111 protein-coding genes, 1 tRNA gene and 1 riboswitch (2 of these 113 running past the window's edge) are annotated in these 111,509 nt (G+C 65.3%); of the genes, 46 read left to right on the forward strand and 66 right to left on the reverse strand.

The window, feature by feature from the left end; genetic code table 11:
- Window positions 1–14, forward strand: the final stretch of a protein-coding gene (locus tag CXR00_RS04490; protein WP_258060266.1) for a LexA family transcriptional regulator. Its footprint begins 418 nt before the window's first position; only the last 14 of its 432 coding nucleotides appear in the window; its start codon lies off the left edge, out of view; the stop codon is at window positions 12–14.
- Between the two features lie 8 nt (window positions 15–22).
- Window positions 23–1,309, forward strand: coding sequence for a Y-family DNA polymerase (locus CXR00_RS04495; protein ID WP_104053283.1), 1,287 nt, complete (start codon window positions 23–25; stop codon window positions 1,307–1,309).
- Here the strand turns inward: CXR00_RS04495 and CXR00_RS04500 are convergent.
- Window positions 1,306–1,680, reverse strand: a complete 375-nt coding sequence (locus CXR00_RS04500) for a PadR family transcriptional regulator (protein WP_181032470.1) — start codon at window positions 1,678–1,680, stop codon at window positions 1,306–1,308. The two genes, CXR00_RS04495 and CXR00_RS04500, sit on opposite strands and share 4 nt — an antisense overlap.
- Window positions 1,681–1,682: 2 nt before the next feature.
- Window positions 1,683–2,135 (reverse strand): hypothetical protein, encoded by a 453-nt coding sequence (locus CXR00_RS04505; RefSeq protein ID WP_104053285.1) that lies wholly within the window; start codon window positions 2,133–2,135, stop codon window positions 1,683–1,685.
- 85 nt (window positions 2,136–2,220) lie between these two features.
- Here CXR00_RS04505 and arfB point away from each other — a divergent pair, with 85 nt between their 5' ends.
- Window positions 2,221–2,643: an alternative ribosome rescue aminoacyl-tRNA hydrolase ArfB gene (gene arfB, locus CXR00_RS04510; protein ID WP_104053286.1), complete on the forward strand. Its 423-nt coding sequence runs from the start codon at window positions 2,221–2,223 to the stop codon at window positions 2,641–2,643.
- Here the strand turns inward: arfB and CXR00_RS04515 are convergent.
- Entirely contained in the window at window positions 2,640–3,542 is a 903-nt protein-coding gene (locus tag CXR00_RS04515; RefSeq protein ID WP_104053287.1) for an NAD(P)-dependent oxidoreductase, read from the reverse strand. The genes arfB and CXR00_RS04515 overlap by 4 nt on opposite strands.
- 228 nt (window positions 3,543–3,770) lie before the next feature.
- Between CXR00_RS04515 and CXR00_RS04520 the strand changes: the two genes are divergently transcribed.
- Window positions 3,771–4,094, forward strand: a complete 324-nt coding sequence (locus tag CXR00_RS04520) for a hypothetical protein (RefSeq protein ID WP_104053288.1) — start codon at window positions 3,771–3,773, stop codon at window positions 4,092–4,094.
- A gap of 83 nt (window positions 4,095–4,177) precedes the next feature.
- Here the strand turns inward: CXR00_RS04520 and CXR00_RS04525 are convergent.
- Window positions 4,178–4,250 (reverse strand) — tRNA-Ala (locus tag CXR00_RS04525).
- Window positions 4,251–4,480: 230 nt separating this feature from the next.
- On the opposite strand from CXR00_RS04525, the gene CXR00_RS04530 reads away from it, so the two are divergent.
- Complete coding sequence (locus CXR00_RS04530) at window positions 4,481–4,900, forward strand: four-helix bundle copper-binding protein (protein WP_104053289.1); 420 nt, start codon at window positions 4,481–4,483, stop codon at window positions 4,898–4,900.
- 37 nt (window positions 4,901–4,937) lie between these two features.
- Here the strand turns inward: CXR00_RS04530 and CXR00_RS04535 are convergent, their stop codons facing one another.
- On the reverse strand, window positions 4,938–5,453 hold the full coding sequence (locus CXR00_RS04535; RefSeq protein WP_104053730.1) for a DUF664 domain-containing protein: 516 nt from the start codon (window positions 5,451–5,453) through the stop codon (window positions 4,938–4,940).
- Between the two features lie 205 nt (window positions 5,454–5,658).
- On the opposite strand from CXR00_RS04535, the gene CXR00_RS18005 reads away from it, so the two are divergent.
- The 5 genes from CXR00_RS18005 to CXR00_RS04555 all read left to right on the forward strand — a co-directional run bounded on the left by CXR00_RS18005 (window position 5,659) and on the right by CXR00_RS04555 (window position 10,135).
- A complete protein-coding gene (locus tag CXR00_RS18005; RefSeq protein WP_146068446.1) occupies window positions 5,659–5,883 on the forward strand; it encodes a hypothetical protein in 225 nt (74 codons plus the stop codon).
- Window positions 5,884–5,922: 39 nt separating this feature from the next.
- Window positions 5,923–6,678 (forward strand): IclR family transcriptional regulator, encoded by a 756-nt coding sequence (locus CXR00_RS04540; protein ID WP_104053290.1) that lies wholly within the window; start codon window positions 5,923–5,925, stop codon window positions 6,676–6,678.
- A gap of 70 nt (window positions 6,679–6,748) precedes the next feature.
- Entirely contained in the window at window positions 6,749–8,674 is a 1,926-nt protein-coding gene (locus tag CXR00_RS04545; protein WP_104053291.1) for a heavy metal translocating P-type ATPase, read from the forward strand.
- A gap of 76 nt (window positions 8,675–8,750) precedes the next feature.
- Window positions 8,751–9,746, forward strand: coding sequence for a magnesium/cobalt transporter CorA (gene corA, locus CXR00_RS04550; protein ID WP_104053292.1), 996 nt, complete (start codon window positions 8,751–8,753; stop codon window positions 9,744–9,746).
- 2 nt (window positions 9,747–9,748) lie between these two features.
- Window positions 9,749–10,135, forward strand: a complete 387-nt coding sequence (locus tag CXR00_RS04555; protein ID WP_258060300.1) for an META domain-containing protein — start codon at window positions 9,749–9,751, stop codon at window positions 10,133–10,135.
- A gap of 4 nt (window positions 10,136–10,139) precedes the next feature.
- On the opposite strand, the gene CXR00_RS04560 is transcribed toward CXR00_RS04555, so the two are convergent.
- The 11 genes from CXR00_RS04560 to CXR00_RS04610 all read right to left on the reverse strand — a co-directional run bounded on the left by CXR00_RS04560 (window position 10,140) and on the right by CXR00_RS04610 (window position 22,397).
- Window positions 10,140–11,249 (reverse strand): alcohol dehydrogenase catalytic domain-containing protein, encoded by a 1,110-nt coding sequence (locus CXR00_RS04560; protein WP_104053293.1) that lies wholly within the window; start codon window positions 11,247–11,249, stop codon window positions 10,140–10,142.
- Window positions 11,246–12,598: an MFS transporter gene (locus tag CXR00_RS04565; protein ID WP_104053732.1), complete on the reverse strand. Its 1,353-nt coding sequence runs from the start codon at window positions 12,596–12,598 to the stop codon at window positions 11,246–11,248. The genes CXR00_RS04560 and CXR00_RS04565 overlap by 4 nt, the downstream gene beginning before the upstream one ends.
- A 161-nt stretch (window positions 12,599–12,759) precedes the next feature.
- Complete coding sequence (locus tag CXR00_RS04570) at window positions 12,760–13,722, reverse strand: glycosyltransferase family 2 protein (RefSeq protein WP_104053294.1); 963 nt, start codon at window positions 13,720–13,722, stop codon at window positions 12,760–12,762.
- Window positions 13,723–13,832: 110 nt separating this feature from the next.
- A complete protein-coding gene (locus tag CXR00_RS04575) occupies window positions 13,833–14,714 on the reverse strand; it encodes a manganese catalase family protein (protein WP_104053295.1) in 882 nt (293 codons plus the stop codon).
- 123 nt (window positions 14,715–14,837) lie between these two features.
- On the reverse strand, window positions 14,838–16,034 hold the full coding sequence (lhgO, locus tag CXR00_RS04580) for an L-2-hydroxyglutarate oxidase (RefSeq protein ID WP_104053296.1): 1,197 nt from the start codon (window positions 16,032–16,034) through the stop codon (window positions 14,838–14,840).
- Window positions 16,035–16,922, reverse strand: a complete 888-nt coding sequence (locus CXR00_RS04585) for a fumarylacetoacetate hydrolase family protein (RefSeq protein WP_258060267.1) — start codon at window positions 16,920–16,922, stop codon at window positions 16,035–16,037.
- Between the two features lie 47 nt (window positions 16,923–16,969).
- Window positions 16,970–17,743 carry an SDR family oxidoreductase gene (locus tag CXR00_RS04590; protein ID WP_104053297.1) on the reverse strand — a complete coding sequence of 258 codons (774 nt, stop codon included), beginning with the start codon at window positions 17,741–17,743 and terminating at the stop codon, window positions 16,970–16,972.
- Entirely contained in the window at window positions 17,743–18,648 is a 906-nt protein-coding gene (locus CXR00_RS04595; protein WP_104053298.1) for a dihydrodipicolinate synthase family protein, read from the reverse strand. The genes CXR00_RS04590 and CXR00_RS04595 overlap by 1 nt, the downstream gene beginning before the upstream one ends.
- A 37-nt stretch (window positions 18,649–18,685) precedes the next feature.
- Entirely contained in the window at window positions 18,686–20,881 is a 2,196-nt protein-coding gene (locus CXR00_RS04600; protein ID WP_104053299.1) for a TRAP transporter fused permease subunit, read from the reverse strand.
- Window positions 20,878–21,393, reverse strand: a complete 516-nt coding sequence (locus CXR00_RS04605) for a hypothetical protein (protein WP_104053300.1) — start codon at window positions 21,391–21,393, stop codon at window positions 20,878–20,880. The genes CXR00_RS04600 and CXR00_RS04605 overlap by 4 nt, the downstream gene beginning before the upstream one ends.
- A gap of 5 nt (window positions 21,394–21,398) precedes the next feature.
- Entirely contained in the window at window positions 21,399–22,397 is a 999-nt protein-coding gene (locus CXR00_RS04610; RefSeq protein WP_104053301.1) for a TAXI family TRAP transporter solute-binding subunit, read from the reverse strand.
- 218 nt (window positions 22,398–22,615) lie between these two features.
- On the opposite strand from CXR00_RS04610, the gene CXR00_RS04615 reads away from it, so the two are divergent.
- The gene (locus CXR00_RS04615; RefSeq protein ID WP_146068447.1) at window positions 22,616–24,148 is read left to right on the forward strand and encodes a S10 family peptidase; all 1,533 of its coding nucleotides are present in this window, start codon (window positions 22,616–22,618) and stop codon (window positions 24,146–24,148) included.
- 51 nt (window positions 24,149–24,199) lie between these two features.
- Here the strand turns inward: CXR00_RS04615 and CXR00_RS04620 are convergent, their stop codons facing one another.
- Entirely contained in the window at window positions 24,200–24,700 is a 501-nt protein-coding gene (locus tag CXR00_RS04620) for a DUF456 domain-containing protein (protein ID WP_104053302.1), read from the reverse strand.
- A gap of 258 nt (window positions 24,701–24,958) precedes the next feature.
- Between CXR00_RS04620 and CXR00_RS04625 the strand changes: the two genes are divergently transcribed.
- Complete coding sequence (locus CXR00_RS04625; protein WP_104053303.1) at window positions 24,959–25,969, forward strand: YrzE family protein; 1,011 nt, start codon at window positions 24,959–24,961, stop codon at window positions 25,967–25,969.
- 94 nt (window positions 25,970–26,063) lie between these two features.
- On the opposite strand, the gene CXR00_RS04630 is transcribed toward CXR00_RS04625, so the two are convergent.
- Window positions 26,064–26,972, reverse strand: coding sequence for an SDR family oxidoreductase (locus CXR00_RS04630; protein WP_181032471.1), 909 nt, complete (start codon window positions 26,970–26,972; stop codon window positions 26,064–26,066).
- A gap of 274 nt (window positions 26,973–27,246) precedes the next feature.
- The gene (locus tag CXR00_RS04635; RefSeq protein ID WP_104053305.1) at window positions 27,247–28,452 is read right to left on the reverse strand and encodes a multidrug effflux MFS transporter; all 1,206 of its coding nucleotides are present in this window, start codon (window positions 28,450–28,452) and stop codon (window positions 27,247–27,249) included.
- 108 nt (window positions 28,453–28,560) lie between these two features.
- On the opposite strand from CXR00_RS04635, the gene CXR00_RS04640 reads away from it, so the two are divergent.
- Window positions 28,561–29,007 carry a universal stress protein gene (locus CXR00_RS04640; RefSeq protein WP_104053306.1) on the forward strand — a complete coding sequence of 149 codons (447 nt, stop codon included), beginning with the start codon at window positions 28,561–28,563 and terminating at the stop codon, window positions 29,005–29,007.
- Between the two features lie 24 nt (window positions 29,008–29,031).
- On the opposite strand, the gene CXR00_RS04645 is transcribed toward CXR00_RS04640, so the two are convergent.
- Window positions 29,032–30,555, reverse strand: a complete 1,524-nt coding sequence (locus CXR00_RS04645) for an MFS transporter (protein WP_258060268.1) — start codon at window positions 30,553–30,555, stop codon at window positions 29,032–29,034.
- A 128-nt stretch (window positions 30,556–30,683) separates the two neighbouring features.
- Here CXR00_RS04645 and CXR00_RS04650 point away from each other — a divergent pair, with 128 nt between their 5' ends.
- Genes CXR00_RS04650 through CXR00_RS04660 form a run of 3 tightly spaced genes read left to right on the forward strand, consistent with a single transcriptional unit; the run spans window position 30,684 to window position 32,336 of the window.
- The gene (locus CXR00_RS04650) at window positions 30,684–31,256 is read left to right on the forward strand and encodes a TetR/AcrR family transcriptional regulator (RefSeq protein WP_104053307.1); all 573 of its coding nucleotides are present in this window, start codon (window positions 30,684–30,686) and stop codon (window positions 31,254–31,256) included.
- A gap of 19 nt (window positions 31,257–31,275) precedes the next feature.
- Window positions 31,276–31,743 carry a ribonuclease E activity regulator RraA gene (gene rraA / locus CXR00_RS04655; protein WP_104053308.1) on the forward strand — a complete coding sequence of 156 codons (468 nt, stop codon included), beginning with the start codon at window positions 31,276–31,278 and terminating at the stop codon, window positions 31,741–31,743.
- An 8-nt stretch (window positions 31,744–31,751) separates the two neighbouring features.
- Window positions 31,752–32,336 carry a dienelactone hydrolase family protein gene (locus CXR00_RS04660; RefSeq protein WP_104053309.1) on the forward strand — a complete coding sequence of 195 codons (585 nt, stop codon included), beginning with the start codon at window positions 31,752–31,754 and terminating at the stop codon, window positions 32,334–32,336.
- On the opposite strand, the gene CXR00_RS04665 is transcribed toward CXR00_RS04660, so the two are convergent.
- The 9 genes from CXR00_RS04665 to CXR00_RS04705 all read right to left on the reverse strand — a co-directional run bounded on the left by CXR00_RS04665 (window position 32,333) and on the right by CXR00_RS04705 (window position 41,817).
- A complete protein-coding gene (locus tag CXR00_RS04665; protein WP_104053310.1) occupies window positions 32,333–33,178 on the reverse strand; it encodes a CoA ester lyase in 846 nt (281 codons plus the stop codon). The two genes, CXR00_RS04660 and CXR00_RS04665, sit on opposite strands and share 4 nt — an antisense overlap.
- Before the next feature lie 70 nt (window positions 33,179–33,248).
- Complete coding sequence (gene allB, locus CXR00_RS04670) at window positions 33,249–34,580, reverse strand: allantoinase AllB (RefSeq protein ID WP_104053735.1); 1,332 nt, start codon at window positions 34,578–34,580, stop codon at window positions 33,249–33,251.
- Window positions 34,581–34,597: 17 nt separating this feature from the next.
- Window positions 34,598–35,455 (reverse strand): bifunctional allantoicase/(S)-ureidoglycine aminohydrolase, encoded by an 858-nt coding sequence (locus CXR00_RS04675; RefSeq protein WP_104053311.1) that lies wholly within the window; start codon window positions 35,453–35,455, stop codon window positions 34,598–34,600.
- Complete coding sequence (locus tag CXR00_RS04680) at window positions 35,456–36,796, reverse strand: aldolase/citrate lyase family protein (RefSeq protein ID WP_104053312.1); 1,341 nt, start codon at window positions 36,794–36,796, stop codon at window positions 35,456–35,458.
- A 4-nt stretch (window positions 36,797–36,800) separates the two neighbouring features.
- A complete protein-coding gene (locus CXR00_RS04685; RefSeq protein WP_181032472.1) occupies window positions 36,801–38,306 on the reverse strand; it encodes a nucleobase:cation symporter-2 family protein in 1,506 nt (501 codons plus the stop codon).
- The gene (gene pucL, locus CXR00_RS04690; protein ID WP_104053314.1) at window positions 38,306–39,241 is read right to left on the reverse strand and encodes a factor-independent urate hydroxylase; all 936 of its coding nucleotides are present in this window, start codon (window positions 39,239–39,241) and stop codon (window positions 38,306–38,308) included. Before pucL ends, CXR00_RS04685 begins: the two co-directional genes overlap by 1 nt.
- A 3-nt stretch (window positions 39,242–39,244) precedes the next feature.
- Window positions 39,245–39,586, reverse strand: a complete 342-nt coding sequence (gene uraH, locus CXR00_RS04695) for a hydroxyisourate hydrolase (RefSeq protein ID WP_104053315.1) — start codon at window positions 39,584–39,586, stop codon at window positions 39,245–39,247.
- Window positions 39,583–40,071: a 2-oxo-4-hydroxy-4-carboxy-5-ureidoimidazoline decarboxylase gene (gene uraD, locus CXR00_RS04700; RefSeq protein WP_258060301.1), complete on the reverse strand. Its 489-nt coding sequence runs from the start codon at window positions 40,069–40,071 to the stop codon at window positions 39,583–39,585. Before uraD ends, uraH begins: the two co-directional genes overlap by 4 nt.
- Window positions 40,072–40,404: 333 nt before the next feature.
- Window positions 40,405–41,817 carry an 8-oxoguanine deaminase gene (locus CXR00_RS04705; RefSeq protein WP_104053736.1) on the reverse strand — a complete coding sequence of 471 codons (1,413 nt, stop codon included), beginning with the start codon at window positions 41,815–41,817 and terminating at the stop codon, window positions 40,405–40,407.
- A 493-nt stretch (window positions 41,818–42,310) separates the two neighbouring features.
- Here CXR00_RS04705 and CXR00_RS04710 point away from each other — a divergent pair, with 493 nt between their 5' ends.
- From CXR00_RS04710 to CXR00_RS04720, 3 genes are read left to right on the forward strand one after another with little or no spacing between them, the layout of a single operon-like run.
- Complete coding sequence (locus CXR00_RS04710) at window positions 42,311–43,456, forward strand: XdhC family protein (protein ID WP_104053317.1); 1,146 nt, start codon at window positions 42,311–42,313, stop codon at window positions 43,454–43,456.
- Between the two features lie 11 nt (window positions 43,457–43,467).
- The gene (locus tag CXR00_RS04715; protein WP_104053737.1) at window positions 43,468–44,316 is read left to right on the forward strand and encodes an FAD binding domain-containing protein; all 849 of its coding nucleotides are present in this window, start codon (window positions 43,468–43,470) and stop codon (window positions 44,314–44,316) included.
- The gene (locus CXR00_RS04720) at window positions 44,313–47,042 is read left to right on the forward strand and encodes a molybdopterin-dependent oxidoreductase (RefSeq protein WP_258060269.1); all 2,730 of its coding nucleotides are present in this window, start codon (window positions 44,313–44,315) and stop codon (window positions 47,040–47,042) included. The genes CXR00_RS04715 and CXR00_RS04720 overlap by 4 nt, the downstream gene beginning before the upstream one ends.
- A gap of 67 nt (window positions 47,043–47,109) precedes the next feature.
- Here the strand turns inward: CXR00_RS04720 and CXR00_RS04725 are convergent, their stop codons facing one another.
- Together CXR00_RS04725 and CXR00_RS04730 are read right to left on the reverse strand one after the other, a co-directional pair.
- Window positions 47,110–48,507 (reverse strand): FAD-binding oxidoreductase, encoded by a 1,398-nt coding sequence (locus tag CXR00_RS04725; RefSeq protein ID WP_104053319.1) that lies wholly within the window; start codon window positions 48,505–48,507, stop codon window positions 47,110–47,112.
- Window positions 48,508–50,337: an L-lactate permease gene (locus tag CXR00_RS04730; RefSeq protein ID WP_104053320.1), complete on the reverse strand. Its 1,830-nt coding sequence runs from the start codon at window positions 50,335–50,337 to the stop codon at window positions 48,508–48,510.
- Between the two features lie 253 nt (window positions 50,338–50,590).
- Between CXR00_RS04730 and CXR00_RS04735 the strand changes: the two genes are divergently transcribed.
- Window positions 50,591–52,075, forward strand: a complete 1,485-nt coding sequence (locus CXR00_RS04735) for a mannitol dehydrogenase family protein (RefSeq protein WP_104053321.1) — start codon at window positions 50,591–50,593, stop codon at window positions 52,073–52,075.
- A 13-nt stretch (window positions 52,076–52,088) separates the two neighbouring features.
- Here CXR00_RS04735 and CXR00_RS04740 read toward each other — a convergent pair whose 3' ends face one another.
- A complete protein-coding gene (locus tag CXR00_RS04740; RefSeq protein WP_104053322.1) occupies window positions 52,089–53,078 on the reverse strand; it encodes a sugar-binding transcriptional regulator in 990 nt (329 codons plus the stop codon).
- 69 nt (window positions 53,079–53,147) lie between these two features.
- Here CXR00_RS04740 and CXR00_RS04745 point away from each other — a divergent pair, with 69 nt between their 5' ends.
- The 3 genes from CXR00_RS04745 to CXR00_RS04755 are packed head-to-tail and all read left to right on the forward strand — an operon-like array spanning window position 53,148 to window position 56,367.
- Complete coding sequence (locus tag CXR00_RS04745) at window positions 53,148–54,530, forward strand: sugar ABC transporter substrate-binding protein (protein ID WP_104053323.1); 1,383 nt, start codon at window positions 53,148–53,150, stop codon at window positions 54,528–54,530.
- Window positions 54,527–55,471: a carbohydrate ABC transporter permease gene (locus CXR00_RS04750; RefSeq protein ID WP_104053324.1), complete on the forward strand. Its 945-nt coding sequence runs from the start codon at window positions 54,527–54,529 to the stop codon at window positions 55,469–55,471. The genes CXR00_RS04745 and CXR00_RS04750 overlap by 4 nt, the downstream gene beginning before the upstream one ends.
- A 2-nt stretch (window positions 55,472–55,473) precedes the next feature.
- Window positions 55,474–56,367, forward strand: coding sequence for a carbohydrate ABC transporter permease (locus CXR00_RS04755; RefSeq protein ID WP_181032473.1), 894 nt, complete (start codon window positions 55,474–55,476; stop codon window positions 56,365–56,367).
- A gap of 10 nt (window positions 56,368–56,377) precedes the next feature.
- On the opposite strand, the gene CXR00_RS04760 is transcribed toward CXR00_RS04755, so the two are convergent.
- The 7 genes from CXR00_RS04760 to gcvP all read right to left on the reverse strand — a co-directional run bounded on the left by CXR00_RS04760 (window position 56,378) and on the right by gcvP (window position 65,803).
- On the reverse strand, window positions 56,378–57,952 hold the full coding sequence (locus CXR00_RS04760; protein ID WP_104053325.1) for a sodium:alanine symporter family protein: 1,575 nt from the start codon (window positions 57,950–57,952) through the stop codon (window positions 56,378–56,380).
- 137 nt (window positions 57,953–58,089) lie between these two features.
- Window positions 58,090–58,512, reverse strand: a complete 423-nt coding sequence (locus tag CXR00_RS04765) for a ChaB family protein (RefSeq protein ID WP_104053326.1) — start codon at window positions 58,510–58,512, stop codon at window positions 58,090–58,092.
- Between the two features lie 43 nt (window positions 58,513–58,555).
- The gene (locus tag CXR00_RS04770) at window positions 58,556–59,971 is read right to left on the reverse strand and encodes an L-serine ammonia-lyase (RefSeq protein WP_104053327.1); all 1,416 of its coding nucleotides are present in this window, start codon (window positions 59,969–59,971) and stop codon (window positions 58,556–58,558) included.
- 9 nt (window positions 59,972–59,980) lie between these two features.
- Window positions 59,981–61,282: a serine hydroxymethyltransferase gene (glyA, locus tag CXR00_RS04775; protein WP_308470490.1), complete on the reverse strand. Its 1,302-nt coding sequence runs from the start codon at window positions 61,280–61,282 to the stop codon at window positions 59,981–59,983.
- Window positions 61,279–61,656, reverse strand: coding sequence for a glycine cleavage system protein GcvH (gene gcvH, locus CXR00_RS04780; protein ID WP_104053329.1), 378 nt, complete (start codon window positions 61,654–61,656; stop codon window positions 61,279–61,281). The genes glyA and gcvH overlap by 4 nt, the downstream gene beginning before the upstream one ends.
- A gap of 99 nt (window positions 61,657–61,755) precedes the next feature.
- Window positions 61,756–62,877, reverse strand: a complete 1,122-nt coding sequence (gene gcvT, locus CXR00_RS04785; RefSeq protein WP_104053330.1) for a glycine cleavage system aminomethyltransferase GcvT — start codon at window positions 62,875–62,877, stop codon at window positions 61,756–61,758.
- Between the two features lie 19 nt (window positions 62,878–62,896).
- A complete protein-coding gene (gene gcvP / locus CXR00_RS04790; RefSeq protein WP_104053331.1) occupies window positions 62,897–65,803 on the reverse strand; it encodes an aminomethyl-transferring glycine dehydrogenase in 2,907 nt (968 codons plus the stop codon).
- 151 nt (window positions 65,804–65,954) lie between these two features.
- A riboswitch (glycine riboswitch) is annotated at window positions 65,955–66,074 on the reverse strand.
- A 279-nt stretch (window positions 66,075–66,353) separates the two neighbouring features.
- Here gcvP and cycA point away from each other — a divergent pair.
- Complete coding sequence (gene cycA, locus CXR00_RS04795) at window positions 66,354–67,850, forward strand: D-serine/D-alanine/glycine transporter (protein ID WP_104053332.1); 1,497 nt, start codon at window positions 66,354–66,356, stop codon at window positions 67,848–67,850.
- On the opposite strand, the gene CXR00_RS04800 is transcribed toward cycA, so the two are convergent.
- Entirely contained in the window at window positions 67,843–69,192 is a 1,350-nt protein-coding gene (locus CXR00_RS04800) for an MFS transporter (RefSeq protein WP_219815979.1), read from the reverse strand. The genes cycA and CXR00_RS04800 overlap by 8 nt on opposite strands.
- Before the next feature lie 111 nt (window positions 69,193–69,303).
- Complete coding sequence (locus CXR00_RS04805) at window positions 69,304–69,765, reverse strand: VOC family protein (protein ID WP_104053333.1); 462 nt, start codon at window positions 69,763–69,765, stop codon at window positions 69,304–69,306.
- A gap of 120 nt (window positions 69,766–69,885) precedes the next feature.
- On the opposite strand from CXR00_RS04805, the gene CXR00_RS04810 reads away from it, so the two are divergent.
- Entirely contained in the window at window positions 69,886–70,860 is a 975-nt protein-coding gene (locus CXR00_RS04810) for a YafY family protein (RefSeq protein WP_104053334.1), read from the forward strand.
- Here CXR00_RS04810 and CXR00_RS04815 read toward each other — a convergent pair whose 3' ends face one another.
- Both CXR00_RS04815 and CXR00_RS04820 read right to left on the reverse strand, forming a co-directional pair.
- On the reverse strand, window positions 70,861–71,319 hold the full coding sequence (locus CXR00_RS04815) for an N-acetyltransferase (RefSeq protein WP_104053335.1): 459 nt from the start codon (window positions 71,317–71,319) through the stop codon (window positions 70,861–70,863).
- A gap of 13 nt (window positions 71,320–71,332) precedes the next feature.
- Entirely contained in the window at window positions 71,333–71,833 is a 501-nt protein-coding gene (locus CXR00_RS04820) for a nucleotidyltransferase family protein (protein ID WP_258060270.1), read from the reverse strand.
- A 65-nt stretch (window positions 71,834–71,898) separates the two neighbouring features.
- On the opposite strand from CXR00_RS04820, the gene CXR00_RS04825 reads away from it, so the two are divergent.
- Genes CXR00_RS04825 through CXR00_RS04835 form a run of 3 tightly spaced genes read left to right on the forward strand, consistent with a single transcriptional unit; the run spans window position 71,899 to window position 73,937 of the window.
- Window positions 71,899–72,606, forward strand: a complete 708-nt coding sequence (locus CXR00_RS04825; RefSeq protein WP_104053337.1) for a histidine phosphatase family protein — start codon at window positions 71,899–71,901, stop codon at window positions 72,604–72,606.
- A gap of 9 nt (window positions 72,607–72,615) precedes the next feature.
- Entirely contained in the window at window positions 72,616–73,170 is a 555-nt protein-coding gene (locus tag CXR00_RS04830; protein WP_104053338.1) for a DUF3090 domain-containing protein, read from the forward strand.
- On the forward strand, window positions 73,170–73,937 hold the full coding sequence (locus tag CXR00_RS04835; protein ID WP_104053339.1) for an SCO1664 family protein: 768 nt from the start codon (window positions 73,170–73,172) through the stop codon (window positions 73,935–73,937). The genes CXR00_RS04830 and CXR00_RS04835 overlap by 1 nt, the downstream gene beginning before the upstream one ends.
- 24 nt (window positions 73,938–73,961) lie before the next feature.
- Here the strand turns inward: CXR00_RS04835 and CXR00_RS04840 are convergent, their stop codons facing one another.
- The 6 genes from CXR00_RS04840 to CXR00_RS04865 form a co-directional block, all read right to left on the reverse strand.
- Window positions 73,962–74,774, reverse strand: a complete 813-nt coding sequence (locus CXR00_RS04840) for an MBL fold metallo-hydrolase (protein ID WP_104053340.1) — start codon at window positions 74,772–74,774, stop codon at window positions 73,962–73,964.
- A 5-nt stretch (window positions 74,775–74,779) separates the two neighbouring features.
- Window positions 74,780–75,379: a hypothetical protein gene (locus tag CXR00_RS04845; protein WP_104053341.1), complete on the reverse strand. Its 600-nt coding sequence runs from the start codon at window positions 75,377–75,379 to the stop codon at window positions 74,780–74,782.
- 29 nt (window positions 75,380–75,408) lie between these two features.
- Entirely contained in the window at window positions 75,409–75,975 is a 567-nt protein-coding gene (locus CXR00_RS04850) for a DUF6286 domain-containing protein (protein ID WP_104053342.1), read from the reverse strand.
- Window positions 75,972–76,391, reverse strand: a complete 420-nt coding sequence (locus CXR00_RS04855; protein ID WP_104053343.1) for an Asp23/Gls24 family envelope stress response protein — start codon at window positions 76,389–76,391, stop codon at window positions 75,972–75,974. Before CXR00_RS04855 ends, CXR00_RS04850 begins: the two co-directional genes overlap by 4 nt.
- Entirely contained in the window at window positions 76,388–76,567 is a 180-nt protein-coding gene (locus CXR00_RS04860) for a hypothetical protein (RefSeq protein ID WP_104053344.1), read from the reverse strand. The genes CXR00_RS04855 and CXR00_RS04860 overlap by 4 nt, the downstream gene beginning before the upstream one ends.
- A 69-nt stretch (window positions 76,568–76,636) precedes the next feature.
- A complete protein-coding gene (locus CXR00_RS04865) occupies window positions 76,637–77,209 on the reverse strand; it encodes an Asp23/Gls24 family envelope stress response protein (protein WP_258060271.1) in 573 nt (190 codons plus the stop codon).
- 190 nt (window positions 77,210–77,399) lie between these two features.
- Between CXR00_RS04865 and CXR00_RS04870 the strand changes: the two genes are divergently transcribed.
- From CXR00_RS04870 to aceB, 5 genes are all read left to right on the forward strand, one after another.
- Complete coding sequence (locus tag CXR00_RS04870; protein ID WP_219815980.1) at window positions 77,400–78,026, forward strand: RNA polymerase sigma factor; 627 nt, start codon at window positions 77,400–77,402, stop codon at window positions 78,024–78,026.
- 2 nt (window positions 78,027–78,028) lie between these two features.
- Window positions 78,029–78,577, forward strand: a complete 549-nt coding sequence (locus CXR00_RS04875; RefSeq protein WP_104053346.1) for a hypothetical protein — start codon at window positions 78,029–78,031, stop codon at window positions 78,575–78,577.
- Entirely contained in the window at window positions 78,570–78,971 is a 402-nt protein-coding gene (locus tag CXR00_RS04880; protein WP_104053347.1) for an Asp23/Gls24 family envelope stress response protein, read from the forward strand. The genes CXR00_RS04875 and CXR00_RS04880 overlap by 8 nt, the downstream gene beginning before the upstream one ends.
- A gap of 7 nt (window positions 78,972–78,978) precedes the next feature.
- Window positions 78,979–79,620 carry a hypothetical protein gene (locus CXR00_RS04885; RefSeq protein ID WP_104096780.1) on the forward strand — a complete coding sequence of 214 codons (642 nt, stop codon included), beginning with the start codon at window positions 78,979–78,981 and terminating at the stop codon, window positions 79,618–79,620.
- Between the two features lie 137 nt (window positions 79,621–79,757).
- A complete protein-coding gene (gene aceB, locus CXR00_RS04890) occupies window positions 79,758–81,356 on the forward strand; it encodes a malate synthase A (RefSeq protein WP_104053349.1) in 1,599 nt (532 codons plus the stop codon).
- Here aceB and CXR00_RS04895 read toward each other — a convergent pair.
- The gene (locus tag CXR00_RS04895; protein ID WP_237687200.1) at window positions 81,338–82,408 is read right to left on the reverse strand and encodes an alpha/beta hydrolase; all 1,071 of its coding nucleotides are present in this window, start codon (window positions 82,406–82,408) and stop codon (window positions 81,338–81,340) included. The genes aceB and CXR00_RS04895 overlap by 19 nt on opposite strands.
- A gap of 172 nt (window positions 82,409–82,580) precedes the next feature.
- Between CXR00_RS04895 and CXR00_RS04900 the strand changes: the two genes are divergently transcribed.
- Window positions 82,581–83,078: a helix-turn-helix domain-containing protein gene (locus CXR00_RS04900; RefSeq protein WP_104053351.1), complete on the forward strand. Its 498-nt coding sequence runs from the start codon at window positions 82,581–82,583 to the stop codon at window positions 83,076–83,078.
- 72 nt (window positions 83,079–83,150) lie between these two features.
- Entirely contained in the window at window positions 83,151–84,269 is a 1,119-nt protein-coding gene (gene ald, locus CXR00_RS04905; protein WP_104053741.1) for an alanine dehydrogenase, read from the forward strand.
- A gap of 51 nt (window positions 84,270–84,320) precedes the next feature.
- Here the strand turns inward: ald and CXR00_RS04910 are convergent, their stop codons facing one another.
- Window positions 84,321–85,058 (reverse strand): GAF and ANTAR domain-containing protein, encoded by a 738-nt coding sequence (locus CXR00_RS04910; RefSeq protein WP_104053352.1) that lies wholly within the window; start codon window positions 85,056–85,058, stop codon window positions 84,321–84,323.
- Window positions 85,059–85,408: 350 nt separating this feature from the next.
- Between CXR00_RS04910 and CXR00_RS04920 the strand changes: the two genes are divergently transcribed.
- Complete coding sequence (locus CXR00_RS04920) at window positions 85,409–85,819, forward strand: hypothetical protein (protein WP_104053354.1); 411 nt, start codon at window positions 85,409–85,411, stop codon at window positions 85,817–85,819.
- Between the two features lie 100 nt (window positions 85,820–85,919).
- Here CXR00_RS04920 and CXR00_RS04925 read toward each other — a convergent pair whose 3' ends face one another.
- Both CXR00_RS04925 and CXR00_RS04930 read right to left on the reverse strand, forming a co-directional pair.
- Window positions 85,920–88,139 carry a catalase gene (locus tag CXR00_RS04925; protein WP_104053355.1) on the reverse strand — a complete coding sequence of 740 codons (2,220 nt, stop codon included), beginning with the start codon at window positions 88,137–88,139 and terminating at the stop codon, window positions 85,920–85,922.
- A 66-nt stretch (window positions 88,140–88,205) separates the two neighbouring features.
- Complete coding sequence (locus CXR00_RS04930; RefSeq protein WP_104053356.1) at window positions 88,206–88,820, reverse strand: TetR/AcrR family transcriptional regulator; 615 nt, start codon at window positions 88,818–88,820, stop codon at window positions 88,206–88,208.
- A 58-nt stretch (window positions 88,821–88,878) separates the two neighbouring features.
- On the opposite strand from CXR00_RS04930, the gene CXR00_RS04935 reads away from it, so the two are divergent.
- Complete coding sequence (locus CXR00_RS04935; RefSeq protein ID WP_104053357.1) at window positions 88,879–89,487, forward strand: NAD(P)H-dependent oxidoreductase; 609 nt, start codon at window positions 88,879–88,881, stop codon at window positions 89,485–89,487.
- 120 nt (window positions 89,488–89,607) lie between these two features.
- On the opposite strand, the gene CXR00_RS04940 is transcribed toward CXR00_RS04935, so the two are convergent.
- The 5 genes from CXR00_RS04940 to CXR00_RS04960 form a co-directional block, all read right to left on the reverse strand.
- On the reverse strand, window positions 89,608–89,799 hold the full coding sequence (locus CXR00_RS04940) for a hypothetical protein (protein WP_104053358.1): 192 nt from the start codon (window positions 89,797–89,799) through the stop codon (window positions 89,608–89,610).
- A gap of 32 nt (window positions 89,800–89,831) precedes the next feature.
- Window positions 89,832–90,791: a lantibiotic dehydratase C-terminal domain-containing protein gene (locus CXR00_RS04945; RefSeq protein WP_104053359.1), complete on the reverse strand. Its 960-nt coding sequence runs from the start codon at window positions 90,789–90,791 to the stop codon at window positions 89,832–89,834.
- Between the two features lie 395 nt (window positions 90,792–91,186).
- On the reverse strand, window positions 91,187–92,128 hold the full coding sequence (locus CXR00_RS04950) for a sugar phosphate isomerase/epimerase (protein ID WP_104053360.1): 942 nt from the start codon (window positions 92,126–92,128) through the stop codon (window positions 91,187–91,189).
- A 45-nt stretch (window positions 92,129–92,173) separates the two neighbouring features.
- Window positions 92,174–92,944 carry an SDR family NAD(P)-dependent oxidoreductase gene (locus CXR00_RS04955; protein WP_104053361.1) on the reverse strand — a complete coding sequence of 257 codons (771 nt, stop codon included), beginning with the start codon at window positions 92,942–92,944 and terminating at the stop codon, window positions 92,174–92,176.
- 31 nt (window positions 92,945–92,975) lie between these two features.
- Window positions 92,976–94,397 (reverse strand): GntP family permease, encoded by a 1,422-nt coding sequence (locus CXR00_RS04960; protein ID WP_104053362.1) that lies wholly within the window; start codon window positions 94,395–94,397, stop codon window positions 92,976–92,978.
- 230 nt (window positions 94,398–94,627) lie between these two features.
- Between CXR00_RS04960 and CXR00_RS04965 the strand changes: the two genes are divergently transcribed.
- From CXR00_RS04965 to CXR00_RS04995, 7 genes are all read left to right on the forward strand, one after another.
- On the forward strand, window positions 94,628–95,341 hold the full coding sequence (locus CXR00_RS04965; RefSeq protein WP_104053363.1) for a GntR family transcriptional regulator: 714 nt from the start codon (window positions 94,628–94,630) through the stop codon (window positions 95,339–95,341).
- A gap of 136 nt (window positions 95,342–95,477) precedes the next feature.
- A complete protein-coding gene (locus CXR00_RS04970) occupies window positions 95,478–96,473 on the forward strand; it encodes a 3-hydroxyacyl-CoA dehydrogenase family protein (protein WP_104053364.1) in 996 nt (331 codons plus the stop codon).
- 3 nt (window positions 96,474–96,476) lie between these two features.
- Complete coding sequence (locus tag CXR00_RS04975; protein ID WP_104053365.1) at window positions 96,477–98,210, forward strand: dihydroxyacetone kinase family protein; 1,734 nt, start codon at window positions 96,477–96,479, stop codon at window positions 98,208–98,210.
- 9 nt (window positions 98,211–98,219) lie between these two features.
- Window positions 98,220–99,026, forward strand: a complete 807-nt coding sequence (locus tag CXR00_RS04980) for a triose-phosphate isomerase (protein ID WP_104053366.1) — start codon at window positions 98,220–98,222, stop codon at window positions 99,024–99,026.
- Between the two features lie 7 nt (window positions 99,027–99,033).
- Entirely contained in the window at window positions 99,034–99,501 is a 468-nt protein-coding gene (locus CXR00_RS04985; protein WP_104053367.1) for a ribose-5-phosphate isomerase, read from the forward strand.
- 60 nt (window positions 99,502–99,561) lie between these two features.
- A complete protein-coding gene (locus tag CXR00_RS04990) occupies window positions 99,562–100,527 on the forward strand; it encodes a LuxR C-terminal-related transcriptional regulator (protein ID WP_104053368.1) in 966 nt (321 codons plus the stop codon).
- Between the two features lie 47 nt (window positions 100,528–100,574).
- Window positions 100,575–101,867 carry a PLP-dependent aminotransferase family protein gene (locus CXR00_RS04995; RefSeq protein WP_104053369.1) on the forward strand — a complete coding sequence of 431 codons (1,293 nt, stop codon included), beginning with the start codon at window positions 100,575–100,577 and terminating at the stop codon, window positions 101,865–101,867.
- Here CXR00_RS04995 and CXR00_RS05000 read toward each other — a convergent pair.
- The 5 genes from CXR00_RS05000 to CXR00_RS05020 form a co-directional block, all read right to left on the reverse strand.
- Window positions 101,864–102,073: a hypothetical protein gene (locus CXR00_RS05000; protein ID WP_104053370.1), complete on the reverse strand. Its 210-nt coding sequence runs from the start codon at window positions 102,071–102,073 to the stop codon at window positions 101,864–101,866. The genes CXR00_RS04995 and CXR00_RS05000 overlap by 4 nt on opposite strands.
- 68 nt (window positions 102,074–102,141) lie before the next feature.
- Window positions 102,142–103,596, reverse strand: coding sequence for a dihydrolipoamide acetyltransferase family protein (locus CXR00_RS05005; RefSeq protein WP_104053371.1), 1,455 nt, complete (start codon window positions 103,594–103,596; stop codon window positions 102,142–102,144).
- A gap of 45 nt (window positions 103,597–103,641) precedes the next feature.
- Window positions 103,642–104,616, reverse strand: a complete 975-nt coding sequence (locus tag CXR00_RS05010) for an alpha-ketoacid dehydrogenase subunit beta (protein WP_104053372.1) — start codon at window positions 104,614–104,616, stop codon at window positions 103,642–103,644.
- A complete protein-coding gene (gene pdhA, locus CXR00_RS05015; protein WP_104053742.1) occupies window positions 104,613–105,707 on the reverse strand; it encodes a pyruvate dehydrogenase (acetyl-transferring) E1 component subunit alpha in 1,095 nt (364 codons plus the stop codon). The genes CXR00_RS05010 and pdhA overlap by 4 nt, the downstream gene beginning before the upstream one ends.
- Window positions 105,708–105,963: 256 nt before the next feature.
- Window positions 105,964–107,103 carry a histidinol-phosphate transaminase gene (locus CXR00_RS05020; protein ID WP_104053373.1) on the reverse strand — a complete coding sequence of 380 codons (1,140 nt, stop codon included), beginning with the start codon at window positions 107,101–107,103 and terminating at the stop codon, window positions 105,964–105,966.
- A 104-nt stretch (window positions 107,104–107,207) separates the two neighbouring features.
- Between CXR00_RS05020 and CXR00_RS05025 the strand changes: the two genes are divergently transcribed.
- Complete coding sequence (locus CXR00_RS05025; protein WP_104053374.1) at window positions 107,208–107,606, forward strand: phage holin family protein; 399 nt, start codon at window positions 107,208–107,210, stop codon at window positions 107,604–107,606.
- On the opposite strand, the gene CXR00_RS05030 is transcribed toward CXR00_RS05025, so the two are convergent.
- Together CXR00_RS05030 and CXR00_RS05035 are read right to left on the reverse strand one after the other, a co-directional pair.
- Window positions 107,583–108,950, reverse strand: coding sequence for a hypothetical protein (locus CXR00_RS05030; RefSeq protein WP_104053375.1), 1,368 nt, complete (start codon window positions 108,948–108,950; stop codon window positions 107,583–107,585). The two genes, CXR00_RS05025 and CXR00_RS05030, sit on opposite strands and share 24 nt — an antisense overlap.
- Window positions 108,951–109,238: a hypothetical protein gene (locus CXR00_RS05035; protein ID WP_146068448.1), complete on the reverse strand. Its 288-nt coding sequence runs from the start codon at window positions 109,236–109,238 to the stop codon at window positions 108,951–108,953.
- 233 nt (window positions 109,239–109,471) lie between these two features.
- On the opposite strand from CXR00_RS05035, the gene purB reads away from it, so the two are divergent.
- Window positions 109,472–110,893, forward strand: coding sequence for an adenylosuccinate lyase (gene purB / locus CXR00_RS05040; protein WP_104053377.1), 1,422 nt, complete (start codon window positions 109,472–109,474; stop codon window positions 110,891–110,893).
- 295 nt (window positions 110,894–111,188) lie between these two features.
- Here the strand turns inward: purB and CXR00_RS05045 are convergent, their stop codons facing one another.
- Window positions 111,189–111,509: the 3' portion of a GNAT family N-acetyltransferase gene (locus tag CXR00_RS05045; protein ID WP_104053378.1), read on the reverse strand. Its footprint extends 231 nt past the window's final position; the window shows 321 of its 552 coding nt (coding positions 232–552); its start codon lies beyond the right edge, outside the window; it ends in the stop codon at window positions 111,189–111,191.

The raw sequence follows: 111,509 nt of genomic DNA on the forward strand, positions 1-111,509 counted from the left end.
TGCACCATGTCTAGGCCGTCTCATGGCTGAGCAGCACCGCATCGCACTGGTGGACGTAAACAGCTTCTACGTCTCCTGCGAGCGCGTTTTTGACCCGAAGCTGGCCGGCATTCCCGTGGTTGTGCTCTCCAACAACGACGGCTGCGTGGTGGCCCGCTCCGATGAGGCCAAGGCCCTGGGCATCAAGACGGGTGAGCCGTGGTTCAAGCTGGCCGAGGCCGCTCCCAAGCTGGGTCTGGTACAGCGCTCGAGCAACTATGAGCTGTACGGGGACCTGAGCTCGCGCGTGATGCAGCTGCTGGCACGCTTCTCCTCCGAGCAAGAGATTTACTCCATCGACGAGTGTTTCCTGCACCTGCACGGCACCGATGAGGAACTGCGGACCCGGGGCACTGACATCCGGGCTGCCGTGGCGAAGAACATCGGCCTGCCGGTCTGCGTGGGAATCGGCCCCACCAAAACCCTGGCCAAATTCGCGAACCGGATCGCCAAGCAGAATCCCCACATGGGAGGCGTCTGCAACCTCGACACCCTGGATCCCGCCGTCGTCGACACAATTATGTCCCGCGTGCCGGTCACCGGCCTGTGGGGCGTGGGCGCGCGCAACGGTGTCCGGCTGAATGCGCTGGGCATCCACACTGTCGCGGATCTGCGCGCCGCCGATACCGCCGCGATCCGTGCGAAGTTCTCCGTGGTGCTGCAGCGCACGGTGCTGGAACTGAACGGCACCGCCTGCATTCCCATGGAAACCGAGTCTGCAGACAAGCAGCAGGTCCTCTTTTCACGCAGCTTCGCGACGCCGGTGACTACACAGGAATCGATGCGCCAGGTCATGAGCCTGTACGCCCAAAAAGCGGCCATCCGACTGGCCAAGGAGGGACAGCTGGCCAGCGTCATGACGGTTTTTGCGTCCACCTCGCGGTTCAGCGGCACTGAAGCATCTTCCCCCTCGGCCACGGTCCGGCTTCAGCGGCCCACCGCGGATCCCCTGGTGCTCACCCGGGCCGCGATTGACGCCATGGATCCCCAGGTGGTGGAGGGTGCCCGGTATGCCAAGGCCGGAATCATGCTCACGGGCCTCTCCCCCGCCGGCGCCGAGCCGGTGTTCGACCTGTTCGATGCCGGACCGGAGCAGAAGGACATCGGGCCGCTGCTGGCGCAGGTCACCGACAAGTACGGTGCTGCCAGCATTGGCCTGGGACTGGCCGGGATGTCCACAGCCAAGCCGGACTGGACCATGGCGCGGAACTTCGCTTCCCCGCGCTACACCACCGAGTGGTCCGATCTTCCGGTGGTGAAGGCGGTTTAGCGGCCAGGTTTCCTGCCGGCTCCAGGGTCTGGAAATTCAACCAGGCTGGCGGTGATTCCGGCAAGGAACTGCGACCCCAAGCCTGTCAGGGAGATCTCCTTGCGCTTTGCCCCGGTGCGCGGGACATCGACCTCCGCACTGTGCAGGAGACCGGTGTCCTGCAGCCTTTTCAGGGTGCGGTAGAGACTGCGCTCGGTGATCTGCCAGCCGGTGCCTGCTGCAACCTCTTCTGCAACCCTGGCCACCGTCACCGGTTGATGCTCGGCCACTGCCCGCAAAACCACCGGCGTCAGCATGGATTTCTTGTAGGTCTCCACCCAGGATTCGACCCGGGCTTGAACCCATTCCTGTTCCTCAACGGGTCGGGCCACGCTCAGTCTTCCCATCCGCGGCCCAGCACGACGCCGGCGAGGTGGACGAGGAGCCCGACTCCCCAGGCGGCACTCATCACGAGCGTGGCGCCGAACCAGGGGGTGGATAGCAGCTCATGGGCCGCGGCGCCGTCGGCTCCGCCGGTCGAACCCAGCGAAAGCGCACGGATGACGGCGTGCAGGTTGAAGGATGCCGTTACGGTGACAAAAGCGAGGGTGTGCGCAATGGCCAGGCCAAAGCGGATCTTGGTGAGTTTGCGGTAGTTGCGCCAAAACCAGACGGCAATTCCGGCTGCAACCAGGGCAGTGAGGATCCCGGCGAGAAGGGTAATGTCTCCTCCGGTGAAGGCGATCGCGGCTTGGACGCCCGCCATGGCGGCGACCAGAACCAGCAGATACGGCAGGAGCACGGTGCGTGCATTGACGGTTGGCTGAGGCAGGGTGTTTGTAGTCATGGGTGGCACTGTACCAATGGCACACTACCGATGGAAGAGTGGTTGTCACGGTGCTGCACCGGCTAACCCATGCGAGGCTGGGGGTATGGACTTGATGGTGTCGCCCGCGCTCACGATTCCCGCGTCGGAACTGACCTGGCGTTTCTCGCGCTCATCCGGCCCCGGCGGGCAGCACGTCAACACCTCCGACAGCCGGGCAGGACTGTCCTGGAATGTGGCTGCCTCGACGTCCCTGACCGATACCCAGCGGCAGATCCTGCTGCGGCGCCTCAAAAGGCACCTGATTGCCGGAACCGTCACCGTCACCGCTTCGGAACAGCGCTCCCAGCTGCGCAACCGGGAGATCGCCCTCACCAAGCTTGCCGAGATGGTGGCGGACGGCCTCGCCCCGGAGGCAGCAGCCCGGCGGAAAACCAAACCCACCCGGGGCTCGAACTACCGGCGCCTCGACGCCAAGAAGCAGCGGTCCGCCACCAAGCGTCAGCGGCAGCGGCCTCCGACCGATTAGCCGGCTGCGCCGTCGTCCTTATGAAGGGCCTTTCCGTCGGCGTCCAGGTAGTCACGCCAGGAACGCTTGGGCTGCCAGCCGAGCATGCGCTGGGCCTTGGCGCTGGAGATGCCGGAAGCGTCGGGCCGGTCAAGATCGCGCAGTTCGATCCGGTCGCCGTAGTACTTCGTCAGCACCTCCGCGAAGTCATGGCCGCCCGCGTTGTCCGGTGAGGCGATGTAGAAGACTTCGTGTCCGGGCAGGTCGGACTCGGCGGCGAGGACAATGGCGTCAGCCAGGTCATACACATCGATGTAGCTCCACAGCCCGGGGCTGAGCACCGAAGCGTCGCGGATCTGCGGGCCCAGATTGTTTTCGTAGTTGCCCTCGAACTGCACCCAGCTGGGCCGGATGGAGATGCATTGAATGTCGGACCGGGCAACAGCGGCGTCCATGAGCTGCTCACTAAAGTGCTTGGCGAGCGCGTAAGGGTCCTGCGGGTGGATCGGGTGTTCTTCATCCACGGGAGCGTACTCCGGAAGGAAATCGCGTTCCGGGAAAAAGAACCCGGGCACCGTTTCGCTGGAAATGAAGACGAAGCGCTGAACGCCGAAGCTGACGGCGGCCTCAAGGACGTTGAAGGTGGACATGAGGTTGTTCTGGAAGACAACCTGGGGAGCATGGCCCGTGGGCTCGGGGATGGCGGCGATGTGCACGACGGCGTCGACTCCGTGCACGACGGCGTACGCTTGCCCGGCATCCGTGAGGTCGGCCATGACGTAGCGGGGCGTGCCTTCCGGCTTCCGTTCGTAGCTTGGCCGGCTGAGGTCGGTGGTGATGACTTCGTGTCCGGCGTCGATCATTGCCTGGGTGGCGGCGCGTCCGACTTTTCCGTGGGCTCCGGTGATGAGGACTTTCATGGTTGCTCCTTGGATGTGACGCACGTCGGATCTGTGCTGTCGGATTCATTGCACGTCGCCCGAGTATAGGGCAAGGAATCGTGCGGGACTCAGCCACATGGCTGTGGGACACACCTTATAAAATTGGGGATATGCCCCGAACCGATGCAATGCAGGTTCGGCCCCGGGAGTCTGGTCGAAAAGTGCCCTCCCAAGCGTCCTCCCTCATCAACTACTGAAAGGAAGACCGTGAGCATCCCGATCCTCGAGTTCGCCTCCCACACCAAAGGCAGGAACGCGCAGGTTCGCATTTTCCACGACCGCATTGAGTGGGAATTGAAGCGGAGCCTGTCCGCCGGCAAACTCACCGCCGGGTTGTTGACCGGGGGCGTATCCCTCCTTGGCACCGGAGTGAAGCACGGAAACGCCTTCACGGAGATGATCCCGCTCAAGAGAGTTTCATCTGTGACCACAAGACGTGACGGAATGATGTACACCATCGTTTCCGTGATCACGACCGGAAACAGCATCGATTTCCGCGTTTCCCACTCCGAGGCAAAGTACGTAACGTAACGGACACGCTGAACCGCCTCATTATGCAGGCATGACTCTTCGGCGTCGTATCGACGTAACTGATTGACCCCGACACAAAAGGGTGGAGCTTAGGGGAATCGAACCCCTGACCTTTTCATTGCGAACGAAACGCTCTACCAACTGAGCTAAAGCCCCAGTCCGGCCAAAGCCGGACAGCCCCGAGGGGCATAACCCCGATTCTAGACCCGGGCACAGGTTCATAGGCAAATCGCCGCAGTGTTCTGGCCCCCCGCAGTGCCTCTGGCCGCTCACGCTCTGGTTCGGCCTTCCGGCCCAGGGCTATCCTGACAGCCCGGGCCGCAGCATCCCCGGCCGCACTCCCGGCGAAACCGCACCGATCAGCGAACGCAACAAGGAGCAGTGCCATGAGCCTCATCGAATCCATCCTCAGTGAACGTCCCGACGGCGCCGGAACGGACCTCGAGGCCGTCTCCACCTGCGTCATTGCCTGCTTTGACTGCGTACAGGTCTGCACCGCCTGCGCCGACGCCTGCCTCAGTGAGGACATGCTCGGCGACATGGTGGAATGCATCCGCAAGGACCTCAACTGCGCCGACATCTGCGCTGCCACCGGCACCGTCGTAGCCCGGGTTGGAACACGGTACGCCGGCTATCCGGACAGCACGGAAGCACTGCTGCGGGCGTGCGCGGCGGCCTGCCGCCAGTGCGCGGAAGAATGCGCCCAGCATGCCGCCGAACACGGACACTGCCGCATCTGTGCGGAAACATGCCGCCGCTGCGCCGCCATGTGCGAGGAACTCCTGGTGGTTATGTCCCGCAGTTGATCAGCGGGCAATTACCAACGACGACGGCGGCCGCCGGCTACAAACCCTCCGCCACCGCCATCCCGCGAAGGTAAGCGGCCTGGCCCACGTGTTCCAAGCCGTCACCGAGGATGCTGATCAGCCGCACTCCGAGGGTTACGGGCGGATCCCAGGCGGTGTCCACCACTTGGTCCAGGTCCGGTCCGGAAAGTCCGGAAACAAAGGCGGCCGTGCGTGAATGCACCGCCTCGTAGTAACCCAGCAGCACATCGGCTGATTGAACCTGTACGGCCGCCACCTGCTCTGAGTTGTGGCCGTATCCGGTGTCTTCAACCGCAAGTGGAAGCCCCACCCGCCCGTACCATCCCTCCGCGGTCCACGCCTGTTCATACCCGGCCAACGGAGCAATCTGGGCATCCTCGCCCCGGGCCAGGTGCCAGATCAGCCACGCGATGGAGTTGCCCTGCGGATAGGGCCGGTGGTTCAGTGCGTCCGCGTCCAAACCGTGGGTGGCGCTTCGGACCGCCTGGGGAAGCCGGCCAAAGGCGTCAATGAGGAGATCGCTCTGTTCCATGTCGGTACTCCAGTCGTAGAGAGGAAAAACTGCCGCGCCGATAAACCGCAGGAGAAGTGCAGCGGCGGCGCCCGGCACACAGGATCGCCGCCATCATTTCACGGGTGCACGCGCCGGGATAGAGCAGCGGCATTGACGGATGCGGCTGAGAAAAAAGCCACTCCCAGCCGGGTGCAATCGGCCCCGGCAGGCTTAACCTTGCCGCATGAGTTGGACCGACGAGCGTCCTCCGTGGCTTCCGCCTCTCCCCTCGCCCAACCGCGGACGCATCCGCATAGTGGTGGGCATGACCATGGTCATTGCCTGCATGCTGGGCATCCTGGTGGTCGCCTTCCTGGGCGAAACCCTGAGCATGTACACCTGGTGGCCGCTGGCCGGCGGGCTCGCCTTCCTCATGTCCGGCCTGCTGAGCCGCCGCCGAATGCCCTAGCTTCGGCCGGCGCCGGGCGTGTCATCCTAAGATGGCTCCATGACTGAACCCTCCGGCCCCGACGGCGCGTCCGCATCTGCCCCTTCCCCGGGGTCCGGCGGAGCCGGATCCTTATCCCAGACCCTCTCGCGCGGCCTGCACGCCCTGGAACTGCTGGCGGAGGCCGAGGCGCCCATGACCATCGCTGAACTGTCGCAGAGCCTCGGCGTCCACCGTTCCATCGCCTACCGAATCCTGCGCACCTTGGAAGCGCATTCGCTGGTGATGCGCGACGACGCCGGCCGGGTGGCGACGGCGCCCGGCCTCGCAGCGCTGGCCCGCGGTGTATCGCGGGACCTCCAGACGGCGGCGCTGCCCGAGCTGACGGTCCTGGCCGAAGAACTCTCCATGACCGCTTTCGTGGCCGTGTGGGACCAGCACGACTGCGTCACGCTGGTGACAGTGGAACCGCGCCACGGCCGCACGGTACTGGTCCAGCGCCCGGGAACCAGGCACTCCTTCGCTTCCGGAGCGCCGGGCATTGCCATCCAGTCCGCTGTGAGCGAGGAACAATGGGCCAAGCTGGCGCCCGGGCAGCCTTACCGGCCGGAATCCACTTTGGCGCGAGCCCGGGGTTATGCGGTCAGCCACGACGAAGTCATCGGCGGAGTCTCCGCCGTCGCGTCTCCCATCACCGTTTCCGGGCAGCTGCCGGCGGCCGTGTCGGTGGTGTACTTCGGCTCCGGCAGGGATGAAGAAACACTGGGCCGGCGGCTGGCAGAAACGGCGCGTTCGATCACCGCACGGATGAACTAAATCCGGCCTCGGAGTTAGGCAAGCCATCTCTTGCTGGCGGGGTCCTTGCGGCAGGCCTATAACGGGAGACATGAGAGTTCTTCGTGCAATCCGGAGGTACCCGGTGGTGGCGGCAACCATCGTCGTCGGCGTGGTGGTTTTTGCGCTGCTGGGCGCCGATCTCAATACCCCCGCCGCATGGATCGCCTCAATTTTCGCCCTGCTGGTCGCCGCTGTAACCAGTGCCCGCATGATCCGTGACATCCTCCGCGGTCACTGGGGGCTGGATATCCTGGCCGTGGTGGCCATCCTGTCCACCGTGGCGGTGGGCGAGTACATTGCCTCCCTGATCATTGTGCTGATGCTCTCCGGCGGCGAGGCGTTGGAAGACTACGCCGCCGGGCGGGCACGCGGGGAGCTGGATGCCCTTCTCGCCCGGGCACCGCAGGCGGCACACCGGCTGCCGCCGAATTCCCAAACGCCTCAGGACATCCCGGCGGGTGCGGTGGTCCCGGGCGATGTGCTGCTGATTAAACCGGCTGAACTGGTCCCGGTGGACGGCGTCCTGCTCAGCCCGGAAGGCAGTTTTGATGAATCCTCGCTGACCGGCGAACCCCTGCCGGTGACCATCACCGAAGGACAAACAGTGATGAGCGGCTCGGTCAACGGATCGCAGGCTGCGCTGATCCGGGCCACCGCGGCCACGGAGGACAGCCAGTACCAGCGAATCGTCGCCCTGGTGCGCGAGGCCGCCGAGTCCAAGGCCCCGGTGGTCCGGCTTGCGGACCGCTTTGCCGTCCCGTTCACTGTCTTCTCCCTCCTCCTTGCCGGCATTGCCTGGTGGGTGAGCGGGGAGCCGGTCCGGTTCGCCGAGGTGTTGGTGCTGGCCACTCCGTGTCCCCTGCTGATCGCCGCACCGGTGGCCTTCATGGGCGGTATGAGCCGGGCCGCCAAGGACGGCATCATCGTCAAGGGCGGGGCAACTCTGCAGCAGCTGGCCGGAGCCCGCAGCATTGCTTTCGACAAGACCGGCACGCTGACCTATGGGAAGCCCGAGCTGACAACTATTCAGCCCGCTTCCTCCTTCGCAGCCGACGACGTGCTGCGGCTGGCTGCCTCGGCCGAGCAATACTCGTCCCATGTGCTGGCCGCCGCCGTGCAAAGTGCCGCCCAGGAGCGCGGACTGCAGCTGAGTCCGGCCACCACCGCTTCAGAGGTTGCGACCAACGGCGTGCGTGCCGTTGTGGATGGCCACACGGTCCTGGTGGGCAAGCGCCGCTTCGTTGCCGCCGAGGCTCCCGACACCGGAGACGGCGGTGAAACGAAGGCCGGCGCCGGGCAGCTCAGGGTTTACGTGGCGGTGGACGGACGCTTCGCCGGCACCCTCCTCCTCAGTGACACGCCGCGGCGGAACGCAAAGGCCACCCTGGAGCAGCTTGCCCGGCTCGGCCTGGAACCGCCCGTCATGCTCACCGGGGACGGCCGCGCCTCTGCTGAAAGCGCCGCGGCGGCTTTGGGGATCCAGCAGGTCCATGCTGAGCTCCTGCCCGAGGACAAGGTCCGGCTGGTGGCAGCGATGCCCTTGCGCCCGGTCATTATGGTGGGCGACGGCGTCAATGATGCACCTGTGCTCGCTGCGGCCGACGTCGGCATTGCCATGGGCGCACGCGGTTCCACTGCCGCCGGGGAATCGGCTGACGCAGTGATCGTGGCGGATGACATTTCCAAGGTGGCCGACGCCGTCGTCATTGGCCGGCGGACGATGCGCATTGCCCTGGGCAGTATCTGGCTGGGCATCTCACTCAGCGTCGGGCTGATGGTGGCCGCTGCCTTCGGATTCATCCCCGCGGTGGCCGGAGCCCTGATCCAGGAGCTCGTGGACCTGGCTGCCATCCTCAACGCGTTGCGCGCCGTGGGCGGCGGATCCGCCGCAGCCCGGCCGCTGGGCCGGATCGACGGCGCCGCGGCAGTCTCCCGGCGTGGTGCCGGGAACGGTTCGGAACTGAATTCCGCGTAACAGCAGGGATAATGAACTTTTGTCCGCGCCGCACCTGCCCGCGGGCGGCAGCAGCCAACAACACGGAGGGACGTCCATGACACTGATCGACAACGGGGTGTATGTGGACGGAAAGCGCCAGCACACACCGGACAGTCTGGATGAAACGTTCGAGCTGACCCGCACTTCCGGCGGCATGGCCTGGATCGGTTTGTACCGCCCCGACGACATTGAGCTGTTGGCCGTCGCCGAGGAATTCGGGTTGAACCTGCTGACCGTGGAGGACGCGCTTGCGGGCCATCAGCGGGCCAAGCTCGAGCACTATGACACCACGCTGTTTACGGTCCTGCGGCCTGCCCGGTACCTGGACGACGTCGAACGCGTCGAGTTCGGCGAGCTGCACCTGTTTGTGGGCCCCAACTTTGTAGTGACGGTGCGGCACGCCGAATCCCCTGACCTGGGTCGTGTCAGGAAGCGGCTGGAACAGGAACCGGACCTGCTGGCCCTCGGTCCGCATGCCGTGCTCTACGCAGTCCTGGACCAGGTGGTGGATGAATACGCACCGGTGGCGGCCGGGCTGGAGAACGACATCGATGAGATCGAGGACCAGCTCTTCGGCGGCGATGTTGAAGTGTCCCGGCGCATCTATGAGCTCTCCCGCGAAGTCATCCAGTTCCAGCGTGCCATTGCACCGCTCGAAGGCATGGTGGGAACCCTGCGGAGCAACACCGGAGAGTTCGGCATTCCGGATCAGCTGCAGGACAACCTGGGCGACGTCCTGGACCACGTCCTGCGTCTGATCGACCGGGTCAACGCCTACCGTGCCCTGCTGGAGAATGCCCTGAACCTCTCCTCCACCCTGGCGTCGAACCGTCTGGCGGAAACCTCGATTGCGCAGAACGAGCAGGTCAAACGCATCTCCTCCTGGGCTGCCATCCTGTTTGCTCCCACCCTGATTGGGGCCATCTACGGCATGAACTTCGATAACATGCCCGAACTGTCCTGGGAGTGGGGGTACCCCTTGGCCCTGGGCGCCATGGTTGTCATGGCGGCAGCTCTGTATCTGACCTTTAAGAGGAACAAATGGCTGTGAGCATGCGACGCCGCCCTGCAGCGCCGCTTCGGACCGCAGCCATGCTGGGGGCGGTGCTGGCGGCAGCCGGACTGTCGTCCTGCGCGGACTCTGCCGGAACACCTTCCTCCTCCGTTGAAGGCAGCTGGGGCAACACCGAGGATTCGGGCATGCCGTCCCTGGTGTTCGAATCCGGCGGCCGGGTGAACGGCACCGACGGCTGCAACGCCCTGGTGGGCCGCTGGGACCAAAAAGGTTCCGCGGTGGAACTGAAAGACATGACCTCCACCTTGGTGGGCTGCATCGGCGTCGACACCTGGCTGTCCGATGCGGCCACCGCCGAGGTTGACGGCGAAAGTCTCGCACTGTTCAACAACGACGGCGACCCCATCGGCACGCTTCAGCGCTAACTAGTCATTCCCCGTCGAAATGGATGATCTGGCGCAGGGCCCGGCCCTCGGCGAGATCGTCCATGGCAGCGTTGATGCCCTCCAGCGGAATCCGGGCCGACACCAGCTTCTCCACCGGCAGCCGTCCCTGGCGCCAGAGGTCGGCAAAGATGGGCACATCACGGGAAGGAACGGCTGATCCCAGATAACTGCCGATAATGGTCCGGGCCTCAGCCACCAGGGTGAGCGGTGAAATCTGCGCCAGGGCCGTCGGAGCCGGCAGTCCCACGGTAATGGTGGTGCCGCCGGGCTCGGTCAGCGCCACAGCGGTCTCAAAGGCCCGGGCATTGCCGGCAGCTTCCACCACGGTGGACGCCGTGATGCCAAGCTCAGCCGCGGCCGCCGGCGTGTAGGCCTCCGCAGCGCCCAGAGCCTGGGCCTGCCCCAGCTTTTCCTCATTCGCGTCGATCCCAATGACCTCGGCGCCGAGGGCGCGTGCCGTGAGCAGGGCAGCCATTCCCACACCGCCCAGGCCCACCACCATCAGGGTGTCCCCCGGCTTTGGTTTGGCCAGGTTGAGCACAGCCCCGCCTCCGGTGAGGACGGCGCAGCCCAGCAAGGCGGCGACCTCCGGCGGCACATCGGCGCCCACCTTCACCACCGACCGCTTGTCCACGACGGCGTGGGTGGCGAAGCCGGAAACGCCCAGATGATGCAGCACGTCTTCGCCGCCGCGGTGCAGCCGGACCTGTCCCGACAGCAGGGTTCCCTTGGTGTTGGAGGCGGTTCCCTCAGTGCAGGGAAGGAGCCCGTTGGACCGGCACCCGCGGCATTCCCCGCACCGGGGAAGGAACGTCATGACAACGCGGTCACCGGGGACGAGCTCCGTCACGGAGTCTCCGACACTTTCCACAATGCCGGCGGCCTCATGGCCCAGAAGCATGGGCACCGGGCGCACCCTGTCGCCGTTGACCACGGACAAATCCGAATGGCAGATCCCGGCGCATTCGATCCGGACCCGGATTTCATCGCCGGCGGGCTCATCCAGTTCCAGGTCACAGATGGTCAGTGGCTTGGAATCCGCGTAGTTGGGTGTCCTGCCGATCTCCTCGAGCACCGCTCCCCGGATTTTCACCGCTTGCTCTTGTGCACTTCATCGACGTGCAGGTCAGCACCCCGGGTTTCCTTCACCATGCTCACCGCAGCGAAGGAGATGACGCAAAGCACCATGATGTAGATGCCGATGGACGGCGACCATCCGGTTTCATTGAGCAGCATCTGCGCGATGGTGGGAGCAAAAGCGCCGCCAAGGATTGCACCCAGCGCATAGCCGATGGACACCCCGGAGTACCGGACCCGGGCGGGGAACATCTCGGCGTACAGCGCCGACTGCGGGCCGTAGGACAAACCCAATCCGATGGTCAGCACAAAGATGGCGACGGCGAACAGGACGATGTTGGCGGTGTCGATGAGCAGGAACATGGGTACGGCCCAGAGGAACACCCAGGCGTAGCCGATCTGGAAGGTCCGGATCCTGCCGATCCGGTCCGAGAGAATCCCGCCGTACATGGTGAAGATCAGCCAGCCGAAGGATCCCAAGGTGGTGGCCAGCAGCACTGAGGGGCGGTGCATCCCCAGCCCGCCGTCGTCTGCCTTGCCGGTGGCATAGGAAGCGAAAAACGCGATGACCAGGTATCCGGCGGCGTTGTTGGCAATGAAGATCAGGGCGCTGAGGACAACTTCGCGGGTGTTGTGCTTGAACAGCTGGGCCAGCGGCGCGGAGGATTCCTTCTTGCGCTCCTGGATTTCCAGGAAGACCGGGCTCTCATCCACGGACCGGCGGATGAAGTACCCCACCCCGATCAGCACCACGGAGAACAGGAACGGGATGCGCCAGCCCCAGGACAGGAACTGCTCTTCGGTGAGGCTGGTGCTGAGCACGTACATGACGAACGTCGCCAGGATCATGCCGATCGGCACGCCGATCTGCGGGTAGGCGCCGAAGAGTCCGCGCTTATTCACGGGTGCGTGCTCCACGGACAACAGGGCCGCACCGCCCCACTCGCCGCCCGCCGAGAAGCCCTGCAGGATGCGCAGCAGCACGAGCAGGATGGGAGCCGCAACGCCGATCTGGGCGTAGGTGGGAACGAGCCCGATGAGTGCCGTCGAAGCACCCATCATCAGCAGGGTGAAGACGAGCATCTTCTTGCGGCCGAGCTTGTCACCGAGGTGCCCGGCGACAACGGCGCCCAGCGGCCGGAACAGGAAGCTGATGCCGATGGTTGCGAAGGACACCACCTGTCCCAGCGGTCCTTCGCTGACCGGGCCGAAATAGAGCGTTGCCAGGACCAGGCCGGCTGCCTGGGCGTAGATAAAGAAGTCGTACCATTCGATGGTGGTGCCCACGAGGGTTCCCGCGAGGACCTTGCGTTCCTCCCGTGACATCTTGCCGGCGGCGGGGGCTCCCGCGATGCTGCTGCTCATGAAAAACTCCATTGTTCATCCGGAGGGCTGGAATAACTGAAAGAACGTTCGGTATGCACCTTGCGGATAAGATACCGGAATTGTGACATAAAACACAGGCTTGCCCGGAGTGTGACTCGGCGCCGCAGATGCAGCAGCGACGGAGGTGCAGCGGTATCGCGTCAAATGATCTTTCGGAGCCGGCGCTGGGAGTGTCCGGCGGTGAGGAGCCGTTTCCCCGCGTAGGGAACTCCGCCCGTCAGCCGCCAGCCCACCGCCAGCCAGATGCTGACCGCACGCTCCGCCACCCACAGCGGAGCCCACAGAGCAGCGTCCGCCTTGAACACCCGCGCTCCGCCCGCCCGGCGCCGGCCAATCTCGGCTGTCATGACGCTGATTGCCGCAACCATCGCCAGCCGTGCCGGTTCCTTCCGGAGCATCAGCAGCAGCGGCAGCAGCGCAGCCTCGGCAGCAAGGCGCCCCGGCTGGGCGAAGTCGTCATAGGCCTGGCGCACCCGCTGGCCCCAGAAGTGACGGGCTGAACAGCAGATCCGGGCGACAAACAGGTCATCCGCCCGAATTTCGCGGCCGCCCGCGGCCCGGATGGTGCGGAGCAGTTCCAGATTTTCGAAGAGGACGTCACCGCTGTAGCCGCCGGCCGCGTGCAGCGTTGACTTGCGGATGGCCAGCGTCCCGGGATAGTCAGAGCCGAGCGCCCTGTTGATCAGTGTTCGGGCGGTATCCCAGCGGGCATGCCACGGTTTTGCGTCCGCGAAATAATTCTGGGGGCGGACGGCGTCGGCGTTTTCGAGCAGCGCGACCACACGCTCGAGAGACTCGCGGGTGTACCGCACATCGTCGTCGGCAATCACCAGGTATTCAAACGCGCTGAGCTGTACCCCCGTCAGCACGCCCTCGACCTTTCCGTTCGCCAAACCCAGCGGATGAGGGCGGCAATGCCGTACGGCCGCGGGGAAAACCTTTGCATGCAGGGAGAATTGAGGGGCGGGAGAACCGTCAACCACCAGGACGGAGATCCACTGGCTCAGCTCTTCCAGATACCGGCAAAGCGAGGCAAGGTCCCCGCCGTCGTTCCATTTGAGCGGCAGGATGTATCCGGCTTCAGCCAGTACCGGACGAACCACAGCGCCACACCTCCCCTGATGAGCCCGCCGCCGGACCGCTTACTGCCATGTGGATGCCGGGGCTGCCGCCGGACCTGTGGACGGCGGCAGCCCCGGCATCAGCTCTTCAGTTACTCCTTGTGCAGCTTGTCCTGAACGCTGCCCGCCACCTTTTCGACTACGTTCGGCAAATCAGTGGTGCCGTAGTAACGCGCGTCCACCCTGGTGGGAGGGGGCATGGGGGCCGACGTCGTCGGCCCGTCATGGTAGGTGAACTCACCGTGTCCGTCCGGAGTGGGGCCGGAAGCCCATGAACCTTCCGAAGCAGTCTTTCCGTCCGAGAAGTTCAAATACTGGTACGAGACGGAGCGTTCTTCCTTCTTGATCGGGAAGTTGGACGGCACCGGAAGGGATTCAGCGCCTTCGGCCTGGAGCTCCCTGGCCGCCGCCAGCCACTGGTTCTGGTGCATGGTGTCGCGGGCCAGCAGAAAGGACAGAAGGTCCCGGACACCATGGTCATCGGTCATATGGTAGAGCCGGGCAACAGCGAGCCTGCCCTGCATTTCGGCGTTGGCATTCGCCGTGAAGTCGGCCAACAGGTTACCGCTGGCGGTGATGTAGCTGCCCTGCCAGGGATTGCCGTTGGAATCCACCGGACGCGCGCCGGCACCGGCCACGATGGCATGCTGCACGTCCATCCCTCCGACCACCGCCGCCACTGTTGGATCATTCTGGACGGCGTCTTCCGTGATTCCCAGCGGCGCCTTCTCCAGCAGCTGGGCAATCATGACGGCCAGCATCTCCACGTGGCCCATTTCCTCTGCCCCGATTCCGAAGAGCAGGTCGCGGTATTTGCCGGGAATGTGCGTGTTCCAGGCTTGGAATTCATATTGCAGGGCAACCGTAATTTCACCGTACTGGCCGCCAAGCACCTCCTGAAGCTTGCGGGCATAGACGGCGTCGGGCTTGTCGGGCGTGGACTTGAATTGGAGTTCCTGCTTGTGGAAAAACATAGATACCTCCGTGAGGGGTTGGAGCACCCGCTTCGGCACCGCTTTGGCAGCAGGCGAGCCGGTGCGCGTACCCTCAACGTAGCCGCGGCAACCCCCGCAGGGGAAGAGTAATCAGCATACTTACTATTGAATTCCGGTGAGTTCATTGGCGATCAGGCGGCCAATTTCCAGCGCTGCCGTGGCCGCCGGAGACGGTGCATTGAGCACGTGAATCTGCCGGGGCGCCCGCTCATACAAAAAGTCATCCACCAGGGTTCCGTCCCGCCGCATGGCCTGTGCCCGCACCCCGGCATGTGCCGGCACGAGGCAGTCATCCGGAAGAGCCGGCACCAGTTCGCGCAGTCCGGCAAGGAAGCGTTTCCGTGACAGTGACCGGGCGGTTTCAGAAAGTCCCACCCTCCAGAACTTTGCTCCCAGTTTCCAGAGTCCCGGCCAGGCGGCGCTGTCCAGCACATCCCGCGGGTTGACCGTAAGCCAGGTGTATCCCTCCCGGGCCAGGGCAAAAACGGCATTCGGACCGGCGTGTACGGATCCTGTGGTCATTTTGGTCAGATGGACGCCCAGAAACGGAAAGGCTGGATCCGGCACCGGGTAGATCAGCCCGTTCACCAGATGCTGTGCCTGCGGAGTTAGCTCAAAGTACTCGCCGCGGAACGGGATGATCCGCACGTCGGGCCGGATTCCGGCCAGGCGTGCAACGCGGTCGCTGTGCAACCCCGCGCAGTTCACGAACTGATGGCCCCGGAAGGTTCCGGCATCCGTCTCGACGGTGACCCCGCCGGCGTCGGAATGCACAGCCGACACCTCGGCATTGAGGTAAATTTCTCCCCCGGCCTCCCGGATCAGGCGGACCAGCGCTGCGCAGACGCCCCGGTAATCCACAATCCCGGTGGACTCCACCCGCAGCGCCGCGAGGCATTGGACGTTCGGCTCATAGCCGCGCGCTTCTTCCGGCCCAATGAGACGGCAGGGAACACCGTTCTCCATTCCGCGGCGAAGCAGCTCCTTCAGGGCCGGCAGCTGGCTTTCCCGGGTTGCCACTACGAGCTTTCCCGTGATCCGCACATCCACGCCGTGGGTTTCGGCGAAGCCGCGCATGGAGCTGGCCCCGGCGGCGCCCAGGGCTGCCTTCAGGCTTCCCGGCGTGTAGTACAGCCCGGAGTGGATGACGCCGGAGTTGTTGCCGGTCTGATGCGCCGCCACGGAACTTTCCTTGTCCAGGACCGTCACCCGGTTGCCCCGCCGGGCAAGTTCAAGTGCCGTGGCCAGTCCGACGATCCCGGCGCCGGCTATTACTGCATGGTTTGAGCCCTGTGCCACTTAGGAGCCGCCGGAGCCGGTGACGGGGTTGATGAGCTCCGGAAACCCGCTGATCCGGCATTGCGCAGTATCCCCGGCCCGGATGTGGACGGCGCCCGGTGTGCCGGTGGAAATGATGTCCCCTGGAAACAGGGGCATGACCTTGCTGTGGAAACTGATGAGGAAGGCCGGGTCATAGCGCATATGGGACACCGTGTTGGTGCGCCGCTGCTCTCCGTTCACCACGGTGGAAACCACCAGGTCCCCCAGCGTCCCCTCCCCCACGGCCTCGGCCAGCGGAACAATTTGGGGACCAAAGGAGAAGAACCCCGGAAAGTTCTTGGCGCGGGTGAGGAACCGCGGATTGCGTTCCAGAATGTCTTCCGCCGTCTGGTCCAGCACCGGCACGAGGCCGGCCACGTAGGACAGGGCGTCTTCGGGTTCCACATTGCGGCAGTACCGTCCGATCACCACACCCACTTCCGCCTCCGTGGTGGTGCGTGTGCTCTGTTCCGGCACAGGAATGGCTTCTCCGGGACCAATGACGGTGTGGTCGCCCTTAATAAAGGACGCCGGTTCGTCGGGAACAACTTCCGCAAGGTCAGAAGCATGTTCCAGATAGTTCAAACCGATGCCCCAGATGAGCCGCGGATGACGGTAGGGTGCGCCGTAGGTGACGGACCCGGGATTGGTGAAGACGGCGTCGTCCGCTTTCTCCGCCGCGTCCTCCAGGTCCCCGAGCAGTCCGTTGTTCAGGACTGCCAGGAGATCACCGGTGAATCCCGGCAGCAGGTCGCGGACCAATGCCGTGCCGCGCCGTGGATGGACGACGGCGGGCGCTTCCACCGGGTTTTCCGGGCTGGAGCTGCCCTCATGGATGGAACACAGGCGCAGGATACGGGGAGTCACGGAAACGGTCCTTTCAACAGTGGGCGAAGGCGTCCGGCGGGAACTCTCTAGTAGGAACGGACCAGTCCGCCGTCACACCGGATCTGTTCCCCGGTGACGTAGGACGCGGTGGTTCCGGCGAGGAAGGTGACGACGGCGGCAAACTCCTCCGGGCGACCGTACCGTCCGGCGGGGATCGAGGCTTCGGAAGCTGCGCGGACCTCTTCGGGGGTTTGTCCGGACCGCGCGGCGGCGGCGGAATCCAGGGAGGCAACGCGGTCTGTATCTATCCGCCCGGGAAGCACCATGTTGACTGTCACCCCTTCAGCGGCAACTTCAGCCGCCAGGGTTTTCAGGTAACCGGCGAGGCCGGCCCGGGCCATGTTGGACAGGGCGAGGTTGGGCAGCGGCTGCTGAACTCCGGAGGAGCCCACCGCGATAATCCGCCCCCAGCCGCGGCGGCGCATGCCGGGCAGGACCAGGGAGGTGAGCCGCAGCTGCTGGAGGAGCAGCTGGTTCACGGCCGCGGCTGCCTGCTCGGCCGTCAGCTCCGCGGCAGCACCGGGCGGCGGACCGCCGCTGTTCAGCACCAGCACGTCAACCGGCCCAAACGCCTCCTCCGCCAGCCGGGCCAGCTCCTCCGGGGCACCGCCGTCGTTCAGATCCACCGTCACGCCGACGGCGGATGCCAGGCGGGCAGCCTCCGCCTCCACAACGTCCCTCCTGCGGGCGGCGAGCACCACGTTGGCGCCCTCCTCGCTGAGTGCGCGGGCAATAGCCAGGCCGATCCCGGAACTGGATCCCGGAATGAGCACATTCTTGCCTTTCAACCCAATGTCCATCAGACGACCTCCATTCGAACTGCTGCGAGTTGGGCTTCAATGAGATCGGACAGTTCCGGCGGAAGGGACGGTGCCGGCGGACGGACGGACGCATCGGCAATAATGCCCCGCCGACGCAGCACCTCCTTGCGCAGGGCCAGGCCAACACCGGGCTGGGCTTCGAAATTGGCTAGCGGCAGCCAGGGCGCGAAGGCTGCCCGCGCCTCGTGGAATCCCCCCTTGCGAAAGCCGTCCAGCGCGGCGAGAAGCCCTTCCGGGTGCGAGAACCCGGTCATCGCTCCGGCGGCTCCCGCTGCCAGTTCATCAAGCAGTCCCACTCCGCCCAGGCCGCCGAAGACCGGAATCCGGGTTCCGCGGGTGAGCCTTGCGATGGCAAGGGCCGTGGGAGGAGCCTCTGACTTCACTGCCGTAATGAACGGGCAGCGTTCGACGACGGCGAGGATCTGCTCGGCACGGATATGCACTGATGACGCCACCGGATAATCCTGCAGCACAATTCCGGCACCGGTAGCCTCGTGGATGGCGCTCAGATGGGCGGCGAGGGCCTCGGGGACCGGGCTGTTGACCTGCACCATCAAAGCGGCAAGGCTGCTGCCAGCGGCCCGGGAGGCGGCAACAGCCTGTTCAAGCGCCGGAGCGGTGCTGCGTGCGGAGATTCCCACCACCAGGGGGCATGGCCCGGCGTCCCGGGCAACGGAGCGCACGGTTAGTTCCTGCTCCTCGGAACTCAGTGCGGCACCCTCGCCAAAGACGCCCAGCACCACCATTCCGGCAGCGTTGAGACCCGTGTACAGCTGGACTTCCCGGCGCAGGGATTCAGTGTCCACAGCCAGCGCGGGACCGTAAAAAGGCGTGGCCAGTACGCCCCAGAGTCCGGGAGCCAGCGGGGATACGGACGGGGTCATGAGGCGTCCTTTCGCGTTTTCACGGCAGATCCGGCACTCACGGCGTTTCCGTGGCGGCCGGCGGGACGGGTGAGGGTGCCCGGTGGCTGCCTCGGCGGACGACGGCGGCGGGCGGAGCGGCGCTTCTGTCCGGCAGTTGGTCGGGGGTGTCCCCTGCGCGCCTGCGCAGGCCGACCAGATGCACCAGGACGCCCGCAGCAATAATGCCCAGACCAATACCGATATACATCGGTTCCATAATCAGCATCGGCAGTGAACCAATGCCCAGCAGAACCCGTTCGGGCCAGCGGGCCAGCCCAACGAGCCATCCTCCGGTCGCCACGGCCAGAGCAGCGACGGCCACCAGGGAGACGGCCAGCGCGAGGATAACGGTGGCCGGCCCTCCCTGCATCAGCAGGCCGATACCGGGTCCGGACATCACGAAGATGAAGGGCACCAGGAATGCGGAGAGTGTGTACCGCCAGGTCAGCCACATGGTTTGGATGGGCTTGCCGCCGGTGATCGCTGAGGCCGCGAACGGCGACAGTGCGGTGGGAGGCGAGACCTCGCTCAGGACGGAGTAGTAGAAAATGAACATCGCCGCGGCAAAAGCGGGAACGCCAACGTCCTGCAGTGCCGGACCGATGATGACCCAGGAAATGATGAAGCTGGCGGTCACCGGAACAGCCAGGCCAAGCAGGGTCACTGAAATCGCCGAGAAAACAGCCGTCAGCAGCAGGCTTCCGCCCGCGAAGTCCACAATGATGTTGGCCAGCTTCAGGCCCAGGCCGGTCAGCGTCATCACGCCCACGATCAGTCCGGCGGCGGCCATGACCGGAATGACGGACAGGGCGCCGGTTGCGCCTGCGGACAGGGCGTCCCAGATACGCCGCGGCGTCATCCAGGACTGCCGGTCCAGGAAGCTCAGGACAAAGGCGAGTCCGGTGGCATACACCACCGCCCGGAACGGTGTCATACCCATCATCATGAACACGACAATCGCCACCAGCGAGCTGAAGTGGTAACCGAAGCGCAGCAGGAGCCTGCCGACGGGCTTGACCTCGAAATCGACGGCCTTGGTCTTGAACCGGCGGGCATCCATTTCGATGGCCAGGATGATGCCGAAGTAATAGAGCAGCGTCGGGATCGTGGCCCAGATCAGGACCTGCAGGTAGGACACGCCCAGCAGTGCGGCAATGATGAAGGCAGCTGCTCCAAGGGTGGGCGGAGACATGATGGCACCAATACCGGCCGCTGCCAGGATGGCGCCGCCGTGTTCCTTCGGGTAACCCGCCTTGCGCAGCAGGGGCCATGAAATTCCGCCGAGTGTCACCGTGGTGGCAACTCCGGATCCGGAGACCGTGCCCAGCAGGAAACCGGCCAGGGTCACCGTCCGGCCGGGGCCGGATTTGGACTGGCCGAAGGCCGAGAAGGACAGGTCAATGAAGAATTTGGTGGCGCCGGAGGACGCCAGCACGGCGCCGTAGATGGTGAAGAGGATGATGTACGACGCCGCCACGTCGGTGGGCACGCCAAACAGCCCCTGGGTGCCCATCACGTTGTGGCCCACCAGCCGGATCCAACTGAAGTCCGAGGTGTTGAACGGTGCAGGCACCAGGGTTCCGAAGGACGCGTAGACGAAGAAGACCAGCACTACAAGGGGAACAAGGATGCCCACGGTCCGGCGGGAGGCTTCCAGCGTGACCAGGATAGCGATGATTCCCATGACCAGGTCCAGGTAGGTGGGCGTGATGGCCCGGCGGAAGAATCCGTCCCAGTTGAAGGCGATGTAGACGAAGGGCACCAGCGCTATAACCGCGAGCAGCCAGTCTGCAACCTGCGGGTTGTCGGCCTTTCCTTTCGCCTTGGCCTTTTCCGAGCGCCCCCATCCCCGGTAGACGAGAAAGGTCATCGCCAGTCCCAGGCCCAGGAACATGGGCAGGTAGAACTGGGTGGGCATGGGCCTGAAAACCCAGTACAGGGCAAACAGGGACAGGCCTGCACCGAACGCCTTGATCACCGAGGCGGGGAGTCCGCTGAGCTGGCGGGCCGGTTTCTCGGCCTCGAATTCGGCGATCAGGGCATCTTCGTCAATGATGCTCTCGCGCTCGAGCGGGCTGACGACCTCGTCGCCCGCTTTGCCCAGCTGCTCCGATCTGAGCAGCGGATCTGATGCAGTGGGCGATTCGGAGCTTCCGGCGGCACCCTGGGCCGAAGCTTTGACTGCGCCGCTGCCGCGGGGTCGCTTGATCATTGATTCTCCTTGAGTTCCAGCGTCACGAAGGGATCGCCGTCGTCCACCAGCGTCCACAGTTCCAGCGGCGGCGCCCCGTCCGCATGGACGGTGCGCTGTCCCAGGTCGGTGGCCGCCAGGGACAACCGCGTGAAGGCGGCGGGCCGGGCCGGATCCGGGTCAGCAACCCACTGTCTTCTGTCCGGCGGTTCCGCCGCCACGGGGGCACCGGGCACCGCATAGTATTCCTCCAGCACCGCCATCTGGTCCGCTGCGAGCTGCACCAGCAGATAGCTGGCGTCGGGCCTGACCTCGTAGCGTTCTTCGGCCACGGTGCCGTAAATCGAGTTCCGGTAGCTGACGGCGAAGGAATCCCCGTGAAGGGGAACCTCCGCCAGCCGGCCGCTGTCATTGCTGACGCTCAGCGTCCATTCGACGGATTGCTGCTGGGGCCCGGCGGCCCCGGCAACGCCGGCCAGTCCGGCAGCCGCCGCAACTCCCAGCATCACGACGACGGTGGCCGGCCGGCGCATGAGGGCTAGCTTCCCGCCTGGTCGAAGTAGGTCGCCGCTCCCGGACAGGTGTCTACGTAGGAAACGTCACCGGCTGTGGCGGCGTCCATTTCTTTGGCCGAGGGATGCACTTTTTCGAGTTGCTCAACGTTGTCGAAGAGCGCAGCGGCAATGTCCTGCTGCAGCTGCTCGTCCATCTTGGGGCTGGCAATCAACAGGTTGGGCGAGGCGATGGCCTGGACGGCTTCGGTCTGGCCCTCATAGGTGTTGGCCGGGATTTCTTCGGCCAGGTAATACTCGCCGTAGGTCCCCGCCATGGATTCTGCATACTGCCCGATGGGAAGCAGGACCATATCGCCGTCGCTGGCCAGGTCGATCAGCGCACCGGTGGGCAGTCCGCCGGACCAGAATCCGGCGTCGATGGTTCCGTCCCGCAGGGCTGCCACCGTTTCCGCAACGCCCAGCTGGCGCCGTTCCACGCTGTCCGGGTCAACGCCGGCAGCCTCGAGGATCCGCAGTGCACCAACTTCAGTGGCTGATCCCGGAGCTCCCACTGAAACAACCTTGCCGACAAGCTGCTCCGCGCTGGTAATACCCGTGCCGTCAACGGTGACGGCCTGCAGATAGTTGTTGTAGATGTTGCCCAGTGAACAAATCTCCTGCGGCTTGCCTTCGAACTCTCCAACGCCTTCCACGGCGTCGGAAACCACGTCACCCACCGAAAAGGCGATCTGGGCTGACCCGTTGGCTATCAGCAGCACGTTGTCCACGGAAGCATTGGTTTCCTGGACTGTGGCGTCATAGCCCTCGATGTTCTCGCGGATAGCGGTGGCAAAGCCGCCGCCCAGCGGGTAGTACACACCACCGGTGCCGCCGGTCGCAATGGACAGTGTGCCGCCGCCGCCGTCCGCGCCGGCCCCGGAATCGCCGGACGTATCGGGGCTGCCGCAGGCGGAGAGGAGCAGTGCCGGAGCGATGAGCGCTGCCGTGCCGAGACGCAGCCAGCTCCGTTGGTTCAAAGGCATGGATTCTCCCTGGTTAAGCGCCCCGCGGGCGCGAGTAGATGAGAAGCGTTAAGGATCCTGAAACTGCCGGTGGAACAGGCGCGTGGCCTGCAGCGTTGCAGACCGGCACCTCTGGGGGAGAACCTATCCAAGTCCCCTTGGAAATGTAAGGTGCGTCACATAATCGTGACGTGTACCCTGATCCGGCCCGCAGGTGAGGAACTGGTTAGACTGCTCCAATGCCCCATGACGAGCAGCACCAGGACGCCGGCAATCAGCATCAGAGCCGTGAGAACCCCGGAAACGGCGGAGAGCCGGAAGGAAGGAACCCGAGGGTTACCGATGACTTCACGGTCCGCCGCCATACTCTTCCAACAGGCCTGAAATACACCACCACCGCCGGACGCCTGGTGCTGCGGCGGGAAGAAACCAAGGACGGAAAAGCGGACGGCTTCCTGCCCAAGGCGGAGATTTTCCTCGTCGCCTACACCGCCGATGTGGGCGAACCGGCGGCGGAAGCGCAATCACCTGCCCCGCAGGCCAACCGCCGTCCGGTGGTGTTCGCCTTCAACGGCGGCCCCGGCTCGTCCTCGGTGTGGCTGCACATGGGCCTGCTGGGACCCCGGATGGTTGACTCCGGGGACGTTGGGGCACTGACGCCTCCCCCGTTTGGCTTGGTGGACAACCCGGAAACCATCCTGCAGCACGCGGACCTGGTGATGATCGATCCGGTCAACACGGGGTTTTCCCGGGTGGTGGACGGCAACGAGGCCGCAGAGTTTCACGGCTTTGAAGAGGACCGGGACCTGGTGGCGGAAGTCATCCGGCTCTGGACCACCCGCAACAACCGCTGGCTCAGCCCCAAGTATCTGGTGGGCGAGTCCTACGGGACCCTGCGTGCCGTCGCCGTCGCCGGACGGTTGTTCGATGCCTACGGCCTGGCCGTCAACGGGCTCGGACTGATTTCCACGGTCCTGAACATGGCCACGCTGGATTTTGCTCCGGGCCGCGACACTCCGTACGCACTTCATCTGCCCACGTACGCGGCCATTGCGCACTTCCACGGGCGGCACGGAGACCGGCCGCTGGCTGATGTGGTGGCCGAGGCGGAGGAATTCGCCGGACGGGAGTTCGGCTACGCGCTGACCCAGGGTTCCCGGCTGAGCACGGAAGAGTTCGACGACGTCGTCCGCCGGCTGGCGGACATCACCACCTTGGAGGAGGGGTTTATCCGGCGCACCAACCTGCGGTGGGATTACGCCCAGTTCTCCGCGCAGCTGCTGCGCAACGAGAACCTCGTGGTGGGGCGGATCGACGGCCGGTTCACGGCACCTCCCGCAAACCAGCAGGATTCCATCAACTGGGATGACCCCAGCCTGCAGGCCATCAACGGGCCGTACTCGGCCGCCGTCAACCACTACGTCCGGGCCGAGCTGGGCTACGAAAATGACCTCCCGTATGAAATCCTCACCGGCCGGGTCCAGCCCTGGAGCTACAAGAGCTTCGAAGGGGTTCCCGTGGATGTCACCGGGACGCTCGAACGGCTGCTGGCACACAACCCTCACCTGCGGGTGCATGTGGACTACGGCTACCACGACGGCGCCACGCCCCACTTCGCTGCCGAGTACGTTTGGGCGCACATGCGGCTGACTGATGCGGCTCGGGCACGATTCACGCACCACTATCACGAGGCAGGCCACATGATGTATCTGAAGCCGGAGTGCCGGCTGGACCAGCTCACCGCACTGGCGGAGTTTGTCAGCGCCGGCTAGCCGTATGCGGAGGGCTGGTCAGGGGTTGGTCAGCGGCTGCTCAGCGGTTGGTCAGCGGCTGGCGAAATGCCACCAGATCCCGCCCGCAAACACGGATCCGGCGGCGAAGGCAAGGCCCAGTTCCACCAGGATGCCCAGCCCCATCGCCTTCAGTGCGGCATAGCTGGCTGACCACGCCTCGGGCAGGCTGCGGCGGCGAAAGAACTCACTGAGCAGCAGCCCCGCCACAAACCCCACGATGAGCCCCACTACGGGAATCAGGAACATCCCAACAACACCCACCACCACTCCCGCCAGAACGGAAGTATTGGGGACCTGGCGCTGCTTCAATCTCCTGCCGGTCAGCACCGCGCTGGCGAGCAAACCTGCCAGCGCCAGCACCGCGCCCACTCCGAAGGTCCACCAGGCAGCTGCACTTTGCATGCCTAACGCCCAGCCAAGCAATGCGGCGATGATCAGAATGCTGCCAGGCAGAACCGGAATGATGATTCCGGTGAGACCCACGGCGACGGCAAGGGCGGCAATGACGGTAATGACTATGTCGGGGTCCATTCCTCCAGTGTTTCATTTGGGCGGCAACCCCGAATGCCGACCTGCCGCTGCGGAGTTTTCCCTCCGGTTTGGGATTCTGCTCCGGTTTGGGAAAATCCGCCCGGTCCGCCGCGGCAGGGATTTCCCAAACCGGTCAATTTGTCCCAAAGCGGAGTTCCAGGCGGGCAGTCGGGGATCCAGGGCAAGTGGAGAAAATAGTAAGGATACTTATAAGCTGGCTCTGACAGCCCGATCACTCGATGGCAACAGGAGACACAGATGAGCACGGAACCAGGCAACAACGGCCGGGCCGGAGCCAACAACTCCGGCGACTTCGGAAATTCCACAGGCCCGGACGGCGGACGCCTGCGCGACAGGTCGGACCGATTGGCTCCCGCCGACGAAACCCAGGTCCTGCCCGCGGACAACGGATCCGAGGCACAGAATTCCCCGGCGACCGGGGCAACCGCAGCAACCGGAGCAACCGCAGCCGGGACCCCTGCAACAGGAAGCTCGACGGGGGCTTCCGGCGACAAGACCGACGACGGCGGGCGCACCCAGGCGATGCCGGTGAGCCACACCAAGGATCCCAACGCAGACTATGACGACGGCACCGAATACCGTCCCGGGGACGGCGGACGCCACACCGGCGACGACTCCGGACGCACGGCCGTTCGCAGCACCGAAAACGGCGGTGCCCTGCCCGGCAAGGCCAACCGCGAGGCCCTGCTGGCGATGGAAAAGGAACGTTTTGGGGGCATGAAGTTCGGAGCGGCTTTCTTCGGCTGGCTGACCGCCACCGGAATGGTGGTGCTCCTGTCCGCCCTGGCAGCAGCTATTGGCGCCGCCGTCGACTTCAACACCGACAATGACCTGGGCCAGTCCCTGGACCAGGCGATGGCCAACCAGAGTGCCGGCATCATTGGCACGGTCATTTTGCTGGTGGTGCTGCTGCTGGCTTACTTCGCCGGCGGGTACGTGGCGGGACGGATGGCACGCTTCAACGGCCTCAAGCAGGGTCTGGCCGTTTGGCTCTGGGCCCTCATCGCCGGACTGGTTGTTGTGGTGCTCGGACTGATCTTCGGTGACGACATCCGCAGCATCACCCAACTGAACACGGTGGCGCCGCTGCCCGAGGACCTTGACGGCGCCACCGCGGCAGCCTGGATCGGTGTGGCGGCAACCCTGGCGGCAACGCTGATCGGTGCGCTGCTCGGCGGACTGGCCGGCATGCGCTATCACCGCCGGATTGACCGCGCCGACTACAGCGACACTGACGTCCGCGCCTGATCTGTTCTGACTTTCCGGAGCAGACAAAAGGAACCGGCCCGCACCTTTCGAGGTGCGGGCCGGTTCCTTTTGAGCTAAGCGGGAGGCCTGATCCTTACGGAGTGGGCATGCCGCCGTTGACGTTCAGGGTTTCACCGATGACGTAGCTGGATTCCGGGGACGCCAGGAAGACGTAGGCCGGGGCAAGCTCGGTGGGCTGTCCGGCGCGGCCCAGTGCCGTGTCCTTGCCGAATTCCGGCAGAGCGTCCTTGGGCTGGCCGTCGGAAACCTGCAGCGGCGTCCAGAACGGACCCGGCGCAACGGCGTTCACGCGGATGCCCTTGGGGGCCAGCTGCATCGACAGTCCCTTGGTGAAGTTGTTGATGGCCGCCTTGGTGCTGGCGTAGTCCAGCAGGAACGGCGACGGGCTGTACGCCTGGATGGAGGTGGTGTTGATGATGCTCGATCCGGCCGGCAGATGCGGCAGCGCAGCCTTGGTAATGCGGAAGAACGCGTAGATGTTGGTCTTGAACGTGTCATCCAGCTGCTCGTCGGAGAGGTCTTCAAGATTCTCCACGGCAACCTGCTTGCCCGCGTTGTTCACGAGGATATCCAGGCCGCCGAGGGCTTCCACGGCGTCCGCAACCAGCTGCTTGCAGTACTCCGCGTCCCGCACGTCGCCGGGAAGGGCCACAGCCTTGCGGCCAGCCTCCTCCACTAGGCGCACGATTTCCCGGGCGTCTTCCTCTTCCTCGGGCAGGTAGGCGAGTGCGACGTCGGCGCCTTCACGTGCGTACGCAATGGCAACTGCCGCGCCAATACCTGAGTCGGCGCCGGTGATCAGGGCCTTGCGGCCTTCCAGCCGGCCGGTGCCGCGGTAGGATTCCTCGCCGCGGTCCGTTTTGGGTTCCAGAGTCGCATCCAGGCCAGGCTCGGGCTGATCCTGCTTCGGCGGCGTGATGGTCGGGAAGCGGTCCACGGGGTTCTGGAAGGTGTACTGGTCGCTAGTGTTGCCGTTGGTCATAGAGTTTCCCACTTTCGGTAGGTCATTCTGCATGCGGTACGCCAATCGGGGGCGGACTTTCACCGCCCCAGCAAGAAGCGTAAGTATGCTTACTACCCTATGCCCATGAGGCGGCAGCCCTCAAGTTTGGTCTCGCTGTACGCGGGGGAAGGGATCCGGCGGGTCAGAAGAGCATGCCGAGGAACCCCACGCTGAGGCTGCCCACCAGTGCGATGATGAGGAGCCAGACGATGAGCGTTCGGTACTTGTTCATGGTTCGCATAGTCCGTCGAGTCTACCGACCGGAGGCCGAACGTGTGCGGGTGGCAATCAGTGCAGCCACGGCCACCAGTGCGGACAGCGTCATGATGACCGCCAGCGGCACCGCGGATTCCTCGCCGGCAAGTCCCGTCAGCGGGGAGACCAGTGCCCCGGCAAAGAACTGGCCGCCGCCCAGGACTGCCGATCCGCTGCCCGCGGCGAGGCCCACTTCGGCGAGGGCCAGTGACGTGGTGTTGCCCATGATGAAGCCCACCGAGGTGGCTGCGAAGAAGATGGGTACCGCCAGGAGCAGCGGTGGCGCGGCCGAAACTGACAGCACCAGAACAGCGACGGACATGGTGAGCAGCACGGACACCGCCGCCGTGACCGTCTTCCTCGGCGGTATCCGGCGGGCCAGCCGGGCGGAGACAAATCCGGCACCGACCAGGCCCATGGCGTTCACTCCGAAGGCCAGTCCATAGGCGGACGCCGTCAGTCCCATCAGGTTTTGGTACACAAAGGGCGAGGCCGAGATGTAGGCCATCAGCACACCGAAGGTACTGGCAAAGAGCACGGCATAGCCGAGGAATTTGCGGTTCGCGACCACGCCTGACAGCCCGGCCAGCAGCGGCCCGCTGCTGCGGTGGTGCAAGGGCTGGGATTCCGCCAGCACACCCGCCACACACACGAACATCACCAGTGCCAGCCCGGCAAGCACCCAGAGGACGCCGCGCCAGCCAAGGTGCTCTGCCAACAGCCCGCCCACCGTCGGCGCAACCACCGGCGCCACGCCGCCGATGGTCATGAGCAGGCTGAAGGTGCGTGCCGACGTCGCGCCCGTAGTCAGGTCCGCGACCATGGCGCGCGCAATAACCACTCCTGCCGAAGCGCACAGCCCCTGGAGCAGCCGGCCGGCCACGAGTACGGCCAGATTGGGTGCGAGGGCGCACACCGCCGACGCGACAACAAAGCCTGCGGATCCAAGGAACAGCGGGCGGAAGCGGCCGTACCGGTCCGAGAGCGGGCCGAACACCAGCTGGCCGGCCCCCATGCCGAGAAGGAACGCGGTGAGGGTCAGCTGCACTGCGGTGGCGGACGCCTCGAGCTCATCGGTCATGGCCGGAAAGGAGGGCAGGTAGAGATCGGTGGCAAACGGCCCGGTGGCGGAGAGCAGGGCCAGAACCAGCAACAACCCGGTTGTCATGGCGGTAACCGGCTTGCGGCGAAACGGACTAAACATAGGCCTGATGGTACGTGGCCCCTCCCCCGCGGCTCCATTCAGGTGGAGGATGGCAGCACGGCACCATCCAGCACGCCCAAAGCCAACGTTGAGAAGGACGGATGCACCATGAGCAACGGTGAAGAGGACCGCAAACGCATTGTTGTGGGGGTGGACGGCTCCCGGCTCTCCATTGAAGCGCTCTGGAAGGCCCGGCGCCTGGCCGCAGTGCTGGGGTGCTCCCTGGAGGTGGTGACCGTCTGGGAGTACAGCATTTCCCTGGCCCCGCCGGTTCCCACGGAAGTCTGGTCTCCGCAGACCCAGGCCGAGCTGACACTCAAGGAGGCAGTGGAGGAAGCCTTCGGGGAGGACGTCCCGGCGGATCTCAAGCAGACCGCCCTGGTGGGACTGCCGGTGGAGCTCCTCATCGAAGCCAGCCGCGGGGCGGAAATGCTGGTGGTGGGCAACCGCGGACGCGGCGGCTTTGCGGGACTGCTGCTCGGATCCGTCAGCTCAACGCTGGCGGCTCATGCCCATTGTCCGGTGCTGATCGTTCACCGCGGCGAATCGGCGTAACCGGTACGGATCCTGCCGCAGCACTTAGTGCCCGGCCGGAGCCTTGCGCAACAGCACGCCGGCGCCCGCGGCAGCCACCAGCATGATCACCACGCCGATCAGGGACGTGACACTGACACCCGAATCAAAAGCGGCCTGCGCCGAGTGCAGCAGAGCCGAACCCTGTTCCGGCGGCAGCGCCTGCGCGGCATCGACGGCGCCGCCGAGGGTCTGGCCGGCCGATTCGGCCTGTTCGGCGCTCAGTCCCGCCGGGACCTGCACGCCGTTGCGGTACGCGGCCGTGAGGATGCTGCCGAGCACCGCGGTGCCCAGGACGGAGCCGATCTCATAGGCTGTCTCGGAAATGGCCGAGGCGGACCCGGCGCGGGACGGGGCAACGCTGGCGAGGATCAGGTCATTGGAAATGGTTTCCGCTGCGCCAACTCCGACGCCCAGGAACAGGAAGGCCACCACCAGCTGGAGTACTGTCACGGACTCGCCGGCGAAAAACACCAGAGCGTAGCCGGCGGCATTGAACAGCAGCCCGCCGGCCACCACGTAGGCGGGGCGCAGATGCTTGACGAGCGGCACCACGGCCAGTCCGGTGATGACCGTCAGCACCAGTCCGGGCAGCATGGTCAGGCCCGCTTCGATGGGTGACTGCCCCACCACCAGCTGCAGGTGCTGGGAGAGGAAAAAGATGAAGCCCACCATGGCGAAGAGGCTGAGCAGGTTGGCGCTGATGGACCCGGTGAACACCGGATTGCGGAACAGGCGGACGTCCAGCATCGGCTTCTCGCGGCTCAGCTGCCGGCGCACAAACAAGGTGCCCAGCACCAGGCCGAGGAGGATGAACGGCAGTCCGTGAGCGGCGCCGTCGGACGCGAAGGACTTGATGCCGTAGGTGATGGCCAGCATGGCACCCATGACCAGCACGACGCCGGGCACGTCCACGGCTCCCGGGCTCGGATCCTTGGATTCAGGCAGCAGGATGGGTCCGAAGACCAGCAGCGGAAGCAGCACCGGAATGGACAGCAGGAACACCGAGCCCCACCAGTAGTTCTCCAGCAGCACTCCGCCCACGATCGGGCCCAGGGCGGCCCCTCCGGAGAACCCCGCAGCCCAGATGGCCACCGCAACGCGCCGCTGGGACGGAACCGTGAAGATGTTCCGGATCAGGGACAGCGTGGCAGGCATCAGCATGGCACCGAAAACACCCATGAGGGCGCGGGCCAGGATCAGCATGGAGGCCGAGGGTGCAAACGCCGCGACCAGTGACATGACGCCGAAACCTACGCTGCCGATCATCAGCACCCGGCGGCGGCCGATCCGGTCCCCCAGGCTGCCCATCGGGACCAGCAGTCCCGCCAGCACCAGCGCGTAGATGTCCACAATCCAGAGCAGCTGCGTGCCGCTGGGCGCCAGGGCACGGGACAGTGACGGGATGGCGAAGCTGAGGACGTTGTTGTCGATGGAGATCAGCAGCACTGGCAGCATCAGGACTGCAAGTCCCCACCATTCGCGCTTTCCTGCACGCGTGATAGCGGGCCTTTCCTGAACGGCCGTCACGGCGTCCTCCTTCTAAAAGTCGTGGGGGGATTTTGGGCAGAGATAGGCCCGGCAAGCTACTGTACCGTCTAGACTGTACAGTTCTCAAATTGCGACTGCTTTCCGGTGTGATGGCGTAGCGTAAAAGCATGTCCAACACTCGTCCTGCCCGGGACCGCATCCTTGATGCCTACGAGGAGCTGCTCATCAATGAAGGCCCACGCGGCGCCACCCTCGATGCCGTGGTTGCACGCGCCGAAGTCTCGAAGGGCGGGCTGCTCTATCACTTCAAGAACAAGGAAGCGATGGCCGCGGCCCTCATCGCCCGCCTCGAGGAACTCGCCGCGGCCGACCTTGTGAGGATGCGCGCCGACCCGGAAGGCCCGTCGCGGTACCTGGTCCGGGAGTCCGTTTATGTTGGCAGTGCCTTGGACCGCGCGCTGATCGGCGTCGTCCGTCTTGCCCAGGCCTCCGATCCGGATGCCTCAGCGGTGCTGGAACGGATCCACCGCAGCTGGATGGATCTGGTCCTCGAGGAAGTAGGCCATCCGGCCATTGCCCGTGCCATTGTCCTGCTCGGCGACGGACTCTATTACAACGAGGGCCTGCCGGGCGGCTGGCCGCGGGACCAGGACTCTTCCGCTGCCCAGTCAGTGGCCGACCTGCTGGAGGTTGTGGATGTCCTGAAGGCGCATGCCGCCAGTGTTCCGCAGAACCGTTAACTCGTGCCACAGTGGTCCCATGGAAATCAGCACAGCAGACCTCTATGACCAGCACGGTGAGTCTTTGGCTTCCGTCTCCCTGCAGTTCCAGGACCTCGGAGGGCACCTGTCCTTCACCGGCCCGGTCCGCACGATCCGCTGCCGTGAGGACAACGGCCTGGTGAAGTCCGTCCTCAACTCGCCCGGCAATGGTGCCGTGCTGGTGGTGGACGGCGCAGGATCCCTCAACAGTGCCCTCATGGGAGACATGATTGCCGAGGCCGCCGTTGCCAACGGCTGGGCCGGCGTTGTCATCAACGGACCCATCAGGGACCGCGCCGCCGTGGCCAAGCTGCCCCTGGGCGTGAAGGCGCTCGGCTCCAACCCGCGCAAGAGCGCCAAGGATTCTGTTGGCGAAGTGGACGTGCCCGTAGAGTTCGGCGGTGTCACCTTCCGTCCCGGCGCCACGCTGTACGCCGACGAGGATGGAATCCTCGTCGAACGCTAGGAGCCGGCATGGCCAACATCCTGCTGTTCCATCACGCCCAGGGCCTTACTCCGGGCATGGACGCCTTTGCCGGGGTTCTGCGCGATGCCGGACATACGGTGACCGTGCCGGACCTCTACAACGGGCAGAACTTTGCCGAGCTTGCAGACGGCCTGAACTACCTCAGCGAAATCGGCATGGACACAGTGGTGGAGCAGAGCGTGGCCATCGCTGAACGCTTCCCGCCGGAGATGGTCTACATCGGCTTCTCTTTGGGTGTGATGGCGGCCCAGCGCCTGGCACAGACCCGGCCGGGTGCCCGGGGCGCCGTGCTGATCAGCGGCTGCCTTCCGCTGGGCACTTACGGTGACACGTGGCCGGCAGGAGTGCCCGTGCAGATCCACGGGATGGACGCCGACGAGGAGTTTGTTGACTCCGGCGATTTGGACGCCGCCCAGAATCTGGCCGCGTCCACCGACGACGCCGAGCTGTTCCTCTACCCCGGCGCCTCACACCTGTTCGCGGACATCAGCCTGGCCGACTATGACCCGGATCAGGCCTTTGCCCTCACCCGCACAGTGCTCCAGATGCTGCGCAGGGTGGATGAAGGCTAGGCGTTCCAGAGTCCGTAGGAGTCAGCCAGCGAGGAGATCTTCTGGGCGCGCGCCAGTCGCGGCAGGTAGGAACCGTCGCCCACGACGGCACCTGCAGCGTGCGCCTCGAGCAGCTCATGCGCCCACGTGATCTCGGATTCGCTCGGCGAAAGTCCGTGGTTGATGAAGTCCGCGGCCTCGGGCATCAGGCACAGCTTGCCCGTCATACCCATGGACTGCGTGACCTTGCAGGCATCCAGCAGTTTATCGCCCAGGGCACCAACCGTGGGGCCGTCGATCGGGCCGGGAAGCTGCCCCACGCGGGAAGCCACCACCAGCTTGGAACGGGCGTAGGCCAGAGCCATGGGATCGTCGGAGGCACCGGTGTCGCGGCGGAAGTCGCCCACACCGAAGGCCAGGCGGAAGGTGCCGGGAGCCGAAGCAATCGCCGTCGCGTTTTCAATGCCAAGTGCGGACTCCACCAGGGCCAACACCGGGGTGCCGGCCTGCAAGCGCATGGCCGTGTGGGTGACCTGCTCAGGCTTTTCGGTCATCGCCAGCATGACGCCGCGCAGTCCCGGAGCCTTGGACAGCGCCGCGAGGTCATCGGCCCAGTAATCCGTTTCGATGCCGTTCACGCGCACCCAGGCGGTCATTCCGGTGGACAGCGCCTCCACAACGCGCTCACGGGCCTCAGCCTTGCCGGCCGCGGGTACCGCGTCCTCCATGTCGAACACCACGGAGTCCGCTTCCGACGCGAGCGCCGGCCCAAAATTCGCTTCATCGGCAGCCGATGCCAGAAGCCAGGAACGGGAAAGTTTTGCAGGCAGCGACGCAGCGCGGCTGTTACGAAAAGGAGCCATACCTAGACCCTACTTTCCGCGCTGGCCGTTCCTTAAATGCGACGCATGCCTTTGTGGCAGCCATCACTGCCTACCGGCGCAGCAGGCGCCCGGCCGGGACAGCGGGATCGACGTCGGTACCCGCCAGCACCGTGCGGCGCACGACGCCGGTGAGCTGCTTCCCGGCATAGGGCGTGATCGGATTCCGGTGCTGCAGCGCCGCCGGGTCCACCGTGAAGGTGTCCTCCGCGGCGAACACGGCAAAATCGGCGTCTTTGCCTTCCACGATGCCGCCCTTGCGGTCCAGGCCGGCCAGTGCTGCCGGTGCGGCGGACATCCAGTGCAGCACCCGCTCCAGCGCAATGCCCCGGATGCGGGCCTCGGTCCAGATCAGCGCCAGCCCCAGCTGCAGGGAGGACACCCCGCCCCAGGCCACGCTGAAGTCTCCGTTCTCCAGGTCCTTCAGGTCCAGGGTGCTGGGCGAATGGTCCGAAACGATGCAGTCGATGGTCCCGTCCGCGAGACCGGCCCAGAGCTCTTCGCGGTTGGCGTCCCCGCGGATGGGCGGGCAGCACTTGAACGCCGTGGCGCCGTCGGGAATCTCTTCGGCCCGCAGGGTGAGGTAATGCGGGCAGGTTTCAGCCGTGAGCCGCACGCCGTCGGCCTTTGCCGCCCGGACCAGGGGCAGGGCTTCGGCGGAGGACAGGTGCAGGATATGGGCGCGCGCGCCGGTGCGTGCCGCCGCGTCAATGACACCGGATATGGCGGTGTTCTCCGCCGCCGGCGGACGGGAGGCCAAGAACCCCGCATAACCGCTGCCCGGCGGTGTGTCCCGGATGGCTGCCGGATCCTCGGCGTGCACAATCAGCAGACCGTCAAAGGTCTTCAGCTCGGCGAGCGCCGCCTCCATTTGCGCCGGTTCCAGGTGCGGAAACTCATCGACGCCCGAGTGGACCAGGAAGCATTTGAACCCGAAGGCACCGGCCTCGTGCAGCGGACGCAGATCGGCGAGGTTCCCGGGGACGGCGCCGCCCCAAAAACCCACGTCAACAAAGGCCTGCGGGGCCGCGCAGTTCCGTTTGATGTTCAGGGCCGCCACATTCACGGTGGGCGGAATGCTGTTCAGCGGCATGTCGATCAGCGTGGTGACCCCGCCGGCGGCCGCCGCGCGGGTGGCGGAGGCGAACCCCTCCCACTCGGTGCGTCCCGGCTCGTTGATGTGCACGTGCGTGTCCACCAGCCCGGGCAGCAGGGTTTCGTCCGCGGCCAGTTCAATGAGCCGCTCCCCGTCCAGCCCGGCGCCCAGCGGCACGACGGCGGCAATCACCCCGCGACGTACCCCCACCTCGGCCGGGATGGTTCCCTCGGGGGTAAGTACGGCGTGCCCGCGGATCACCAGGTCAAAGGGTTCAGGCGCCGACATATCCGGCACCTGAGCGGTCACGGCTGGCCGCCGAGCAGGATCTGGCGGTTGACGTCCTTATAGAGGAGGTAGCGGAAGTTCGACGGGCCGCCGGCGTAACAGGCCTGCGGGCAGAAGGCGCGCAGGGACATGTAGTCGCCCTCTTCCACCTCCACCCAGTCCTGGTTCAGCCGGTACACGGCCTTGCCCTCCAGCACGTACAGCCCGTGTTCCATGACATGGGTTTCAGCGAACGGAATGACGGCGCCGGGTTCAAACGTCACCACGTTGACATGCATGTCATAGGCGACGTCATCCACGGGGATCATCCGGGTGGTGCGCCATTTGTTGTCCGTGCCCGGCATGGGCGTGGGCTCGATGTCCGCCTCGTTGCCGAAGACCGGCTGCGGGGTGTGGCCCGCCAGCGGCTGATAGGCCTTGCGGATCCACTGGAACTTGACCGGTTCCCCGGATTCGTTGAAGGCACTCCACTGTGCGTCAGGCGGCAGGTAGGCGAAACCGCCGGGAGCCAGGACCTGGTCCTCGCCGTGCAGGCGGACGGTCAGCGTGCCCTCGAGGATAAAGACGAAGGATTCCACGGTCGGCTGCGGTTCCGGTGAGGTTGAGCCGCCGCCCGGGGCAACCTCCACCAGGTACTGGGCGAAAGTTGTGGCGCCGCCGGCCACCGGCCGGTTCAGGATCCAGGTGCGGGTATCGGTCCATTCGGGCAGCACGCTGGTGACAATGTCACGCAGCACGCCGCGCGGAATCACGGTGTACGCCTCGGTCACCGCCGCTCTTCCGGTGAGCAGTTCGGTCTGGGCCGGCAGGCCGCCTGCCGCGGAGTAGTAGCGCGGGGTGCCGCGGTGTTGGGCGTTGTGCTGCGGGGTGTTCATCTAGCGGACCTTCTCTTTGATGGGCGATACGGCAGTTTGGGGATGGGCGAGCGCGGCGAGTTCGACGCCGGTCAGCCCTGTGCCCTGTTCTATTTCCGCTTCGGTCAGGGCACCGCAGAGCAGGCCGCGGTGCACAAACCGGGCCAGTGCCCGGGCGGTGGCGGGTTCATCCAGGACCGTGCCAACCTGTTTCCGGACGTAGGTGTCCAGCCGCCGGGCAGCGGCGTCGAATCCCTCCCGGTAGAAGGCATAGGTGGCCAGAAAACGGGTGGGAAGCTGCGCGGGGTGCAGGTCCCAGCCCTGATAGAAGCCGCGTTCCAGCGAGCGGCGCACCAACCGGGCGTGCAGCTGCCAGGCGGTCCGGATTTCCTCGGGCGTTCCCAGCGGCAGGATATTGGTGGAGCCGTCCGAGAGCCGGACTCCGGTGCCGGCAGCCGCCACCTGCATCACAGCCTTGGCGTAGTCCGCGGCCGGGTGCTCCATGGACTGGTATTGCGCGGCAATCTGCACCGAATCGCTGTAGTCGTAGGTGCCGTAGTGCAGGGCCGAAACGCGGCCCCGCCCGCGGTGGATCAGTTGCGCCGCGGGCACGGTGCCGTTGGCGGCCAGGATCAACTGCGGGGTTTCCACCTGCACTTCAAACCGCAGCCGTCCCGGTTCCAGACCGTGGGCCTCTTCGAGCTGCCCGCAAATGTAGACCATGGCCTCCACTTGTTCCACGGTGGACACCTTGGGCAAGGTCAGCACCAGCCCGTCGGGCAGTTTTCCGGCCGCCAGCAGGCCGGCGAGGAACAGGTCCAGGGTCCGGACACCGCGGGCCCGGGTGGCCGCTTCAAAGCACTTGAACCGGATCCCAATGAACGGCGGCGCAGTCCCGGCAGCCACCGCGTCCGCCACGGCGGCGGCGGCCAGCACGGCATGGCTGTCCTCTTCCGCGTCCGGCCGGATGCCGTAGCCGTCCTCGAAGTCCAGGCGCAGGTCCTCGATCGGCTCGGTGCGCAGCTTCGCCTCCACAAGGGGCACGACGGCGGCTGCCAGCCCGGCGTCCAGGCCCGCCAGTTCGGCCAGGCCCGGCAAACCGCCCCGGCCGCCCTGCCCGAGGGAGCCCTGCGCCTCGACGGCCGCAAGCCCTTCTCTCCCCCAGCCTGACGGCAGGGCCGGCACGCAGCGGTCCGCCGGGATGTAGACAGTGTGCACGGGCTGGCGGGTGCCGGCGTCTCCGGGGTAGTTGTCGGCCAGCAGCCGGTCGGTGTCCGCCAGGACGGCATCGAGCCTTTGCAGGTGGCCGGAGCCGAGGACGGGTGCGGGCCCAGTGGACGGAGGCGAGGAGTTCAAAGTCATGGTCCTAGTGGGAATCGGTTTCAGCGGTACCGGTGGCGGCCAGCGGAACTTCCCGGCCGTCGGCGTCGAGCAGTTTTCCGTCCAGCACGTGGTCGCCCTCTTTCAGCGCCGCAGTGTCCTCGAGGCGCACGATGCGGTTGGCGCCTTCGGCCCACACGGAGGGGTCCTTCGGGTTTCCGGTCCGGATGTGGTTGAAGAGGATGTTCATCAGGATGGCCATCACGGCGGCGGAGCTGATGCCCGAATGGAAGATGGTGCCGAACCAGTCGGGAAACTCGTCGTAGAAGGTGGGCGCGGCAATCGGAATCATGCCGAACCCGATGGACGTGGCCACAATGATGAAGTTCATGTTGTTGCGGTAATCCACCCTGGCCAGGGTGCGGATGCCGCTGGCCGCCACCGTGCCGAACAGGACAATCCCGGCGCCGCCGAGCACCGGCGTCGGAACCGCCGCCACCACCCGGCCCAGGACCGGCAGGAGGCCAAGGATGACCAGGATCAGGCCGCCGGCGCTAACCACAAACCGGCTCTTGACGCCGGTGATGGCCACCAGCCCCACATTCTGGGCAAACGCGCTCTGCGTAAACGAGTTGAACACCGGGGACAGCGCGCTGGAGAGCATGTCCGCGCGCAGTCCGTTGGCAATGCGCTTGGAGTCCACCTTGGTTTCCACGATCTCGCCCACTGCGATAATGTCCGCGGTGGTTTCGGTCAGGGTCACCAGGATGACGATCACCATGGAGATGATGGCGGCGGCCTCGAAGGTGGGCATGCCGAAGGCGAAGGGCTCCGGGACGGCGAAGATTGCACCGCTGCCCACGGCGGAGAAATCAGCTTTGCCGGTCACCACGGCGAAGATGGTGCCCAGCACAATGGCGATGAGGATGGAGAGACGGGAAATGGCGGAATTGCCGAGCTTGCTCAGCAGCAGCACCAGCAGCAGGGTCAGTCCGGCCAGGCCAATGTTGGAGACGCTCCCGTAGTCCGGGGCGGCGCTGCTGCCGCCCATGGCCCAGTTGGCGGCCACGGGCATCAGTGTCAGGCCGATGGTGGTGATCACGACGCCGGTGACCACCGGCGGGAAGAAGCGGATCACCTTGGCAAACACCGGGGTGATCAGCAGCCCCACCAGGGAAGCAACGATCACCGCTCCGAAGACGGACTGCAGGCCGCCGCCGCCGTCGAGAATGGCCGTCATGGTGGCCACACCGGCGAAGGAAACGCCCTGGACCAGTGGCAGCTGGGAGCCGAAGAACGGGATGCCGATGGTCTGCAGCAGGGTGGCCAGGCCGCCGACAAAGAGGCAGGCGGCCACGAGCATGCCGACGTCGGCGGGATCCAGCCCGGCAGCGGTGCCGACAATCAGCGGCGGGGCGATGATCCCGCCGTACATGGTGAGCACGTGCTGGAAGCCGTAGGCGAAGGTGCTGCCCAGCGGCAGCCGGGCGTCTTCCGGGCGGGCTGCGGTTCCGGCCGTGGCGGCGGCATTGGAGCGCTGTTTGCGGCTCATCAGCAGAAACCGCCCACGGTATTCCAGACCGGTGAATCGGCGGCTGTGCCTTCGCGCAGCACGGAGGCTTCGATCAATCCGTACGGGCGGTCCGCGGCGAAGAAGACCTCGTTGGGATTGTCCAGGCCAAACGGTGCCAGGTCCACCAGGAAGTGGTGGTTGTTCGGCAGCGAGAGCCGGACCTCGTCAATCTCCGGGTGGGCGGTGATGACGGCCTTGCCCATTTCAAACATGGTCTGCTGCAGGGCCAGGGAGTGCGTGTTGGCGAAGGCGTCCAGGAGCAGGGTGCGGGCGGAGGCGTAGAGGGCGTTGAAGTCCAGGCTGCTCACGTCCGTGTCCGGAGCGTAGCGCCACTTGGCGGTGACATCCGTGGCCAGAATCCGGTCCGTGGTCTCGGCCAGGGTGGTGTAGCGGTCCCGGGGGAAGCCGGAGAACTCGGAGCCGGTGGACTTCAGCACGGTCAGGCCGCTGATGCCGGAGACCAGGTGCTGCCGGCCGGCTTCGGAGACCAGCACCGCGGTGCGGATCTCGGACTTGTCCTTGGCAAAGGCGTGGTCATGGTCGCTGATCCGGTTCCAGAAGTACTGTTCGGCGGCCCAGCGGCCCCCGGAAACCCAGTCGAATCCGCCGGTGAAGTGCTGCTCCAGGCGCAGCAGGAACTCCTCCGGTGAGCCGACGCCGTCGCGGGCGAAGGCGTAGATGGTGTTCTTCTGGGTATCGGTGGCCACTACGTGGGAGTTGTCCCCCTCCGTGTGCGCGGCTTCGAAGTCGCCGTGCAGCTGGCTGGTGATGCTGAGGTCTTCGAGCCGGTGCCGGGCGGTGTCTCGGGTGACCTTGACCAGGCGTACCTCGGCTTTGCCGTACTGGTTGCTGCCGAGGACAATCCGGGCGTTGTCTGCCCTCTCCTCTGAGGGGGCCTGAGTTGTTTCAGTCATGGTTCAACTTCCTCGGTAGGTGGAGTAGGCGAAGGGGCTCAGCAGCAGCGGTACGTGGTAGTGCTGGCCCGCGTCGGTCAGGGCAAAAGTGAGGGAAACGCTGGGGAAGAAAGTCTCTGTGCCGGCGGCGGCAAAGTACTCTCCGGTGGCGAAGTCAATCCGGTAGGTTCCGGGCTCCAGCCGTTCCGGGCCCAGGGTGCCCACCCGGCCGTCGTCGTCCGTGGTTCCGTCCCCGATCCGGGTCCAGACGCCTTCCCCGCTCCCCCAAAGCGATACGGCGACGCCGGAAGCCGGCTTCCCGGCAGCGGTGTCCAGGATGTGGGTGGTGACGTGGCTGCGGGTCATGAAGAGAGCAGTCCTTCCAGGCGCAGGATGGCGATGTCCCGCAGCTGGCCTGCGATGAGGGGAACTTCTTCCTCCGGGGTGTGCTCCAGGCGTTCCTGCAGATTGGCGAGGATCTCCTCGGCGCTGCGGCCTGCCGCGCGGATCAGGAAGACGCGCCCATGCTTGTCTTCATAGGCGCGGTTGCCGGCGGCCAGCTGCTCCTGGACGTCGTCCAGCCCGGTGACCGAGGCCTGCTCTCCGCGCGAGAAGGTGGCTTCAGTGCCCGCTCCGGCGGGGCGCTCGCCGATCCGCGGATGGCGGGCCAGGGCGCCGTCGATCTCTGCTTCAGTGAAGTCCGGCGCCGCCAGTTCGGCGAAGCTCAGCAGTTCGCCGGGGGTGGCGAAAGGCCGGGCTGCGGCAATTTCATTGCACCAGCGTTGAATGTCCAGGCAGGGACGGAGCATTTCTTCAGCCTCGGCATAGCCTGCCGTGTTGAAGGCTGCCAAGAAGTCCGGAACCGGTGACTCTGCGGCGGTTCCCGGGGTTGACTCGAAATGTGGTTCTGGGCGCACGGGTGTCAGCTTTCGGTAGATCTGTTCCATTGCCGGCGCTGAACACCCTTGACCATCGGCGGCGCCGACTTGATTCGATGTTTCCGGCAGTTGGAATTGCTATTTCCGACAGTGTGAGCGGGCGCGGGCAAATCTGTCAACAGGTAAATAAATGTTGCAGAATAAAACGGCATCTTGTTTCACGGGTGTTAATTCTGTGCAAACAATCGCCGGTTTTTACCCGAATGCATTGCTTCCGGTTCCGGGCCTTGCCACAATCCCGGAAACCTAACCCGCCACCATCCGCCGGGCCGCCGCGGTGTGCCGGGCAATCAGCGCCGGCAGATCGACGCCCGGAAGCGCACCGTCCACCACGCGCCAGCTGCCGCCAACCATCACCCGGTCCGCACGGTCCGCCCCGCAGAGCAGCAGGGCCGAGAGCGGATCATGGCTGCCGGAAAAGCGCAGGTCGTCCAGCCGGAACATGGCCAGGTCCGCCTGCCGGCCCGGCGCCAGTTCGCCCACATCCTTCCGGCCCAGGGCACGCGCTGATCCCCTGGTGGCCCAGCCCAGGGCACGTTCGGGCGTGATGGCTTCGGCGCCGTAGCGCAGCCGCTGCAGATACAGGGCCTGCCGGGCCTCCAAGATCAGGTTGGAGGCGTCGTTGGAGGCCGAGCCGTCCACTCCCAGCCCTACCGGAGCACCGGCATCCTCCAGTTCCGCCATCCGGCCGATGCCGCTGGCCAGGCGCATGTTCGACGTCGGGCAGTGCGCCACGGCGGTGCCGGCAGCGCCCAGGCGGGCAATCTCGTCGTCGTTGAAGTGCACACCGTGCGCCAGCCAGGTCCGGTTCCCCAGCCAGCCGACACTCTCCAGGTAATCCACCGTCCGCAGCCCAAACGTCTCCAGGCAGAAGGCCTCCTCGTCCATGGTTTCGGCCAGGTGGGTGTGCAGCCGGACGTCATATTCCTCGGCAAGCGCCGCGCTGTCGCGCATGATGTCCCGGGTCACCGAGAACGGCGAGCAGGGGGCCAGGCCAATCTGGATCACGGCGCCGTCGCCGCGCTCGTGGTACTCCCGGATCAGCCGCCGGCTGTCCTCGAGAATCACGTCCGGCGCCTGGACCGTGTGCTGCGGCGGCAGGCCGCCGTCGTCCTCCCCCAGCGTCATGGAGCCGCGGGTGAGCATGGCCCGCATGCCCAGTTTCCGGACCACGTCCACCTGCACGTCAATGCCGTCCTCCAGCCCGTCGGGAAAGAGGTAATGATGGTCCGCGGCAGTGGTGCAGCCGGAGAGCAGGAGCTCGGACAGGGCCACGGTGGTGGCCAGCTCCAGATCCGCCGGTGTCAGCCGCGCCCACACCGGATACAGGTTCTTCAACCACGGGAACAGCGGGGTGTTCACCACCGGCGCCCAGGCGCGGGTGAGGGTTTGATAGAAGTGGTGGTGCGTATTGATCAGCCCCGGCAGCAGCACGTGGGCGGAGGCATCAAACACCTCTGCGCAGGGCGCGGCGGGACTCTGCCCGGCGGCCAGCACCTCGGTGATGACCCCGTTCTCAATCACCAGGCCCCCTGCGGCATCCAGCTCATTGGCGGTGAAGGCGGCCAGCGGATTCTTCACCCACAAGCGGCCGCTGCCGGGTGCAGGTGCGGATGAAGCGACAGGTGCGGTTGCGGGTGCGACGGCGGCGGCTGGCATGGAAACAGTCATGGGACATCCTCGGGCATGCAGACCCCTCCCGGGGCCAGCTCAGTGGGCTTGTCTGCTGATCCAAGAGGCCGGGTCCTGCTCCAACCACCCGGCCCGCATGGAGGCCGGGTTTTGCTGCGCCGGTGGCCTAACCGTCCGCACGCGACCACCATACATCCACGGTGACACCCTCCCTTCGAATATGAAGCAGCGGGGTGTCCCGCACGGCGGATTGCCGTGGTAGGCTTCCGTGCAATTACCGAAACAATTACGGCAGATCTGGTTCCCGGCGGTGCCGAAATTTACATTGTCGTGCTGACATTTATATTTCTTTCCGCCCGCCATAAGGCCCAAAAAATGCCCTAATATGTTTCATCAATGTCATTGTTTGCGGATTTAAGGCCCCTGCCCGGCTACTCCGGCAGGGGGAACTCACCGCTTTGGTTACTGGTTAGCCGGTGGCGGTCAGCCGCCGGCGGGTATCGCTGGAGGGTAGGGGCGCATGCTTGACATGCTTGACGCACTGGCTGCGGCCACGGCGGACGGCTTTCCCTGCGCCGCCGCAACCATCGTCCGCGCGTCCGGATCCGTGCCGCGCCCGGTTGGCACCTCCATGCTCATCCACCAGACCGGCGGGATCACTGGGTCCCTCTCAGGCGGATGCGTGGAAGCCGCTGTGGTTGCCGTGGCCGAGGAGGTCCTCGCTGACGGCCAGCCCCGGGTTGAATCCTTTGGCTACAGCGATACTGATGCCTTCGCCGTCGGGCTCAGCTGCGGCGGCACCCTGGAGGTGCTGATCCAGCTCCTGCACCCCGGCACCTTTCCCGTCATCCCCAAACCGGATGCTCCCTGCGCCCTCGTCCGGCGAATCGATGCCGGAGGCACAGCACAGAACAATGCGGCACAGCTGCTGCTGGTCCCCGACCCGCGCCGCGCCGCCTCGACCGCAGGTTTGCTTGCCGACCACGGGGCAGCGTTGGCTGCGATGCTGGATATGGACCCGGCGCATGCCGCCGCACGGCTGGCCCCTCTGCTGGCGTCCGGCCGCACGGGGATCGTGGAGCTTGGCGGTCCGGTGTTGTTCCTTGAATCCCGGCTTGCGCCTGCCCGGCTGCTGGTGATCGGCGCGAATGATTTCTCGGCCGCCCTTGCCCGGCAGGGGCGGCTGCTCGGTTACCACGTGACCGTCTGCGATGCCCGGCCCGCCTTCACCGTTCCGGAACGTTTCCCCGCAGCCCATCAAGTGCGGGTGCGGTGGCCGGACCAATACCTAAGAGAGGAAGCCTCGGCGGGACGCCTGGATGCCCGCTCCGTGGTCTGTGTGCTCAGCCATGACGCCAAGTTCGATATCCCGGTGTTGATCGAGGCGCTGCGCCTGGATTTGGCCTATGTCGGCGCCATGGGATCGCGGCGCAGCCACGAACAGCGGATGACCGCGTTACGGGACGCCGGGCTGAGCACGACTGAAACGGCAAAGCTGCACTCTCCCATCGGACTGGACATCGGGGCCGCGACACCCGAGGAAACCGCGCTGTCCGTCTTCGCCGAAATAGTGGCAGCACGTTCCGGTGCCGCCGTTAGCGGGCAGCCCCTGCGCGCGCTCAGCGGCCCCATCCATCCGTTCACCCGCCAGCACGTCAGCCATTGAGGGATTTATCTATGGACATGCCCACCGTTTCCGAACTGGTCCGCACCAGTGACCCCAGCGACTGGCGTCCCGGAGATGCCTGGCTGGCCGGCGGGACCGTGCTCTTCTCCTACGGCAGCGACTCCCTGCAGCGGCTGTTGGACATCACCGCCGCCGGTTGGGAACCGCTGAGCGTGTCCGACGACGGACTCGAGATTGCGGCAACCTGCACCATCGCGGACCTGCACGCCTTTCCCGGCACAGCTCCTGCCGGCGTCCGGGCTGAGTGGCGGGCGCTGGATCTGGTGCAGTTGTGCTGCGATTCCTTTGTGGCTTCCTTCAAAGTCTGGAACGCCTCCACGGTGGGCGGAAACATCTGCACCGGCCTGCCCGCCGGCCCCATGACGGCTCTGACCGCTGCGTTGGACGGCGTTGCGCTGATTCACTCCCCCGGCGGCACGTCCCGCGAAATCCCGGTGGCCGAACTGGTGATCGGTGACGGCCGCACTGCCCTGGAGCCGGGAGAACTGCTGCGCAGCGTGACCCTGCCGGCAGCCGTCCTGCGGGCCGAGACCGCGTTCCGCCGGCAGTCGCTGACCAATCTGGGCCGCTCCGGGGTGCTGCTGATCGGCCGGGTGGACGAGGACGGCGGGTTTGTCCTCACCATCACCGCCGCCACGAAGCGTCCGGTCCAGCTTCGGTTCCCGTCGCTGCCTACCGCCGTCGAACTCCGGGCGGAACTCAGCGGGCAGATCGACGGCGAACTCTGGCATGACGACGTCCACGGCCTGCCCGAATGGCGGCACTACATGACGGACCGGCTGGCCGAAGAAATCCGGGCCGAACTGGCCGCATCCGGCTCGAAGGAGGAGTTGCTGTGACCTACCGAATCAATAAGACCGAGGTGGAGGCCGCGCCCTTCCCCGGCCAGTGTCTGCGCACCTTCCTGCGGGAACAGGGCAATCTGGGCGTCAAAAAGGGCTGCGATGCCGGTGACTGCGGTGCCTGCACCGTCCATGTTGACGGTAAGCCCGTGCACAGCTGCCTCTATCCGGCGGTCCGTGCCGAGGGCCGGGAAATCACCACCATCGAAGGGTTGGCCAATGGGGAGGAACTGCATCCCATGCAGCAGCAGTTCCTGGACGCACAGGGCTTCCAATGCGGTTTTTGCACCGCCGGCATGGTGATGACCGCTGCTGCATTCGACGAGGAGCAGAAAGAGAACCTGCCCCGGAATCTCAAGGGCAACCTCTGCCGATGCACCGGCTACCGCGCCATCGGGGACGCAGTCTGCGGGCACCGCACGGTGGATGTCCCGGCCGGGACCTCTCCTGTTGCCCGGACCGTGGGCGCCAGCATTCCGGCTCCGGCCGGCCCGGACATTGTCACCGGCCGTGCCCGCTACACCATGGACGTGCCGGCAGCGGAGCTGCCCGGTCTGCTGCATATGAAAATCCTGCGCTCCCCGCACGCACACGCCCGCATCGTTTCCATTGATGCAAGCGCTGCCCTGGCGGTGCCCGGAGTTGAAGCGGTCCTCACGCACGAAGATGCCCCGAAGCAGCTGTTCTCCACCGCGCAGCATGAACTGCATACCGATGACCCGGATGACACCCGGATCCTGGATGACGTGGTCCGTTTCCGCGGCCAGCGGGTGGCCGCGGTTGTTGCCGCGTCCGTGGGCGCCGCTGCCGAAGGCGTGCGTGCGCTCAGGGTGGAATATGAGCTGCTCCCGTCCGTCCTGGACACCGGCGCCGCCCTGGCCGACGGCGCACCCGAGGTTCATCCGGGCACCGCCGGCAACATCGTCGCCGAACTGCACTCCGAACTCGGCGACACAGCCGCCGGACTGGCGGCAGCCGACGTCGTGCATGAGAACACCTACGAAAGCCAGCGCCTGCAGCACATGGCACTGGAAACGCATGGCTCCATTGCCTCCTTTGACGAAGCGGGCCGGCTGGTGGTGCGCACCTCCACGCAGGTTCCGTTCCTCATCCGGCGGGCGCTGTGCCGGGTGTTCGGCCTGAAACCCGAATCCGTGCGGGTGCTCACCGGACGGGTGGGCGGCGGATTCGGCGGCAAGCAGGAGATGCTCACCGAAGACCTGGCCGCGCTGGCCGCGATCAAGCTGAACCGGCCGGTACAGCTGGAACTGACCCGTCAGGAGCAGTTCACCGCCACCACCGTGCGGCATCCGTTCTCCGTCCTCGTGCGGGCCGGAGCACGCCGGGACGGCACGCTGACCGCACTGGAGCTGGATGTCACCACCAACACCGGAGCCTACGGAAACCACGCCCCCGGCGTGATGTTCCACGGCTGCGGCGAGTCCGTGGCCGTATACCGGTGCGACAACAAGAAGGTCGACGCGCGGGCCGTCTACACCAACACCGTTCCGTCCGGAGCCTTCCGCGGCTACGGACTGAGCCAGATGATTTTCGCCGTCGAGTCCGCGATGGATGAACTGGCGCGCGGCATCGGCATGGATCCGCTTCAGTTCCGCCGCCGCAATGTCATCGCCCGGGGGGACGCCATGCTCTCCACGGCGCCGGTTCCGGCGGAGGACGTGCATTACGGCAGCTACGGGCTGGACCAATGCGTGGAACTGGTCCGTGCTGCGCTCGAACGGGGAAAACTGTCCGCGGAAACCTCCGGCGAAGATCTGGACGAGGAGTGGCGGGTTGGCACCGGCACCGCCGTTGCCATGATCGACACGGTTCCACCCCGCGGGCATATGAGCCACGCCCGGATCCGGCTGCAGGAAGACGGACGGTACGGGCTCGACGTCGGCACCTCCGAGTTCGGCAACGGCACCACGACCGTGCACACCCAGCTCGCGTCCACCGCGCTGCACACCACCGCGGACCGGATTGTCATCCGGCAGTCGGACACCGATCTGGTGGAACACGACACCGGCGCCTACGGCTCCACCGGCACCGTAGTGGCGGGCAAGGCTTCCCTCGCGGCGGCAGAGGAACTGGCTGTTTTGCTCAAGGGCTTTGCCGCTTCCCTGTTTTCCAACACCTCGGCGCAGGTGAGGTTGCTGCCGGACGCGGTGGAGTGCGACGGCGAGCGGATAACGCTGGCCGACGTCGCCGTCCGCGCACGGGAGGCCGGAATCGACCTGTCAGCCCAGGGCCGCTGGGGCGGAACGCCGCGGTCCGTGGCGTTCAACGTGCAGGGCTTCCGGGTGGGCGTGCACACCGGCACGGGTGAAATCCGGATCCTGCAGAGCGTGCATGCCGCGGACGCCGGAGTGGTCATGAATCCATTGCAGTGCCGGGGCCAGATTGAGGGCGGCATTGCCCAGGCACTGGGTGCGGCACTGTTTGAAAAGGTCCGGGTCAGCAGCACCGGCGAGGTGCAGACCAAGATCCTGCGCGAATACCATGTGCCGGCTTTCGCGGATGTGCCGCGCACGGAGATCTATTTTGCAGAGACCAACGACTCGCTGGGGCCCATGGGTGCCAAGTCGATGAGCGAAAGTCCGTTCAACCCCGTGGCTCCGGCCCTGGCCAACGCCGTCCGGGATGCCACGGGAGTCCGGTTCAGCGCTCTTCCGCTGGCCCGCGACGTGGTTTTTCTGGCGCTGCGGGAGGCGCTGGCCTAAAGCCGTCCGCCCAAAGCCGGCCCGTCGCGGTACCGCGACGGGCCGGCGGCCCCGATGCTGCCCAGGGTCAGATGGCCTTCCCGGGATTGAGGATGCCCAGCGGATCCAGTGCGCGGCGGATGGAGTGCTGCACTCCCACTGACACGTCGCCCAGTTCGGCGCCCACCCAGTCGCGTTTCAGCAGCCCCACCCCGTGTTCACCGGTCAGGGTGCCGCCGAGCCGGTTCGCGAGGAAGAACATTTGCCCCAGGGCGTCCTTGGCCGGACCCTCCGTGACCGAATCCTCGGGATCCATCACGATCATGGGATGCAGGTTGCCGTCGGAGGCATGGGCGATGGTGAAGATCCGGACCCCGGTGGCAGCGGAAATCTCTTCGAGCCCGGTAACGGCTTCGGCCAGCCTTCCCCGCGGCACGCCGATGTCACCGATGGACACCCGTCCCATCTGTTCCAGCGACGGGATCGCATCCCGCCGGGCGCTGACCATGGCCGCTGCCTCGTCGTCGTCGGCCGCCTTTCCGCAGGAGCCCGCGAAGGGGCGCACGGCTTCCAGCACCACGTCCTGTTCCAGGAAGGCGCCGTAGCCGTCGGTCTGCACCAGGAGAAAAGCCGCTCCGCGGGACCGGTAATCAGTTCCGGTGGCTGCATCCACGGCTTCCAGCGTGGGCCCGTCCATGAGTTCCATCATGGACGGCTGAATGCGCGCGGCCACCACCGCCGACGCGGCGCGGGCGGCGCTTTCGACGTCGGGGAAGAAGGCAGCAACGGTGGCAGTGGCCACCGGCGTGGGCCGCAGCCGCAGCGTGGCTTCAACGACGACGCCGAGGGTTCCCTCGGAGCCGATGATGAGCGCGTTCAGGTCGTAGCCCGTGACCCCTTTGATGGTTTCCCGTCCGGTGCGCAGTTCGCGCCCGTCGGCGAGGATGACGCGCAGCGCCAGCACTGATTCGCGGGTCACCCCGTATTTGGCGCAGCGCATGCCGCCGGCGTTGGTGGCAATGTTGCCGCCAATGGAGCAGATGGCCGTGCTCGCCGGATCCGGGGCATAGAACAACCCGTATTCACCGGCAGCCGCATTGATTTCAGCGTTAAGGACCCCGGGCTGGACCACGGCCAGCTGTTCCACCGGGTCGATGCGCAGGATCCGGTTCATGCGGGAGACATCCAGCACCACTTCACCCGTGCGGGCGGACGATCCGCCGGCCAGCCCGGTGCCTGCACCGCGGGGCACCACTGGCACGCGGTGCAGGGTGGCCAGACGCAGGGTTGCCGCCACGTCCTCGGCGGACTCGGCAAACACCACACCGTCCGGGTGCGTTTGGGCCACGAAACCGGAGCGGTCGGTGCTGGCCTGCTCTCGGTGTCCGGGTTCGATGGACGCGTTCGGGGCCAGTCCCAGCAGGGTGGCGCTGGGAGCGGGATCCGGCAGTCCCACGGTCGAATCGGAGTCGGAGAAGATGCTCATTTACGGCACCATCCAACCGAGAATGGACGTGGATTGCAGCCAAATCAGCAGTGTCATCAGCACCAGCAGGCCCAGACTCCAGCCGATGAGTTTGCGCAGCAGCGTGCTCTCGGCACCTTCCAGGCCCACCGCAGCCGAGGCGATGGCCAGGTTCTGCAGCGAGAGCATCTTGCCGAGCACTCCGGCGGACGAGTTGGACGCCGCCATCAGGGTGGCGGACAGGCCCGTCTCATTGGCCGCTGCCACCTGCAGCTGGCCGAACAGCGAGTTCGAGGAGGTGTCGGAACCCGTCAGCGCCACACCGATCCAGCCCAGCAGCGGTGAGAGCAGGGCAAAGAATCCGCCGGCGGAGGCCAGGGCCACGCCCAGTGTGGTGGTTTGCCCGGACAGGTTCATCACGAAGGACAGGGCCAGGACAGCGCAGACCGTCACAATGGTCCAGCGCAGCTGCTTCAGGGTTTCCCCGTACACCTTCGCGCCTTCGCGGGGCCGGATCCGGTACAGGATCATGGTCAGGATCCCGGAGAACAGCAGCAGGGTGCCGGTGGCCCGGATGTGGTCAAAACGCAGCGTCTGGGCGGCAACGGCCTTGCCGTTGGAGTCCACCACGTCCAGTCCCGGCCAGTGGAAGGTGACGCTGCCGATGGACGTCAGCCAGGTTTTGATGGCCGGTATCTGGGCCAGTGAGAACACCACAATGATGATCAGGTACGGGGCGGTTGCCATCCATACGCTGCGGGCATCGGGACGGGCGGTGTTGCTCGTGGACCCGGGACCCGCCGCAGGCGCGGAGTCTGTCCCCGCTGAGCCGGCCGCCGTTGCGCCTGCTCCCGGCAGGGCTGCCGCGCGCCGCCCGCGGCCGGTTTTGACCGGCTCTGCCGTGCCGGATCCGTCGAGAACGTCTGTTGTACTGCCGGAACCCGCGGCGTCGACCGTTTCCCTCGAATCAGCGGCAACCTCCCGGTCGTCCTGCACTTGGCCGGACATGCCGATGATTTCCGCCGGCTGCCAGACGCGGAGCATCAGCAGCACGGCGATAACCGTGGCAACGGCCGCCACGACGTCGGTCAGTTCCACGACGAAGAAGTTGGAAGCAACGAACTGGGCCAGTCCGAACACAAACCCGCTCACCAGGGCCACCGGCCAGGTTTGTTTCAGGCCGCGCTTTCCGTCCACCAGGAAGACCAGGATCAGCGGCACCACCAGGGCGATAAACGGGGTCTGCCGCCCGGTCATGGAGGACAGCTCCTGCAGCGGAATGCCGGTCACACCGTTCAGGGCGATAATCGGGGCGGCCATGGCGCCGAAGGCAACCGGAGCGGTGTTGGCCAGCAGCGCCACAATGGCCGATTTCAGCGGTTTCATGCCCGCCGCCATGAGCATGGCTGCTGCGATGGCCACCGGTGCGCCAAAACCGGCGAGGGATTCCAGCAGTGCCCCGAAGCAGAAAGCGATCAGGATGGACAGGATCCGCAGGTCATCCGAGATGGAGCGGATGGTCCTGCCCAGGACCTCAAACCAGGGCGTGGCCACCGTGAGCTTATAGATCCACAGGGCGTTGATGAGGATCCAGAGGATGGGGAAGATCGCGTAAAACGCCCCCAGCCCGGTGGCGGCAGCCACCTGTCCCACCGGCATCTGCCAGCCGATTACGGCCAGCAGGATGGACAGCACCAGCGAGATGAGTCCTGCCCGGTAGGCCTTCATCCGGAAGACGCCCAGCAGGACAAACAGGAGCAGCAGCGGCAACGCCGCAAGAACCGCGGAGAGGACGAGGGAATCCCCGATGGGATCGAGCGGTTGCTGGAAAGCGGCTAGCTGTGTTCTCACAAAAACTCCTTTGTCTTTGTTTCACATCCGTCCGCACTGTTGCCGAGCCAGCCCCATCCGCGGTAACGATGGGTCGACCCTAGGCCCGAAGCCGCAAATTGGTCAACGGTGGCGGCGAGAGAACGTGGGCGGCCACCGTCGGCGGCAGTGGTCAGGACCGCTTATCGGCAGGACGACTGCTCATGTGAGAGGACACTTTTGCTCACATGATAAATTGAGCCGCACCTATCCGACTCAGGCCCCAGGTGGAACCATGAACAAGCTCAATTCCGCGTCCTTGTCCGGGCTCCCGGCCCGGCTTTCCGTTCCCGGGTATGACCGCTCCGAGCTGAGTGTGGGCATTGTCCATTTCGGGGTGGGAGGGTTCCACCGGGCGCACCAGGCGATGTATGTGGACCGTCTGATGAACGACGGCGGCGCCAGGGACTGGGCGATCTGCGGCGTGGGCGTCCTGCCGGGAGACTCGGCCATGAAGACGGTGATGGATGCGCAGGACTGCCTGTACACGCTGGTGCTGAAGAACCCGGACGGCACACGTGAGGGCCGCGTCATCGGCTCCATTATCGAATACCTGCTGGCGCCCGAGGACCCGGAAGCCGTCATCGAGAAAATGGCCGCACCCGGCACCCGAATCGTTTCCCTGACCATCACCGAGGGCGGCTACAACTTCCACCACGTGACCGGCGAGTTTAACGCCGCGAACCCCGCAGTAGCGGCGGATCTGCAGCCGGGCGCCGTGCCGACCACCGTGTTTGGGCTGGTCTGCGCGGCATTGCAGCGCCGGAGGGACAGGGGGCTGCCTCCGTTCACGGTCATGTCCTGTGACAACATCCAGGGCAACGGAGACGTGGCCCGGAAAATGTTCACGGCCTTTGCTTCCCTGCGGGATCCGGAGTTGGGCGCCTGGATGCAGGAGAATGTAGCCTTTCCCAATTCCATGGTGGACCGGATTACGCCGGTCACCACGGATGAGGACCGGACGATGGTAGCCCGGGACTTCGAAGTGGAGGACGCCTGGCCGGTAGTCAGCGAGGACTTCGAGCAGTGGGTCCTGGAGGACCACTTTCCGCAGGGCCGCCCGCCCTTTGAAGACGCCGGGGTCCAGGTGGTGGATGATGTGGAACCCTACGAACTCATGAAGCTGCGCCTGCTCAACGCCAGCCACCAGGCCCTGTGCTATTTCGGCTACCTTGCCGGTTACCGGTACGCCCACGAAGTGTGCCAGGATCCGCTGTTTTCCGGTTTCCTGCTGGATTACATGGTCCGGGAGGCAACCCCCACACTGGCGCCGCTGCCCGGGGTGGATCTGGATGCCTACCGGCACCGGCTGATCGAACGGTTCTCCAATGAGCACGTCCGCGACACACTGGCCCGACTGTGCGCCGAAAGCTCGGACCGGATTCCCAAGTGGCTGCTGCCGGTGATCCGCGAGAACCTGGCCTCGGGAGGAGAAATTCACCGCTCGGCAGCGATCGTGGCAAGCTGGGCGCGCTACGCCGAGGGAACGGACGAGCAGGGCGCACCAATCGACGTCGTAGACCGGCTCCGCGAGCCCCTGATGGCCGCCGCCGCGCGGAACCGCGCTGACCCGCTCGCCTTCGTTGAAGACCGGGATCTCTTCGGAGATCTCGCGTCCAATGACCGCTTTGTCCAGTCCTATACGGCCGCCTTGACCTCGCTGCATGAGCACGGCGCCCGGACAACGCTGGAGGAACTGGCCGCGGGGCGGCCGACCTAAGCTATCCCGCTTGTCAGGCGGGGGCACCGCCGGACAGCGCCGCGGCGAGCTCTTCATCCACCAGGAGGGTGGTGACGAACCCCGCGGCCAGTACCGCACGCACCGCCTCAACGCGGGCGGCACCCCGGGCCACGGCCACCACCCGGGGCGTGTGCTGCAGCTGGGCTATGGTCACGGCCAGCACGCGTTCATCCAGCTCCGAGACCACCGGATGCCCGGCCGCATCCAGCAGCCGGCCCGAGCATTCGGCAACCGCCCCGGCCCGGGCGGCCTCCAGGCGCAGGCGGTTATCCACCCGGTCCCACACGGTGGACAGCCCGGGCTGCCAGGCGCCCACAGCAACGATTGCGGCATCCAGGGTGTTGGCCTGCGCGAGGGTCTCGCCAATCTCGGGCTGCCGGCGCAGGCTCTGCGCGGTCGCGGCGTTTTCCACCACCAGCGGCGCCCAAAGCGGCCAGGTTTCCACGCCGTCCAGCCTGCCCAGAGATTGAATAAGTTCCAGTGAGTTGCCGCTGCCAGGAACCGGCAGTGCACCTGCCAGCTGGACGATTTCGCAGGGCGGCAGGTCCGTCACATATCCGGCCGCGAGGTCCAGGGTCCGGGACCATGACACTCCCAGGGTGGCGCCGTCGAACGCCGCCGCCATCAACTCCTCGGCCGCGCTTCTGGCCATGGCCTCCCGGGTGCTGCGGTCATCAGCGCCCGTCGGCGAGATGCGGACGCGTTCCACGCCGAGCTCAACCGCCAGCTGCTGCGGATCCACGCCCGCGACGGAGGCGGGGAAACGGATGTCAATGCGCACAATGCCCAGCGCGCGTGCTTCTTCCAGATAACGGGCGACCTGAAATCGGGAAATGCCGAACCGGCGGGCAATATCAACCTTCGAATGGTTGTGAAGGTAATAGTCGCGGCCAATCCTGGCCAGCAATTCCTCATGGGACGCATCTGTACCGGTAATGATTCGACCCCGCCTGTCTTCGAAAGATCGCAACCTATTGCTCATTCGAGTCTATCTGTTTAGAGTTCCCTGCAAATGAGCAGAATGCAATTCTCAGATGAGCAAAGGTGACGCATGAGAGCAGAACGCAGCACGCTCGGTGGCCGCAGGCGGAGTTCCGGAAGGAGCACGGCAGCGGGCGCTGCGGCTCTGGCGCTCATACTGGCAGGATGCGGCAGCGACTCCGCCGACGGCCCCGAAGAGATTGTGGTGGCCATCGTGTCCAACCCGCAGATGACTGACGCCATCTCCCTCGAAGACGAATTTCGTGCCCAATATCCGGATGTGGACCCCCAATTTGTTTCCCTCCCGGAAAACGAGGCCCGTGCCAAGATCACGGCGTCGGTGGCCACCGGCGGCGGGGAGTTCGACGTCGTCATGATTTCCAACTATGAGACGCCCATGTGGGCGGAGAATGGCTGGATAACCAATCTGCAGGAGTATGCAGATAACACTCCAGGCTACGACCCGGACGATTTCATTCCGAATATCCGCGAGTCCCTCAGCTACGAAGGCGACATGTACTCCGTTCCCTTCTACGGGGAATCCTCTTTTCTCGCCTACCGTGAGGATCTGTTCGAGGAAGCCGGCCTGGTCATGCCGCCCAAACCCACCTGGGCGGACATCAGCGCGTTCGCTGAGCGGCTCCATGACCCGGACAACGGCTTTTCCGGCATTTGCCTGCGCGGGCTGGCCGGCTGGGGCGAGGTCATGGCACCCCTGACCACCATGATGAACACCTACGGCGGAGGCTGGTTCGACCAGGACTGGAACGCGACCCTGGATTCACCCGAGGTGGAGGCCGCCGTTACTGACTACGTGAATCTGGTCCGTAACTCGGGACAGCCGGGTGCGGCCACGTCCGGCTTTGGTGATTGCCTGACCCAGTACAGCCAGGGCAATGCGGCAATGTGGTACGACGCCACCTCCATGGTCTCCACCGTGGAAGACCCTGCCTCGTCCCTGGTGGTGGGGAAGACCGGATACGCCCAGGCCCCCGTGCAGGAAACCGACTCCTCGGGCTGGTTGTACAGCTGGTCCCTGGCCATTCCCGCCACCAGTGAAAAGAAGGATGCTGCCTGGGACTTTGTTTCCTGGATGACCAACAAGGACTACATCCAGCTGGTGGGGGACAAGATCAGCTGGGAGCGCGTCCCGCCCGGCAGCCGGCTGTCGACTTATGAGATTCCCGAATTCGCAGACGTCGCCCGGGCCTATGCGGAACCCACGCTGACGGCCATGGCCGGGGCCTCGCAGGAGACCAGCATGACCGGTTCAGTGCCGTATCCGGGATTGCAGTTTGTGGGCATCCCGGAGTTCCAGGACCTCGGCACCCGCGTTGCCCAACAGATCTCCGCCGCGATCGCCGGACAGAAGACAGTGCCCGAAGCGCTTGAACAATCACAGCGCTATGCCGAAACCGTTGCGGAAAGCTACCAGTCAGGAGAGAACAAATGAGCGCCCTGGTAGACAAGCACCACGCCAAAGTCCGGAGGGAGGCGGAGCAGCGCCAGACCCGCGGCATGTCCAGGGCCGAAGGGTGGCGGCGCCGCGGACCGCTCCTGCCGGCGCTGATCTTCACCCTGGTGGTGACGCAGGTTCCGTTCCTCTTCACCATTTGGTACTCGCTGCAGAACTGGAACCTGCTCAATCCCGAGGGCGACCGCTTTGTGGGGCTCTCCAACTACATCGAAATATTCGCCGACTCCACGTTCCGCCAGGCCGCGTTGAATTCCGTGATCTTCACCCTGGGGTGCGTGTTCTTCGCGATGCTTCTGGGCATTGTGTTCGCCATCCTCCTGGACCGTTCCTTTGCCGGCCGCGGGGTGGTCCGGACGCTGCTGATCACCCCCTTCCTGATCATGCCGGTGGCCGGTTCCCTGCTGTGGTCCGTATCCATCCTGAACCCCAGCTACGGACTGCTGAACTGGCTGATCGGACTGGTGGGGATCTCCCCGGTGGACTGGACCTCAGCGCATCCGATCGCTTCCATCCTCATGTCCCTGGTCTGGCAATGGACACCGTTCATGATGCTGCTGGTCCTTGCCGGTCTTCAGTCGCAGCCCAAGGACGTGCTGGAAGCTGCGCAGGTTGACGGTGCCGGGTGGTGGCGGACGTTCATTTCGGTCACTCTTCCGCAGCTGCGCCGGTACATCGAGCTGGGTGTCCTGCTCGGGGCCATCTACGTGGTGAACACCTTCGACCAGATCTATCTGATGACTGCCGGCGGTCCCGGGACCGCCAGTGCCAACCTCCCGTTCTACATCTACCAGCGGGCGTTCCTGGGCTTCGATATCGGCCAGGCGGCTGCCATGGGCGTGGTGGTGGTCATCGCGACCATTGTCATTGCCACCTTTGCCCTCCGCCTGATCTTCCGCAGCTTCGACGTAAAGGATTAGCCGTGAGCACACAAACTGAACCGGCACCGTCCCAAGGCGCCCCTTCCACCTCCGGCTCCTCCCCCGCACGGCAGCGGAAGGGCAAACCCCGTACGGGAGCTTCCCTCCTGACCGCGCTGACCTGGATCCTGGCGATCGGCTTTTTCTCACCCGTGCTGTGGATGGTCCTGACCTCTTTCAAACAGGAATCAGCCGCCGCATCCAATCCGCCCACCTTCTTCTTCGCGCCCACGCTGGATCAGTACCGCGCAGTGCTCGACGCCGGGGCCGGCAGCTACTTCGTCAACTCCATGATCGCCACGGGCGTTTCCACCCTGCTGGTGGTGATCATGGCGGTTCCGGCGTCCTATGCGCTGAGCATCCGCCCGGTGAAGAAGACCTCCGACGTGCTGTTCTTTTTCATCTCCACCCGGATGCTCCCGGTGGTGGCGGTCATCATGCCGATCTATGTGATTGCCGGGCAGCTGAAGGTGCTGGACAACATCTGGACCCTGGTGGTCCTGTACACCTCCATGAACCTCCCGATTGCGGTGTGGATGATGCGCTCCTTCTTTCAGGAAGTGCCTGCCGAAGTGCTCGAGGCCGCCCAAATGGACGGCGCCGGACTGATGAAGACCCTGTGGCGGGTGCTCATGCCCATGGTTGCGCCGGGACTGGCGGCCACCGCCCTGATCTGCGTGATCTTTGCGTGGAACGAGTTCTTCTTCGCCCTGAACCTCACGGCGGCCAAGTCCGCCACGGTGCCGGTCTTCCTGGTGTCCCAGATGACCAGCGAAGGCCTGTACCTGGCCCAGCTCTCCGCCGCCTCTGTCCTTGCCTCCCTGCCGGTGGTGATTGCCGGCTGGGTGGCCCAGAAGCAGCTGGTGCGCGGGTTGTCTATGGGTGCCGTGAAGTAGGAGGAACCGCTCAGGCGTTGGCAGCGGCTTCTTTGATGTCAGCCTCCTCGATGCCCAGCATTTCCAGCTTTCCGCTCTTGCGGTCCGCCAGGTATTGCTTCATTTCCCGTTTGATGACCGGAAGCAGGAGGTAGACGCCCAGCAGGTTCACAAAGGCGCAGACAAACAGTGCTGCGTCGGTGAATTCGATGACCTGGCTGAAGGACAGCACGCAGCCGGCAACGGTGAAGGTCAGGAAGATGACCTTGTACGTGATTTCCCGGCGGCGGCCGCGGCCGAAGAGGTATTCCCAGGCCTTCAGCCCGTAGTAGGACCAGGTGATGAGGGTGGAGTAGGCAAAGAGCGCGACGGCGATGGACAGCACAACGGGGAACCACGGCAGGACGGTGGCAAAGGCATCCGAGGTGAGGATCACGCCGTCGGGCGGGCCTTCTCCGCCCTGGACCTGGTCGATGCCGGCCTGCAGGCTGGGGGTGCCGGCCATAATGATCGCGAGGGCGGTCATGGTGCAGATGAGGACGGTGTCCACGAGCGGTTCGAAGAGCGCCACGAAGCCTTCACTGACCGGCCGGCGGGTCTTGACCGCCGAATGGGCGATGGCAGCGGATCCCACGCCGGCCTCGTTGGAGAAGGAGGCACGCTGGAAGCCAACAATCATGACCCCGATGATGCCGCCGGCGAAACCTTCGGGCTTGAAGGCACCGTCAATGATGGCGCCGAAGGCGGCCGGCACATTCTCGATGTTCACGGCAATGACCGCGAGGCAGGCCAGGATGTAGATGCCGCCCATGGCCGGCACGAGCTTGGAGGTGGTGGCGCCGATCGACTTGATGCCGCCAAGAATGACCACGGCCACCGCGACGGCCAGGATCAGCCCGAACACCACGGCTGCTCCGGCGCTGCCGAGGATCCCGTCATCGCCGCCGGTGACGTTCTGGACCTGCGCGAAGGTCTGGTTGGCCTGGAACATGTTGCCGCCAGCCACGCCAAAGAGCAGGATGGCGACGGCGAAGGTGCCGGTCAGGATTTTGGCGGGCCACCGGCCGAAGCGTTTGAACGCCACCGGAAGGTACTTGAAGGGGCCGCCGCTGATGGACCCGTCTTCATGGACTTCGCGGTATTTCACTCCGAGGGTGCATTCGGCGAACTTCGTGGCCATACCCAGGAGACCGGCGATGATCATCCAGAAGGTTGCTCCGGGGCCGCCAAGGGCCATGGCGGCTCCGACGCCAGCGATGTTCCCCAGGCCTACGGTGCCGGAGAGCGCGGAGGTCAGGGCCTGAAAGTGCGGCACTTCGCCCGGGTCGTCCTTGGAGGAGAATTTTCCCCGGATGACCTGGGTTCCAACCCGCAGGCCGCGGAACTGGATGAAACCGAAATAAACGGTGATGACAATGCCGGCAATAATCAGCCAGGCGACAACCGCAGGGAAACTGAAATCACCAACGGTGACGGGAAAGAACACGATGGCGGAGAAAATCTCAGTGATCGGCTCGAAGAACGAGTTGATGCCCGCGTCAACCGAGCCGAGCCACCCTACTTCCTCGGAAGCGGGTGCCATGTGCACAGATCGGGGTGCGTTCATCGTTCGAACCTCGGTTTCAGTAAGCCAGCTGTCGAATGCGTGGACCCAGCTTTGCTTACAACCGCAGTGTTAGACAAATCACAAATCGGGATATAAGTTAACCCGCTACTGCCTCACAAAAGCCTGCAGGGCAGGGTTCAGCTCTCGCGTGATTTCCGGGTCGCAGCGGCATTGGCCTTCTGGAGCGCGGCCACCAGCTCATCTTTTGTCATCTTTGAGCGGCCGGAAATATTGAGCTTGGAGGCCAGGTCATACAGGTGCTTTTTGGAGGCATTTGCGTCCACGCCGCCGGCCGTTTGCTTGGCGGAATTCCGTCCTTCGGCAGCCTTGGCATCGGAGGGACCGTTCTTTTCCTTTACCTCCCAGTGGTCCCCCACCTTTTCGTGGGTGTGCTTGAGCGATGCATACGCCGTGCGCGCAGCGCGCTCCTCGTCGCCGTATTCCTCCATGGCCGAGTCGTACGTCTTCGCGAAGGTGTCCTGCGCCTTGGAATCGGAGCGCTGCAGAGTTGAAGGCAGCTCATCCTTGATGGGTGCTCCGTTTTTGGCCGTCTTGGGCATGGCGTGTCCTCTCCGACGGGAAAACCTCAGAAGGTCCTGAGGGTCAACACTCCACCACGTTCACGGCCAGTCCGCCAAGGGCGGTTTCCTTGTATTTGGAACTCATGTCGCGGCCCGTTTCCCGCATCGTGACGATGACTTCATCGAGGGAAACACGGTGGTCGCCGTCGCCCCAGAGCGCCATCTTCGCGGCGTTCACGGCCTTGGCGGCACCGATGGCGTTGCGTTCGATGCAGGGCACCTGCACCAGTCCGCCAATGGGATCGCAGGTCAGGCCCAAGTTGTGTTCCATCGCGATTTCGGCGGCGTTTTCCACCTGTTCGGGGGTGCCGCCCAGGATTTCGGCCAGCCCCGCGGCGGCCATGGACGACGCCGATCCCACCTCGCCCTGGCAGCCCACCTCCGCACCGGAGATGGAGGCCTGCTCCTTGTAGAGGACGCCCACGGCGCCGGCGGCGAGCAGGAACCGCACGACGACGTCGTCCTTCTGTTCCTGCGTGGCGTTTTCCATGCCGGGACCATAGTGGGTGGCATAGAACATGACGGCGGGGATGATGCCGGCCGCGCCGTTGGTGGGAGCGGTGACCACCCGTCCGCCGGAGGCGTTTTCCTCGTTGACGGCCAGCGCCACCAGGTTCACCCATTCCTGCCAGAACTTGGGATCCCGGTTCGGATCCTCGGCGCGCAGCCGGGTGTGCCAGGCCGGTGCACGACGGCGGACCTTCAGTCCGCCGGGCAGCAGGCCGGTGCGGGCGATGGCAGAGTTTTTGCACTCCTCCATCACGTCGCGGATGTGCAGCAGACCGGAGCGGATCTCTTCCTCGGTCCGGGACGCTTTTTCGTTGGCGAGCATGACGTCGGAGATGCTCAGCCCGTTATTGGTGCAGTGTTTCAGCAGGCCGACGGCGGTGCGGAAGGGGAACGGCAGCTGCGCCTTGGTGGACTCCAGCTCCTCGCGGGCAGCGTCTTCTTCACCCTCGCGCACAATGAAGCCGCCGCCTACGGAGAAGAACGTTGCCGCGTGCAGCACCGACCCGTCCGCAGCACTGGCGGCGAACTTCATGCCGTTGGTGTGGCGGGGCAGGACGGTGAGCGGATGCAGGACTATGTCCGCTTCCCCGTATTCCAGCACGCAGGCATCGGCACCGGGGACCTGGGAGCACAGCTGCAGTTTGCGGGTCGATTCTATGGCCGCGAGGCGTTCCTCAACCTCTTCGGGCAAGATTTTTTCCGGCGCGAAGCCTTCCAGCCCCAGCAGCACCGCAGTCATGGTGCCGTGGCCGCGGCCGGTCGCCGCGAGTGACCCGTACAGGTCAACGCGGAGACCGGCCACAGAGTCCAGGATGCCGGCGTCCACCAGTTCCGCCGCGAAAACGGCAGCGGCACGCATCGGGCCCACGGTATGTGAGCTCGACGGGCCGATGCCCACGGAGAACAGGTCAAAAACGCCAACAGCCACGAGGATTCCTTAGACGTGCGCAGGTGAGGAGGCTAGGTCGGCCACCTCGGTGTAGAGCGGATGAGCTTCGGCCAGCGCGGTGACGCGTGCCTTCAGCTCCGAGAGGTCATCGTCCGCACCGGCCACCAGGGCCAGCGCAATGATGTCGGCGACTTCACGGAACGCGTCTTCATCAAATCCGCGGGTGGCCAGGGCCGGGGTGCCGATCCGCAGGCCCGAGGTCACCATCGGCGGCCGCGGGTCGAACGGAACAGCATTGCGGTTCACCGTGATGTCGATCTGCGCCAACCGGTCTTCAGCTTCCTGCCCGTTGAGCTCGGCATTGCGCAGGTCCACCAGCACCAGGTGCACGTCGGTGCCGCCGGAGACCACGGAGATGCCCTTGGCGGCGACGTCGTCGGCCAGTAGCCGCTCCGCGAGGAGGCGGGCACCGGTCAGGGTGCGCTCCTGGCGTTCCTTGAACTCCGGGGTGCCTGCGATCTTCAGTGCGGTGGCCTTGCCGGCGATCACGTGCTCCAGCGGTCCGCCCTGCTGTCCGGGGAACACTGCCGAGTTGATCTTCTTGGCGATGTCGGCGTCGTTGGAGAGGATGATGCCGCCGCGCGGACCGGCGAGGGTCTTGTGCGTGGTGGAGGTGACCACGTGCGCGTGGGGCACCGGGCTGGGATGCAGTCCGGCGGCCACCAGACCGGCGAAGTGGGCCATGTCCACCATCAGATAGGCACCCACCTCATCGGCGATGCGGCGGAATTCGGCGAAGTCCAGCTGGCGGGCGTACGCGGACCAGCCGGCCACGATCAGCTTGGGCTGGTGCTCGCGGGCCAGGCGCTCCACCTCGGCCATGTCCACCTGGTGGGTGTCTTCGGCAACGTTGTACGGCACCACGTTGTACAGGCGGCCGGAGAAGTTGATCTTCATGCCGTGCGTAAGGTGGCCGCCGTGCGCCAGGGACAGGCCCAGGATGGTGTCGCCCGGACGGATCAGGGCGTGCATCACCGAGGCGTTGGCCTGGGCGCCGGAGTGCGGCTGCACGTTGGCGAAGCCGGCGCCGAAGAGGTCCTTGGCGCGGTCGATGGCCAGCTGCTCAATGACGTCCACGTATTCGCAGCCGCCGTAGTAGCGGCGTCCCGGGTAGCCTTCGGCGTACTTGTTGGTCAGGACGGAGCCCTGGGCTTCCATGATGGCCACGGAGGTGTGGTTTTCCGAGGCGATCATTTCCAGGCCGGACTGCTGGCGGCGGCGCTCGTTGTCGATCTGCTCCGCCACCTCCGGATCAATCTGCGCGAGGTGGGAGTTCAGGTAATCGGTCACAGCTCGCCGCCGTTCTTTTCCGCGTATTCCTCGGCGCTGAGCAGTTCACCCTCGGACGTGGTGTTGACCGTGAAGAGCCAGCCGGCGCCGTACGGGTCCTCGTTCAGCAGGGCCGGGTTGTCGATGGCTTCCTGGTTGATCTCCACGATTTCGCCGGAAACCGGTGCGTACAGGTCGGACACGGACTTGGTGGACTCGACCTCGCCGCAGGTTTCGCCGGCGGTGATCACGGTGCCGACCTCGGGCAGGTCAACGTACACCACGTCGCCCAGGGCGTCGGCGGCGACGGCGGAAATGCCAACCTTCACGGGGCTGGAACCGTCCACCCACTCGTGCTCTGCCGAATAACGGAGTCCTGCGTTCACTTTGCTCATGGGGTTGCCTTTCGGTGCATCTGAAGTGCTGCGGGTTAGTTCAAAGTCTAGGTCGGCACTGCGGCAGCACGGCATTCCGCCGTGCTGCCGGCGGCGAGGTTACTGTCCGCGCTTGTAGAACGGCAGTGCGACGACGGTGAAGGGCTCGGGCTTGCCGCGAAGATCCACCTGCACTTCGGTGCCGGGCTCCGTGAAGGCGGTGTCCACATAGGCCAGGGCAATCGGATAGCCCAGCGTGGGGCTGGGCGCACCGGAGGTGACTTCGCCGATCACGGCGCCGTCGGAGAGGACCGGGTAGTGCGAGCGGCCGGCGCGGCGGCCGGATCCTTTCAGGCCCACGAGGCGGCGGGCCGGAGCCTGCTGCTTCTTGGTTTCCAGCGCGGCGCGGCCCACAAAGTCCCCCTCCTTGGAGAGTGCGACGACGGGACCCAGGCCTGCGGCGTAGGGATCCAGGTCCAGGGAGAGTTCATTGCCGTACAGCGGCATGCCGGCTTCCAGGCGCAGCGAGTCACGGCAGGCCAGACCGGCGGGGATCAGGCCCCGGTCCGCTCCGGCGTCGAGCAGTGCAGCCCAGAGGATGGGGGCGGCGTCGTTGGGCACGTAGATCTCAAAGCCGTCCTCGCCCGTGTACCCGGTGCGGGCCACCAGCAGTTCCGCGCTCCAGGCACCCAGCGCCATCGGCACCTTGGCTGCGGCGTAGTACTTCATCCCCGTCACAGCGTCCCGGTGTTCGGCGGGAACCAGGGCCAGCAGGATGGCCTCGGCGTTGGGCCCCTGCACGGCCACCAGGGACGTGTCGTCGGAGATGTTGTTGACGGTGACGTCAAAGCCCTCGGCCCGCGCTGCCAGTTCGGCGGCGACCACCGGTGCGTTGCCGGCGTTGGGCACCACCAGGTAGGTCTCGTCGTCGAGCCGGTAGCTGATCAGGTCATCGATGATCCCGCCGTCGGCGTTGGTGATCAGCGAGTACTTGGCCTTGCCCACCTTGACGGCGGACAGCTTGCCCACCAGTGCGTAATCCAGGAAGGCGCCGGCGTCCGGGCCGGTGACCTTTATTTCGCCCATGTGGGAAAGGTCGAACAGGCCCGCTGCTTTGCGGACGGCGTGGTGTTCGGCCAGCTCGGAGCTGTACTTCAGCGGCATCTGCCAGCCGCCAAAATCGGTGAAGGAGGCGCCGAGGCGTTTGTGCTCTTCGTAGAGCGCGGTGTATTTCTCAGTCATTGTTCTTAGCCTTTGCGCTCTAGTTTTCGAAATCTTCGATGGGCGGGCAGGAGCAGATGAGGTTCCGGTCCCCGGCTGCGCCGTCGATCCGTCCCACCGGCGGGAAGTACTTGTCCATCCGCTGGCTGCGCATCGGGAAGGCGGCCTGTTCCCGCGGGTAGGCGCGGTCCCACTCATTGCCGGCCACCACGACGGCGGTGTGCGGTGCGTTGCGCAGCGGGCTGCCTTCCAGGGTGAAGTCGCCGGCGGCGACCTGGTCGATTTCGGCGCGGATGGCGATCATGGCGTCGATGAAGCGGTCAATTTCGCCCAGGTCCTCGGACTCGGTGGGTTCCACCATCAGGGTGCCTGCCACCGGGAAGGACAGCGTGGGGGCGTGGAACCCGTAGTCCACCAGGCGCTTGGCCACGTCTTCGGCGGTGACTCCGGTCTTCGCGGTGAGTTCGCGCAGGTCCAGGATGCATTCGTGCGCCACGAGTCCGCCCTTGCCCGTGTAGAGAACCGGGAAGTAGTCGTTGAGCCGTGCGGCCACATAGTTGGCGGCCAGCAGGGCGCTCTTGGTGGCTTCGGTCAGGCCTTCCCCGCCCATGAGGTTGACGTACGCCCAGGAGATGGGCAGCACGCCGGCGGAGCCGAAGCGCGACGCGGAGACGGGAATGTCCTCGCCCTCGGACCAAGTGGCGGCATCGCCGGGCAGGAACGGTGCGAGGTGTGACTTCACGGCCACGGGGCCGACGCCGGGACCGCCGCCGCCGTGCGGGATGCAGAAGGTCTTGTGCAGGTTCAGGTGGGAGACGTCGCCGCCGAACTCACCGGGCTGCGCCAGCCCCACCAGGGCGTTGAGGTTGGCACCGTCAATGTAGACCTGGCCGCCGGCTTCGTGGACGGCGTCGCAGACGTCGCGGACGTCGTCGTCGAACACACCGTGGGTGGAGGGGTAGGTGATCATGATGGCGGCGAGGTTGTCGCGGTGCGCATCGATCTTGGCGCGCAGGTCCGCGTGGTCAATGGCACCGTCGCCGGCGGTGGCCACCACCACCACCTTCATCCCGGCCAGGACGGCGGAGGCGGCATTGGTGCCGTGCGCCGAGGCGGGAATGAGGCAGACGGTGCGCTGGTTCTCGCCGCGGGAGTGGTGGTAGCCGCGGATGGCCAGCAGGCCGGCCAGCTCACCCTGCGAGCCGGCGTTGGGCTGGATGGACACCCGGTCGTAGCCGGTAATGACCGCGAGCTTCGCTTCGAGATCCGCGATCAGTTCGCGCCAGCCCTCGGTCTGGGAATCCGGGGCGAAGGGGTGGATGGAGGCGAACTCGGGCCAGGTCATGGCCTGCATTTCGGCCGTGGCGTTGAGCTTCATGGTGCAGGAGCCCAGCGGAATCATGGTCCGGTCCAGGGCCAGGTCACGGTCCGAGAGGCGGCGCAGGTAGCGCAGCATCTGCGTTTCGGAGCGGTAGGAGGAGAACACCGGGTGGGTCATGAACTCCGAGGTGCGCCGGATGTCCTCCGGCAGTTCGAAGCCTTCCGGCTCGCTGCCCGCTGAATCAGCGGCGCCAAAGGCGGCGGCGACGTCGGCGAGGACGGCCGGCGTCGTCGTCTCATCGCAGGAGATGCCCACGGTGTCTGCATCAATGGAGCGCAGGTTGATGCCGCGGGCTTCGGCGGCGGCAACGATTTCGGCGGCGCGGCCCGGGACGCGGGCGGTGACGGTGTCGAAGAAGCTCGTGTGCAGCAGTTCGATGCCGGCGTCCTGCAGGGCGGCGGCCAGGGTGCGGGCGGAGTCGTTGGCGCGGCGGGCAATCCGCTTCAGGCCCTCGGGGCCGTGGTACACGGCGTACATGGAGGCCACGATGGCCAGCAGCGCCTGCGCGGTGCAGATGTTGGAGGTGGCCTTCTCGCGGCGGATGTGCTGCTCGCGGGTCTGCAGGGCCAGCCGGTACGCGGGGGTGCCGGCGGAATCCTTGGAGACACCCACCAGGCGGCCGGGCAGGGACCGTTCCAGGCCCTTGCGGACGGCCATGTAGGCGGCGTGCGGGCCGCCGAAGAACAGCGGAACGCCGAAGCGCTGCACGGAGCCAACAGCAATGTCGGCACCCTGCTCGCCGGGAGGCGTGATGAGGGTCAGGGCCAGCAGGTCCGCGGCTACCGTGACGAGCGCGCCGCGTTCCTTGGCTTCGGCAATCAGGGCTTCCTGGTTCCGGACCACCCCGGAAACGCCCGGCTGCTGCAGGACAAGGCCGGTGATTTCGCCGTCGGGCAGTCCGTTGGCCAGATCCGCCACGATCACGTCGAAGCCCAGGGCCTTGGCCCGGCCCTTCACCACGGCGATGGTCTGCGGCAGGGTTTCAGAGTCCAGCACAATGGCGCCGTTGGCCTTGGACTTGTTGGAGCGGCGCATGAGCAGCACGGCCTCGGCCACTGCGGTGGCTTCATCCAGCAGCGAGGCATTGGCGATGGGCAGGGCGGTGAGGTCCTGGACCATGGTCTGGAAGTTCAGCAGGGCTTCGAGCCGGCCCTGGGAAATCTCCGGCTGGTAGGGCGTGTAGGCGGTGTACCAGGCGGGGTCCTCGACGACGTTGCGGAGGATCACCGGCGGTGTGTGCGTGCCGTAGTAGCCCTGGCCGATCATCTGTACTGCGGTCTTGTTCTTGCCGGCGATGGCGCGCAGCTGGGCGAGGGTTTCCTCTTCGGAGCGGGCGGGATTCAGAACCAGCGGGCTGCCCTGCCGGATGGCGGCGGGAACGGCCATATCCGCCAGAGCGTCCAGGGAGTCATATCCCACGGCCTTGAGCATCGCTGCGGCGGAGCCGGCGCGGGCACCAATGTGGCGGTCAACAAAACCCTCGGCGAGCGGCGCGGCTGCGGCGGAACCAAGGGAGTTCGCGGCGGACGTGGCGGGGGTTTCGGCGGTGGACAGATCAGCAGTCATTCAGGGCTCCTGGAAGGCAGACGGGGTACGCCAACAAACGTTGGGTCCTCCCCGCTCTGTATTGGACCTGAGAGATTCCGCAGGGGTAGGCCCCGCTTGCACCGTCGGTGAGTACCGCACGCATTGTACGGAAACTGCTTTCCAGAGTTGCCTCGCTGTGGCGGTACAGGGGCCTGAGAGATTCCCGGGGAGGGTTTGCTCCTACGGCGCCCGCCGGTGCTCGCCTCCCCGTAAGGAGACTGCATTCGCGGGACTCTCCCGCCACGGCTGATAAAGGCATATTCACTTGTGTATATCCACCTGTGACCCTACCCTCCCGGAGGTGCCTCATCAAGAGAATGACGGCCGCCGGTTCCTCTTTGACGTCCGTGTGCGGCGTCACGGCGTCCTTTGACCGGGCGGAGACGCCAAATTGACATCGCCCGCCCGTGACTTCCACACTTGAATGTCGGCGGTGGCGCCAACATCTTTCTTACGGCCTGGGTACGAGCCTTCCGTGCGCGTGGCGGCGTCACGCGCGCCGGCGGGTGCCTAGATAAGAAAGATCCCCATGTCTGACCGCCTGACCCGCCCCACCTCCGCGGAGACTTCTCCCGGTGTAAAAAGCTCTTCCGAGCCGGAGCTCTCCCGCTCCCTCTCCAGCCGCCACATCCAGCTTCTGGCCATCGGCGGCGCCATTGGAACCGGCTTGTTCATGGGCTCCGGAAAAACCATTTCGGTGGCCGGCCCGTCGGTGATCTTTGTCTACATGATCATCGGCTTCATGCTGTTCTTCGTCATGCGGGCCATGGGCGAACTGCTGCTTTCCAACCTCAACTACAAGTCCTTCACCGATTTCTCTGCTGACCTGCTGGGACCCTGGGCCGGGTTCTTCACCGGCTGGACCTACTGGTTCTGCTGGGTGGTCACCGGAATTGCCGATGTAGTGGCCATTTCGCACTACGTCACCTTCTGGTGGTCGGATGCGCCGCTGTGGATTCCGGCCCTGGCCTGCATCCTGGTGCTGCTGGCATTGAACCTTCCCACCGTGAAGGCCTTCGGCGAGACCGAATTCTGGTTTGCCCTGATCAAGATCCTGGCGATTGTCACCCTCATTGTGGTGGGCCTGGTCATGATTTTCACCCGTTTCAATTCCGGCGACGGCGACGTAGCGGGCTTCAACAACCTGTGGGAGCACGGCGGGATGTTCCCCACCGGCCCCATGGGCTTCGTGGCAGGTTTCCAGATTGCCGTCTTCGCGTTTGTGGGCATCGAGCTGGTGGGTACGGCAGCAGCCGAAACCAAGGATCCGGAAAAGAATCTTCCCCGGGCCATCAATTCCATTCCCCTGCGCATCATGCTCTTCTACGTAGGCGCCCTGGTTGTCCTGATTTCCGTGGTGCCCTGGGACGAGTTCAGTGCGGACGAAAGCCCGTTCGTGGGCATGTTCGCCCTGGCCGGGCTCGGAGCCGCGGCCGCCGTGGTGAACTTTGTGGTCCTGACTTCCGCCGCCAGTTCGGCGAATTCCGGGATATATTCCACGTCGCGCATGGTTTTCGGCCTGGCGCACGACGGCGACGCCCCCAAGGCGTTCGGCCGCCTGTCACGGCGCAAGGTGCCCCAGAACGCACTGTTCTTCTCCTGCACCTTCCTGCTGGCCGGCGTCGTTCTTTTGTACGCAGGGGAATCGGTCAGCGCAGCTTTCACCCTGGTCACCACCATCTCCGCGCTGTGCTTCATGTTTGTCTGGACGATCATCCTGCTCAGCTACCTGGTGTTCCGGAAGCGGCGTCCGCACCTGCATGAGGCCTCGAAGTTCCGCATGCCCGGCGGCGTGGTGATGGTCTATGTGGTGCTGGCGTTCTTCGCCTTCATCCTCTGGGCCCTGACCACCCAGGCCGACACCCTGCAGGCCCTGCTGGTAACGCCCATCTGGTTTGTCCTGCTGGGCGTTGTCTATGCGTTCCTGCGCCGCACTCCGCTGCACCAGGCCCGGGTGGCAGAGTACAAGGCCATGGCGGCTGCCGAGCGGGCCGCACTGACAACCCACCCGGAAGCGGTCAAGTAACCAAACCCTGCTGCTGGTCCTCTATCCGCGCGTTCCGAAACCGTGACACAGCGAGCATGAGACCGGCCAGCAGCAGGGTACCGGCTGAAAACCACAGTGCCGGGCCGACGCCCCGGGTCGTAGCGAGATATCCGCCCACCGGGGCGCCGAGAACAATCATTCCCCGGTTCGCTGAACGCATGGTGGCACTCATCCGGGCCAGCAGCCGGTCCGGTGTGACGGCCTGGCGGTACCCCATTTCCAGCGGGCCTTCGATCCCCATCCCCAGGCCCAGCAGCAGCTGTCCGGAACACACCAGCACCATGGCTCCCGCCGCTGGCGGCCAGCTACCGGTGCCCTGAAGTCCGTGGTTGTCCTCGGCGCCAAAGGCAGCGGCTGCCAGCAGGGCAACGGCGAACGGCTGAAGCAGCCGGGCACAGGTTACCGTGCGGCCGGTGCCCCACCGCTGCCCCAGGCGGGCGGACAGTAAGGTTCCGAGCACCGCTCCTCCCCCGGCGCAGGCCAGCACCACGCCAAGTCCCGCCGCGCCGGCTTGGAGGTTTTGCAGCACCAGAGCCGGCAGTACTGCGCCGAGGGCGGAGAAGCCCACAAACCACAGATGGGTGCTCCAGGCCAGGGGCGCCAGCTGCGGATGCCCGTAGACCCAGCGCAGGCCCTCCCCGATCTTGTTCCGGAGCTTGTGCCGTTTCGGACCGGCCTCTTCTGTGCTTTCAGCGGCCCGCTGGGAGGGCGCCGCAGCTGAGCCGCCCATGGTCAGGAGCACTGCCGCCGAGAAGAGGTAGGAAGCCGCGTCCAGAAGGAGGGCAAAAGGGGCCGAGAGAAGCGCCACCAGACCCCCTGCCACAGCACCTCCTGCAGTTTGGGCCACGGTGTCGCTTTGCTGGAGCCGGGCATTGGCCCGAACCAGCAGCGGCCGGGGCACCAGCTGCGGAAGGTAGCTTTGGTAGGCTGCGTCGCCGGTGAGTGCCAGGGTGCCGAAGATAAACAGCAAGACCGCCAGCACCGGAACGGAAAGCATCCCCATAACTGCCACCGTGCAGATCACGGCCAGGATCAGGCCTCGGCCCAGGTCCGCACCAACCATCGCCGTCCGGCGCGGGAACCGGTCAATCCACACTCCGGCAAACAACCCAAACACCAGGTACGGCGCCCACCGTGACGCGTTGGCGATGCCCTGGTCCAGGGGTGTCCCGTCCATCGTGACGAGAATGAGGACGGACAGCGCCACCGTGGTGACATAGGTGCCGAAGTCGGACACGGTGGATGCCAGCCAGAACCGAACAAAGGCCGGGTTGCGGCGGAGCTTGGCGTGCATGGAAGTCGATGCGGCGTGGATTTCCATGGCCCTCCCTCCTGCTCGATGGCACAGAGCCTAGCTGGAAGTGCTTGCGCAATCTCCCGGTGACCGGGGTGAGCAGCAGGGTGCCTGCTGAAAAGGCAGGTGGTGATCCCGCTAAGCCGGCGCCTCGACGTCAATCACCCAGGTCACGCCGAAACGGTCCGTGAGCATCCCGAACCCCGGGCTCCATGCCGAGGCAGCGAGCGGCTCAATGATCTGGGCACCGTCAGCCAGTCCGCTCCAGAGCTTCTCCACTTCCTCCAAGGTTTGTCCGCGCAGGGACTGAAAGAAGGTGCGGTCGGTGATGGTGGTGCCGTTTTCACGGCGGGTGGTGCCGGCGGTCGCTTCGCCGTCCGCGCTGTCCGTGCCGGGGATGTCGTAGGCCATCAGGCGGAAACCGTCCGGGGTTGCGAGCTGACCGAACACGATCTTGTCCGCTCCCGGCACCTCGGGCGGCATGCCGAAGTCGCCGTAAGTGGCGGCGCTGATGCTGCCACCGAAGACCGATCGATAGAACTCAAGTGCCTGTGCTGCGGTTCCGCGGAAGTTCAGATGGGTAGTGGTGGTGATGCTCATGGGATAGATCCTTTGCCTGTACTAACGGTGGCTGTGCTTCGTCCGCGGGTTGCGGCTCTAAGCCCAGATTGAACCTAATAGCGGACAGGTAGTGTCCTCTTCTGCCGCCATACTGAAACCATGTCCGGAACCTCGTCCCGAATGCTCACACTGCTCTCGCTGCTGCAATCCCGCCGGGACTGGCCCGGGCAGGTGCTGGCCGAGCGCCTGGATGTGACCGCCCGGACCGTCCGCCGCGATGTAGACCGGCTGCGTGGGCTCGGTTATTCCATCGCTGCCGTCAAGGGGCCCGACGGCGGCTACCGGCTGGCGCCCGGCTCAGAACTGCCGCCGCTGCTCTTTGATGACGAGCAGGCGGTGGCAATCGCCGTCGCGCTGCAGAGCGCGCCCTCCAGTGGCGTGGATCTGGACGACGCCGCTGCCCGGGCACTGACGACGGTGAAGCAAGTGATGCCCTCCCGGCTGCGGCACCGCATTGAGGGAATCCGGTTTACCGATGCCGGCGCCTCCGCCCGCGTGGATCCGGCGGTCCTTGAAGCGGTCAGCACCGCCGCCGGGAGCCGGCGGATTCTCCGCTTCGACTACGGGGAGGATGAATCCCGCCCGCCCCGGCGCGTGGAGCCGCACTCCGTCGTCGCCCGGCGGGGCCGCTGGTACCTGATCGCCTGGGACCTGGACCAAAACGGGTGGCGGATCTACCGGCTGGATAAGATGACGCCGAAAACCCCGGCCGGAGCCGCATTTGTGCCGCGGCCGATCCCCTCCGGAGATGCAGGCACGTTCCTCGCCGCACGGTTGAAAGGCTCCGACGACGGCGACCGCTGGGCCTTTTACGGGGAGCTTCTCGTCGAGCTTCCCGCCTCCGCGGTTGCGCCGTGGCTGGGCGACGGTGAACTGGAGCAGGTATCCGATACCGCCTGCCGAGTCCGTGTTGGTTCCTGGTCCTGGGCAGGACTGATCGCCTGGGCAATGCGTTTCGACGCCCCGTTCGCGGTCCTTGGCCCCGAGGCGTTCACCGCCTCAGTTCCCGGTTTCGCTGCGCGGCTGGGCGCAGCCCGTCGGCCCGATGCCACGAGCCAGGCCGCACGGCCGTAGTCAGGATTCGTTGAGAACCTTGCTGAACAGCACATAATCGCCGTCCTGACCCGTAGTTTCATAACCCGCGGCCGTGTAGAGCCGTCGGGCCGGGTTGCTACGGTGAACGCCGAGTTTCACAACGCGAACTCCGCTTGGGGTTACCCCCTGCTCGAACGCCTCCAGAAGGAGCCGCCCGAGTCCCTGGCGGCGATGGCTGCCGAGGACATGGATCGAGACCAGGGTGGCGCTGTCATCCTGGAGGGTCCACATTGCATATCCAAGGTGCCGCCCGTCGTCGTCGACGGCAAACACCGTACGCTGGAGGCAGCCGATCCAGTCTGCGAGGTTCAACTCAATGGCGGACATCCACCCCTCAAGGCCATCCGGCTCGACGGTCTCCATGTACTCGAGCTCCTTGCTGAAGATGAACGGCAGATCGTTCACCTCGGCGGGGCGGAGGCGTGCTGGGGTGGTCATGGACTAGAGCATCTCACGTCGGGTTATTCGAGGCCGCCGGCGACGCGTCATTGCCCGATTGGTCCTCGGGCCAGGGCAAAACGGTCAGCGAAGGCCACTGAGCAAGCCATCTTTGAGTTTTCGCCTCGTACACTTCCCGAGGGGCAAGGACCGGGTTCGGCACGATCCGGCGCGCGAACAAGTCTTCGTAGCCGTGCGGCGCGTAGGTGCTGAGGTTGCCCGCCGGGTCGGACGTGACCGCGAAGCAGCAGGTCTTCGCGGCGAAATGATCCACCGCATCGGTGGTGCCGGTGAAAGGGACGGCCGGAACTTCGTCGAAGTAGAACAGGTCGTAGTCGCGAATGCCCGCCTGCGGATCCCTGCCCTCCAGCACATTCCATACGGTTTGGAACGACGCACCAGCCGTCAGCCACCAGTCGGAGACACCGAGCAGCGGCGCAAGCTGCAGAATTCTCCCGTTGACCGGGTTCTTCAGGATATGGGCCAGGAAAAGCTGCTCGTCATTGGTGGTCACCGCATCATCCTGCCTCATCACCAGCGGTTCGCCCCGCCGTCGGACGGGATGACTAGGCTATGGGGATGGCAACAGTAATCCTCGTGCGGCACGGCCGCACCACAGCGAACGCCTCCGGGCTGCTGGCCGGCCGGACCCCCGGCGTCGAACTCGACTCTGCAGGCCGAGAGCAGGCCGCGGTGACCGGGGACCGGCTCGCCGTCGTGCCCCTTGTCGGCGTGGTGTCGAGCCCGCTCGAGAGATGCCGGCAGACCGCACAGTTCATCCTGGACCGCCAGTCCGGCACCCCGCATGCCCCGGTGGAGCAGGAGCTGACCGAGTGCGATTACGGCTCCTGGCAGAACCGCACGCTGGAGGAGCTGGCGAAGGAGGAGCTGTGGAAGACAGTGCAGTCCCAGCCCTCCGCCGTCACCTTCCCCGGCGGCGAGTCCATGGCGGCCATGCAGGCGCGCTCGGTGGCCGCCATCCGGCGCCACGATGCGGCCTTCGAAGCGGAGCACGGGCCCGGCGCCGTATGGGCGGCGGTGAGCCACGGCGACATCATCAAATCGGTCCTCGCCGATGCACTGGGCATGCATCTGGATCTGTTCCAGCGCATTACCGTGGGACCGGCCTCTGTGTCGATCGTGCACTACGGCAAGGGGCGGCCCACCGTTTTTGCCACCAATACCGACGCCGGAGATCTCTCCTGGCTGGCCGTTCCTCCGGCGTCAGAGGATGCTGCGGTCGGCGGAGGCGCGGGACATGCGGCGCCTCAGGCCGAAGGAGCCTAAAGTAGTCCTATGCCTACAACCGTTCACGAGTTCGCCTGGCCTGACCGCGTCGTCGTCGGCACTCTCGGCGTCCCGGGGCAGCGCACGTTCTATCTGCAGGTGCGCACCGGAAAGCAGCTTGTCAGCATCGCCCTGGAGAAGCAGCAGTCCGCCCAGCTTGCCGAGAAGATCGACGAGATCCTCGACCAGCTCATGACCGTCGACGGCAATCCCTTCCACGTTCCCGCCAGCACTCCCCTCGAACTCGTCGACAATGACGACCTCGAGACAGTGCAGGAACAGTTCCGCGCCGGCGTGATGAGCCTGGGCTGGGACCCGACCACGGCGCAGCTCGTCATCGAGGCCTACCCGCTCGAAGAAGTGGACGAGGACGATGACGGCTTCCTTGAGGAGGATGAAGACGCCGATCCCGCCGAAGTGCTGCGGGTCAGCATGCCGGTGGGCACCGCCCGCGCATTTGCCAAGCGGACGCGGGAGGTAGTGGGCGCCGGGCGCCCCATCTGCGTGATCTGCGGCCAGCCGATCGACGCCGACGGGCACACCTGCACCTTCCCCGGGGCCTGATGCCGGCGCCGGATCTGGTGACCGCGGAGCTGACACTCACCGGCCGCATCACGACGGCGTCCAACGCCACCTTCCTGGGCAGCATCGGCGGCGCGTCCGTGGTCTACAAGCCGATCGCCGGCGAGAAGCCGCTCTGGGATTTTCCTGACGGGTTTCTGGCACACCGGGAAGTGGCTGCCTACCTGGTGTCGGAGGTGCTGGGCTGGAACATCGTGCCGCGCACCTGGCTGCGCGACGGCCCGCTGGGCGTTGGCATGGTGCAGCTCTGGCAGGACACCGATCCGGAGCAGACCGCGGTGGATCTGGTGCCGGTGGATGACATGCCGGAAACCGGCTGGAAAGAGGTTCTCGAAGGCGAGGACCAAAGCGGACAGATTGTTGCCCTCATTCACGAGGACACCCCGGCCCTCCGCCGGATGGCCGCGTTCGACGTCCTGGTCAACAATGCCGACCGCAAGGGTGACCACGTCCTCGCCATGGGCGGCGGGCACCGGTACGGCGTGGACCACGGGCTGACCTTCCATCACGAGCACAAGCTGCGCACGGTGCTGTGGGGATGGATCGGGGAGGCACTAAGCGCCGAGGAACTCGCAGGCATCGACCGGGTTCTCGAAGGACTGCAGGGTGAGCTGGGCCGGCAGCTGGCGGACCTGCTCACCGCTGAGGAGATTGCGGCGTTTGCTGCGCGCTGCGCCCGGTTGCGTTCAGCGGGCGTGTTTCCGGCTCCCAGCGGCGGCATGCCTGCCGTGCCCTGGCCGCTGTTCTAACGGCTTCCAGCGAAAACGGTGCGCCTATCCGCGGGTGAAGGCAAGGTACCGCCGAGCGGATTCCTGCACAATGCGGTCTGCGCCGTGCGGAATTATCCGGTCCCACCAGCCCCCGTACAACCGGTCGTAGCGCAGCGGTTCCAACCGGGCAGCGGCATCCTCCACTACCTCCGGCCGTTCGGGAATCTGGTTCGGATAGCTGTACAGAAAGGACACATGCGTACGGTCAGGGATGACATTGATGATGTCTGAGCTGAAGAGCGCTCCGCCGCCGGCCGGATCGCCGGACCAGTGCAGCACCGTGCCGCCGGGAAAGTGGATCCCCGCGCGGTAAAGGGTCAGGTCCCCGGCAAGCGCGAGGCTGTCCCCGCTCCAAAACTCCAGCGCGGGGTCGGGCCGTCCCACCCACTGCCTGTCCGCATTGTGCAGATACACCGGAGCATCGAATTCACGCGCCCACTCCACCATGGTGGTGTAGAAATGCGGATGGCTGACGGCGATCGCGGAGATTCCGCCCTCGGCACGGATCAGGGCGGCAAGCCCATCATCCAAGTACGCCTGGCAGTCCCAGAGCACATTGCCGGTTGCGGCCTTGATCAGCAGAGCACGCTGTCCAATCGCGAAGGACGGTTCACATCCGATTCCCAGGACACCCGGGCCCTGCGCATGAATTGTTCCCCGGTGCGAGGATCCGCGCAAACGTTCGAACGTTGTCCAGGCCTGCCCCGTCAGCGGCACGTACTGTCGTTCGTCGTCGCAAATGGGGCAGTCCCGGCGCTCCGCTCCGTATTGGGTTCCGCAGGTGACGCAGAGGGGAAGATCCGGTGCGGATGACATGGAACCTAATAAACCACAGTTCCGCCCGGGGTCACCGGACCGCCGGAGAGTCCCTGTTTGTTGCTCGCCTCCAGCTGGACTCCCAGACTGTGCAGCGGGTTCTCCAGCGCCATGGCCAGGTGAGGCACCACGGCTCCCTCAATCTGGTCCATGACCTCGCGGATATCCGCCCAGGCATTGACCGTGACCTTCAGCGTCAGATCCGGTTCCTCGGCAGTTCCGCGCAGCAGCGCCGTCGAATCGACCACACCGGGAATCCGCTCCGTGTCATCCTCGACGGCCGCGGCCAGCACTGACGGGTTGCAGACGGTGATGCCGCGGGCCGGGTTCTCCTGCAGCCTGAACGTGTCCGCCTCAACGCGCCGCGGGATCTGTGCCAGCATCCACCACAGCCCGAGGGTTCCCAAAATCAGTCCGGCGATCAGGACGCCACCGGGCGCATAGTCGGCCCCCGTAACGTCCTCCGGCGGTCCGGACAGGACGGGGCTTCCGGCTGTCCCTATCACTCCTGAAGCCAGCAGCAGGAGATAGACGCCTGCCGCCAGGCACAGCAGCGCAAGGATGGTCAGCCAAACACGGTTGGCGGTGCCTGCATGGTGGCGCATGGTGTTCCCCTTCAGTTGCCAGTGATCCTTCAGCGGCCGGGTCGGATCGAAACGGTAATGTTCGGCACCGGATCCAGGCCGGAGGCCTGAAGCCGGGAGCGTACGCCGTCGGTGACCCAGTGCTGCAGGTCGGCGGTGTCGTGCAGCGGCGTGCGCACGGACACATGCACCTCTTTGTCCGACGCCGTTGCCGAGGCCGTGGAAACGCCGTCGATATGTTCACAGGTGGCCGCAGCAAGCCGGGCAACAGCCCGGCGCGACATCACCGCACGGCTGTCGCCGCTGACCTCACGGATCGGGTCCAGGCGCAACGGAAGCGCGTGAAACTTTCCGGGCACCAGCGCTGCCAGCAGCAGCACCAGGCCGATGACGGTGAGGACGACGCCGGCGGTCCAGCTTCCGGGGCTGTTCCAGTTCAGCGTGGCAAGCCAGTCCGAAACCGCCGTGAAGAAGGGCGGCCACACCCCCATCGTGAGCCGGGCAACGGCAGCCCAGACCAGCACCACTCCCGCAGCCAGCAGCACCAAGCCGCAAATGATGGCGGGTACCGCGCGGCTGGGCCGGGGCCGCAGAGACACCGGCAGGTTGCCGCTCACTGCAGCCTCCGGCGGCCGTCAACGGGTTCATCCGGCCGCAGCCACGAGACGGTGACATCCACTTGGCGCACTTCCACACCGGTCATCTCACTGACCCGACTGGAAATCCGGTCCCGCAGCTGATCAGTGGCCTGCCGCAGGGGCACCGGATACGGCAGACCCACTTCCACCTTCAGCGAGGCAACGTTGCCGGCCAGTTCAACCTTGGCCTGGGGACGGGCGGACAGGTCCGCCCGCGCGCCGATGCCCAGAAAACCGCCTGAACTGCCGCCGGCGAACGTTTCGTCCGCCACGATTTGGGCGGCCACCTTCTCGAGGACCTTGCGGGCCATCACGGTGCGGCCGCGGTCGCCGACGTCGAGCCGCTGCCTGCGTGCGGCCGGGGACCTCGCGTCCTGGATTCCGGGTGCGCTCATCTGCTCGACGCTCTGCCGAACATGGCCTGGACATCAAGCTTCCCGTCGGCGGCCATGCCCACCAACAGCCCCACCAGGCCGAACAACACTGCCAGCAGGAAGGCGTACCAGCCTCCGAAGGCCAGCACGATTCCCAGGACGAGGCCCACTGCCAGGCACCATTTAGTTGCGGACATGTTGTCCTCCTTCGCTAGGTTGCCGGCGGCACCGCAGCACCTGTCCGGCGGATTTCTTATGCCGGAGCGTCATTCCAACCGGTCCGATGGTTTCTTGTTCGCATCCTGATCGTCGTCGGAATCGTCTTCCGGCAGGTGCACGTCGGTGACGTTGACGTTCACTTCGAGAACTTCCAGTCCCGTGGCGTTTTCGACGGACCGGATGACGTTGCGCCGGATCCCCTGGCTGACTTCCACGATGGAGTAGCCGTATTCCACCACGATGCTTACGTCGATTGCCGCCTGCCGCTCGCCCTTTTCGACGCTGACGCCGTTGCTGACGTTGGTCTGGGATCCGGGAATCCGCTCGGTCATGGAGCTGAACACGCGGCGTGCCGTATTGCCCATGGCATAAACACCGGGCACCTCACGGGTCGCCAGACCCGCGAGCTTCTGGACCACCGTCTCTTCAATGGTCGTGTCACCGTGCGGCGTATGCAGCGGTCCGGATTTGCGGGCCGGTTCCGTGTCGCTGACGCTGGTCACGGTGCCCGACGACGAGGCGCCGGTGCTCCCGCCCGATGAATGTCCGCTGCCCGGTGACGAGGACACCGGTCCGGAGGATGGTCCTGATGGTTTCTGGGCATCTGCCATGTCGCTCATCTCCTGCTTGGAACTGGTCCCGTTCGGGGAACGCTTGCGAGCTTAAAGACGCACTGCGGGGGTAATCGTCACGCCGTTTGGCAAACTTCCCCCGCCCGCGTCCGTTGTGCCCGCGCACTGTTCCGCCCGCGCGGACGCTCTGGGATTATTTGGAAGGGACCGGCGTCTGCCGGACCGGACAGGGGCGCCCATGGCTGCGGCTGAATCGCCGGACGAGTCCGGCACTGTTACGCGGTCCCGCAGCATGGTATCCGCCCCCGGGTACAAGGGGCTGGATGAGGCCACTGTGGTGGCGCGTGCCCAGGACGGAGATCTATCCGCCTTCGAACACCTGGTGGAGTCTTATCAGGGACGCCTGTTCCGTCTGGCATACCGGCTGCTCAATGACCGGGGTGACGCAGAAGACGTTGTGCAGGACACCCTGACCGCCAGCTGGCGTGCCCTTCCCGGACTGGACCGTTCAAGCGCCTTCGGCAGCTGGGTCTACCGGACAGCTACCAACCGGTGCCTCGACGTTCTCCGCCGCCGCACCGCCCATCCTGAAGACAGCGTCGATCTAACCGGACTTTGGCCTGCAATCGGTCCGCTGTCCGGAGATCCGCACCGGACAGCGGAACTGGCGGCCCAGTTCGAGTGTTTGTCCCGGGCACTCGCGGAACTTCCGCCCGACCAGCGTGCGTGCTGGCTGCTGCGCGAAATGCACGACCAGAGCTACGCGGAAATAGGCGCCACCCTGGGAATAGGAACGGGCACGGTGCGCGGCCGGTTGGCACGGGCACGGGAAAAACTCGCGGAGGCGATGATCCAATGGCATTAGAGATGCGCGCTGGCCAGGTTGACTGCGGACGCACCGTCAACCGAATCTGGCAGGACATGCTGCAGCCGCCGGACCGCCACACCCGGTCCTGCCCGGACTGCCGAACCGTCCGTGCCGATTTGGAGCCGCTGTTCAGGGCCACGAACGTGCTTCGGGACCACGACCTGCGGCACCCGGGTCTCCGGCCGCCGTATGCGCTGAAGGAAAGGGTCCTGGATGCGGCCTTCCTGCAGATGCGGCGCAGCCCCCGGTTGTTCCTGGGCGGCACCGCGGAGGGAAGGGTGGAGATCAGCGAAGCGGCCCTCGCCGCCGTCGTGCGCGACGCAGCCCGCGCCATAGGAGGTGTGCGCGCCCGCCGCTGCCGCATTCACCATGAGCCGGAAACAGGTGCCGGGCTGCTGATCCATCTGCGCACTGCAGTGGCCCCGGGAGTCGACATCTGCCGGGCCATGGACTTCCTGCGCCTGACCATTCACGACGCCGTTGAAATGTCCGTGGGCGTTGCACCGCAGGCGGTCCATTTGACGGTAGAGGATCTGTACGATGACTGACCGGCCGCTGCGCGGCAAGGTGATCGGCAGTTCGGTGATAGCTTCTGTGGCCGCACGGGCCGCAAGGGAGACACCCGGAATCCTTCGGTTGGGGCCCCCGCTGGGGCAGCTGGTGGCGCGGGTCCGTTCGGCAGCCCGCAACACCCTGCGCCGGGTTCCGGATACGGGCTACCGGACGAGCCGGGACGGGGTTTTTGCCGCCGTCTCCTACGGCCGTGCAACCGTTGACGTGGAGGTGGCCACGGATGCCCGGTTCAATGCCCTGGAAGTTGCGGCTGACCTCCAGGAACGCGTCCGCCACGCCCTGCGCAGGACCGGAGTTGCAGTCAGTTCGGTGAACGTCACCATCCTCGCCATTGAGGACCCGCCGCCCCCTGCAGCCCCGGGGCGGTGAACCGCGCTTGGGACCGTGGCAAGGCAACTTCACGCAGTGGGCACCGGTGTGGGCGGCGGTGCGCGGGCTGGGAAGCACCCTGGACGGGGACGCGGTGCTGATGGCCCCTTTTGGCGGGGGCGCACCGCAGTATGTGGTTACCTGGCCCGGGCGGAACACTCCCCGGGCCGCCGCGGAGGTCTCCGCGACCCCCGGCGCCCGGCTCACGCTGGTGACCGATGATGCGGACACGGCAAGGGAGTTTGCCGCCGGGCAGGGACTCGCTTCGCTGTCCACGCTGGCGCTGATGACCGCTGATCCCGCAGACCTTCCCCAGGTTCCCCAGCTGCCCGAAGGTGCAGACCTCACCCTGGCGGAATCCCGGGACTATTCGGTGGTGGAAATCAGTGCCTTCGGGGAACCTGTGGCCCGCGGGCGGATTGCACGGGGCGAAGGGTTTGCCGTGTTCGGCGGCATCGACATCCGCCGGCCGGACCCCGACCACACCATGGAAACCGCGGTGCTGGCGGCCCTGGCCGAGGAAGCAGCAGTGCGGGACCTGCCGCTGATCCTGATGCCGGCCCTGCCCAAGTCCGGGTTCTGGTATGCCCGCCAGGGATGGAGCACGGCGGCGGAAGTGCTCACCTTCATGCGCACGCTGGACGCCTAAACTTTTCGTCATGTTTTCACTAAACAGACAAAAATATCCACGATGCGGAAGGCAGCGGAAAGAAAGAGTGTAAGCTCCAACGCATCGATGCATCGGCTGACAACCCAGCCGTCTCACCACTCGTAGGGAGAAACACCATGGCCATTGATGTGAGCGACATGTCCCCCGCCCCGGGGGCCGAGAAAATCCTGACGCCGGATGCGCTGGCGTTTATCGAGGAGCTGCACCACCGGTTCCGGCCCACGCGGGACAACCTGCTGGCAGCCCGGGCTGACCGCCGCAACCGCATCGCGGCCGGAGAAAGCCTGGATTTCCTGCCCGAAACCGCCAGCATCCGTGAGGGCGACTGGAAAGTGGCTGAGGCCCCCGCTGCCCTGACCGACCGCCGCGTGGAGATGACCGGCCCGGCATCGCCGGCCAAGATGGCCATCAACGCACTCAACTCCGGAGCAAAAGTGTGGTTGGCGGACTTGGAGGACGCCCACACCCCCACCTGGCACAACGTGGTGGACGCCGAATACAACCTCTACCGGGCGGCGAGGGGGGACCTCTCCTTCACCTCGCCCGAGGGCAAGGAATACACGCTGCGCACGGACGTGCCGCTCGCCGTGCCCGTTGTACGGCCCCGCGGCTGGCACCTTCCGGAAAAGCATGTAACGGTCGACGGCGAACCCGCCGTGGGCGCGCTTGTGGACTTTGGCCTGCACTTCTTCCACAACGCCCGGCAGCTCCTCGACAACGGCCAGGGACCCTACTATTACCTGCCGAAGATGGAAAGCCATCTGGAGGCCCGGCTCTGGAACGACATCTTCACCTTCTCCGAGGAATACGTGGGCATCCCTCAGGGTACGATCCGCGCCACCGTCCTCATTGAGACCATTCCCGCCGCCTTCGAGATGGACGAAATCCTCTACGAACTGCGGGACCACGCCTCCGGCCTCAACGCAGGCCGCTGGGACTACCTCTTCAGCATGATCAAGGTCTTCCGCGACTCCGGCAAGGATTTCCTGTTGCCGGACCGCGCCGACGTCGCCATGACCGCACCGTTCATGCGCGCCTACACGGAGCTGCTGGTCAGCACCTGCCACCGCCGCGGAGCCTTTGCCATGGGCGGCATGGCAGCCTTCATCCCGAACCGGCGGGAACCGGAAGTCACGGCCAAGGCCTTCGAAAAGGTGACGGCGGACAAGACACGGGAAGCCAACGACGGTTTTGACGGGTCCTGGGTGGCCCACCCGGACATGGTTCAGACCTGCCGAGAGGTGTTCGACTCCGTCCTCGGGGATAAGCCGAACCAGGTGGACAAGCTGCGCGACGACGTCTCCGTCACGGCCAAGGACCTGCTGGACGTCTCCACGGCGGAAGGCGCCATCACCGAGGCCGGCCTGCGGTCCAACCTGTATGTGGCCGTGGCCTACACGGCCGTCTGGCTCTCCGGCAACGGTGCCGTGGCCATCCACAACCTCATGGAGGATGCAGCCACCGCTGAAATCTCCCGCTCACAGGTGTGGCAGCAGGTGCATAACGGCATTGTCCTGGAGGACACCGGAGCCACCGTGACCCCGGAACTGGTGGAACGCCTGCTGGCCGAAGAAACCGAGCGCCTGCGCAGCGAGGTTCCCGAGGATCAGTTCACCCGCTTCTACGCTCCGGCGAGCCAGCTGATTGCAGATATCAGCCTGGCCGACGACTACGTGGACTTCCTGACCCTGCCCGCCTATGAGCTGATCGACTGAGGACCCGCCCGCAGCTCCGGTGCCGCTTCCGGGGCTGCGGGCAGGTAGCCCCGCGCCCACTGGTCCACTACCGCGTAGGCACGCCGGCGCACCGGCTTTGCGGACAGGAAAACATCGTGCAGGGCGTCCGGCACCCGCGCCACGGTCACGCAGTTTCCCAGCGACAGTGCCCGGTTGGCCACCACGTCCACGTCCAGTGCGACGTCGGCCTTTTCGGCGTCGGCTGACCACCGGGGTTGCAGATAGCTCTTGTCGGAGAGCAGCACGAGCACGGGAATGTCGAGGCGGAGCCCCTGGGCGACCACAGCCTGGGCGCGGAACACCGCGTTGAGGAACGCAACGGTGCCCGGAAACCCCCGCAGCGGACGCCACAGAAGGTTGTAGGTCCACTCTCCGCCGAAGGCGGAAAAGACGGCGCGGGCGTAGTTTCCGGCGTCCACCGGAGGCAGCGGTGCGAGGGGGTGCCGTTGTGCCTCCCTGCCGATCAGCGGCGAGATGATCCGCCTGCCCAGTTCCGTAGCCTGGAATTCGAGCCACGGACTGTTCAGCACCAGGGCCGAGGCCGCCCCCGGATGCCGGGAAGCCCAGAGACTCAGGGTGAGCCCGCCGGTGGAATGCCCCAGCAGAATCAAGGGCCGCGCAGGCGTCCCGGAATCTGCGGCTTGGCCGGCATTCGGCGGGACGGGCCTCCCCATCGCGGCGAGCGCCGCGGCGATGTCGGCGTCGTACCCGGTAAGGTCCGTGGTGAATCCGGGGCTTTGCCCCGGACGGAGGCTACGGCCGTAGTTGTGCAGATCCAGGGCATAGAAGCGCATCCCGGCCTGCGCCCAGTACCGGGCAAGTTCGGTCTGGAAAAAGTAGTCCGACCATCCGTGCACATAAAGGACATCGCCGGCGCCGGCGCGCTCCCCGCCGGGCGGGGTGTCAGCGGGCGAGTAGCGGACCAGTGTTGCCGGAGCGCCGTCGGGCAGGTCAAGCGTCAGCTGCTCAAAGCCTTCACCGAGAATGTCAGGCTGCCAGTCTGCCCGGGACGACCGGTTCCGTTCTTGCAAGACAAAAGTTCCCTTCATGCCGCTTGCCCGGAGACCGGATGGCGTCCGCGCGGCTACCGTCCATGCTCCCGCGCCGCCGAGTCTGCGGTCAACGCAGCCGGGCGGCAGCGCCGCTTGGCCAGCGCACGGAGCGAGTGAGGTTATTGCCGGGGATCTTTGGCAAGATGGCAGCATGACCCCGACCCCTCTCCGTACATCTCCGCTCCCGGCCGCAGAGGTGCGGGCACTGTCCCGTGCACTTTCCGCGGGCGACGTGACCGTTTTTGTTGACGGGACTGCGCTGCGCCTGCCCGCTGCCGCCCGCGATGCTGTGCTGGACCTGCTCGCACGGCTGGGCCGGGGTGAAGGCGTTGTGGTGGCCTCCGACGACGGGGCCGAGCCGGCGGCATCCCGGCCGGCGGCGCAGCCGTCCGGTGCACCGTCAGGGCCGACAACCCCGGGTGCCCGGAGCGGCTCCAACATTCCCCTCCTGACGACATCGCAGGCTGCGGCGGCGGCGGGGATCTCCCACACGTATCTGCGCAATCTCACGGATGCGGGAATCATCCCCGTTGAATACCGCGGCACGCACCGCCGCATCCGCCTGTCCGACGTCGAAGCCTGGCTTCAGGCGCAGCAGGCGGCCAGGCCGGCACGGACACAGGACAGCGGCGCACAAGTTGAGGAGTGAGGGCTCCACTCCCCTATGCTGGGGAGAAACCCGGCGGTTGCCCGCCTCACCTGCAATGCAACGGAGCTAGCTGTGATTATCGGTATCCCCAAGGAAATCAAGAACAACGAATTCCGGGTGGCCATTACGGCCTCCGGCGTCCATGAGTTCACGACCCGCGGGCATCAGGTGCTGGTGGAATCCGGCGCGGGCACAGGTTCCAGCATCAGCGATGCCGAATATGCCGGGGCGGGTGCCTCAATTCTGGATTCGGCTGATGATGTCTGGAACCAGGCCGATCTCATCCTGAAGGTCAAGGAACCGGTGGAATCGGAATACCGGTTTTTCCGTCCCGATCTGGTGCTGTTCGCCTACCTGCATCTGGCGGCCGCACCCGAACTGACGAGGGCACTGCTGGCATCGGGAATGACGGCCATTGCCTATGAAACAGTGCAGGAAGGACGGGTGCTGCCGCTGCTGGCACCCATGTCCGAGGTGGCCGGCCGGCTCTCCGTCCAGGTGGGCGCACAGTGCCTGACGTCCCCGGCCGGAGGTCCCGGACTGCTTCTTGGCGGCGTGCCGGGCGTTCGTCCGGCAAAGGTGGTGGTCCTCGGCGCCGGAGTGGCAGGCACCAATGCTGTGGCGGCGGCAGCGGGCGCCCACGCCGACGTCTCCGTCCTGGACATCAACATTGACCGGCTGCGCCAGCTCGATGCCCAGTACGCCGGCCGGATCCGCACCATCGCGTCCAACGCCTTTGAAATTGAGCGTGCGCTGGCGGATGCCGACCTGGTCATTGGTTCGGTGCTCATTCCGGGAGCCCGGGCCCCGAAGCTGGTCACCAATGACATGGTCTCGCGGATGAAGCCCGGCAGCGTCCTGGTGGACATCGCCGTGGACCAGGGCGGATGCTTCGAGGACTCCCGGCCCACCACCCACGAGGATCCGACCTACCGGGTCCACGGGTCCCTGTTCTACTGCGTGGCCAATATGCCCGGCGCGGTGCCCAACACCTCCACGTATGCGCTGACCAACGTCACGCTGCCCTACGCCGTCGCACTGGCCGACCGCGGCGTCCGCGGCGCGTTTGACGCTTCCCCGGCGCTGGCCCGCGGACTGAACATCGCCGGCGGCAAGGTGGCCCATGCCTCAGTGTCCACGGCGCTCGGCCTGGAGCTGACGGAGGACTGGGCAGCGCTCGTCCCGGCCTGATGCGGAAACGCGCGGACGGCGGAACATTCCCGGCCGTCCGCGCACCGGGCGCTAGCCTTCAGTGAAATGGGTGGCGGCAGGTTCACCGTTCAGCCGCTCAACTATTTCGCCCGCCAGGACCCGCACCTTGACGTTGCGGCTGTTGGAGGCCCGCCGCAGGATGTCAAAAGCCTCCTGCTGAGTGCAGCTGCTTTGTCCCATGATGATGCCCACGGCCAGATCTATGGTGGTCCGTGAGGCAAGCACACCCTGCAGATCCTCCACGGTGGCCGCATGCTGCGAGACCCGCACCGCCAGAAGCAGGGCCTGCGAGGCTTCGGCGGCGTAAGTCTGGGCGACGCGGCGGAAGTCCTCGTCGAAAACATCCGGACTCTTGGCGTACAGATTCATTGCTGCTTTGGCATGCCCGCCCAGCTTGAGCGGAACCGCATACATGGACCGGATGCCGTAGTTCCGGATGCAGTCCATGTACTCCGGCCAGCGGCTGTCGGTGGCAGCATTGCGCACGTGCACCTCGGCCTGGATCCGGATCGCGTGCAGGCACGGCCCGTCCCCGAATGCGTACTGGAGTTCATCCATCTGCAGCGCCTCGCTGCCGCTGCTGGCCACGGTGAACTGGTGGTCGCGCGAGCGCTGGAAGGTGATACCGCAGTATGTGGTTCCCCGAAGGGAAAGAGATGACGCCGTCAGAACCGCAAGTTCAGATAGAAAGTCCTGCACATCCTCGTGATGAACGAGCAGATCCTGCAGTTGTGCCCACGGGGCCCTTGTGGTGCTTGAGTCGTCCATGATTCCTCTGCTGGCACATGCCACATCGGAGAGGACGGCGGCAGTATGCGATGGCGGGCGGCAAGCCCGGGCGCGGAATTGTCTGCCGTGCCGTTTGATATTACGATAAAAATTTCACGGTCAAGACGCGGCCATGGCTTTCTGCGCACCCTCCAGCAGAGGATACCCATGGATCCTGCAGTTCAAATTCCCGTCTGTCACCAGTGCGGTGTGGACGATTTTCTCATTTTTGAATCCTTCACCCCGGCGGCAGGCGATACACCTGCTATGGCCAACTACACATGTTCCGTGTGCGAATCCTTCGCAGGACACTTCGTTCCGGCCGGCTGGTTCCCTCCCGGATGGGGCAAATGAGCGCTTCGACCGACCGGTCCGCGCCCGGATATGTTCCCCGGCTGCTTTCCGCCGCAGCGTTCCTCACCAACCGTGCCACCGAAGAATCCCTGGCGGAGCTGCGCCTTACCCATGAACGCACGCTCATCCTGCGGCTGTTGGCCGAATCTCCGGCAACGGAGGATCAGCTCTCCGCGAGTTCAGGGCTGCCCGCCGCCTGCGTCCGCGACTGTCTGGTGGCCCTCCAGCCTTGCGGGTACATCACCTCAGGCTCCGGAGGCCAGTGGACGATCACTGCCTCCGGGGAGAGCATCAGCGCACAGGCCACCCACACCGAAACCCAGCTCATGCTCCTCGCCGACACCGACGTCGAAGGCTTGCGGGCTGAACTGCACGCCCTGATCAGGGCCCTGACGCCGCCCCGCTGAGCACAAACCCGGTTAACGACGAAAGGGGAAGCCAGGCGGTGACTACCGCCTGGCTTCCCCTTTTGAAAGATGCTGCCCGGTTTCCGGCGCAGCGTCCCGGTTACGGAACCATCGTCGGGAAGCGCTCCCAGACGCGGTGGCTTGCCAGCAGTCCGCTGACGCCTGCCGTTACCTCGGCAGGGGTTCCCACCACAACGCCGGGGGCGTCCACAGGAACACCTGCGGCCATGAGGACCGAGCCGCCGTCGCCCAGTGCACCAATGGCCTTGGCATGGCGGAAGGCCTCAGCCAGGAGCATGGTGACGCGCGGGTCAAGGGACGGATGACCCTCGGGGTTGCCTGCCTTGGCATCCAGGCTGTCGACGGCGTCGGGAGCCGGGGCGCCCGTTGCCGCCACCACAATGGCGTCAAACTCGGTGGAGCGCGCGGTCAGGTAGGTCCGCTGGATGGTAACTTCGCCGCCCAGCTTGCCGCCGTGCGGAGCGATCACCAGCGGAACCATGCCCTCGGCGGCGACAGCGGAGAGCACTTCGTTCAGCGCACCCAGGTCCGTTGCGTCGTCGGCCACAACGCCAACCAGACGGCCGGCCACGGGCCAGGTGCCGCCCAGCTGGCTCAGCGCCGGGCTCGGCGGGGTGTCTTCAACGACGACGCTCGGTGCCGGCGCTTCAAGGCCCAGACCGGTTGCCACCTCGGTGGCGAGGCGCTCGTCAATGTTAGCCAGGGACTGTAGCTGACGCAGCCGGATGTTCTCCTCGTAGCACTTGCCGAGTTCAAACGTGTAGGCCTGCACCACATGGTCCTGCTCCACCGGAGTCAGCGAACGGAAGAACATCCGCGTCTGGCTGTAGTGGTCATCGAAGGTTGCCGGATTTTCGCGGACCTTGCGGGACGCCGGCACCTCGGTGGGGACATCGATGAAGGCGCCCATGTCCGCGCCGGCCATGAAGGGGCAGCCGCCGTCGAGGGAATTGGGCTGGTACGGAGCAACCCCCGAGTGGTCCGCGTCCTGGTGGAACCCGTCGCGGAGCATGTCGTTGACCGGGGCGTGCGGACGGTTGATCGGAATCTGGGCAAAGTTCGGACCGCCCAGACGCGTCAGCTGCGTGTCAATGTAGGAGAACAAACGGCCCTGCAGCAGCGGATCATTGGTGACATCGATACCCGGCACCAGGTGTCCGGGGTGGAAGGCCACCTGCTCCGTTTCCGCGAAGAAGTTCGTGACATTGGCGTTCAGTGTCATGGTGCCGATGATCTGCACCGGAGCCAGTTCCTCGGGAACCAGCTTGGTGGGATCGAGGAGGTCGATGCCCTCGAACATTTCGTCTTCGGTGTCCGGGAAGACCTGGATGCCCAGATCCCACTGCGGGAAGGCGCCGGCTTCAATGGAGTCTGCGAGGTCCCGGCGGTGGAAGTCGGGGTCCATGCCGTTGATGATCTGTGCTTCTTCCCAGACCAGCGAGTGCACGCCCTGCCGCGGCTTCCAGTGGAACTTCACCAGCGTGGTTTCGCCGGCGGCGTTGACCAGGCGGAAGGTGTGAACGCCGAAGCCCTCCATGGTGCGGTAGGAGCGCGGGATGCCGCGGTCCGACATGTTCCACATGGTGTGGTGCTGTGCTTCGGTGTGCAGGGAGACAAAGTCCCAGAAAGTGTCATGGGCACTCTGCGCCTGCGGAATTTCGCGGTCCGGGTGCGGCTTGCCGGCGTGGATGACATCAGGGAACTTGATGGCGTCCTGGATGAAGAACACCGGAATGTTGTTGGCAACCAGATCATAGTTGCCCTCGTCGGTGTAGAACTTGGTGCTGAAACCGCGGGTGTCACGGACGGTGTCCGCGGAACCGCGGGAGCCCAGGACCGTGGAGAAGCGGACAAACACCGGCGTTTCGGTGCCCTTGGCGAGGAAACCTGCCCGGGTGACGCCTTCTGCGGCGCCGTTGGCAACAAACACGCCGTGGGCAGCTGCGCCGCGGGCATGGACTACGCGCTCGGGGATGCGCTCGTGGTCAAAGTGAGTGATTTTTTCCCGCAGGTGATGGTCCTGCAGAAGGATCGGTCCGCGGGGACCTGCCTTGAGTGAATGGTCCGTGTCGCCGAGCCGGGCACCCTGTGCGGTGGTCAGGTACCGGCCGCTCTGCGCGTTGGAGGATTTCGGCGCTCCGGTGGGAACGCCGGTGGGTGAGACCGTTTCTGGTCCGTCCTGGTCAGGCTTCGGGGGCAGCGGTTCCCGCGGCTCGGTCGGCTCGGCCAGTTCCGGAGCCTGCGGCCCCGGTACGCCCGGAATCGAACCGCCGGGTACGGATGTGCTCTTGTCAGACATGTAGCCTCCATCATCGTTCGAACCAGACGCCGCCCAAATACGGCGGCCTCTAGACACCCTACTAAATTAGTAAGCCTGCTGACACTTATTTGCTGTCACCGATTCCACTAATTCCAGCCAGCCTTCGGTTATCCGCTCCAGCGGCATCCCCGCACTGCGATGCAGATGCAGCAGCAGCCCGGCTTCCAGGAAGGACTCCAGCTGGTAGGCGGTCAGCTCCGGATCGCGGATCATCGGAAGGGCGGACAGGAGCATCCTGAGATGGCTCAATTCGAGCTGGCGGGCCGGATGCCGGTAGTGCATCAAGGCATCGACGTCGGCCGCCCGCCGCAGCTCCCCGGTGATATCCAGCGCCTGGATCCGTGCAACCCCGAATGCCCGCAGGCGTTCCAGCGGCGGCGCTCCCGGTCCCAGAGGTGCGGGACCGGCCATATAACCTTCCTGAAAGTCCCGTTCTGCGTGGTCAAGCAGTGCCCGCATCACGCCGGCACGGCTGCCGAAGCGCCGGAAAACGGTTCCCTTTCCCACGCCTGCACGGCGTGCCAGATCGTCCATGGTGAGTGCTTCCGCACCCCGCTCGGAAACCATTTCCAGCGCGGTGTGCAGCAACAGGCTGCGGTTTCTTGCCGCATCCAGACGCTCACATCCGCCGCCCGCGCTCTCTTCCCTGCCTGCCTGCATGCGCGCCAGTCTAACCCCCGCGGAATAAAAGCGGACCGTGGTCCGCTTATAGTCTTAGATGCAATACCTGTGCCTCAAACCGGCACGGTCCCTGATAGGAGTTTCCTTGAGCACTAAAGTACTTACCCTGGTCGGCAGCCTTCGGGCCGGTTCCGTCAACCGTCAACTTGCCGAAACGGCCGTCCTGAACGCCCCCGAGGGTGTTGAGATTGTCATCCATGAGGGCATCGGAACCATCCCGTTCTACAACGAAGACATCGACGTCGAGGGCTCCATTCCCGAAGCCGCTGCGGCGCTGCGCAAGGCAGCTGCTTCCTCCGACGCCCTGCTGCTGGTGTGCCCGGAATACAACGGAACAATGCCCGCTGTCCTGAAGAACGCCATTGACTGGCTTTCACGCCCGTTCGGCGCTGGTGCCATTGCCGGCACCCCCGCAGCCGTGATCGGTTCCGCCTTCGGCCAGTTCGGCGGGGTCTGGGCCCATGATGACGCCCGCAAGTCCCTGGGAATTGCCGGTGCCCACCTGGTGGAGGACGTACGCCTGTCCATTGGCGGCTCCGTGACCCGCTTCGCCGAGATCCACCCCAAGGATGATGCCGAGGTGGTGGAACAGGTCCGCAGCGTGGTTTCGTCGCTTGCCGGGGCTTCCGCCTCCACCGCTGCCTAGCAGCCCCGCAACGCCAAAGGGACGGACCTGCTGCTGCCGCAGTTGGGTCCGTCCCTTTTTGTGTCTCAGTCTTTTGTGTCTCAGTCCGGTTTTGTGTCTCAGTCCGGGAAGTTTATTTCCTCAATCCCAGAAGCCGCCGGCCCAGGCCGCGTCCCGCAGGTAGTCACGTGCGGGACCAACGTCCCAAAGCTCTCCGCTGGAGGCAACAATCCCCTTGTCCCGCAGGTCTTCAACAACGTCTTCGGAGCACCCAAGGGCCTCTGACAGGTCTTGGGAAGTCGACGCTACTATGAACTCGTTGCGGCTTGTCACGGGGTCTCCTTCTGGTAGGGCTTGATCGTTGCCTAGTGCCGGTCCAGCAGTGCCGCTTCGCGTTCCGTGCTCCAACTGCGTGCATACAGGCCCAGTGCGGCCTCCTCCCGCAGTGAAAGCCCGAGTCGGTTCAGCAGCATGTGCGCCTGATACACGGTCAAATGCTGTGCGCTCCTGCTGAGCCGGGCTTTGTCCGCCCGGTAGAGGTAATTGTCGACGCTCCTGAACCAGCGGCGGCGCCAGTTCTCCACTGCGTTTTCGGCAGCGGTGGCAGCCATCAGACGGTGGGTAGGCGTCACCTTCGCGGCAACCTGAATGGTCATCGCCTCCCTGACACTTCCGGCCCGCTGCCCAAAGCCGGCCGTGCAGCTGCGCAAATGGCTGTCCCAGTAGTAGTCCCAGGAGATTCGCCGCCGGTCCGGCCAGCTTGCCGAGTGGGGGCCCTTCATCATGGCGCGGGCGGAATCGAACAGCAGGAGCGATCCGAAGGCCCACCTGTTCTGGACCTTCGGAAACCTGACCGTGGCCCAGGCTCCCAGCTCCGAGGAGAGTTCAAAGACCTCTTCCGCCAGGGCCAGTCCTTCCAGGCCCCCGTATTTGGCCAGATCAGCCTCGAGCCTGGGATTCTGATGTTCCGCTCCGCCGGGACCCAGACGGTCCGTGGCCGGATCGCTGATCTGCTGGGTCATTTCGAGATGGCCAATGACGCCGCTGGCCTGATCCCGCAGCGCGCCCAACAGGGGCGTCAGCCGCTCAAAAATTTCGGGTTCTCCAAGGAACCGGACCCGCACATGCGCGTTGGCCGGTTCCAGGCACCTCGTGTAGTACCACCTGCTGGCCCCGTAGGCCTGTGCTTGGGCCGCCAGCGGGGTAACCAGTTCTCCAATGATGCCGTCCGCTACATCGAAGCCCCCGGTGTAGAAGGAGACTGTCCACCATTGTGCCGTCGGGCGAGTTCGTGAGGCGTTTCGAACTGCTGTCAGCTGTGTCATGGCGTGAGTCCCCTCCGGGGTTGGTGCTTGGTTACCGCCGCTGAGCGGGGTCTTGCTGGTTACTCGTTGTAAATCAAGTTGCTTTCCCCCTGAGGGGATTCCCTAGATCCAGTCCCAAACTTTGGTCATCTTCATTCCCCTCCTGTACCTGCGGCCGATGTGCCGGCCTGTGCGGTTGGTTGACTCCGAAAGCTTCCCCCGCTGCGCAACGCCTCGTCTACCCTTTCCGGTGCCCGGTTCCTGTCATGGCCCCTTTGGCCCTTGCCTGTCATTTATTTGCCTCTGCTCTTGACGAATCGGCCGCATGTCAACAAGGAATATGGCGGATATCCGGTCTTTCTGTGCCAGCTTCCCTGTGATGGCATTAAGCGGTCATGGCAGTCTTTTCGCGGCGGCTATTCTTCCGGCAGCTTGGCCCGCAGGATGTCCCGGATGTAGTTCCGGTTCATGGCAGCCACCGAGAGTCCGTCACCGCCGTAGTGCTCCACGCACATCGGACCGTCAAACCCTGCCTCCAGGGCCATGCCAATGGCCTCCCGATAATTGATGAATCCGAGGGCCAGCGGCGCCGGTGCCGAGGCGTAGGCACCGGTGGCGGGATCGTGATCCCGGAAGTAGTTCTTCAGCTGCCAGTAGTTGGTGTGCGGGAGCATCTTGACCAGCATTTCGCGCCAGTCCTCAACCGGACGGTGGAGGCGCACAATGTTGCCGATGTCGGGGCAAAGCCCCACGTTGGGCAGATCCACCGCTTTCACCAGCTGAACGGAGCTGTCCGCCGTTCCCAGGAAGGTGCCTTCATACATCTCCAGCGACAGGCTCACTCCGCGTGTCGCCGCATACTCGCCCAGCTCCCTGAAGCGCCCGGCCGCCTTGTCCCGGTTGGCGGTTGTGTCCTCGTCCTCGATTCCCTTGGCGAGCCAGAACCAGGTCGCGTCCTTCTGCTCCTGCGTGAGGGGATCATGCAGTCCCAGGCAGACCATGGGTGCTTCGAGGTCCGCCGCCGCGTCTATGGTCCGCTTGGTGTAGGCCATGTTCCGCTGCGCCTGCTCTTCATCGGCGGTGATCACACTTTTGCGGGTGACGGCGAGGTCGCTGAAAGCGAGCCCGTAGGAACGTGCCGTCTCCAGCAGCTGACGGCGCCCGCCGGCGTCGAGGTCCCCCGCCCGGACCCATGAATCCGTCAGGTCGACGTGGTCGAACCCAGCCACCCTGACTTCCCGCAGGGTCTGTTTCCAGGCCTGCGGCCCGGCCTCGGTGCGGTCCAGACCGTCCTGCGTTACTCCCGTGAAGTTGAGCAGGGCCGCTCCGATGGGCCATGTCTCGGGTGTGTACGTCATGTTCTTCTCCTTGCGTTGGTCGATGATGCGGGTTAATGGGCGGGTTCACACCATGTGCTTGCCGCCGTCGATGAAGTACGAGGCGCCGTTGATGAACCCCGCCTCTTCGCCCACCAGGAAATTCACCAGGGCGGCAACTTCGGACGGGCGGCCAACCCGCTGCACGGGAATGTCTCCGGACAAAGCGGCCTTGCGGTCCTCGCTGAGCGGACCGCCCATGATGTCCGTATCGATGGGTCCCGGGACAACGGCATTGCAGGTGATGCCGTGCGGCCCGAGCTCCCGGGCTGCACCGCGGGTGAGCCCCAGCACGGCTGCCTTTGCCCCCGCGTACCCCGTCTTCGAGAAGGTCCCGCCGCCGTCGTACGCCGTTATGGACGAGGTGTTCACAATGCGTCCGCCGCAGCCGCCGTCGATCATGCGGCGGGCTGCAGCCTGCATCATGAGCAGCGTTCCCGTGGCGTTGGCGTCCATGACGCGGGTCCACAGTTCTTTCGTGAGCTCGAAGAGGGTGTGCGGGCTGGCGATTCCGGCAAGATTGACCAGTGCAAGCACCGGAGGCAGCTCCTCATCCATTCGGACAAAGGCTGCCTCCACCGAGGCGGGGTCCGCCACATCAACGGCTATGCCCAGGACGGGCTGCACCGCTTCCGCCGCGAGCTCTGCGGCAAAGGAGTGCACTCCTGCCTCGTCCAGGTCCAGCACAGCCACGGCCCAGCCTTCCCTAACAAGACGGCGGGCAACGTGGCGGCCGATCCCGCGTTCGCTGCCCGTGCCCGTGACAACTGCGGTCCGGCGTTCCGGAAAAATGGCCATAAAAACTCCTCAAGGGGTAGGGGCGCCGGCATCACGCGGCTACTGCGTAGACCACCCATGCCAGCGCAAAGGACAGGAAACCGATCGCCGTGCCCACCACGGTCCAGGTCTTCAAAGTGGTCAGGGTGTCGAAGCCGCAGAACTTTCCAATCAGCCAGAAACCGGAATCATTGACGTGGGAGAACGTGATGGAGCCTGCTGCAATCGCCACCACCACGGCCGCCAGGCCAATTCCGGAGACACCGAGCTCCATGACAGCCGGGGCCATGATGGAACCGGCCGTTGTGGCTGCGACGGTGGCGGATCCCTGCGCAACGCGGAAGGCGATCGCCACCAGGAATCCGGCGAGGATGACGGGAAGGCCAATGGCGTCCAGTCCGGAAGCTATGGTTCCGCCGATGCCGGTTTCGGTCAGGACGCGGCCGAAAGCGCCGCCGGCACCGGTGATCAGGATGATGGAACAAACCGGGGCCAGCGCATGGTCGACCAGGTCCTCCAGGGCACTGCCGATTTTGCCGCGGCCGCGTCGCGGCCGCATGTAGAGCAGGTACATCGCCGTCAGGGTGGCAATCAGCAGCGCGACGGGAGTGTTTCCGATCAGGCGGGAGAGCTGGAAGAGAATGTTGTCTTCGCCCACTGCCCCGGTTGCCTCGAGTGTGCTGAAGAGGGTGTTGAAGAAGATCAGGACCAGAGGCAGCAGGAGCACGAAGATGATGGTCCAGAACCCCGGCCGCGGAGTGTCCTCATCCAAATCCGCCTCCCCCAGCAGATTTGGAACGGGCATGTCCGGGTACCGCCTGGCAATAATCAGTGCCAGCCGGTACCCGGCGAAGTACCACGCCGGAAGGCCAACCAGCAGAGCAACCACAATCACCATGCCAATGTCTGCACCCATGACCGTTGCCGCCGCGGTGGGACCCGGATGCGGCGGGGTCAGCGCATGCATCATGAGGAACGAGCCGATAGAGGGAAGCACATACAGCATGAAGGAGCCGTCAAGGCGGCGCGCCACCGTGTAAATGATTGGCAGCATCACGATGAATCCGGCATCAAGGAAGATGGGGAAGGCATAGAACAACGAGGCGACGGCCAGCGCCAGAGGTGCCCGCTTCTCTCCGAAACGGCGAAGCATCGCATCCGCAAGGACCTGGGCACCTCCCGATACCTCCACGAGGCGCCCCAGGACGGCACCAAACCCCACCAGCAGGGCAACGGTTCCAACGGTGGTGCTGAATCCGGCAACGACGACGGTCATTACGTCCCCGATGCCGATGCCGGCTGCCAGCGCGGTTAGGACGCTGATGATAATCAGGGCGAAGAAGGCATGGATCCGCAGTTTGATGATCATCAGCAGCAGGACTGCGATGGCCGCCACGGCGATCGAGATCAGCGCCCAGGAGGGCCTGTCGGCCAGGACGAGTGTTTCAGCGGGTAGAACAGCGGGAATGCGCATAGAGGGAACACCTTTGTTCGCTGGAGTTGCTCCACGGGTATGTGATGTGGGCCATAGTTCGGCACGTCTGGGCTATAACCTATAGGATATTGGGATGCTGTCCAGCTGGCCGCCGACCCGCAGGAACGGCGAGCCCTCAGCCGCCACGCTGCAAACCCCCGGGCGGGGCGGATCACTGCCTTGTGGGAAAATCTTGAAGGCACACCAACGGCGGGACAAAGAGGAGCACCATGGGTACGGATGCAGCAGGGAGCGGTGCCTGGGTGCAGCGCAGCGTTTTGGCGGATCAGGTTTACACGGAGATTCTCGCGCGCCTGATGGACGGAAAGCTTGCCTCGGGGGACCCGCTCAGCATTGACGGCACCGCCAGGGATCTTGGCGTATCCCCGACCCCCGTCCGGGAGGCACTGGCCAGGCTGGAAGCAACCGGCATGGTGGTGCGCGCCGCCCTGCGCGGCTACCGCGTGGCGCCCGTCCTGAGCCATGACGAACTCCTGGACCTCATGGATGCCCGGCTGCTGATCGAGGGGCACGCCGCCGAGGTTGCCTGCAGGCACGCAGACGAGGCGTTTCTGGCGGAGCTCGAGCGTTCCATCGAAGACCTGCGGCAGGCGCCCAACGGACCCAACTTTTCCGATTACCGGTCCTATTGGGAAGCAGACGAGCGTTTCCACCGGGCCATCGCCGAACAAACCCGCAACCGGTTCCTCCTGGGTGCCTACAACTCCCTGGGCGGACACGTCCACCGCTTCCGCCTGTTCGGAGGAACCGGAGTCCGCGATGCACGCAGTGCCATTGAGGAACATACCCGGATTGTCGCCGCCATGCGCCGGGGTGACGCTGAGGAAGCACGCGCCGCAATGGCCGGCCACATCTGCGGCGTTCGTGACCGTGCTGCGCGGGAACACGAGGCAACCCGCACCGGCGCCGGACAGCCGGACTGACACCCCTCTCCCGACCGAGCCGCATACTGTGTGGTTGACATCACAGAGTTGCACATGGATCCTATAGGAAAGATGAAATAGCTCCGGTCGAATCCGACCGGACGAATCATTGACCAGTGCATCGGAGGACTCGCCAGTGACCCAGCGAACAGTAGCCGTAGTAGGTTCCGGATACATGGGCGGAGGCATTGCACAGGTCCTCGCCCTGGGAGGCGCACGAGTTGCGCTTGCCGATGTGTCGCAGGAAGTAGCCGAGAAGAATCTCGAACGCCTGCTCGCCGAGGCGGAGTTGTTCGTTTCAGACGGCCTGTTTCCCGAAGACGCGGTCCGGCGGCTGCGGGAAAACCTTTGGGCGGCCCCCAGCATTGAAGATGCCGTGGCGGATGCCTCCTACATCGAAGAAGCCGTCCCTGAGATCCTTGAGATAAAGCACGCCACTTTGCGGCGAATCAGTGATGCTGCACAGCAAGACGCTGTTATCGGCTCCAACACCTCCACCATCCTGATCGCCACCCTGGCCGAGGCAGTCTCTAACCCGGGCCGCTTCCTGGGGGTGCACTTCTCCAACCCCGCTCCCTTCATCCCCGGAGTGGAAGTCATTCCCCACGCGGGCACCACCGCAGCAACCGTTGAAACAGCCCGGGAAATTGTCGCGCTCACGGGCAAACATGCCGCCGTCGTGAAGGATGTCACGGGCTTTGTGCTCAACCGCCTCCAGTACGCGCTGTTCCACGAGGCCGCCCAAGTGGTTGAGGAGGGCATTGCATCCGCGGCGGACGTGGATACCCTGGTCCGGACCACTTTCGGCTTCCGGTTACCCTTCTTTGGCCCGTTTGCGATCGCCGACATGGCAGGCCTGGACGTTTACTCCTTCTGCTACGCATCGCTGCAGACTTCCTTCCCGGAACGGTTTGCAACCCCGGGAATCCTGAAGGACCTTGTCGATGCCGGGAAGCTCGGCACCAAGTCGGGAGCCGGCTTCCTGCAGATTCCCGCGGACAAATCCCAGGACCTTGTGGCCTACCGGAACAAGGCGTATGTTGCCATGTCCGGGCTGCTGAAGGAGCTCGGACCCAGTCCCGCCGAGGAGGCAGGCCTGGACACCGCCCACACTTCCACGGAAACCCGCTGACCCATGACGTACCTCCTGAACGACCCCGCAGACTTCGCCGTCGACGCCCTGCGCGGATACGCTGCAGCGCACCCGGCGCATGTGATGCCCGCGCACGGCGGTGTGGTGCGCTCCACGGAAACGCCGCAAAACCAGCCTGCCCTGGTGATCGGCGGCGGTTCCGGGCACTACCCGGCTTTTGCCGGCTGGGTAGGCCCGGGCCTTGCCCACGGTGCACCGTGCGGCAACATCTTTTCCTCCCCGTCCGCCTCCCAGGTGTACTCCGTTTCCCGGTCGGCGGAAAACGGCGGAGGCGTTCTCCTGGGCTTCGGGAACTATGCCGGGGACGTCCTGCACTTTGGCCAGGCGGCCGAAAAGCTGCGCGCCGAGGGCGTCGATGTCCGAATTATCAAGGTCTCGGATGACATCGCCTCCGGCCCCGCCGAATCCCACCGGGACCGCCGCGGAATTGCCGGGGACCTGATTGTCTTCAAGATCGCCGGTGCGGCCATTGCGGCCGGTGCAGATCTGGATGAGGCCGAGCGGGTGGCCTGGAAGGCCAATGACGCTACCCGCTCCTTTGGCGTGGCGTTCGACGGCTGCACGCTGCCGGGAGCCGGGGAGGCCCTGTTCCACGTGCCGGACGGACAGATGGCCATCGGCCTGGGAATCCACGGCGAACCGGGCATCCGCGAGGTGCCCATGGGAACTGCTTCGGAAGTCGCAGACCTGCTGCTCAACGGCGTCCTCGAAGAGGAACCGGAGCGGAACGGCTCCTACAGCGGCCGGGTCTCAGTGGTACTCAACGGCCTCGGCACGGTCAAGTACGAGGAACTCTTTGTGGTCTACGGCCGGGTGGCTGAGCGGCTGTCCGAGAAGGGGTTTACGGTGGTGGCCCCGGAAATTGGCGAACATGTCACCAGCCTCAACATGGCCGGGCTCTCGCTGAGCATCGTGTTCCTGGACGATGAACTGGAGCAGTATTGGCTGGCACCGGCGGACACCCCCGCTTTCCGGCGAAGCGCGGCCCAAGAGCCGTCGGCACCGCCGCGGACCGGAGTGCACGTTCCGGGCGAGGATCCCATTCCGGAAGCGGCGGAGGAATCCCGGGCATCCGCTGCGGGGATCGTGCAGGTGCTGGAAATGCTGCGCGACACGGCGGCGGAGCACGAAGAGCATTTTGGCCGGCTGGACGCGGTGGCCGGCGACGGCGACCACGGCCAGGGGATGGCCTACGGAACCAGGGGTGCAGCGAAGGCCGGCAGCGAGGCTGCAGCCAAAGGCGCCGGAGCGCGGACGGTCCTGCTTCATGCAGGAGACGCCTGGGCAGAGGAAGCAGGCGGCACCTCCGGGGCACTGTGGGGGGCGGCCCTCACCGCGGCCGGCAGCGTCTTTGACGACACCCGCGCCGTGGCGGCACCCGAAATTGTCCAGGCTCTTGCCGCGGGAATCGACGCCGTTGTCCGGCTTGGCGGGGCCCGCCCCGGGGACAAAACCATGGTGGACGCCGCGCTTCCTTTCCGCGACGTCATCGCGGCGGAATTCGCTTCCACCGGCGACCTGGCCGGCTCGGTGAAAAAGGCCGCGGCCGCGGCGCAGGAGGCGGCCGAAGCCACGGCAGACATCACCTCCCGCCTGGGGAGGTCCCGCATCCTGGGCGACAAGAGTCTGGGTACGCCCGATCCCGGCGCCCATTCCTTCTCGGTCCTGATGGATGCGCTGGGGAATTTCCTCAGCTCCTCACCCGGCACCTCCTGAGGAACAATCGTGACTGTTTGGGTTGGCACCAGCTGGAAGATGAACAAAACCGTCGCCGAGGCCGAAGGATACGCCCGCGGCCTGCTCACCGGTCTTGACGGCCGGCGGCTGGGCGCCGTGCAGCCCTTCATCATCCCCCCGGTCACGGCTCTGTCCGCGGTGGCCGGGATCCTGGAAGATGACCGCCGGGTGCTGTTGGGAGCGCAGAACGCCCATTGGGAGGACAACGGCGCATGGACCGGAGAGGTTTCCGTTCCCCAAGTGGCCGACGCCGGTGCGCAGCTGGTGGAAATTGGCCACTCGGAGCGCCGCGCGCACTTTGGGGAGACCGATGAAACGGTTCGGCTCAAAGTGGCAGCGGTATTGCGGCACGGACTGACTCCGCTGCTGTGCGTCGGTGAGCCTGCCGACGTCTTGGCTGCGGGAAACTCCCCCGAGTTCATTCTCCGGCAGGCCGCCGCGGCACTGGACGGCCTTTCCGGGCAGGAAATCTCCCGGGTCCTGATTGCCTACGAGCCTGTCTGGGCGATCGGTGCCGCCGGGCGGCCTGCCGAACCGGATGAGCTCCGGGCCCCGTTCGCAGCCCTCGCACACAGCTGGGGACACCAGGTGGCCGGACTGCTTTACGGCGGATCGGTGGCACCGGACAACGCCGCCGCCCTGCTCGGGATCCCGCACGTGAACGGACTGTTCATCGGCCGCGCCGCATGGCAGGTGGACGCCTATCTGAACTTGCTTGACATTGCCGCGGACACTGCAGGGTGCCGGATCCCCGACCCTATCGACAACAAAACCACCAGCCGAACAAGGAACTGAGGAAATCATGAGCGAGGCCCGGAAACTGCGGATAGTGATCGGCGGAGACGACGCCGGATTTGATTACAAGGAGGTTCTGCGCCGGGACCTGGAGGCGGATGACCGCGTTGAAAGCGTTGTGGACGTGGGTGTTTCCGACTCGGAGAATACTGCCTACCCCCACGTCGCCGTCGACGCCGCACGCATAGTAGCCGCAGGCGAAGCGGACCGTGCCCTGCTGATCTGCGGCACGGGCCTGGGAGTGGCCATTTCCGCGAACAAGGTTTCCGGCATCCGGGCGGTCACCGCCCATGATTCCTATTCCGTGGAGCGCTCCGTGCTCAGCAACAATGCCCAGGTGCTCTGCATGGGCCAGCGAGTGGTCGGCATTGAGCTGGCGCGGCGCCTCGCCAAGGAATGGCTGGGTTACGTATTTGACCCTGCCGGTGCTTCAGCGGAGAAGGTGGATGCCATCTCCGGCTATGACAAAGGATGACAGCATGCCTTTGGCGCAGCGCCGGATAAGGTAGCCTCAGCCGAATCGAAAGGAACGGATGTGGATGACTTGTCCCAAGCTGTCTACCGTTACGCCGTAAGCAGTCCGGGCTGGACCGTAGACGATGCTTCCGAGGCGCTGGGCTTCACCACGCGTTCCATCGAGGCGGCCGTGAACTCTCTGGTGGAGCGCTGCCTGCTGGTCCAGGCCAACACCGGCCGGCGCAGCTACACGGCCGTCTCCCCCGACGTCGCACTGGCTGAACTGGTTGATCCGGACGAGAGGGCGCTCCTGGATCTCCGTTCGCGGATCGGAGCCAAGCGCCGTGAGCTGTCCGCACTGGTTCCCGTCTTTGCCGAGGCCAGCCGGCGGGTATCCACCGATGCCCCGGTGGAGGTCCTGGAGGATCCGGACCAGGTGATGCGCATCCTGATCGAATACGCCAGATCTGCGTCCGAGTGTGTCCTGATGGCGCGGCCCGGGCAGGGGGCCACCGCCGACACCCAGGAAGAGAGCATCCAGAAAGATGTGGACATGCTGCAGCAGGGGGTGTCCCGCCGCACCCTCTACCACTCCAGCATCCGGGACCATATGCCCACGCGCAGGGCCGTTGAGGTTGTCACTGCGGCCGGCGGGGAGTTTAGGACCCTCCCCCAGATGCCGCTCCGGGCAGTGATTTTCGACGGCAAGGTTGCAGTGATCCCGCGGGCAGCACATGCCCAGGACCGGGCGGGGCTGGTCATCCGGGATCCCAACGTGGTTTCCGTCTTTGTCCGGCTGTTTGAGTTCGCCTGGGAGCTGGGCGAGCCGTTCCTTGCCGAAGAACCACGCGGAAATCAGCTGAGCAGTGTGCAGCGCTCAATCCTCCGTGCCCTGGCCTCCGGTCAACCCGATGAGGTCATAGCCCGCCGGATGGGCATCAGCGTGCGGACCTGCCGGCGCCACATCGCCAAGATGCTGGAGGACCTGGGCGCAGAAAGCCGTTTCCAGGCCGGCGTAAAAGCCCACCGGGCCGGGTGGATTTAGACAACTATTGTTGCCGAGAGAGCAACAAGCCGGGCTAGGATGTGGGGATGACTTCCGAGGAGACGACCGCCACAGTTCTGACGGCAGAGACCCAGGCAGCCCTTGACCGTGCCCTTTCTTCCACGCACCGCCATGAAGCCCTCTTTTCAGACCGTGCCTTCCATATCAAGCAGTCGGCGGTGCGTGACGTCTTTGACATCTCCATCCGGCCGGGGCTGATCTCGCTGGCGGGAGGCAGCCCCTACCTGCGTTCGCTTCCCCTGGCCGAACTGGGCCTGTCGGCGCAGCGCATCATCGCCGAACACGGACTCGAAGCGCTGCAGTACGGTGCCGGACAGGGCATGGAGGAGCTCCGCATCCAGGCCTGTGAGGTCATGGCAGCGGAAGGAATTACCGACGCCGATCCTGCGGACATTGTCATCACCACGGGCTCCCAGTCCGCCCAGGACGTTGCCGCCAAAGTATTCTGCAACCCCGGAGACGTGGTGCTGTGCGAGGACCCAACCTATGTTGGGGCACTGAACGCCTTCGAAGCGTACGAGGTTCAGATGCACGCCCTTCCGGTGGACAGTGAGGGCCTGGTGCCTGAAGCGCTGGAGGAAGCGATCGCTTCGCTGCGGAAGCAGGGCAAGACCATCAAGATGCTCTACACCATTCCCAGTTTCAACAATCCCAGCGGAGTGACCCTGGCCGCCCGCAGACGGCCCCGCATCGTGGAAATCTGCGCGCAGGCGAACATCCTCATCCTCGAGGACAACCCCTACGGAATGCTCCGCTTTGACGGGAACCCGCTGGTACCGCTGCGGGCAGGCAATCCCGATGACGTCCTGTACCTGGGTTCCTTCTCCAAGATCTTTGCCCCGGGCGTCCGGGTGGGCTGGGCACTGGTCCCCCGCCATCTGCACCGCCGCTTCTATCTGGCCTGTGAGGCTGTGGTCCTCTGCCCGTCGCCGCTCACGCAAATGCTGGTGTCCGCCTATCTGCGCGACTACGACTGGATGCAGAACATCCGCGACTCCCGGATGCTGTATGCCTCGCGCTGCGCCGCCATGCTCGCGGCGCTGACCGAAGAACTGCCCGACGGCGTGAGCTGGACGGTGCCCGACGGCGGATTCTTTGTGTGGCTGAGCCTGCCCGAAGGCGTGGACACCTATCCCCTGCTGTACGAAGCCATCGATGCAGGTGTGGTGTTCATCCCCGGAGCCGCGTTCTCGCCGTCGGATGAACCTTCCAACAAGTTGAGACTGGCCTTCAGCGCTGTTTCAGAAGAGGACATTGCCGAGGGCGTGCGGCGGCTCGCCCCGGTCCTGCGCCGCGCCATGGACCACGCTGCAGGCTAGCGGTTCCTTCGCCGCCGTTCCAGGAACGGAAAGACGACGAGAAACAGGCCCAGGATGATCAGCAGGCGCCAGAAGGTGCCCAGTCCGGGGAACAGCATGATCAGCAGGCTGGAGATGACAAAGGCCACTGCCAGCAGGATGAGCGTGCGTTTGAGGTCAATGCGCGGCGGGCCGCCTTGCCCCTGGGGGCTCCGAGGAATAGTCATAGTGTCCCGATCGTATCCGCCGTCAGCCGCGAACGCAGTGCCTGCTGTGCGTTTGGCCTCTCTGCTGCCTAATCCAGCAGCAGTGCAGGCTCCTCCAGGATGGATGCGACGTCGGCCATGAAACGCGCGGAAAGGTCACCGTCCACCACCCGGTGGTCGAAGGAACCCCCCAGGGTGGTCACCCAGCGCGGAACGACTTCGCCGTCCACCACCCAGGGCTTTTGCTTGATGGTCCCGAAGGCCACGATGGCCACTTCACCGGGGTTGATGATGGGTGTGCCGGTATCGATGCCCAGGGCACCAATGTTGGTGATGGTGAGGGTCCCGCCCGACATGTCCGCCGGCGGGGTTTTCCCTGCCCGCGCCGTCGTCGCCAGGGAGTTGAGGGCAATGGCCAGTTCCTTCAAAGACAGGTCCTGGGCGTCCTTGATGTTCGGGACCATTAGTCCGCGGGGCGTGGCGGCAGCAATTCCGAGGTTCATGAAGTGCTTGACCAGGATTTCGTCCCCGGCCCAGGTGGCGTTGACCGACGGGTTGCGGGCGGCAGCCCAGATCACGGCCTTTGCCAGGATCAGCAGCGGCGAGACCTTAATGCCGTCAAAGTCCCGTGACGCCTTCAGCCGCTTGACGAACTCCATGGTCCGTGAGGCGTCCACATCCACGAAAATGCTGACATGGGGTGCGGAAAATGCGCTGTCCACCATGGCCTTGGCCGTAGCCCGGCGCACTCCCTTGACCGGGATGCGTTCAATCCGCTCGTCACGTGGCTTCTGCGCGCCTGCCCAGAAGGTATCCGCGGACTTCTGCTCGGCTTCGCGCTGCGCCTGGTAGCTGATCAAATCCTGCTTGGTCACCTCGCCGCCGGCGCCGGTTGCCGGCACTTCCGCCAGGTTGATGCCGAGGTCCTTCGCCGCCTTGCGTACCGGCGGCTTGGCCAGCACCCGCTGGATCAGGCGGGAGAGGGTGTCCTGCACCGCGGCGCCTGCAGCAGCGACGGCCGGCGTACGGGCGTCGAGTGGGCGCCCGGGGTTCGGGGCCGGAGACGGCGCCGCGGGTGAGGGTGCCGCACCTGACGGAGCCGGTGCAGCCGGTGCAGCCGGGGCCGGCTGGCTGACGGGCGAAGGAGCAGCCCGGCCGGTCCGCGGCCGCCGCTTCACGGCGTCGGCCTTGGGGCCTGTGCCGGTGAGGGAAGCGCTGGGCTGCCCGTCGTCGTCGGCTGCCGCCGGAACGGGCGCGGGAGTCATGGGCGCCCCGGGCTGCTGGCCGCTCTCCTGGGCCGGTGAACCGGCCGTGACGCTGATGATGGGCGTTCCGACATCCACTGTCTGCCCCTCCTCCACCAGCAGCGCAGACACGGTGCCGGCGTAGGGCGAGGGGAGCTCCACCAGTGATTTTGCCGTCTCAATCTCAACGATGACGTCATTGACGGCCACGGTGTCGCCGGTTTGAACCTTCCACTGGACAATGTCGGCCTCGGTCAGACCCTCGCCCACGTCGGGAAGGTGGAACGTTCTTTCAGTCATGGTTTCTCAATCTTTGTGTGCGGCAAACTGCTTGGCGGCCGGAGGTTAGTAGGCGAAAGACCGGTCCAGGGCATCCATCAGCTTGTCGATGTCCGGCAGATAGTGCTCTTCGACCTTGGCCACCGGATACGGCATGTGGAAACCGCCGACACGGATCACAGGTGCCTCCAGGGACAGGAACGCGCGTTCGGTCACCCGGGCCGCGATCTCCCCGCCGATTCCGCCGAACGTGGGGGCTTCGTGGGTAACGATGAGATGGCCGGTCTTGCGGACCGACTCGGTGACGGTGTCGAAATCGATCGGCGAGATGGAGCGCAGGTCAATCACTTCGATGCTGCGTCCGTCTTCCTCAGCGGCCTTCGCGGCGGCGAGGGCCACCGGCACCAGCGGCCCATACGCCACGATGGTGGCGTCGGTGCCTTCGCGCAGAACGTGGGCCGCAAACGGATCACCCGAAGGCTTTTCCGTGTCGACGTCGCCCTTCAGCCAGTAGCGGCGCTTGGGTTCGAAAACGATCACCGGATCAAGGCAGGTCATGGCCTGCTGGATCATCCAGTAGGCGTCCTGGGGACTGGACGGGGTAAGGATCCGCAGCCCTGCCGTATGGGCAAACAGTGCTTCCGGTGATTCCGAGTGGTGTTCGATGGATCCGATTCCGCCGCCGTAGGGGATCCGGATAACCACCGGCGCACTGAGGGCTCCCTCGCTTCGCGAATGCATCTTGGCCAGCTGGGTGGTGATCTGGTTGAACCCGGGGAAGACAAAGCCGTCAAACTGAATTTCGCAGACAGGCGTGTAGCCGCGCAGCGCGAGACCGATAGCGGTACCGATGATCCCGGATTCCGCCAGCGGAGTGTCCATTACCCGGTCCGCGCCAAAGTCCGCTTTGAGCCCTTCGGTTACGCGGTAAACGCCGCCCAGATCGCCAATGTCTTCGCCCATCAGCAGCGACTTGGGGTTCTGCGACAGTCCCGCCCTCAGTCCGGCGTTAATGGCTTTGGCCATGGTCATCGTGCTCATGCGGTGGGCTCCTGGGAGTCGGCAAAGCCGGCCTCGTAGCGGCGGTGGAACTCCAGTTCCTCCTGGATCAGCGGGTGTGCTTCGGCGTAGACGTCGGTAAAGGCATCCGTAAACCCCGGTGATGACATGGCAAGCACATCCTGACGGAGCTTCTCCGCCATGGCCTGTCCTTCCGCCGCCAGCGTCTCGAAGAATTCGTCATCCGCCAGCCCCGCGGCACGGAGGTGCTTCTCCAGCCGGGTGAGCGGATCACGCGGGATCCAGGCTTCCTCATCGGCGCTGAGACGGTACTTTGTGGGGTCGTCGGCGGTGGTGTGGGCACTCATCCGGTAGGTGAAGGCCTCGATCAGCACCGGCCCCTTGCCCGAGCGCGCGTGTTCCAGCGCCCAGCTCGTGACGGCCCGAACGGCAACCGCGTCATTGCCGTCCACGCGGATGCCCGGGAAACCGTAGCCCTTGGCCCGGTTGGCGAGCGGAATGCGGGACTGCACTTCGGTGGGCACCGAGATGGCCCAGTGGTTGTTCTGGCAGAAAAACACCACGGGCGCGTCGTAGGAGGCCGCGAAGACCATGGCTTCGTGGACGTCACCCTCGGAGCTGGCACCGTCGCCGAAGTAGGCCACCGTGGCGGCCTCGGGCAGCTGCGAATCCAGTTTGCGGTCACGGGCCATGCCCATGGCGTAGCCGACGGCGTGCGGCACCTGTGCGGCGAGGACCAGCGTGTAGAGGTGGAAATTTGTTTCGCTGGGGTCCCACCCTCCGTGGGATACACCGCGGAACCGGCGCAGCAGCGAAGACAGTTCCAGGCCCCGCGTCAGTGCGACGCCGTGCTCCCGGTAAGTGGGGAAGACGTAGTCCTGCGGCTGCAGGGCGCTGCCGGAGCCGATCTGCGCGCCTTCCTGCCCGGTCATCGGCACCCACATCACCAATTCACCCTGGCGCTGCAGCGCCGTGGCTTCCTGGTCGAAGCGGCGGATGGTGTACATGTCCCGGTACATGCCGCGAAGATCTTCGGCGTCCAGCTCTGCAGCATAGGCACCGTAGGGACCCTGCAGGAGAAGCTCACCCTCCGGGCTGAGCATCTGGACCATGGCCGGATCGGCCTCCCTGCCCAAAATGCCGATGTCCACGTTGCCTGCCTCGTCTTCAGGCAGGCCGGAAGCGTTGGCCTCCGGCCGGACAGCCAGGTGCTTCAGATCCATGCTTACTCCTCGCCGGGGCGGTCAGCGACCTGCCCCGCGCTAGATACATATGCCTCAGAAGGAATAGATCACCACTGCGGCATATATGCGGAACGTACCTCCCCAGCCTAACGAGGGCCGCGTCCCGGTCCGCAGTCAGGACACGCTAGGAAACCCCGGGTCCCTTTGTATAGGTCGCACATAGCGCGAGGAATCGAGTGTTGGCCTCCTGCTCACCGATGGTGACCCGCACACCCTCCGTTCCGAACGCCCGCGCAGCCAGGGCCTGCTGCTCCGCCAGTGCCGCAAACTCGGGGGTATTCTCCCCCAAATCCAGCCAGACAAAGTTTCCCTGCGCCTCGGGTATCCGCCATCCGAGCGCCTTCAAACCCGCCATAACACGGGTCCGCTCCTCGACGAGTCCTTGTATTCTTTCCACAAGTTCACCGTGGTGCTGCAGTGAGGCAACGGCAGCTGTTTCCGCCAGCTGGGAGACGGCAAACGGCACAGCCGCCACCCGCAGGTACTGGGTCACCGGGGGGTGTGACACGGAGTACCCGACGCGGAGGCCCGCCAGTCCGGCACCCTTCGAGAACGTCCGCAGCACCACCACATTGGGGTGTTCCCGGTACATCTCGATCCCGTTCACGGCCTCCGGATCCCGGACAAAGTCTTCATACGCTTCATCGATCACCACCAGTACGTCAGCGGGCACCTGGACAAGGAAGTCCTCAACCTGGACGGAGGTCAAAGCCGGACCGGTGGGGTTGTTGGGCGTGCACAGCAGGATCACGCGCGTCCGGTCGGTGATAGCCGCCGCCATGGCTTCCAGGTCATGGGTGCCGTCCGCCCGCAGCGGCACCTGGACGCCGTCCGCCCCGGACAGCCCCACGCTGATGGGATAGGCCTCGAAGGAGCGCCACGGGTAGATGACCTCGTCCGGAACGCCGTGCTCGTTCTGTCCGGCAAACGTTGAAAGCAGCTGGTTCAGGGCACCCAAGCTGCCGGCGCCGGTGACGATGTCCTCAGCCGGCACGTCCAGGAACGCCGCGAGTTCAGTACGCAGGGCCGTGGACAGCGGGTCCGGGTACCGGTTGATGTCCTGCCTGTTACTGATGGCCTCAAGCACGGCCGGCAGGGGCGGAAAGGGGTTTTCATTGGATGACAGCTTGTAGCTCTGCAGCCCCTCGATAATCGCCGGCGGCTTGCCCGCGGCGTAGCGGGGCAGCTTCCCCATCACGTTTCGGGGGCGGATCTCGGGAGCCCGGACCTCAGCGGCGTGGGTGTCCTTTTCGGTGGTCGTCATGGGCTTAAGCGTAGTCGCCTTCCACCAGTGGGTGATTTGGAACACTGAAACCGGTCCGTGCCTCCCTCCGCGTCTTGAGCATGCGACTGTGTCAGCATGGAGCCATGCGCTTCCTGATCCAGATCATCATTAATGCCCTCGCCCTGTATGTGGCCGCGTGGCTGTTTCCCGGCATCACGGTCTTCGAAACGGGCGACGCCGTTACCGGCAATCCCACCATTGATCTGGTGCTGGCGTTCCTCTTTATTGGCCTGCTGTTCGGTATTGTCAACGCGCTGATCCGGCCGGTCGTCAAGCTTCTGACTCTGCCGCTGACCATCCTGACTTTGGGACTTTTCACGATTGTCGTCAACGCGGCCATGCTTATGCTGACGTCTTGGCTGAGCAGCTACACGCCGGTTGATTTCAGCGTGGATTCCTTTTTCTGGACCGCCATACTCGCCTCAATCATCATCAGCCTGGTCTCCATGGTGGCCGGTTCACTGACCGGGACCCGCCGGTAGCGGGGATGGTGCCGGCGGAGAAGGCATTGGCGCGGGCGACGGCGGTCGTTTCGCCTGGCCGGCCGCATTCTTCGAAGGTGTGGGCGCCGGTTTCCGGGAAAAGCTGAAGAGGCTCCTCGTGGCGATTGATGCGGGCGGAATGATGTCCGCGAGGTATCCCAGCGAATCCTTTAAGGACGGGTCTGCGCTGGCATCAGCCTGGTCGGCCAGCTCCAAATAGAGGTCCAGGTCATGCGCCGGCCCCAGTCCGTCACGGCTGGCATCCGCGGGAACCGCGGTCCGTCCCGTCACCGTAACCCGGTCGGCGGTGTCCGGGTTCAGGGTTCCGTCCGCGCCGGGGACCCAGTCCTGATAGTGCTCCAGGTGGAGCACTTTCACTCCATCCGGCGTGCTCCTGTCCCCTGCGGGCGCGGCCGCCGTCACCACCATCTCAACGGAGAATTCTCCCGACTCCGCCAGGCGTGCTCCGGTATTCACGGCGTGGATCCCGCCCTGGCTGTAGCCGACCAGGATGACCGCGTCCTCTGCTGAGGCTCCCGCCTGCCGCAGGGCGTCCGCCACGGCATCGGCAATGTATTGGCTGTCCCGTGCACGGCCCTCCGCAATTCCGTAGTTGTCGAAGGGGTTCGGTCCCACAACTATGCTGCCGCTGTCCTGAGTGCCGGGCAGGGTGACAATCCGGACACGGCGTTCACCCTCGTCCACGGTCAGTATTTCCACCACGCCCCGTTCCGGTCCGTCCAGCAGGGTTTTTGAACGTTCCAGCAAACCCCGGGCCGATCCGGCAAGCGGAACCGGCGCCCCGCTGTCCTCCAGCGCGGTGACGTCGATCGGTCTAAGCTCTCCGAACCTGCCCTCTGCCAGCCGCTCCAGCAACTTTTCAATGAGAAAGCCGTCAAACGGCGGAACCATCAGTTCACTCACACTGCGCTCGGGGAAGCCGCCACCGCCTCTCCGCCACACTTCGATCCCCGCCGGCACTCCGACGGCCAACCACGAAATCGCTTCTTCCAACCGCCCTTCCGTGTCCAGATAATTCCGGGCAGCCCGGCGAAGATCAACGGCGGCTTCCTCCAGCTCCTGCTGGTTCCGGGAAAGGCCCTTGATGACGAGCTCCGCAGCGCCGGCTGCCTCACGGGCGTGGACGTGCACCGCGCTCGTTCCAACGAGCAGCAAATACATTTCCATGCATCCGGACCGCAGGGAGGTGAGCTGTCCAACGGTTTCCTCCAACGCGCCGGCCACTGACTCCAGCTCCCCGTACTCCACCGTCAGGCCGTGTGCACCGCCCCGGACATGGATTCCCGCTGCGGCGTTGTTTTCCGTGGACCATTGATAAGACATCTACGACACCTCATGACCAGAGGCACGGATTTCCTCCACATGCCGGGCAACGGCCTCAGCACAGGTTCTCAGATCTTCCAGCGTGGTCGACACGTTCTTGATGTGCTGCCGGAGGAGGGCCGTGAATTCCCCCGCCGCCGGGGAATACCAGTCCATCCGGATGAGCGCCGGCAGATCCTGTTCGATACCCGCCAGGTCCTTCACCGCCCGGGCGACCCAAGCGGCTGCCTCGCCCGCAGCGTAGACATCGCGCGGGTTGACCACCATCGACTCCGCAGACCTGTCCATCAGCCACCTCCCTTTCCTGGCGGGCTGAACACCCGTTCAGCGATTGCCGTTTCAGTTCTTTCATGTCCGGACCCCCAGCGGTTCTTCCGGGCTGGGGATGGGGAGGAGCATTCACCGTCGTCACAGTGCACGGGGCCCTGTGGAGGACGAGGACCGGGTCCCGGCCCTCCCATGTCACAGAGCGCCTATGTCACAGAGCGGGAGGCCCGGGTGGAACATGAAAGAATTACCGCATGGCTGAATCCGCTGCTCCCCGCGTCCCCCTTGCCTCCGTCACCCCCGCCATTGCCCTTGGCCCGCTGGACGGCCGCTACCGCGGCGTCACGGCACCGCTGGTGGACTACCTGTCCGAGGCCGCCCTGAACCGCGACCGCACGCACGTGGAAGTGGAGTGGCTGATCCACCTCACCTCCAACTCCGTGCTGCCGGGCACCTCCCCGCTCAGCGAAGGGCAGCAGGCACAGCTGCGCGAAATCGTCACCGGTTTCGACGGCGCCTCCATCACGGAACTGGCCGAGATTGAGCAGGTCACCGTCCATGATGTGAAGGCCGTGGAGTACTACATCGGCCGCCGGCTGGCAGCGGTCGGCATTGAAAACCTGACGGCCCTGGTGCACTTCGGCTGCACCTCCGAGGACGTCAACAACCTCTCCTACGCCCTGGGTATTAAGGGTGCAGTGGAAAACGTGTGGCTTCCCGCAGCACATGACCTGGTGGACCGGATCACCGTCATGGCCGAAGAAACCCGTTCCGTGCCGATGCTCTCTCGCACCCACGGACAGCCGGCTACGCCCACCACGCTGGGCAAGGAACTGGCTGTCACTGCGCACCGGCTCACCCGCCAGCTGCGCCGGATCGAGAAGACCGAGTACCTGGGCAAGATCAACGGCGCCACCGGCACCTACGCCGCCCACTACGCTTCGGTGCCCGGCGCCGACTGGCAGCAGGTGGCCCGCAGCTTTGTGGAGGGCCTGGGCCTGACCTGGAATCCCCTCACCACGCAGATTGAGTCCCACGACTGGCAGGCCGAGCTCTACGCGGACATTGCCCGCTTCAACCGGATCCTGCACAACTTCTGCACGGATGTGTGGAGTTACATCTCCATTGGCTACTTCAAGCAGATCCCGGTGGCCGGCGCCACCGGTTCCTCCACCATGCCGCACAAGGTCAATCCGATCCGCTTCGAGAACGCCGAAGCCAACCTGGAGATTTCCAACGGCCTGCTGGACACCCTGGCCTCCACCCTGGTGACTTCCCGCTGGCAGCGCGACCTCACCGATTCCTCTTCCCAGCGCAACATTGGCGTGGCCTTTGGCCACTCCGTGCTGGCTATCTCCAACGTGGCCAAGGGTCTGGAGCGCCTGGATGTGGCCGACGACGTCCTCGCCGCGGATCTGGACACCAACTGGGAGGTGCTCGGCGAAGCCATCCAGATGGTGATGCGCGCCGAGGCCATCGCCGGTGCTCCCGGCATGGAAAACCCGTACGAGCGCCTCAAGGAACTGACCCGCGGCCACCGCGTGGACGCGGAGCGGATGCGTGAATTCGTTACCGGTCTGGGACTGCCCGCCGAGGCTGAGGCCCGCCTGCTCGACCTCACCCCCGGCAAGTACATCGGCATTGCCGATTCCCTGGTGGACCACGTCACCAAGTAGTCCAAAACGTACGACGACGGCGGGAGGCCGGGTTTTCCAACCCGGCCTCCCGCCGTCGTCGTTTCATGGCCCCGAAGCCGTGAAATACCTGTGGTGCCGGATCAGGAAAATGTCCGACTCAACGTGCCCGCCATTGATCCCTCTGCGTAACAACCAAGCGTTGACTTGGACGTCAGCCTCGTCGGCTCCCCCATTGGCTGTCCCTCACGCAACCAGCGCATCCGAGCAAGGACCTCCGGGCTGCTTTGGTGCGAGTGGCTTCTTAGACATAGGTATCGAAGACGTCTAACGGTGGTTAGTGAGTTAGCGTCAAGATTTGATCATGGGATAACACGCGGTCGGCGTACAGCAACATCATTGCCGCTGGGTCGGGGTCATAGTTGTCCGGCCCCTCCCATTGTTTGCGAAGTCCCGCTCGTTCGATCGCACGTTGGGAGCGTGTGTTGGGCTTCGCGACAACAGCCGTTACGGGAAAGTCAGGGCGTGCCGCCCGTGCATATTCGATGCCAGCTATGGCGACTTCCTGAGCGTAGCCGCGCCCCCAGCTCTGGGGTCGCAGGCTAAAGGATAGATTCCACGCGTTGGCTGTCAGCAGCTGACAGCCACCCATGCCGAC

This window comes from Arthrobacter sp. 9E16 (assembly GCF_002929435.1).
GTDB lineage: Bacteria > Actinomycetota > Actinomycetes > Actinomycetales > Micrococcaceae > Arthrobacter_B > Arthrobacter_B sunyaminii.

Excerpts from the sequence above, each read along its gene's own strand:
- CXR00_RS04495 (WP_104053283.1), top strand. The coding sequence starts at position 23 with ATGGCTGAGCAGCACCGCATCGCACTGGTGGACGTAAACAGCTTCTAC.
- CXR00_RS04505 (WP_104053285.1), bottom strand. The coding sequence starts at position 2,135 with ATGACTACAAACACCCTGCCTCAGCCAACCGTCAATGCACGCACCGTG.
- arfB (WP_104053286.1), top strand. The coding sequence starts at position 2,221 with ATGGACTTGATGGTGTCGCCCGCGCTCACGATTCCCGCGTCGGAACTG.
- CXR00_RS04515 (WP_104053287.1), bottom strand. The coding sequence starts at position 3,542 with ATGAAAGTCCTCATCACCGGAGCCCACGGAAAAGTCGGACGCGCCGCC.
- CXR00_RS04530 (WP_104053289.1), top strand. The coding sequence starts at position 4,481 with ATGAGCCTCATCGAATCCATCCTCAGTGAACGTCCCGACGGCGCCGGA.
- CXR00_RS04535 (WP_104053730.1), bottom strand. The coding sequence starts at position 5,453 with ATGGAACAGAGCGATCTCCTCATTGACGCCTTTGGCCGGCTTCCCCAG.
- CXR00_RS18005 (WP_146068446.1), top strand. The coding sequence starts at position 5,659 with ATGAGTTGGACCGACGAGCGTCCTCCGTGGCTTCCGCCTCTCCCCTCG.
- CXR00_RS04540 (WP_104053290.1), top strand. The coding sequence starts at position 5,923 with ATGACTGAACCCTCCGGCCCCGACGGCGCGTCCGCATCTGCCCCTTCC.
- CXR00_RS04545 (WP_104053291.1), top strand. The coding sequence starts at position 6,749 with ATGAGAGTTCTTCGTGCAATCCGGAGGTACCCGGTGGTGGCGGCAACC.
- corA (WP_104053292.1), top strand. The coding sequence starts at position 8,751 with ATGACACTGATCGACAACGGGGTGTATGTGGACGGAAAGCGCCAGCAC.
- CXR00_RS04555 (WP_258060300.1), top strand. The coding sequence starts at position 9,749 with ATGCGACGCCGCCCTGCAGCGCCGCTTCGGACCGCAGCCATGCTGGGG.
- CXR00_RS04565 (WP_104053732.1), bottom strand. The coding sequence starts at position 12,598 with ATGAGCAGCAGCATCGCGGGAGCCCCCGCCGCCGGCAAGATGTCACGG.
- CXR00_RS04575 (WP_104053295.1), bottom strand. The coding sequence starts at position 14,714 with ATGTTTTTCCACAAGCAGGAACTCCAATTCAAGTCCACGCCCGACAAG.
- CXR00_RS04590 (WP_104053297.1), bottom strand. The coding sequence starts at position 17,743 with ATGGACATTGGGTTGAAAGGCAAGAATGTGCTCATTCCGGGATCCAGT.
- CXR00_RS04595 (WP_104053298.1), bottom strand. The coding sequence starts at position 18,648 with ATGACCCCGTCCGTATCCCCGCTGGCTCCCGGACTCTGGGGCGTACTG.
- CXR00_RS04600 (WP_104053299.1), bottom strand. The coding sequence starts at position 20,881 with ATGATCAAGCGACCCCGCGGCAGCGGCGCAGTCAAAGCTTCGGCCCAG.
- CXR00_RS04605 (WP_104053300.1), bottom strand. The coding sequence starts at position 21,393 with ATGCGCCGGCCGGCCACCGTCGTCGTGATGCTGGGAGTTGCGGCGGCT.
- CXR00_RS04610 (WP_104053301.1), bottom strand. The coding sequence starts at position 22,397 with ATGCCTTTGAACCAACGGAGCTGGCTGCGTCTCGGCACGGCAGCGCTC.
- CXR00_RS04615 (WP_146068447.1), top strand. The coding sequence starts at position 22,616 with ATGCCCCATGACGAGCAGCACCAGGACGCCGGCAATCAGCATCAGAGC.
- CXR00_RS04620 (WP_104053302.1), bottom strand. The coding sequence starts at position 24,700 with ATGGACCCCGACATAGTCATTACCGTCATTGCCGCCCTTGCCGTCGCC.
- CXR00_RS04625 (WP_104053303.1), top strand. The coding sequence starts at position 24,959 with ATGAGCACGGAACCAGGCAACAACGGCCGGGCCGGAGCCAACAACTCC.
- CXR00_RS04630 (WP_181032471.1), bottom strand. The coding sequence starts at position 26,972 with ATGACCAACGGCAACACTAGCGACCAGTACACCTTCCAGAACCCCGTG.
- CXR00_RS04635 (WP_104053305.1), bottom strand. The coding sequence starts at position 28,452 with ATGTTTAGTCCGTTTCGCCGCAAGCCGGTTACCGCCATGACAACCGGG.
- CXR00_RS04640 (WP_104053306.1), top strand. The coding sequence starts at position 28,561 with ATGAGCAACGGTGAAGAGGACCGCAAACGCATTGTTGTGGGGGTGGAC.
- CXR00_RS04650 (WP_104053307.1), top strand. The coding sequence starts at position 30,684 with ATGTCCAACACTCGTCCTGCCCGGGACCGCATCCTTGATGCCTACGAG.
- rraA (WP_104053308.1), top strand. The coding sequence starts at position 31,276 with ATGGAAATCAGCACAGCAGACCTCTATGACCAGCACGGTGAGTCTTTG.
- CXR00_RS04660 (WP_104053309.1), top strand. The coding sequence starts at position 31,752 with ATGGCCAACATCCTGCTGTTCCATCACGCCCAGGGCCTTACTCCGGGC.
- CXR00_RS04665 (WP_104053310.1), bottom strand. The coding sequence starts at position 33,178 with ATGGCTCCTTTTCGTAACAGCCGCGCTGCGTCGCTGCCTGCAAAACTT.
- allB (WP_104053735.1), bottom strand. The coding sequence starts at position 34,580 with ATGTCGGCGCCTGAACCCTTTGACCTGGTGATCCGCGGGCACGCCGTA.
- CXR00_RS04675 (WP_104053311.1), bottom strand. The coding sequence starts at position 35,455 with ATGAACACCCCGCAGCACAACGCCCAACACCGCGGCACCCCGCGCTAC.
- CXR00_RS04680 (WP_104053312.1), bottom strand. The coding sequence starts at position 36,796 with ATGACTTTGAACTCCTCGCCTCCGTCCACTGGGCCCGCACCCGTCCTC.
- CXR00_RS04685 (WP_181032472.1), bottom strand. The coding sequence starts at position 38,306 with ATGAGCCGCAAACAGCGCTCCAATGCCGCCGCCACGGCCGGAACCGCA.
- pucL (WP_104053314.1), bottom strand. The coding sequence starts at position 39,241 with ATGACTGAAACAACTCAGGCCCCCTCAGAGGAGAGGGCAGACAACGCC.
- uraH (WP_104053315.1), bottom strand. The coding sequence starts at position 39,586 with ATGACCCGCAGCCACGTCACCACCCACATCCTGGACACCGCTGCCGGG.
- CXR00_RS04705 (WP_104053736.1), bottom strand. The coding sequence starts at position 41,817 with ATGCCAGCCGCCGCCGTCGCACCCGCAACCGCACCTGTCGCTTCATCC.
- CXR00_RS04710 (WP_104053317.1), top strand. The coding sequence starts at position 42,311 with ATGCTTGACATGCTTGACGCACTGGCTGCGGCCACGGCGGACGGCTTT.
- CXR00_RS04715 (WP_104053737.1), top strand. The coding sequence starts at position 43,468 with ATGGACATGCCCACCGTTTCCGAACTGGTCCGCACCAGTGACCCCAGC.
- CXR00_RS04725 (WP_104053319.1), bottom strand. The coding sequence starts at position 48,507 with ATGAGCATCTTCTCCGACTCCGATTCGACCGTGGGACTGCCGGATCCC.
- CXR00_RS04735 (WP_104053321.1), top strand. The coding sequence starts at position 50,591 with ATGAACAAGCTCAATTCCGCGTCCTTGTCCGGGCTCCCGGCCCGGCTT.
- CXR00_RS04740 (WP_104053322.1), bottom strand. The coding sequence starts at position 53,078 with ATGAGCAATAGGTTGCGATCTTTCGAAGACAGGCGGGGTCGAATCATT.
- CXR00_RS04745 (WP_104053323.1), top strand. The coding sequence starts at position 53,148 with ATGAGAGCAGAACGCAGCACGCTCGGTGGCCGCAGGCGGAGTTCCGGA.
- CXR00_RS04750 (WP_104053324.1), top strand. The coding sequence starts at position 54,527 with ATGAGCGCCCTGGTAGACAAGCACCACGCCAAAGTCCGGAGGGAGGCG.
- CXR00_RS04760 (WP_104053325.1), bottom strand. The coding sequence starts at position 57,952 with ATGAACGCACCCCGATCTGTGCACATGGCACCCGCTTCCGAGGAAGTA.
- CXR00_RS04765 (WP_104053326.1), bottom strand. The coding sequence starts at position 58,512 with ATGCCCAAGACGGCCAAAAACGGAGCACCCATCAAGGATGAGCTGCCT.
- gcvH (WP_104053329.1), bottom strand. The coding sequence starts at position 61,656 with ATGAGCAAAGTGAACGCAGGACTCCGTTATTCGGCAGAGCACGAGTGG.
- gcvT (WP_104053330.1), bottom strand. The coding sequence starts at position 62,877 with ATGACTGAGAAATACACCGCGCTCTACGAAGAGCACAAACGCCTCGGC.
- gcvP (WP_104053331.1), bottom strand. The coding sequence starts at position 65,803 with ATGACTGCTGATCTGTCCACCGCCGAAACCCCCGCCACGTCCGCCGCG.
- cycA (WP_104053332.1), top strand. The coding sequence starts at position 66,354 with ATGTCTGACCGCCTGACCCGCCCCACCTCCGCGGAGACTTCTCCCGGT.
- CXR00_RS04800 (WP_219815979.1), bottom strand. The coding sequence starts at position 69,192 with ATGGAAATCCACGCCGCATCGACTTCCATGCACGCCAAGCTCCGCCGC.
- CXR00_RS04805 (WP_104053333.1), bottom strand. The coding sequence starts at position 69,765 with ATGAGCATCACCACCACTACCCATCTGAACTTCCGCGGAACCGCAGCA.
- CXR00_RS04810 (WP_104053334.1), top strand. The coding sequence starts at position 69,886 with ATGTCCGGAACCTCGTCCCGAATGCTCACACTGCTCTCGCTGCTGCAA.
- CXR00_RS04815 (WP_104053335.1), bottom strand. The coding sequence starts at position 71,319 with ATGACCACCCCAGCACGCCTCCGCCCCGCCGAGGTGAACGATCTGCCG.
- CXR00_RS04825 (WP_104053337.1), top strand. The coding sequence starts at position 71,899 with ATGGCAACAGTAATCCTCGTGCGGCACGGCCGCACCACAGCGAACGCC.
- CXR00_RS04830 (WP_104053338.1), top strand. The coding sequence starts at position 72,616 with ATGCCTACAACCGTTCACGAGTTCGCCTGGCCTGACCGCGTCGTCGTC.
- CXR00_RS04835 (WP_104053339.1), top strand. The coding sequence starts at position 73,170 with ATGCCGGCGCCGGATCTGGTGACCGCGGAGCTGACACTCACCGGCCGC.
- CXR00_RS04840 (WP_104053340.1), bottom strand. The coding sequence starts at position 74,774 with ATGTCATCCGCACCGGATCTTCCCCTCTGCGTCACCTGCGGAACCCAA.
- CXR00_RS04845 (WP_104053341.1), bottom strand. The coding sequence starts at position 75,379 with ATGCGCCACCATGCAGGCACCGCCAACCGTGTTTGGCTGACCATCCTT.
- CXR00_RS04855 (WP_104053343.1), bottom strand. The coding sequence starts at position 76,391 with ATGAGCGCACCCGGAATCCAGGACGCGAGGTCCCCGGCCGCACGCAGG.
- CXR00_RS04860 (WP_104053344.1), bottom strand. The coding sequence starts at position 76,567 with ATGTCCGCAACTAAATGGTGCCTGGCAGTGGGCCTCGTCCTGGGAATC.
- CXR00_RS04865 (WP_258060271.1), bottom strand. The coding sequence starts at position 77,209 with ATGAGCGACATGGCAGATGCCCAGAAACCATCAGGACCATCCTCCGGA.
- CXR00_RS04870 (WP_219815980.1), top strand. The coding sequence starts at position 77,400 with ATGGCTGCGGCTGAATCGCCGGACGAGTCCGGCACTGTTACGCGGTCC.
- CXR00_RS04875 (WP_104053346.1), top strand. The coding sequence starts at position 78,029 with ATGCGCGCTGGCCAGGTTGACTGCGGACGCACCGTCAACCGAATCTGG.
- CXR00_RS04880 (WP_104053347.1), top strand. The coding sequence starts at position 78,570 with ATGACTGACCGGCCGCTGCGCGGCAAGGTGATCGGCAGTTCGGTGATA.
- aceB (WP_104053349.1), top strand. The coding sequence starts at position 79,758 with ATGGCCATTGATGTGAGCGACATGTCCCCCGCCCCGGGGGCCGAGAAA.
- CXR00_RS04900 (WP_104053351.1), top strand. The coding sequence starts at position 82,581 with ATGACCCCGACCCCTCTCCGTACATCTCCGCTCCCGGCCGCAGAGGTG.
- CXR00_RS04910 (WP_104053352.1), bottom strand. The coding sequence starts at position 85,058 with ATGGACGACTCAAGCACCACAAGGGCCCCGTGGGCACAACTGCAGGAT.
- CXR00_RS04920 (WP_104053354.1), top strand. The coding sequence starts at position 85,409 with ATGAGCGCTTCGACCGACCGGTCCGCGCCCGGATATGTTCCCCGGCTG.
- CXR00_RS04925 (WP_104053355.1), bottom strand. The coding sequence starts at position 88,139 with ATGTCTGACAAGAGCACATCCGTACCCGGCGGTTCGATTCCGGGCGTA.
- CXR00_RS04930 (WP_104053356.1), bottom strand. The coding sequence starts at position 88,820 with ATGCAGGCAGGCAGGGAAGAGAGCGCGGGCGGCGGATGTGAGCGTCTG.
- CXR00_RS04935 (WP_104053357.1), top strand. The coding sequence starts at position 88,879 with ATGCAATACCTGTGCCTCAAACCGGCACGGTCCCTGATAGGAGTTTCC.
- CXR00_RS04945 (WP_104053359.1), bottom strand. The coding sequence starts at position 90,791 with ATGACACAGCTGACAGCAGTTCGAAACGCCTCACGAACTCGCCCGACG.
- CXR00_RS04950 (WP_104053360.1), bottom strand. The coding sequence starts at position 92,128 with ATGACGTACACACCCGAGACATGGCCCATCGGAGCGGCCCTGCTCAAC.
- CXR00_RS04955 (WP_104053361.1), bottom strand. The coding sequence starts at position 92,944 with ATGGCCATTTTTCCGGAACGCCGGACCGCAGTTGTCACGGGCACGGGC.
- CXR00_RS04960 (WP_104053362.1), bottom strand. The coding sequence starts at position 94,397 with ATGCGCATTCCCGCTGTTCTACCCGCTGAAACACTCGTCCTGGCCGAC.
- CXR00_RS04965 (WP_104053363.1), top strand. The coding sequence starts at position 94,628 with ATGGGTACGGATGCAGCAGGGAGCGGTGCCTGGGTGCAGCGCAGCGTT.
- CXR00_RS04975 (WP_104053365.1), top strand. The coding sequence starts at position 96,477 with ATGACGTACCTCCTGAACGACCCCGCAGACTTCGCCGTCGACGCCCTG.
- CXR00_RS04985 (WP_104053367.1), top strand. The coding sequence starts at position 99,034 with ATGAGCGAGGCCCGGAAACTGCGGATAGTGATCGGCGGAGACGACGCC.
- CXR00_RS04995 (WP_104053369.1), top strand. The coding sequence starts at position 100,575 with ATGACTTCCGAGGAGACGACCGCCACAGTTCTGACGGCAGAGACCCAG.
- CXR00_RS05000 (WP_104053370.1), bottom strand. The coding sequence starts at position 102,073 with ATGACTATTCCTCGGAGCCCCCAGGGGCAAGGCGGCCCGCCGCGCATT.
- CXR00_RS05005 (WP_104053371.1), bottom strand. The coding sequence starts at position 103,596 with ATGACTGAAAGAACGTTCCACCTTCCCGACGTGGGCGAGGGTCTGACC.
- CXR00_RS05010 (WP_104053372.1), bottom strand. The coding sequence starts at position 104,616 with ATGAGCACGATGACCATGGCCAAAGCCATTAACGCCGGACTGAGGGCG.
- pdhA (WP_104053742.1), bottom strand. The coding sequence starts at position 105,707 with ATGGTCCAGATGCTCAGCCCGGAGGGTGAGCTTCTCCTGCAGGGTCCC.
- CXR00_RS05020 (WP_104053373.1), bottom strand. The coding sequence starts at position 107,103 with ATGACGACCACCGAAAAGGACACCCACGCCGCTGAGGTCCGGGCTCCC.
- CXR00_RS05025 (WP_104053374.1), top strand. The coding sequence starts at position 107,208 with ATGCGCTTCCTGATCCAGATCATCATTAATGCCCTCGCCCTGTATGTG.
- CXR00_RS05030 (WP_104053375.1), bottom strand. The coding sequence starts at position 108,950 with ATGTCTTATCAATGGTCCACGGAAAACAACGCCGCAGCGGGAATCCAT.
- CXR00_RS05035 (WP_146068448.1), bottom strand. The coding sequence starts at position 109,238 with ATGGACAGGTCTGCGGAGTCGATGGTGGTCAACCCGCGCGATGTCTAC.
- purB (WP_104053377.1), top strand. The coding sequence starts at position 109,472 with ATGGCTGAATCCGCTGCTCCCCGCGTCCCCCTTGCCTCCGTCACCCCC.